78 protein-coding genes and 1 tRNA gene (2 of these 79 running past the window's edge) are annotated in these 115,343 nt (G+C 42.9%); 52 read left to right on the forward strand and 27 right to left on the reverse strand.

Going from position 1 to position 115,343, the window contains the following annotated elements; genetic code table 11:
• The 6 genes from FHS10_RS10315 to FHS10_RS10340 form a co-directional block, all read left to right on the forward strand.
• Positions 1-1,028, forward strand: the 3' portion of a protein-coding gene (locus FHS10_RS10315) for an endo-1,4-beta-xylanase (protein ID WP_259090061.1). It extends 643 nt beyond the left edge of the window; 1,028 of the gene's 1,671 nt are visible here — the last part of the coding sequence; its start codon lies off the left edge, out of view; the stop codon is at positions 1,026-1,028.
• Positions 1,029-1,077: 49 nt separating this feature from the next.
• The gene (locus FHS10_RS10320; RefSeq protein ID WP_259090064.1) at positions 1,078-1,602 is read left to right on the forward strand and encodes a GNAT family N-acetyltransferase; all 525 of its coding nucleotides are present in this window, start codon (positions 1,078-1,080) and stop codon (positions 1,600-1,602) included.
• 93 nt (positions 1,603-1,695) lie between these two features.
• On the forward strand, positions 1,696-3,213 hold the full coding sequence (locus FHS10_RS10325) for a glucuronyl esterase domain-containing protein (protein ID WP_259090066.1): 1,518 nt from the start codon (positions 1,696-1,698) through the stop codon (positions 3,211-3,213).
• A 16-nt stretch (positions 3,214-3,229) separates the two neighbouring features.
• Positions 3,230-4,039, forward strand: a complete 810-nt coding sequence (locus FHS10_RS10330; protein ID WP_259090068.1) for a polysaccharide deacetylase family protein — start codon at positions 3,230-3,232, stop codon at positions 4,037-4,039.
• A gap of 119 nt (positions 4,040-4,158) precedes the next feature.
• Positions 4,159-5,268 (forward strand): glycoside hydrolase family 43 protein, encoded by a 1,110-nt coding sequence (locus FHS10_RS10335; RefSeq protein WP_259090070.1) that lies wholly within the window; start codon positions 4,159-4,161, stop codon positions 5,266-5,268.
• Positions 5,269-5,466: 198 nt separating this feature from the next.
• Complete coding sequence (locus tag FHS10_RS10340; RefSeq protein ID WP_259090073.1) at positions 5,467-8,322, forward strand: glycosyl hydrolase 115 family protein; 2,856 nt, start codon at positions 5,467-5,469, stop codon at positions 8,320-8,322.
• A gap of 162 nt (positions 8,323-8,484) precedes the next feature.
• Here the strand turns inward: FHS10_RS10340 and FHS10_RS10345 are convergent, their stop codons facing one another.
• Entirely contained in the window at positions 8,485-9,231 is a 747-nt protein-coding gene (locus FHS10_RS10345) for an SDR family NAD(P)-dependent oxidoreductase (protein ID WP_259090074.1), read from the reverse strand.
• An 11-nt stretch (positions 9,232-9,242) separates the two neighbouring features.
• On the reverse strand, positions 9,243-10,280 hold the full coding sequence (locus FHS10_RS10350) for a LacI family DNA-binding transcriptional regulator (protein WP_259090085.1): 1,038 nt from the start codon (positions 10,278-10,280) through the stop codon (positions 9,243-9,245).
• Positions 10,281-10,431: 151 nt separating this feature from the next.
• On the opposite strand from FHS10_RS10350, the gene FHS10_RS10355 reads away from it, so the two are divergent.
• Both FHS10_RS10355 and FHS10_RS10360 read left to right on the forward strand, forming a co-directional pair.
• Positions 10,432-12,375, forward strand: coding sequence for a sialate O-acetylesterase (locus FHS10_RS10355; protein ID WP_259090086.1), 1,944 nt, complete (start codon positions 10,432-10,434; stop codon positions 12,373-12,375).
• Between the two features lie 144 nt (positions 12,376-12,519).
• Complete coding sequence (locus FHS10_RS10360) at positions 12,520-13,410, forward strand: AraC family transcriptional regulator (protein ID WP_259090089.1); 891 nt, start codon at positions 12,520-12,522, stop codon at positions 13,408-13,410.
• Here the strand turns inward: FHS10_RS10360 and FHS10_RS10365 are convergent.
• From FHS10_RS10365 to FHS10_RS10385, 5 genes are all read right to left on the reverse strand, one after another.
• Entirely contained in the window at positions 13,395-14,219 is an 825-nt protein-coding gene (locus FHS10_RS10365) for an IolE/MocC family protein (RefSeq protein WP_259090091.1), read from the reverse strand. The genes FHS10_RS10360 and FHS10_RS10365 overlap by 16 nt on opposite strands.
• A 27-nt stretch (positions 14,220-14,246) precedes the next feature.
• Positions 14,247-16,745 carry an alpha-L-rhamnosidase-related protein gene (locus tag FHS10_RS10370; protein WP_259090093.1) on the reverse strand — a complete coding sequence of 833 codons (2,499 nt, stop codon included), beginning with the start codon at positions 16,743-16,745 and terminating at the stop codon, positions 14,247-14,249.
• An 81-nt stretch (positions 16,746-16,826) separates the two neighbouring features.
• Positions 16,827-17,636: a phytanoyl-CoA dioxygenase family protein gene (locus tag FHS10_RS10375; RefSeq protein ID WP_259090095.1), complete on the reverse strand. Its 810-nt coding sequence runs from the start codon at positions 17,634-17,636 to the stop codon at positions 16,827-16,829.
• A gap of 142 nt (positions 17,637-17,778) precedes the next feature.
• Entirely contained in the window at positions 17,779-20,430 is a 2,652-nt protein-coding gene (locus FHS10_RS10380) for a family 78 glycoside hydrolase catalytic domain (RefSeq protein ID WP_259090097.1), read from the reverse strand.
• A 743-nt stretch (positions 20,431-21,173) separates the two neighbouring features.
• Positions 21,174-21,770, reverse strand: a complete 597-nt coding sequence (locus tag FHS10_RS10385; RefSeq protein ID WP_259090107.1) for an RNA polymerase sigma factor — start codon at positions 21,768-21,770, stop codon at positions 21,174-21,176.
• Between the two features lie 187 nt (positions 21,771-21,957).
• Between FHS10_RS10385 and FHS10_RS10390 the strand changes: the two genes are divergently transcribed.
• The 8 genes from FHS10_RS10390 to FHS10_RS10425 all read left to right on the forward strand — a co-directional run bounded on the left by FHS10_RS10390 (position 21,958) and on the right by FHS10_RS10425 (position 39,612).
• Positions 21,958-23,118: a FecR family protein gene (locus FHS10_RS10390; RefSeq protein ID WP_259090108.1), complete on the forward strand. Its 1,161-nt coding sequence runs from the start codon at positions 21,958-21,960 to the stop codon at positions 23,116-23,118.
• A gap of 221 nt (positions 23,119-23,339) precedes the next feature.
• Positions 23,340-26,768, forward strand: a complete 3,429-nt coding sequence (locus FHS10_RS10395; RefSeq protein ID WP_374759824.1) for a TonB-dependent receptor — start codon at positions 23,340-23,342, stop codon at positions 26,766-26,768.
• Positions 26,769-26,785: 17 nt separating this feature from the next.
• The gene (locus tag FHS10_RS10400; protein ID WP_259090112.1) at positions 26,786-28,219 is read left to right on the forward strand and encodes a RagB/SusD family nutrient uptake outer membrane protein; all 1,434 of its coding nucleotides are present in this window, start codon (positions 26,786-26,788) and stop codon (positions 28,217-28,219) included.
• 80 nt (positions 28,220-28,299) lie between these two features.
• Positions 28,300-30,591, forward strand: a complete 2,292-nt coding sequence (locus tag FHS10_RS10405; RefSeq protein ID WP_259090124.1) for a GH92 family glycosyl hydrolase — start codon at positions 28,300-28,302, stop codon at positions 30,589-30,591.
• Between the two features lie 238 nt (positions 30,592-30,829).
• Complete coding sequence (locus tag FHS10_RS10410; RefSeq protein WP_259090127.1) at positions 30,830-32,983, forward strand: DUF5703 domain-containing protein; 2,154 nt, start codon at positions 30,830-30,832, stop codon at positions 32,981-32,983.
• Positions 32,984-33,400: 417 nt separating this feature from the next.
• Positions 33,401-35,962: a galactose oxidase gene (locus FHS10_RS10415; RefSeq protein ID WP_259090129.1), complete on the forward strand. Its 2,562-nt coding sequence runs from the start codon at positions 33,401-33,403 to the stop codon at positions 35,960-35,962.
• A gap of 103 nt (positions 35,963-36,065) precedes the next feature.
• Positions 36,066-38,315, forward strand: a complete 2,250-nt coding sequence (locus FHS10_RS10420; protein ID WP_259090139.1) for a GH92 family glycosyl hydrolase — start codon at positions 36,066-36,068, stop codon at positions 38,313-38,315.
• Between the two features lie 37 nt (positions 38,316-38,352).
• Entirely contained in the window at positions 38,353-39,612 is a 1,260-nt protein-coding gene (locus FHS10_RS10425; RefSeq protein WP_259090141.1) for a glycoside hydrolase family 99 protein, read from the forward strand.
• A 613-nt stretch (positions 39,613-40,225) separates the two neighbouring features.
• On the opposite strand, the gene FHS10_RS10430 is transcribed toward FHS10_RS10425, so the two are convergent.
• The 8 genes from FHS10_RS10430 to FHS10_RS10465 form a co-directional block, all read right to left on the reverse strand.
• Complete coding sequence (locus tag FHS10_RS10430; RefSeq protein ID WP_259090142.1) at positions 40,226-41,494, reverse strand: glycoside hydrolase family 99 protein; 1,269 nt, start codon at positions 41,492-41,494, stop codon at positions 40,226-40,228.
• 21 nt (positions 41,495-41,515) lie between these two features.
• Positions 41,516-42,517 carry a family 43 glycosylhydrolase gene (locus tag FHS10_RS10435; RefSeq protein WP_259090146.1) on the reverse strand — a complete coding sequence of 334 codons (1,002 nt, stop codon included), beginning with the start codon at positions 42,515-42,517 and terminating at the stop codon, positions 41,516-41,518.
• A 2-nt stretch (positions 42,518-42,519) separates the two neighbouring features.
• Positions 42,520-43,521 (reverse strand): family 43 glycosylhydrolase, encoded by a 1,002-nt coding sequence (locus FHS10_RS10440; RefSeq protein WP_259090149.1) that lies wholly within the window; start codon positions 43,519-43,521, stop codon positions 42,520-42,522.
• An 83-nt stretch (positions 43,522-43,604) separates the two neighbouring features.
• The gene (locus FHS10_RS10445) at positions 43,605-44,759 is read right to left on the reverse strand and encodes a hypothetical protein (RefSeq protein WP_259090150.1); all 1,155 of its coding nucleotides are present in this window, start codon (positions 44,757-44,759) and stop codon (positions 43,605-43,607) included.
• A gap of 23 nt (positions 44,760-44,782) precedes the next feature.
• Positions 44,783-45,487, reverse strand: a complete 705-nt coding sequence (locus tag FHS10_RS10450) for a DUF3823 domain-containing protein (protein WP_259090153.1) — start codon at positions 45,485-45,487, stop codon at positions 44,783-44,785.
• An 18-nt stretch (positions 45,488-45,505) separates the two neighbouring features.
• A complete protein-coding gene (locus FHS10_RS10455) occupies positions 45,506-47,329 on the reverse strand; it encodes a RagB/SusD family nutrient uptake outer membrane protein (protein ID WP_259090155.1) in 1,824 nt (607 codons plus the stop codon).
• A 12-nt stretch (positions 47,330-47,341) separates the two neighbouring features.
• On the reverse strand, positions 47,342-50,485 hold the full coding sequence (locus tag FHS10_RS10460) for a SusC/RagA family TonB-linked outer membrane protein (protein ID WP_259090157.1): 3,144 nt from the start codon (positions 50,483-50,485) through the stop codon (positions 47,342-47,344).
• A gap of 588 nt (positions 50,486-51,073) precedes the next feature.
• Positions 51,074-54,325, reverse strand: a complete 3,252-nt coding sequence (locus FHS10_RS10465; protein ID WP_259090160.1) for a glycosyl hydrolase — start codon at positions 54,323-54,325, stop codon at positions 51,074-51,076.
• 459 nt (positions 54,326-54,784) lie between these two features.
• On the opposite strand from FHS10_RS10465, the gene FHS10_RS10470 reads away from it, so the two are divergent.
• The 3 genes from FHS10_RS10470 to FHS10_RS10480 all read left to right on the forward strand — a co-directional run bounded on the left by FHS10_RS10470 (position 54,785) and on the right by FHS10_RS10480 (position 59,761).
• Positions 54,785-57,121: an alpha-L-rhamnosidase C-terminal domain-containing protein gene (locus FHS10_RS10470; protein WP_259090162.1), complete on the forward strand. Its 2,337-nt coding sequence runs from the start codon at positions 54,785-54,787 to the stop codon at positions 57,119-57,121.
• A 710-nt stretch (positions 57,122-57,831) separates the two neighbouring features.
• Positions 57,832-58,437, forward strand: a complete 606-nt coding sequence (locus FHS10_RS10475; RefSeq protein ID WP_259090163.1) for an RNA polymerase sigma factor — start codon at positions 57,832-57,834, stop codon at positions 58,435-58,437.
• An 82-nt stretch (positions 58,438-58,519) separates the two neighbouring features.
• Positions 58,520-59,761 (forward strand): FecR family protein, encoded by a 1,242-nt coding sequence (locus FHS10_RS10480; protein WP_259090164.1) that lies wholly within the window; start codon positions 58,520-58,522, stop codon positions 59,759-59,761.
• 303 nt (positions 59,762-60,064) lie between these two features.
• Here the strand turns inward: FHS10_RS10480 and FHS10_RS10485 are convergent, their stop codons facing one another.
• Positions 60,065-60,406: a winged helix-turn-helix transcriptional regulator gene (locus tag FHS10_RS10485; protein WP_259090166.1), complete on the reverse strand. Its 342-nt coding sequence runs from the start codon at positions 60,404-60,406 to the stop codon at positions 60,065-60,067.
• 83 nt (positions 60,407-60,489) lie between these two features.
• Here FHS10_RS10485 and FHS10_RS10490 point away from each other — a divergent pair, with 83 nt between their 5' ends.
• The 20 genes from FHS10_RS10490 to FHS10_RS10585 all read left to right on the forward strand — a co-directional run bounded on the left by FHS10_RS10490 (position 60,490) and on the right by FHS10_RS10585 (position 92,863).
• Positions 60,490-61,287, forward strand: coding sequence for an SDR family oxidoreductase (locus FHS10_RS10490; protein WP_259090168.1), 798 nt, complete (start codon positions 60,490-60,492; stop codon positions 61,285-61,287).
• A 560-nt stretch (positions 61,288-61,847) separates the two neighbouring features.
• Positions 61,848-65,276, forward strand: a complete 3,429-nt coding sequence (locus FHS10_RS10495) for a TonB-dependent receptor (protein WP_259090170.1) — start codon at positions 61,848-61,850, stop codon at positions 65,274-65,276.
• Positions 65,277-65,334: 58 nt separating this feature from the next.
• A complete protein-coding gene (locus FHS10_RS10500; RefSeq protein WP_259090171.1) occupies positions 65,335-67,221 on the forward strand; it encodes a RagB/SusD family nutrient uptake outer membrane protein in 1,887 nt (628 codons plus the stop codon).
• 42 nt (positions 67,222-67,263) lie between these two features.
• Complete coding sequence (locus FHS10_RS10505) at positions 67,264-68,448, forward strand: DUF5000 domain-containing lipoprotein (RefSeq protein ID WP_259090173.1); 1,185 nt, start codon at positions 67,264-67,266, stop codon at positions 68,446-68,448.
• A 30-nt stretch (positions 68,449-68,478) separates the two neighbouring features.
• Positions 68,479-69,591 carry a DUF4998 domain-containing protein gene (locus FHS10_RS10510; protein ID WP_259090180.1) on the forward strand — a complete coding sequence of 371 codons (1,113 nt, stop codon included), beginning with the start codon at positions 68,479-68,481 and terminating at the stop codon, positions 69,589-69,591.
• Positions 69,592-69,809: 218 nt separating this feature from the next.
• On the forward strand, positions 69,810-72,722 hold the full coding sequence (locus FHS10_RS10515; RefSeq protein WP_259090182.1) for an ATP-binding protein: 2,913 nt from the start codon (positions 69,810-69,812) through the stop codon (positions 72,720-72,722).
• Positions 72,723-72,927: 205 nt separating this feature from the next.
• Positions 72,928-73,431 (forward strand): hypothetical protein, encoded by a 504-nt coding sequence (locus tag FHS10_RS10520; protein ID WP_259090183.1) that lies wholly within the window; start codon positions 72,928-72,930, stop codon positions 73,429-73,431.
• A gap of 44 nt (positions 73,432-73,475) precedes the next feature.
• Positions 73,476-73,694, forward strand: coding sequence for a hypothetical protein (locus tag FHS10_RS10525; protein WP_259090184.1), 219 nt, complete (start codon positions 73,476-73,478; stop codon positions 73,692-73,694).
• A 17-nt stretch (positions 73,695-73,711) separates the two neighbouring features.
• Positions 73,712-74,287, forward strand: a complete 576-nt coding sequence (locus tag FHS10_RS10530; protein WP_259090186.1) for a hypothetical protein — start codon at positions 73,712-73,714, stop codon at positions 74,285-74,287.
• 116 nt (positions 74,288-74,403) lie between these two features.
• Positions 74,404-75,459: a hypothetical protein gene (locus FHS10_RS10535; RefSeq protein WP_259090188.1), complete on the forward strand. Its 1,056-nt coding sequence runs from the start codon at positions 74,404-74,406 to the stop codon at positions 75,457-75,459.
• Between the two features lie 109 nt (positions 75,460-75,568).
• Positions 75,569-76,789: a serine hydrolase domain-containing protein gene (locus tag FHS10_RS10540; protein WP_259090189.1), complete on the forward strand. Its 1,221-nt coding sequence runs from the start codon at positions 75,569-75,571 to the stop codon at positions 76,787-76,789.
• A gap of 10 nt (positions 76,790-76,799) precedes the next feature.
• Positions 76,800-77,378: a cupin domain-containing protein gene (locus FHS10_RS10545; RefSeq protein WP_259090191.1), complete on the forward strand. Its 579-nt coding sequence runs from the start codon at positions 76,800-76,802 to the stop codon at positions 77,376-77,378.
• Between the two features lie 30 nt (positions 77,379-77,408).
• Positions 77,409-77,891 (forward strand): YybH family protein, encoded by a 483-nt coding sequence (locus FHS10_RS10550; RefSeq protein WP_259090199.1) that lies wholly within the window; start codon positions 77,409-77,411, stop codon positions 77,889-77,891.
• 2 nt (positions 77,892-77,893) lie between these two features.
• On the forward strand, positions 77,894-78,736 hold the full coding sequence (locus FHS10_RS10555) for a hypothetical protein (RefSeq protein ID WP_259090201.1): 843 nt from the start codon (positions 77,894-77,896) through the stop codon (positions 78,734-78,736).
• 583 nt (positions 78,737-79,319) lie between these two features.
• Entirely contained in the window at positions 79,320-81,014 is a 1,695-nt protein-coding gene (locus tag FHS10_RS10560; protein WP_259090202.1) for a hypothetical protein, read from the forward strand.
• Between the two features lie 4 nt (positions 81,015-81,018).
• The gene (locus FHS10_RS10565) at positions 81,019-87,456 is read left to right on the forward strand and encodes a carboxypeptidase-like regulatory domain-containing protein (protein ID WP_259090204.1); all 6,438 of its coding nucleotides are present in this window, start codon (positions 81,019-81,021) and stop codon (positions 87,454-87,456) included.
• Positions 87,457-87,467: 11 nt separating this feature from the next.
• Positions 87,468-89,474, forward strand: coding sequence for a fibronectin type III domain-containing protein (locus tag FHS10_RS10570; protein ID WP_259090206.1), 2,007 nt, complete (start codon positions 87,468-87,470; stop codon positions 89,472-89,474).
• Between the two features lie 670 nt (positions 89,475-90,144).
• Positions 90,145-90,912: an SDR family oxidoreductase gene (locus FHS10_RS10575; protein ID WP_259090207.1), complete on the forward strand. Its 768-nt coding sequence runs from the start codon at positions 90,145-90,147 to the stop codon at positions 90,910-90,912.
• 47 nt (positions 90,913-90,959) lie between these two features.
• Positions 90,960-92,156, forward strand: a complete 1,197-nt coding sequence (locus tag FHS10_RS10580; protein ID WP_259090209.1) for an MFS transporter — start codon at positions 90,960-90,962, stop codon at positions 92,154-92,156.
• 89 nt (positions 92,157-92,245) lie between these two features.
• Positions 92,246-92,863, forward strand: coding sequence for a Crp/Fnr family transcriptional regulator (locus FHS10_RS10585; RefSeq protein ID WP_259090218.1), 618 nt, complete (start codon positions 92,246-92,248; stop codon positions 92,861-92,863).
• Between the two features lie 259 nt (positions 92,864-93,122).
• Here the strand turns inward: FHS10_RS10585 and FHS10_RS10590 are convergent.
• The 6 genes from FHS10_RS10590 to FHS10_RS10615 form a co-directional block, all read right to left on the reverse strand.
• A tRNA-Ser gene (locus FHS10_RS10590) sits at positions 93,123-93,209 on the reverse strand.
• A gap of 98 nt (positions 93,210-93,307) precedes the next feature.
• Positions 93,308-94,288 carry a YihY/virulence factor BrkB family protein gene (locus tag FHS10_RS10595; protein ID WP_259090220.1) on the reverse strand — a complete coding sequence of 327 codons (981 nt, stop codon included), beginning with the start codon at positions 94,286-94,288 and terminating at the stop codon, positions 93,308-93,310.
• A gap of 10 nt (positions 94,289-94,298) precedes the next feature.
• Positions 94,299-94,706, reverse strand: coding sequence for an acyl-CoA thioesterase (locus FHS10_RS10600; protein ID WP_259090222.1), 408 nt, complete (start codon positions 94,704-94,706; stop codon positions 94,299-94,301).
• A complete protein-coding gene (mltG, locus tag FHS10_RS10605; protein WP_259090231.1) occupies positions 94,706-95,758 on the reverse strand; it encodes an endolytic transglycosylase MltG in 1,053 nt (350 codons plus the stop codon). Before mltG ends, FHS10_RS10600 begins: the two co-directional genes overlap by 1 nt.
• 22 nt (positions 95,759-95,780) lie before the next feature.
• Positions 95,781-96,086 (reverse strand): rhodanese-like domain-containing protein, encoded by a 306-nt coding sequence (locus FHS10_RS10610; RefSeq protein ID WP_259090233.1) that lies wholly within the window; start codon positions 96,084-96,086, stop codon positions 95,781-95,783.
• Positions 96,067-96,858 carry a PASTA domain-containing protein gene (locus tag FHS10_RS10615; protein WP_259090242.1) on the reverse strand — a complete coding sequence of 264 codons (792 nt, stop codon included), beginning with the start codon at positions 96,856-96,858 and terminating at the stop codon, positions 96,067-96,069. Before FHS10_RS10615 ends, FHS10_RS10610 begins: the two co-directional genes overlap by 20 nt.
• Before the next feature lie 350 nt (positions 96,859-97,208).
• Between FHS10_RS10615 and FHS10_RS10620 the strand changes: the two genes are divergently transcribed.
• The 3 genes from FHS10_RS10620 (at position 97,209) to FHS10_RS10630 (ending at position 100,061) form a co-directional block, all read left to right on the forward strand.
• Positions 97,209-98,186, forward strand: coding sequence for a D-alanine--D-alanine ligase (locus FHS10_RS10620; protein ID WP_259090244.1), 978 nt, complete (start codon positions 97,209-97,211; stop codon positions 98,184-98,186).
• A 145-nt stretch (positions 98,187-98,331) separates the two neighbouring features.
• Positions 98,332-98,967 carry an ABC transporter ATP-binding protein gene (locus FHS10_RS10625; protein ID WP_259090261.1) on the forward strand — a complete coding sequence of 212 codons (636 nt, stop codon included), beginning with the start codon at positions 98,332-98,334 and terminating at the stop codon, positions 98,965-98,967.
• Positions 98,967-100,061, forward strand: coding sequence for a hypothetical protein (locus FHS10_RS10630; RefSeq protein WP_259090262.1), 1,095 nt, complete (start codon positions 98,967-98,969; stop codon positions 100,059-100,061). The genes FHS10_RS10625 and FHS10_RS10630 overlap by 1 nt, the downstream gene beginning before the upstream one ends.
• A gap of 204 nt (positions 100,062-100,265) precedes the next feature.
• On the opposite strand, the gene FHS10_RS10635 is transcribed toward FHS10_RS10630, so the two are convergent.
• Positions 100,266-100,685 (reverse strand): acyl-CoA thioesterase, encoded by a 420-nt coding sequence (locus FHS10_RS10635; protein ID WP_259090264.1) that lies wholly within the window; start codon positions 100,683-100,685, stop codon positions 100,266-100,268.
• A gap of 576 nt (positions 100,686-101,261) precedes the next feature.
• Between FHS10_RS10635 and rpsO the strand changes: the two genes are divergently transcribed.
• The 6 genes from rpsO (at position 101,262) to FHS10_RS10665 (ending at position 107,403) form a co-directional block, all read left to right on the forward strand.
• Entirely contained in the window at positions 101,262-101,540 is a 279-nt protein-coding gene (gene rpsO / locus FHS10_RS10640; RefSeq protein ID WP_090647072.1) for a 30S ribosomal protein S15, read from the forward strand.
• A 210-nt stretch (positions 101,541-101,750) separates the two neighbouring features.
• Positions 101,751-103,874, forward strand: coding sequence for a polyribonucleotide nucleotidyltransferase (gene pnp / locus FHS10_RS10645; RefSeq protein ID WP_259090268.1), 2,124 nt, complete (start codon positions 101,751-101,753; stop codon positions 103,872-103,874).
• 169 nt (positions 103,875-104,043) lie between these two features.
• Positions 104,044-104,316, forward strand: a complete 273-nt coding sequence (locus FHS10_RS10650) for a hypothetical protein (protein WP_259090269.1) — start codon at positions 104,044-104,046, stop codon at positions 104,314-104,316.
• 130 nt (positions 104,317-104,446) lie between these two features.
• The gene (rpe, locus tag FHS10_RS10655; protein WP_259090276.1) at positions 104,447-105,097 is read left to right on the forward strand and encodes a ribulose-phosphate 3-epimerase; all 651 of its coding nucleotides are present in this window, start codon (positions 104,447-104,449) and stop codon (positions 105,095-105,097) included.
• Between the two features lie 202 nt (positions 105,098-105,299).
• Positions 105,300-106,367 carry a 3-phosphoserine/phosphohydroxythreonine transaminase gene (serC, locus tag FHS10_RS10660; protein WP_259090278.1) on the forward strand — a complete coding sequence of 356 codons (1,068 nt, stop codon included), beginning with the start codon at positions 105,300-105,302 and terminating at the stop codon, positions 106,365-106,367.
• A gap of 82 nt (positions 106,368-106,449) precedes the next feature.
• Positions 106,450-107,403 carry a D-2-hydroxyacid dehydrogenase gene (locus FHS10_RS10665; protein ID WP_259090280.1) on the forward strand — a complete coding sequence of 318 codons (954 nt, stop codon included), beginning with the start codon at positions 106,450-106,452 and terminating at the stop codon, positions 107,401-107,403.
• Positions 107,404-107,617: 214 nt separating this feature from the next.
• Here the strand turns inward: FHS10_RS10665 and FHS10_RS10670 are convergent, their stop codons facing one another.
• The 4 genes from FHS10_RS10670 to FHS10_RS10685 form a co-directional block, all read right to left on the reverse strand.
• Positions 107,618-109,018, reverse strand: a complete 1,401-nt coding sequence (locus FHS10_RS10670) for an MBL fold metallo-hydrolase (RefSeq protein ID WP_259090282.1) — start codon at positions 109,016-109,018, stop codon at positions 107,618-107,620.
• Between the two features lie 151 nt (positions 109,019-109,169).
• Complete coding sequence (locus tag FHS10_RS10675; protein WP_259090284.1) at positions 109,170-111,002, reverse strand: ABC transporter ATP-binding protein; 1,833 nt, start codon at positions 111,000-111,002, stop codon at positions 109,170-109,172.
• A gap of 29 nt (positions 111,003-111,031) precedes the next feature.
• Positions 111,032-111,547 carry a hypothetical protein gene (locus FHS10_RS10680; protein WP_259090287.1) on the reverse strand — a complete coding sequence of 172 codons (516 nt, stop codon included), beginning with the start codon at positions 111,545-111,547 and terminating at the stop codon, positions 111,032-111,034.
• A 9-nt stretch (positions 111,548-111,556) separates the two neighbouring features.
• The gene (locus FHS10_RS10685) at positions 111,557-112,333 is read right to left on the reverse strand and encodes an SAM hydrolase/SAM-dependent halogenase family protein (protein WP_259090288.1); all 777 of its coding nucleotides are present in this window, start codon (positions 112,331-112,333) and stop codon (positions 111,557-111,559) included.
• A 101-nt stretch (positions 112,334-112,434) separates the two neighbouring features.
• On the opposite strand from FHS10_RS10685, the gene FHS10_RS10690 reads away from it, so the two are divergent.
• The 4 genes from FHS10_RS10690 to FHS10_RS10705 all read left to right on the forward strand — a co-directional run.
• Positions 112,435-113,394, forward strand: a complete 960-nt coding sequence (locus FHS10_RS10690) for a PhoH family protein (protein ID WP_259090290.1) — start codon at positions 112,435-112,437, stop codon at positions 113,392-113,394.
• Between the two features lie 124 nt (positions 113,395-113,518).
• A complete protein-coding gene (locus FHS10_RS10695) occupies positions 113,519-114,463 on the forward strand; it encodes a phosphoribosylaminoimidazolesuccinocarboxamide synthase (RefSeq protein ID WP_259090292.1) in 945 nt (314 codons plus the stop codon).
• Positions 114,464-114,515: 52 nt separating this feature from the next.
• Positions 114,516-114,893, forward strand: a complete 378-nt coding sequence (locus tag FHS10_RS10700) for an STAS domain-containing protein (protein ID WP_259090294.1) — start codon at positions 114,516-114,518, stop codon at positions 114,891-114,893.
• Positions 114,894-114,913: 20 nt separating this feature from the next.
• On the forward strand, positions 114,914-115,343 hold the beginning of the coding sequence (locus FHS10_RS10705; RefSeq protein ID WP_259090295.1) for a ribonuclease Z. Its footprint extends 485 nt past the window's final position; only the first 430 of its 915 coding nucleotides appear in the window; its start codon is at positions 114,914-114,916; its stop codon lies beyond the right edge, outside the window.

A 115,343-nucleotide genomic window follows, 5' to 3' on the forward strand; every position in this document is an offset into this window, starting at 1 on the left:
CTTACGACATACAGTCAATTGGTACAGTATTTACCACTACAGTTGGCAAAACCTACCAGGTTTCTGCATCCATTAAATCGTCAGGAATGGGTACTGTGCGTATGGTGATGCAAAATACGGCCTACCAGCAAACCGATCTTAAAACAAAACCCGGTTGGGCAACCTACACCTGGAATGTGACGATTACCGAAGCATCGCCGATATTAAGATTTAATTTCCCTGACGCGGGTGTTTATGTGATTGACAATGTTACCGTTGTTGATCCTTCAACCGGCTCCTATGTGCCGCCAACAAAGGCACAGGCTGCAGCAGTTATTGATACCGCGCTTAAAACCTTTATTACTGCAACTGTTAAACGTTATAAAGGTAAGATCAAAGCCTGGGATGTGGTGAACGAGCCCATGTCTGACGGTAACGGCTCTCTTCGCGATAGTGCCAATTACACCATATCGGCAGCTAATACAGGTAACCAATTCTTATGGGCCAATTACCTGGGCCGCGCATTTGCGTTAAAAGCCTTTCAATATGCCAAAGCAGCCGATGCAAACGCCCTGTTGTTTATCAACGAATATAACCTGGAATATAATTTCAAGCTCGATTCATTGATTGGTTATGTGAAAGAGCTAAAAACTAAAGGTGCCCAGATTGATGGTATAGGTACCCAGATGCATATTAACCTGCAAACTACCCAGGCCAGCATTGATAATGAATTTGTAAAGCTGGCTGCAACCGGTTTATTAGTGCGTGTTTCTGAATTGGATGTTACCATGAACAGTAGTAAAAGCGCGTCATTTAGTCCCACGGCAAGTCAGTTGGCATCGCAGGCGGCCATGTATAAATATGTTGTACAGTCGTATCTGAAAAATGTCCCTAAAGCACAGCGTTTTGGGATCACCGTTTGGGGGCTTACCGATAATGAAAGCTGGCTCAATAGCCCATCAGCGCCAGATTACCCGCTCTTGTTTAACCAAAACCTATCGAAAAAAGCAGGGTATTATGGCTTTTTGGAAGCCTTGAAGGGTATTTAGTAAAGGGAAGAATAACGAACGAGTAAACGATAATCAAATTGATGGCCTAATGATCAAAGCTGTAGCCGGGGATAAGGATTTAGTGATTGGCCTGCTTCAACAGGCCGGTGAAGGGCTAAGCAGTCATCTGTTTAAAAATAAGCAACAGCAGGAGTTGTTATTATCACACCTGTTTGATCTGTATTTTTATGTGGGCGAAATATGGTTATCAGATAACAGGAGAGCTTGCGCGCTGATCATGCAGCCGGGATTGTCGCTATTAAACGGTAAATCTATAGGGCAGTTGATTAAACTCTTTTTGTCTGAAGTTGGCAGAACTGTGCTCGATGAAGTATGGCACCAGTTAAGCAGGGGAGGGCAGTTAAAAATCATAAATAAAATAACCTATATCCGATGGATCTGTGTCGATCCGTTATTTCGGCGACGCGGAACAGGAAGCGGTTTGTTGGGCAGGATATTGGAAAAAGCAGCGGTACAAAACAGGACTGTTTATGCTGAAACCGCTGCCGTAAAAAGCTTGGATTGGTTGGAACGGTTTGGTTTTGAAGGTTACGATGTGCTTGATGATCAGTAATTAAGAAACGTAACTTTCCTGCTCAAACGAAGCTTTAGCCAAAAGGCCTTAACTAAATATAAATCGGATCATAAACCTTAAAATAGAGAAGAAATGAAACACACGGTTTTTCTTTTTTTGATGGCCTTATCAGTTACCGCAGGTGCCCAAAATGCCGCGCCTGTTAATTTTACTGCCGATGAGGATCATCACAATATGATGGTTCAATTAGGTATTAAAATACTGCGTAATGGTCCCAGCGGCGATGATGCCGCACCCAACCATGCCAATTACGACCAGGCCCTTGCCAATCCTTATCCTAACCTGCCCGATGCGTTAATTTTGAAAAACGGTAAAAAAGTGACCACAGCCCAGGCATGGTGGCAACAGCGCCGACCGGAGATTGTAGAAGATATGGAACGCGAGGTTTATGGGCGAATCCCTGTTAATATGCCTAAAGTGAGCTGGACAACCAAGATTACCGATAAAGAACGTGTGGGCTTTTACCCGGTAATTGCCAGGCAGCTTATTGGTCATGTAGATAATACCGCCTATCCGTTAATCAACGTAAATATTGAAATGACACTGGTATTGCCTGCAAACGCTAAAGGCCCTGTGCCGGTGTTAATGATGTTTGCCCGTAGCGTTCTGCCTGCGCCTGCCCAGCCACCGGCTGCCGATCTGGAAAAGATTAACAGCGCCATCAAAGATTTATTAGTGAAAGAACATCCCGAATTGAAAAGTATATTTGAACAATATCCGGCCTATAACCCGGTTTCGGAGCAATCGCCTTTTGGTCCCGGCGGCTTTCCGGTTGCAAAAGGTGACCCGCCCACTGCCGTACAGCTTATAGCCAACGGATGGGGGTATATACTTATTGATCCGGCATCTATACAGGCCGATAATGCAGAAGGATTAACCAAAGGAATCATTGGCCTGGTAAATAAAGGGCAGCCACGTAAACCGGATGATTGGGGAGCTTTACGTGCCTGGTCATGGGGCGCGGCAAGGGCTTTGGATTACCTCGAAACTGTACCCGCTGTCGATGCCAGGCATGTGGGGATTGAAGGTGTATCCCGTTATGGCAAAGCCGCCCTGGTTACACTTGCTTTTGAACAACGCTTTGCAATGGGGCTTATCGGTTCATCGGGCGAGGGCGGTGCTAAATTACACCGGCGCAATTTTGGCGAAGCTGTTGAGAGCCTTACCGGTGGTGAGTATTATTGGATGGCGGGTAATTTTATGAAGTATGGCGCTGCTGAAGCAAGCTTTGGCCCTAAAACGGCTAATGATCTCCCTGTAGATGCACATGAATTAATCGCCTTATGCGCGCCGAGATTAACCTTTATAAGTTATGGCATTCCCGAACAGGGTGATGCGCGTTGGCTGGATCAGCAGGGGAGTTACATGGCTACTGTAGCGGCAGGCCCGATTTTTAAGCTGCTTGGTGTTAAGGACCTGGGCATAACAGATGATTATAAAATCGCAAAGATGCCGCCCGTAAATACAGGGTTGCTTGATGGTCAGTTGGCCTGGCGTCAGCACGACGGTGGCCATACCGACGCACCCAATGTGAAATATTTTATAGCCTGGGCCAATAAGTTCATACATGATAAATCAGTCAATAAATAATCAAACTAATCAGTATATGAAATGCAAGAACTTACACTTACTGCTGTTGTTAGTTACGGTTATCAGCGTAGTTACACTAAAAGCACAAACTCCAGCTCGTCCCTGGAATAATAAAGAATGCGCTGTGGTTTTAACGTACGATGACGCGATAGATGCCGATCTGGACAATGTGGCCCTCGTGTTAGATTCTTTAAAGTTGAAGGGAACGTTTTATCTCATAGGCTCATCGCCTGTTGTTACCAACCGGATGAATGAATGGCGCAAATTAGCCGCCCGTGGTAATGAGTTAGGGAACCATTCTTTATATCATCCTTGTGATGGCAGTTTGCCAGGAAGAGGTTTTGTTACCGCCGAAACGGATTTGAGTAAGTATACTGTTAGCAGGGCGGTAAAAGAGATCAGAACAACCAACACGCTGCTTACCGCGCTGGATGGTAAAACAGAAAGGACATTTGCCTACCCATGCGGCGATCTGCAAATTGGCAATCAACGCTTTTATGATGAACTAAAAAAAGATTTTGTGGCTGCCCGTGGCGTAAATGCAGGGCTGCAAATGGCAAAACAGGTTAATCTTGATAATGTAGATTGTTTTATGATCAATGGCCAATCGGCCGATTATATGATTGATTTGGTTGAAAAGGCAAAGCAATCGCACACCTTGTTGGTTTTCCTTTTTCATGGCGTAGGGGGCGGGCATAATATCAATGTAAGTCTTGATGCGCATAGCAAGCTTTTACACTATTTAAAGGCTAACGAAAAAACAATATGGGTTGCGCCAATGGTTAACGTAGCCCGTTATATAAAAAAGATACAAGCAGGTAATTAAGCCAAATTTTATTATATTGCAATCGATTGCGTAAGTGCGATCATTGCCAAATAAACTGTAAATAGGTATAGCTGCTCAAAGCGAAGCCTTCATTGAAAAAAAACATTAATAACCATAAAATGATGAAAACTCCTACGAATTTTTCAAAATCGTTCTACCTTATTGTACTGTCTTTATATGTTTTAAACGGCTGTAAGTCAAACGTTAAGCAGGCCAATACCGATACCGTTAAAAGCAGCAAAGCAAAAGAGGTGAAGTTTCTAAGCAAACCGCTGATCAGTTCAATTTATACTGCCGATCCTTCTGCACATGTTTTCAACGGAAAAATTTATATCTATCCTTCCCATGATATTAACACCGGCATCCCTGAAAATGACAACGGTGATCATTTTGCCATGAGGGATTATCACATCCTTTCTATGGATAGCATTGGCGGTAAGGTTACCGATAACGGTGTTGGCTTTGATATTAAAGATATCCCCTGGGCTGGCCGGCAGCTTTGGGCGCCAGATGCAGCTTATAAAAATGGAATTTATTACCTGTATTTTCCGGTAAAAGATAAAAAAGATGTATTCAGGATTGGCGTGGCGACTTCCAAAAGCCCGGTTGGTCCTTTCAAAGCAGAACCGGCACCAATTGAGGGTAGTTTTAGCATCGACCCCGCTGTGTTTACCGATACCGATGGCAAAACCTATATGTATTTTGGCGGCATCTGGGGCGGGCAGTTACAGCGCTGGGTAAGCGGGCATTATGATGCTGATGGCTCAAAAACAGATTTAAAACAGGATGACCTCCCTGCAATTTCCTGTAAGGTTGCCTTACTGAAACCTGATATGAAAAATTTTGATGGCAAAGTAAAGGATGTGGTCGTTGTTGACAGCGCGGGTAAGCCACTGTTAACCGGCGACCGGAACCGCCGTTTCTTTGAGGGCTCATGGATGCATAAATACAATGGCAAATATTATTTTACCTATTCAACAGGCGATACTCATTTGCTTTGCTACGCTATAGGCGATAATCCGCTTGGTCCGTTCACCTACAAAGGCGTAATCATGAAGCCGGTACAAGGGTGGACCACTCATCATTCGATAGTAGAGATCAAAGGTAAATGGTACATATTTTATCACGATACCGAACTATCTGGCAAAACCTACCTCCGCAACGTTAAAGTGGTGCCATTGCAGCATAACACGGATGGCTCTATCGTTGAAATAGATCCTTTTTTGTAGGGCTGTTCTTTTAAAATCAAAACTGAATTAATGTTTAAAAAGATGAAAAAGCCGGCTTGATGATGGTTGCTGCCGATCATTCTGTTTACATTATTGTAAGCGGGGGCGAAAAAACTACCCACCGTTATTTGACCAGCAGAATCGCCCTAAGAAGGCTTATTTGGAAGTTACCCGTTTTTGACTAATCCTATATTCAACATGACGCTATACAAAGCTTTTTTATTGCTCCTGCTTCCCGCAACGCTGCTACAATGCGATGTTTTTGCGCAAAGTCCCGGGCAAAAAAAATATGTATCGGCAGTTGCGGGCAAAGCTTTTTTCCCGCTTGCTATTCCCGGAAAACAAGTAACCTTATACCTGGATACCAACGAATATCCGGGCGTAAAAAGAGCCGCTGCAAACCTTGTAAGAGATATCGGCTCGGTAACCCAATTGGCACCGGGTACAATCAGTACTGAGTTTAAATGCAATAAACAAATGGTACTGATTGGTACCATCGGCAAAAATTCAAAAATAGACCAGCTTATCGCCAAAGGAAAACTGGATGCATCAGGGATAAAAGGCAAATGGGAAGCGCATATAACCCAGGTTGTTCAAAATCCTTTCCCCGGTGTGGCGCAGGCGCTGGTTATAGCCGGTAGCGACAAACGGGGAACTATTTATGGCATTTACGACTTATCGGCACAAATTGGCGTATCGCCCTGGTATTGGTGGGCCGATGTACCGGTAAAGCACCAGCAGAGAATTTATATTACTCCCGGCAGCTTTACAGATGGCGAGCCGGCGGTAAAATACAGGGGGATTTTTATTAATGATGAGGCACCCGCATTTCAGGGTTGGGCAAAAGAAAAGTTTGGTGGGGTAAATCATCAGGTTTATGAAAAGGTTTTTGAGCTTATCCTTCGCTTAAAAGGTAATTATTTATGGCCAGCCATGTGGGGCAATGCTTTTAATGATGATGATAAGCTTAGTCCGGTTTTGGCCGATGAGTATGGCATTGTAATGGGCACATCGCACCACGAGCCGATGGACAGGGCACAACAAGAATGGAAACGTTATGGTAGTGGCCCATGGAACTACCAGACCAATAAACACGTGTTACAGGAGTTTTGGAAACAGGGCATCATCAATATGGGTAAAAAGGAAACCATAGTTACCGTTGGGATGCGGGGCGATGGGGATATGCCGATGGCCGCAGAAAGCAATATAGCCCTGTTGGAAAACATTGTGCACGATCAGCGGGAGATCATTAGCCAGGTTACCGGGAAAGATGCGTCGCAAACCCCGCAGATGTGGGCTTTGTATAAAGAAGTTCAGGATTATTACGATAAAGGTATGCGGGTGCCAGATGATGTTACTTTATTATTGTGCGACGACAACTGGGGAAACATCCGAAAATTACCGGCCATAGGTTCAAAGCCAAGGAAAGGAGGTTACGGCATTTATTTTCATTTTGATTATGTGGGCGATCCAAGGAACTATAAATGGCTTAACACCAATCAAATTGCCGCAACCTGGGAGCAACTGCACTTGGCTTATGAATATAACGCCAGGCAGGTATGGGTTGTAAATGTTGGCGATTTGAAGCCAATGGAATATCCTATCAGTTTTTTTATGGATTATGCCTGGGCACCAGATAAATGGCCAGCCAAACGTTTACCCGATTACGCCAAAGCTTGGGCCGCGCAACAATTCGGCCCGGAGAACGCGGGCATGGTAGCAGAGATTTTAACGCAGTACACCCGTTTTAACAGTCGCCGTAAACCCGAATTGTTAGATGAGAACACTTACAGCCTGGTTAATTACAATGAATTTGAACGGGCAACGGCAGATTACCTCCATTTGAAAGATAAGGCCGAAGGTTTGTATGCAAAAATTCCGACACAGAACAAAAACGCTTATTATCAACTTGTTTTACACCCGGTAATAGCCTGTGCAAATTTATATGAGCTGTATCTGGCAGCTGCGCGGAATAAATTATATGTTGCGCAAGGCAGATCGGCAGCCAATTCAACAGCTAAAAGTGTCGAAGCGCTTTTTGAAAAGGACAAACAAATCTCTCGCTATTACAACGATACTTTATCAAATGGTAAATGGAATCATATGATGGATCAAACGCATATAGGGTATACTTATTGGCAGCAGCCGGAGGTTGACAAAATGCCCGACGTTAAAACCATCCCATTGGCAGAAGGTGCAAGCCCTGGTGTTGTTATAGAAGGATCTACGGAAGTTTACCTGCCGGGGCAGCGCATCGCATCCTTGCCTCAGTTTTATCCATGGAATAGTAAAGGTCACTATATTGAACTATTTAACCGGGGGAAAATGGCGTTTAATTATCAGCTGCAGTCGCCAGCCACTTATATTCATTTCAGTTCTGCTGCGGGAAGTGTTGTTGAGCAGGAGCGTATTATGATAAATGTAGATTGGGCAAAAGTACCTACCGGCGTTTCACATGTGCCGGTTACGGTTAATACAGGGCTTGGTAAACTGGTTGTTGATGTTACCATCAATAACAAAAATATAAAAGATCATGTATTTCGTGATATAGACGGCTATATTGCCATTGAAGCGGCACATTATACACGGGCGGTAACAGACAGGAATATCAAATGGCTGGAAATTCTGGGGTATGGGCGAACTTTATCGGGAATTTGCCCCATGCCTGTTACCGCGGCGGCATATCAGCCAGGGAAGGACAGTCCCCACTTGGAGTATCAGATCAGCCTAAAGGATACCGGGCGCATAAATGTGATTATGTACATTTCGCCAACGCTTGATTTCAAAGCAAAAAAAGGCCTGTACTATGCAGTGTCCAAAGATGATGAGGCACCGCAATTGGTAAACATCAACCAAAATGAAACGCCCGGCACCGGCGAGTGGAGTAACAGTGTTGCCAACAACATTAAAAAACTGCAAACTACTCATATAATCAGCAAGCCCGGTAGCCATATTTTAAAATACTGGATGGTTGATGCCGGCGTGGTATTGCAAAAGGTGGTGATTGATAGCGGTGGCTTAAAGGATAGTTATTTGGGGCCGGAGGAGAATTGAGGATTTAAAAAGGCCGTTTTTTGTAGAGACGCAATATTTTGCGTCTCCCGCGTGCAAATCCAATTTGCATTTCCTCTTAGTAAAGCCGCTCTGTATAGCTGGAGACGCAAAATATTGCGTCTCTACATTCAAAAAATAGCGTCAACCATCTTTTTTAAGTGCCTAAAACCCAATTGAGTTTCCCCCATCTACAGGTAGGATCACGCCGGTGGTATATTTTGAAGCATCGGAGGCAAGATAAAAGATGGCCTCGGCTATATCCAATGGCTCACCAAGTTTACCCATTGGCGTTCTTGATAGCACTTTGGTCTTCCGGTTGGGATCATTATCAAGCGCTTTTGCCGACATATCGGTGGCGATAAAGCCAGGTGCAACACAATTAACCCTAATACCTAAGGGCGAAAGTTCTGTAGCCATAGCCCTGGTCATACCTTCAATTGCCGATTTGGTAGCCGTATAAGCAATTACAAAAGGGAGCCCGTATTGTGAAGCCATTGAGCTGATATTGACAATGCTGCCGCTTCCCGCTTCAATCATATACTTCACAGTTTCCCTGCTGATGGCAAATACTGCCAAAAGATTGGTTTGTATAATTTGTTGAAAATCTGCGTCGGTAACTTCTGTAAAAGGCTTTTTTTGATTGATCCCGGCGTTATTAATTAATATATCCGGAGTGCCGTGTTCTGCCACTATTTCATCTACTAATGCAGGTATTCCTTCAAGTGTACCTAAATCGCAAACCTTATAGCTACAAAGCAGTCCAAGTGATTCGGCCGCGGCCTGTAATTTATGTTGGTCGCGCCCTATAATAATGGTGCATATATTATTTTCGGTGAATTTTTTTGCCGTGGCCAGGCCCAATCCTGAGCCTCCGCCGGTGATAATGGCAAGTTTGTTTGCTGATTTCATTTAATAAGCCATTAAGATTTTTTGCTCCGTAAAGAAGACTCCCTTATAATCAATTCCGACCGCAGAATCAGGCTGTGGGTTTGCTGTAGGTCGCTTTTATCAATTAGGTGGTTAATGAGTAATTGGGCTGCAACTTCGCCCATTTCATACCCTTTATAGTTTACAGTGGTAAGATTGGGTTGAACTACGCATGCGGTAGGATCATTGTTAAACCCGGCAAAGGCAATATCCTCCGGGATACGTATACCATGTTTTTGAAGTTCTATCATACAGCTAACGGCACAAATATCATTGGCTGCAAATACAGCATCGGGCAATTTTTCCATTTTTAATATTTGCGCAGCAGCATCAATACCTGCCTGGCTGCTTAGGTCGCCAATGATTACATTGCTTTCACGGAATTGTAGTCCACTTTCTTCCAATGCCTTTTTGTAGCCACTAAGCCGGTCGGCATATACATTTCTTAATAAGCTTGCTGTAAGGTGGATAATATTTTTACAACCTTCGGCAATAAGATGATTGGTGATCTCATAGGCGGCTTTTGTATTATCGATAAAAATTTGCGGGCATGATGCATGTTCAAATACCCTATCTACAAAAATCACAGGTATATTTCTTTTCAAAAAAGGCTCAAAGTGTTCAATATTGGTGGTATCATACGCCAGCGAAACCAATAAACCGTCAACCCGGTTATTTAACATAGCCCTGGCGTTGGTAACCTCTTTTTGCATAGTTTCTAACGATTGGCTAATGAATAGGCTGTAGTTATTGTTGTTAACTACTTTTTCTACACCGGCAATCAGATCCGACATAAAACTACTGTTAAGCCGGGGAACAATAACACCAATCACATTGCTTTTCTTACTACGTAAATTACTGGCGATAGAGTTGGACCGGTAGCCCATTTCTTCGGCAGCTTTTAATATCGATTTCCGGGTGCTTTTACTAACGCGCGGGTGGTTGGTAAGCCCCCGGCTCACCGTTGCTGCAGAAATATGGAGTTTTTCTGCAATATCATATATGGTTACTTCTTTTTGCCCTTTGTCCATTAGTTAACTGCAATAGGATTACATCTTTTAATCGCTTTAAAGATTAAAGCCAATCAATCGATAAATATAAAATTTATTTGATGAAAAAAAGTACTTTTAGGCAATCGATTACATTTTGAATTTTAGCTATGTAATTGCTTGTATTATAAGTATGAAGTTGGTTAAAATATTGGTATGTATTTGCGGTGTATTTGGCATGATACCCGCTTATGGAAAAATACGGCTTCCGCAACTGGTGGCCGATGGAATGGTATTGCAGCGTAACACCAGTGTGAATATCTGGGGATGGGCGGATGCAGATGAAAAAGTCACTATTAGGTTTCAAAACCGGGTATACACTATAGTTACGGGTAAAGACAGCGTATGGAAAGTGGCGTTGCCGCCCATGAAGGTGGGTGGTCCCTATGTTATGGACCTGACCGCCCGTAACCATATCATACTTCATGATATTTTGGTTGGCGATGTTTGGTTTTGTTCGGGCCAATCAAATATGGTGTTGCCAATGGAGCGTGTAAAAGAAAAATACCCGAATGAAATTGTCACCGCAAATTACCCAATGATCAGGAACTTTTTTGTGCCAACGGCTGCCGATGTAAACCGGCTGCAACAGGATTTGCCAGGGGGCAAATGGATAAAGGCCGATGTTAAAGGTATATTGAGTTTTGGTGCTTCGTCATGGTTTTTTGCCAAGGTGCTTTATCAAAAATACCATGTTCCCATAGGTATTATTAATGCAAGCGTGGGAGGCACACCCATTGAAGCCTGGATCAGCAGGGAGGGGCTTAAAGGTATCGAACCGTTTGATAAGCGGATTGCGCAGTTCGGCGAACCCGCTTTTATGGATAGTGTAAACAGGAAACATTCGCCACCGGTTGATCCGTTTAACACAACGGTTTATGGTATGGACAAGGGCTTAAGCGAAATTAGGCCCTGGTTTGATACGGCTTATGTGCCGCATCATTGGCATCATTTCTGGCTCCCTGGCTATTGGGATGACCAGGGAATTAAAGACCTGCACGGCGTGGTGTGGTTTAGAAAGGAGATAGATTTTCCTGCGTCGGTAAGCTGGAAACCGGCTAAACTTTTTTTAGGCAGGATCGTGGATGCTGATCAAACCTATGTTAATGGCCGGCTTGTGGGGAGTATCAGTTACCAATATCCGCCACGCAGGTATACCGTATCAGCCGGAACATTAAAGCCGGGAAAAAATATAATAGTGGTGCGGGTGATCAATTTTGCCGGTAAAGGAGGCTTTGTTCCGGATAAAAGTTATCGTTTAGAAATAGGGAATGATACCATTGACCTTCGCGGCGATTGGCAATATAAGGTAGGTGAGGCGTTTGAGCCTGCTGAAACAGTCAATACGTTTTCGGCACAAAATGAACCTGGTGGCCTTTTTAACACCATGGTAGCGCCTGTAACCCCATACACCATTAAAGGTATAGTTTGGTACCAGGGCGAAAGTAATACAAGTAGGGCAGCAGCATACGGGAAATTGCTAAAGGCGCTTATTGTCGATTGGCGTAAAAGCTGGAATGCGGGTAATATCCCTTTCATCTTTGCTCAACTGCCAAATTTTAATGAGGTACGTTATCTTCCGACTGAAAGTGAATGGGCGCAATTGCGTGAAGGACAGCTTCATGCGCTTTCATTGCCAAAAACAGGTATGGCTGTTACTCTTGATGCCGGTGAGTGGAATGATATCCATCCGCTTGATAAAAAAACGGTGGGTAACCGTCTTGCTTTAGCAGCGGAACATGTAGCTTACGGCGAAACAGATGTAGTACCAAGCGGGCCAATTTATAAATTGGCAAAGATTGAAGGCAATAAGATCGAACTTACCTTTGAAAACGTTGGGGGCGGACTTATAACTAACGATGGCGATGAGCTGGCACAATTTGCCATCGCCGGGGCCGATAAAAAATTTGTTTGGGCACAAGCTACCATTGAAGGTGATAAGGTTTTGGTTTGGAACGATAAAGTACCCATGCCACTTTATGTAAGGTATGCATGGGCCGATAATCCTGAGGGAGCAAATTTGTATAACAAGGAGGGGTTGCCTGCATCACCTTTCAGAACAGATAAGCCGCAATGACTGGTGTTGAAATATAATTGCATAGATTTTTTTGAGAGACAGGCGATGTAAATGTCAAAAAGTGCAAATAAAAATACTCTTTGGTTATTTGTTTAGCAGGCAATCGTTGTAACTTGTGAAGGATATTGCTTAATAGTGTAGCCGATGTTGAAAAACTATTTTAAATATCTCAATGTTAGCCCGGTTGAAGAGCGCTGGGGTGTTTATGTAACCACGGTAGGGTATTCTAAAACAGAGCCTAACGATGATTATCCCAACCAGGTGCATCCGGAAAGTCACCACTTAACCTGGAACAGGGGGCGTATCCTGAACGATTATTATATTGTATTTATCTCAAAGGGCAAAGGTATTTATGGCTCGGCATTAACCCAGCCTACAGAAGTTACTGAAGGAACCTGTTTTTTTCTTTATCCAGGCGTGTGGCACCGTTATAAACCAGATCCGGGATCGGGTTGGGAAGAATTTTGGGTTGGTTTTGACGGTTTTTATGTAGCGCAATTAATGGGTAATGGCTTTTTTGACCGCCAATCGCCCATAGTTCCGTTAGGGATGAACAAGGATATACTGGTGCTTTTCAGAAACTTGATAGAAACTGTAAGGGCATCACTTCCCGGTTATCCCCAACAAATTGCCGCGATTACCATGCAGCTTTTAGGGCTCATCAATAATGTGATAGCGCATCGCGAATATAGCGATGATCCGGTTGGTAAATTGATCTCCAAAGCTAAATTCATTATCCAGGAGTCGTTTGAGGATACTTTGGATATGGAAAAGCTGGCGCAAGCCCTGCCTATGGGATATTCTTCTTTCCGTAAAGCGTTCAGGCGCATCACCGGCGAATCGCCAAATCAATATCACCTGAACCTGCGGCTGGAACGGGCCAAAAATCTGTTGACCACCACCGTTTTAAATACCAGTGAAATTGCCGATCAGACGGGCTTTGAATCGGTATTTTATTTTTCACGGTTGTTTAAAAAGAAGAATGGTATATCGCCTACAGCGTTTCGTAAAAAGAGTGTTCAAACAGATCTGTAACGTTCGGCTAACAGATCCTTCATAAAACAATTAATGCCGAACTGGTCTGCCACCGGCTGATTGGTGAAAGGGATAGTTGGCATATAAGGTGCCGGGCCAAACTCGGTTGTTATGGGTAGTAAACGTGTACCTTCTTGTCTATTGGTTGATATAATTCTATCCCACCAATTCAAAAACTGATTAAGGGCGTATTGCCACTCCGGCGCGGCGGGGTTGGGCACTTGTGACCCCTGTTCAAATCCAACCCGACTATGAATATGACGGCTGCGTTTTATTGCCTCATCTACAATGCTGCTAAAGTTTTGCAGCATGCTTTCGGTAACACATACCCAGTGTGAAAAATCTGCCGTGATCAAAAAATCAGTTTGTAAGTTGAATAACTCAGCAATCATTTGCGGCGAATAGCCCGATCTCCCCCGGTGTGTTTCGTGGGCAACTGTAACCCCTGTTTTAGCCGAAAACTCCTGTGCCATGTTTATCAGATCAAGATTTTGCTGTATTGAAAAATAATCCCGGCCCGTATGAGAATTGATGAGGATTGGGCCGGGTTCGGCACAGTGGTATAGGTTTTTTACAAATGATTCGCTAAAAGCTTTAAACGTACCGCCTTCGGCCTCGTACTGATGGGTTACAATGAACATTTCATGCCGTTGCAGGTAATTATAAAGCAGGTGCCGGTTATCCTCATCAGCCGGCACCCAGGTATCTACCCCGTGGTAACCTGCAACCCTGATCTTATCCAGGAAGGTTTGTAGTGGCAGGTGCTCATGTCCCCAAAGCGGGCTAAGGATTTTAATTTCCATCTCCATTCAATTGCTGTTTAACACAAATACGCATTATAGGCCCTTTGTCACTATGAATTTTGTAGAACTTGCACAGCGTTGTTTTACAGTAAAACTCCCCAAATCATCTGTTTTTATATCCCTACTGAAGTTATTGATGTTAACCCTATAGTTTGCCTGTGCTTGTAGGCCTTTAACTGTAAAAGAGTAGTTATCTGCCGACGTCATAATCCATGAAAAAGCGTCTGTCCCCCACGAATTTATCTGCATATTTATCGGTTGCTTTGATAGGGCGTTTACCTGCATAATCACTTCGTCTTTATTGCCCGGATAAAAGGTTAGCATATTTCCGGTCTTACCGGCACCAAAGCCATCTTTGCTTTTTATTGAAAAGCCGGTAGTACTCATTTCATAATCATTTACATTCAGTTTCAACCGGTATACAGTGTCTCTTAGCGTGTATGAGAATGTGGTGCCGTTTAGTTGTGCAGGCATGTTGGGTTCAATTCCCATCCGGTTCCATTTTGGACGGATTCCATAAATATCGCGGTATAGTGCTGTTATTGTCGTAGAGATGCCTGCTAAAATATCGTCTCCCTGCCCGGTTTGTGTTGCCCTGTCATAACGTTGTGATGAAAGCCCGTCCTTTTTATATTGCTGAAGGATATTGTTGATGTATTTTAACGCGATTCCCTTATTGTAGGTGGCATATGCCCTTATTCCAAGATATCCCCAGGTTGGAAAAATGTCGCCATTTTCGTATTTTGGAAATGGCCAGTTGCCGCCAGATACCTCTTCTCTTTTAAATGAATCGAAGCATAATGGCCAATGAAAAAGGTTTTCTTTGATACTCCTTGCTTCAACCTGGTCAAGGATTTGCGCTATGCGTTGCTGGTCGTCGCAAAGCCCGAATGCGATGGCCGCGAAGTTTACGGGAGTAACCAGGTTATCGCCATGAATTGAGCCATCATTGTCGCGCCAGTAAACATATTGCTTCTTGTCTGGCGACCAGAATCCGCCTTCGGTTATGGGTTTGTTAAATGCTGTTTTAAGGCGTTGCGCTACCGCTGTATAATAAGCAGATTTTTCCTGGTCGCCCAATGTTTTTTCGCAGTTGGCCCAAAGCGTTAAGGCCTCATACATCTGCGCGTTAACAAACGAGTTTTCATAACTTGCCCAAACAATATCCAACCAGTCGCTGCATTTTTTTTCTGAAATATTGTTATTCATCATCTCAAAAATTCCGTTATCATTCGAGTCTCGTTTTATTAACCAGTCTAACGCCTTTTCGCAAGTTGTTTGGTGCAATTGCAGCCATTTGATATTGCCACTCAGGTCAAATTGTTCGGCTGTATTAATTACAAAGTCGGGCTGCGAATCTATCGTGTATCCCCACATCGCCTCGTAATACCCGGTTTTAGGGTTATAGGTTCCCGGGATCTCATCGCCCGGCACATTATGCCAGCGCGATAGTACACGCCCACTGGCCAAAACAGCTTCATCACGTTCCTGGTCAAGCGTTGCCGACATGTTTTTGATATAGTTACTATCGTCCACAGCCATGCCTATCTGTGCAAAAAATGGTTCATGCAAACATTTCCAGTTAGATACCCAGCCATTTGCGCCTATGATGTTGTTGTCTACCACGCCGTATCGCCCGGTTGTATTTAACAGTTCACGTACTGCCGCAGCATCTATCCCTGGTAAGGTACCCCTGGAATATTCTTTAAAATAATCTACATATTGTAAATCAACCTCCAGTTTAACCATACTCTTTTTGATTTGAAAAGGTGCGAATACATCTGCTTTGCCAGATACAAAACGGCTTAGGTTATATCTTTGCTCCAGGCGACTGTTAGTTACATATTGGGTACAGGTAAATTCGTTATTTGCGCTGTGCGAATACTTTGTAGCAATTACATTTCCATTGCCAGTTTTGGTGCTGATGCGCAGGCCGTTGCCCGATTCGGCATTCCAGAAAGTAACCCCACCGGTGTGCACGCCATAGGTATCATTAACCTGTTTGAGGTATTTACACCAAACCATCCCACCATTATCCAAAATGCCTCCTTTCCAAACATCCATACCGGCAAAATTATATTGCGGGAATGCCATATCTTCCAATTTGGTAGTGTTATTGTATTCTCTTGTAATACTCCAATGTATTTTATCGTGATATACTTTAAATTCCCAGGTTTCATTTACAGCGATAGTTTGATCGCCGTATATTAACCCAGATAATCTTATTAAGCCGTTGTTTTGAGATAACTTGATACCGTTAAACTGGCTGTTTGAAAAAAAAGACTTGCTTTTTGTACTGATACCGGTGTAAATACCTGCCGGGGATAAAACATTTTTCCCTTTTATTTTTAGTTCCCGGATAAGGTATCCTTTTGAAAAGTCAATTGTTATGGATAGTTTTTTATCAGGAATAGCCAGGGTAATTGTTCTATTACCTGTTATTATGGTTTTGAGCTTTTTATCATGGGCAAATACCTGTACCAGCGCAAGTAATTGTAGTATTAAAAAAGCGGTTAAAAATCTTTTGATCATTAAATGTTGTGGTTTGGTAATTTTTATAAACGCAGGCCTAACCGATGAGTGAAAATTAAAACATCAGTTAATTAAACATTACTACACACTATAAATTAGTGGTGTAATTTCATTGTTATTTAAAACATCGCCAATTTTTAAGGTAGATAATACCTCATCACTTAAAATGTTTTGTGTGCCGTTGTATGTATTGCCATCGGGCATATAAGCACAGGTCATAGCCCGCCTGTAGCCAGACGTCATGTTGGCATGTGCGCCGTGTATGGTAAGGCCGTTGTGAAAAGAGCAGCTACCTGCTTTCATTGGTGCAGCAACAGATTTGCTTTCTTTAAATTCGGGGTAGGTAGTAAAAATAGCGCCCATATTTTTGCCTATACCCGGGTTTTCAAAAGTAGTTTGCAGGTAGGAGCCAGGTATAAAAAACAGGCAGCCATTTTCATAAGTAGCATCATCAAGAGCGACCCAGATTGACAAAGCTCTACGATCACTAAACGACCAGTAAGGTGTATCCAAATGCCAGGATGTGGGATTGGCCCATGGCTTTTTTACCAAGGCCTGGTCATGCCATATTCTAATGCCATTTACCCCGGCCAGCTGTGCGGCCATTTTACCCAGGCGTTCATCCAGCATAATTTGTTTCATTTTTTCGTTATCCTGCCACAGGTTAATCAGCTGGTCAAAAACATTGTCATAATAGGATTTGTCGGCGTCGTCACCTTTACCATAAACTTCTTTACGGTCGGGCATTTTATTACCGTTTCTTTTGGCAATGGCTTCATCAAGTGCTGTTTGCCAAAACTTAAGTTCATCTGGCGATAGGAAGTTATCAATTACAAGAAAGCCGTCGCGGCGGTATTGCGCAACTTGCTGCTCCGAAAGGTCGTTTTTCATTTTTGGATTTACTTGGTTTATGGCTCCAAAAGTATCGCAAATGCTGTTCGAACGTTAGCACAAGATCGCCTAATTTTTGTACTTTTTGATATATAGGTGATCCAAAATATAAGTTAATACGGCATAGGCTAAACAGTTTGGATTATCGGCTGTAATGGTAATTTCCGGCACCAACGGTGAATTGTTGATAGCTTTTTCCCTCATAGTCGGGCACGAAGATCTCTGCCGTTGTATTTTGAGGAATGGTAACCGTCATATCAAGTTTTTTACCGGTAATTTCCCATTTGCAGGCAATAGTTCCATAGGCACAGTCGTATTTCCCCTCGGCCCAGGTGAGGCCGCCACCTATTACCGGCTTAATCATGATTTTCTTGTAACCCGGGGCGGCAGGCATAATCCCTGCGATGTGCTGGTACATCCAGTTACCTATCGCGCCATAAGCGTAATGATTATAGGAATTCATCGATGATTCCTCGAAGCTACCATCGGTCCTAATGCCATCCCATCTTTCCCAGATGGTGGTTGCACCCAGCTTTATTGGGTAAAGCCATGAAGGGTAGGTGTCTTGTAACAATAACTGGTAGGCAATACCATTGTAGCCAAATTTACTTAATGCATCGCATAGGTAAGGTGTACCTAAAAAACCCGTTGTTAAATGGTTATTGTACAATTTGATGTTATTAACTAACCGTGCCGCTGCCTGTTGCCTTAGGTTTTGTGGCAACATATCAAATTCCAGCGCGAGGGTGTACGCCGTTTGCGTATCAGACGAAATTAATCCATTAGTGGTAACATACTCGTTCACAAATGCCTTTTTTATTTCCGTTAACAGGTTTGAATAATATTCCTCCTCTTCCTTTTTATTCAATACTCTTGCGCTATTGATCAGCAGTTGGGTGGAGTGGGCGTAAAAGCACTGCGCTATAAGGTATTTGTTGGTTATTGCCGATGTGCCGTCCCTATCGTTATTAACGCTGTAAAACAGCCAATCGCCAAAATGATTGCCGGTAACCCATAAGTTATTTTTGGTTTGCTTGCGGATGTACTCAACCCATGCTTTCATACTTGCAAACTGGTTTTCTAATATGGTTTGATCTCCGTAAGCCATGTACATGTTCCAGGGTACAATTGTTGAAACATCGCCCCAGCCAGAGCTTCCTCCAACCTCGTCGTTGCCATTGGTAAATACGTCTGGTATTACATGTGGGATGCTGCCGCTGGCGTACTGATCTGCCGCCACATCCTTTAACCATTTGGTGAAAAAGTTGTGTACATCCATATTGAAAGCCGCCGTTTGTGAAAACACCTGGGCATCGCCGGTCCAGCCTAATCGTTCATCGCGCTGGGGGCAGTCTGTAGGTACATCTAAAAAGTTTCCTTTTTGTCCCCATTGAATATTATGCTGTAATTGGTTGAGCATCGGGTTTGAACATGAAAAACTTCCGGTTACCTTCATATCCGAATAAATAGCCACCGCAGTAAAATCATCCGGGTTTAATGCCCCCTTAATGCCAGATACCTTAATGTACCTGAAACCCTGCCAGGTAAACTGTGGCTCAAAGATTTGTTTAAGGGAGTCTTTTAGTATATAAATATTTTCGGCCCTTGCGGCACGTAAGTTTTCGGTATAAAACTCGCCCGATTTATCCAGCACTTCCGCATGGGCTATTTTAACAGAATCACCCCGGTGTCCCTTTATTGTAACCTTTACCCAGCCAACCAGGTTCTGGCCAAAATCAATAATCTTTTCACCACGCGGTGTGGTAATCACTTTTAAAGGCCTAAAAGTTTCATGTTGTTTCACAGGCTCATTATAGGTAGCTACCAGTGTGTTTTTAGGATAAGAAAACACATTCACGGCCTGCCAATTCTGGTCGTTATAGCCAGGCTTTGTCCATCCGGTATTTTCCAGCCGCGAGTCTATAATGCAGCCGTTATAGATTTCGGCAAACCGCAGAGCACCAGTAGCCGTTTTCCAGCTTCCGTCGGATGAAATGATCTTTTCTGAGCCATCTGTGTAGGTGATTTTAAGCTGTAATAACAGCGCAGTTTTTTTACCATAAAAATCAGGCCGTGGGGTGTACGGCCCCAGCGGACTACGGTACCAACCGCTGCCAAGCGTAACACCAATAACGTTTTCGCCGGCTTGCAGTAGGCCGGTAACATCATAAGCCTGGTATTGCAACCTTTTATTATAGCTCGTCCAGCCTGGGGTAAGGTAACCATCGCCTACTTTATGGCCGTTTATTTGGGCCTCATAAAAGCCGTGAGCGGTAATATAAGCGGTGGCTTCACGTATTTTTTTGTTGATGCCAAAGTTAGTTCTGAGCAAAGGCGCCGGGCCGTTAACAGCGTCATTAATAGCCCCTATCCAGCTTGCCTGCCAGTCGTTGGGAGTTAAAAGCCCCATTTTCCATGAAGATGGTACGCTCCATGCGGATGCTTTTCCCTGGCTATCCCAAACCCTCACGCGCCAAAAATAAACATGCCCGGATGTTAGCGCTTTTCCTTTGTAGGGGATGTATACAGATTGATCTGATATCACTTTACCGCTTGACCATAAGTGTGTTTTATCGGCCTTGGTAAACAAATTTGAATCTACCTCAATTTCATAAGCCTGCTGAAGCACTGCTTTGTTATGATTTTCTGATAACTGCCAGCTAAATTTAGGCGTGGGGGTATCAATACAAATGGGGGGGTCCTGGTTTTCGATAAGCAGTCTTTTTAAAACTACCTGTGCCCGGCCTGTTTGTGATAACAATAAAAAGCAGCCAATAAGAAGTGATTTGTTCATGATGTTTTAAAAATGCAGGTGACAGAAAATATATTGCATGTTGTTTCATTTGCAATGTTAAAATCTACAACGTTGAGCATAAACTTTATCGCCAATAATAAAAGCATGTAATATTGGGGGTTTGCGGTAAACTGGTACCCAAATATAAAACGGGTTAAATACAGAACCATCCTGTGCTATCTTTAAGAAGTAAGCGGGGCAACAGCTTGGTCTTTGGGGGGTAAAGCAAAGTAAAGAGGAAAATAGTTTTAGAATAATTGCTAAGCTTCCTCAGTGAAATCGCGTTAACATTTCCGCATAAGGTAATATCTTTCAATGGGCACAATAGGTAGCCGCTATGCGCAATGTCATTAAGTTAAGAGCCTGTTCAGTTGCTCCATGGGAGCAAAAGTTTTTGTAGTATGTAAAAATAAGATTTTTGCCTGCCGTTAGGTACGCTACACAGGCTCCGTACCTATGGCACGGAGCTTTTTTCTTGTTATTTCTACAAAGCTTTACCCCCTACGGGGGATGCTTAATGACTTGCACTATGCGGCGTTTTGTTTGGTGCTTTTGTTTCTACAAACAGTAGCCGCTATGCGGCATTCTTTCGCCTTATTAAATATTCTATGCCGCATAGCGGCTACCTATTTGTAGAACAAGTAATTTATGCTTTTTTGCTCCATAGGAGCTACCTTTTGCTACGTAAATCTTTAAAAGCAATTTCCCTGAAGCTTCATTCAAACGAAGCATTTTCCCGGTAATTATTTTATAAAATAACCGAGGAGTAACACAAATTTCAAAGAGGTTCTCAGGTGCTTTAGTGCTGTAGTTAGCTGGTTTTCAACAGATCTTTTTGAAATGTTAAGTCGTGCCGCAATTTCGGTGATTGATAAATGATCTCCGCGGCTCATATTATATATCTCGCGGCACCTTTTGGGTAAGGCGTTTAGCAATACGTTAACTGTTTCGTTAATCTCCTGTTCGCCAATGTTAAGCTCGCCCTGGTTGTGGGCGTGTGTGTGGGCAACCAACAACCCTTCATTTTCAATATATTGATAATCCTCAACGTATTGCAGTGGTGCTCCCGCTATGGTTTGCTTTTTTCTGATGCCATGATAGCTGGCCGCGGTGACTACATAGCTTTTAAAGGAATTGATTTGGAGTTGCCTACGCTTGGTCCATATATTCAAAAAAATATCGTGGGCTATCTCCAGTGCAGTTTCCTCGTCCTTAACATACTTGTAAGCAATACTATATACTTTAAACCAGTGGCGTTCAAATAGTTGATTAAACGCTTTTTCGTTGTTAAGTATAATAGCCTCAAATAATTCTGAGTCTGTTAAATTGTCGCTTGGCATATAGTTGGGTGAGATAAAGCTATGGATTATTGGGAATAAAAAAAATTATTCATTCCAACACAGCAATCTAAAATACTACAACGCATAAAAAAATAATAAAAAATAATCTTTTTTATGTGTGTTGCCAGGTGCTTATGTATCTATACTTATGTAAACCAAATTGTAAACTACAACAATTAAGCTATTCATGACAGAAGATCAATATCTTTCTCTGTGCGAGAAGTATTTAAGGGGGGATTATACGCCCGAAGAAGAAATTCTGATCAAAGAATATCAGCATGACGCGGGTTTAACAGATGCACACCTTGTCAACTTTGATAATACCGAGAAAGAGCGGTTGAAGGGATTACTTTATGATAAGTTACAAACAAGCCTTCGTCAGCGGCAAATACCGGTTGTAAACATGCATAGGTGGCTTTATGTTGCCGCAGCATCGGTATTGTTATTTATATCTGTTGGTATTTACTTTGCAAACAATAACAAAGACAAGATTACACAGCCAACTGCGCAAAGCAATAATACCGCGAAAAATGACATACAGCCGGGTTCAAATAAAGCAGTGTTGACGCTGGCTAACGGACAATCCATTGCACTTGATGATGCTCAAAACGGTGTATTGAGTAAACAGGGTAACGGCTCGATATCGAAATCGGGAAACGGAATAGTTGTCAATAACAGCAATGGAGACAAAAATCAAATAGCCGATAATTCTTTAAACACCATCACTATCCCGCGTGGCGGTAAATATAATATCACCCTGCCCGACGGTACTAAAGTTTGGTTAAATTCCTCATCGGCATTAATATTCCCCAATGCATTTACGGGTACCGAAAGAAAAGTGACTGTTACAGGTGAGGCTTATTTTGAAGTAGCTAAAAACAAATCTATGCCTTTTAAAATAGATGTGAACGGTAAACAGGTTGTGGAGGTTTTAGGCACTCATTTTAATATCACCGCTTATGCTGATGATGAAACTATAACAACTACACTACTGGAAGGCTCTGTTAAAGTAAATTACAAAAACAAGGCTACGCTCATTAAACCAGGGCAAATGGCTGTTAATACTTTGGATGACGCGGTAACAGTAAAACAGGCAAATGTTGATGAGGTGATGGCCTGGAAGAATGACAGTTTTATTTTCAACAACGAAAACATCACGTCTATCATGAAAAAAATATCAAGATGGTATGATGTTGATGTTACCTATAAAGGTGATATGAGCAGGATTAACTTTGATGGAAACTACTCCCGCTCAAAAGGACTGGCCAGCTTGCTTAAAAATATAGAATTAGTAGATAAGGTTCGTTTTGTTACAGAAGAAAGGAGGATAACCGTTATAGCCAAATAATTACGCTCCACAAAAAAAAATCCAAAAACCGGGAGTGTTGACAGCACCCCCGGCGTTGATTAGCCTTGTTAGGTTAATTAGGATAAATACCAATTAAATCGCTTAACCAATTATTTAATCCCAAACAAATGTATAAAATTTTTACTGCACAAAAGTGCGGGAAGGTGCTTTGTCATATCCCTAAATTTCTGTTGATCATGAAACTTACCGTCATTATTATGATGCTTACGCTATTACAGGTAAGTGCTGCCAGCCTTGCGCAGCAGGTGAGTATTAATGTTAAAAATATACCTGTAAAACAGGTGCTTAACCAATTAACCAAACAAACCGGCTATAATTTTATTTGCGATGCGGATGTTATAAGTGTTACCGCGCCGGTAACCATAAATGCAACCAATACCGAGTTGAAAAAGGTATTGGATGAGTGCTTCACAAAAGACCTTGTTGAAATAGTGGTGGGCGAAAACAATACCATTATCATCCGCAAAAAGCGCCTGCCTGTTAAATCTGTAACGGCGGTAATAGCCATTACCATAACGGGTAAGGTAACAGATAGTAAAGGGCAAACGTTGCCCGGCGTAAGCGTGTCACTGAAAGGTACCCAACAGGGTGTGGTAACCAATGCCGATGGCGGATATACAATAAAAGTGCCCGATGATAAAAGTATCCTGGTATTCTCTTTTATAGGCATGGTTAGTCAGCAGGTTGTGGTGGGGACAAAAACTGTTATTGATGTTGTACTTGCCGATGCTCCACATGCATTAAGCGATGTGGTAGTTGTGGGTTATGGTACACAATCAAGGGCCACGGTGACATCTGCAATAACTAAAGTTGATGGTAAAAATATAGGTAATCAGCCGGTAAGTACCCCCGGTGAAGCATTAGCGGGTTTGGCAGCAGGTGTTCAGATACAATCAGATCAGGGAGCTAAACCCGGCGCGGCACCAACCATCCGTGTGCGTGGGGTAAGCTCGTTAGGTTCTTCTACCACATCTAACGATCCGTTATTTGTGGTTGATGGTTACCCGCTTGAAAATTCGGCGGCCTTTAACCTTATCAACCCTAATGATATCGAATCGCTGGAGGTGTTGAAAGACGCGGCATCGGCTGCAATTTATGGTTCACGCGCTGCAAATGGGGTTATAATTGTAACTACTAAACGTGGTAAAGCGGGGAAAACGGTATTCTCAGTATCTGCTTATACAGGTATTCAAAGCGTTAATAAATTTATTGATGTATTAAAGAAAGACCAGTTTGTAACTTTTGTTAAAGATGTTAGCCGAATTAAGGGAACGCCTTACCCGGCAATTTTTGATGGCGACGTTTCCGGGCTACCCGATGTTAACTGGCAAAAACAGGTGTTTAGAACGGCACCTATGCATAATTTTGAGATCAACGCTTCTGGCGGTAGCGATAAGATAAGATTCAATGCTTCGGCCGGTATCTTTAAGCAAGAGGGTGTAGTAATAGGTACCGATTATACCCGTGTAACCACACGCGTTAACCTTGATGCGGATTTGGTGAAGAACTTGAAGTTAGGGTTTTCAATTTCACCATCATACACCGAACAATTCAGGCAGCCGGCTTCCGGCCAGGCCAGCGGTGCCGGCGCTAATATTAATGATTTACTGGTTGGCGTACCCGGGTTGGTAGCCAATTATGCCTTACCAAGTCCTTTAAACCAGGCACTAACTTTTCAACCCGTGGTGCCGGTACATCGCGCCAACGGCGATTTTGCCCAGCCTTATGACCGCGACCTGGGATTCAACTTATCGCCAACTGCAGTGTTTTTTGCTACCAACTTTTTTAATCCTGTGGGTATCCTAAGTCAATCTATCAATCGTAGTCGTTCATACCGTACCCTAAGCAACGCGTTTTTGGAGTACACGCCAATTGAGGGCTTAAAATTGAAGAGTTACATTGGTGCCACACTCGAAACCGAACGGGTACATGGTTACATCCCTGGCACCATGGCGGCTGGGCAGGCACCAACTGCTTCATTCTCAAATCCCTTGTTAGCGGGTATTTACGCGTCAGATAATGTCAGGGATAGTTTTGACTGGGTATGGGAAAATACGGCCACCTATGATAAAAATATCGGCAAGCACCATTTTAATGTGCTGGGCCTGTTTTCGGCACAAAAGTATGATTCGCAAATTAACTACACGGCAGGGTTACCTGGCACGTTTATTACAACTGCTGTACAAAGCCCGCTGGCTTCGCCAAATACAGTTGGTACCGAATTGTTTGATGCCAATACCTTTGTATCATACGCAGGTAGGCTTACCTATGATTACAACAAAAAGTACTTATTTACCGCGGCAGTACGCCAGGATGGCTCATCCCGTTTTGGGCCGAATAACAGGTATGCCGTTTTTCCATCATTTTCAATGGGATGGAGATTATCTGAAGAGCCATTCCTGAAAGATAATTTAGCAAAACTTGGCATTAATGAATTAAAATTAAGAGGCGGTTACGGTCGTACAGGAAATGCCAATATCGGCAGTTTTACTTACGTAAATGCTATTGCATTAAACAGAAACTATGCATCGGGTAGTACCCGTTTGTTTGGTTCACAGCAAACGTATTTTGCCAACCCTGATCTTACCTGGGAAAAAAACGACCAAACCAGTGTAGGTATGGATATTGGCGTGTTGGATAGTAAAATAGTATTCACTGCTGATTATTTTATAAGAAACTCCAACGGCATGCTGTTAAACAAGGCTCTGCCGCTTGATGTTGGTTACGCCACCACTTACCAGGCTAACCTTGGCAAGCTGCAAAACAAAGGTTTTGAGTTTACCGCTACTACCGGTTTCAATTTGGGTGCAGTACGCTGGAATAGTAATGTCAATTTTTCAACCTATAGTACCAAAGTGTTGGATTTGGGAGGTCCGGCGTCATTACCATACACCAATGCTATCAACGGCTGGAATAATGTGTACCAGGTTAGGGTAGGACAGCCCCTGGGTATTATGTATGGGTATACCGTTACCGGTGTATTTAAAAACGCGGCCGATCTTGCCGCTAACCCCCAGGCTGCTTCGGGTAACCATATTGGCGACTGGATAGTTAAGGATCAGAATGGAGACGGCAAAATAGATATCAAGGACATTACCAAGATAGGACATGGCCTGCCCGATTTTACTTATGGTTTAACCAACACGTTTCAATACAAAAATTACGACCTGAGCATCCTGGTGCAGGGCGTACAAGGGGTTAACATTATTAATGGTAACAACAGGCAAACCATAACCGGTAATGCTAATCAAAACACGTTAACCAAATACTTTAATAACTACTTTGATCCGGCACAGCCAGATCGTACGGTAGCTTACCCCATCCCAGGTTCCTCTGGTTTCGTTAATCCGGGTAACGCCCTGGTTCAAAAGGATGTAGAGAACGGTTCCTACTTAAGGGTACGTAATATCACATTGGGTTATCGTTTTACAGACGCGTTACTGCGAAAAATAGCTTTAAAATCGGCAAGGATATACCTTACCGCGCAAAACCCGTTCCTGATCACTAAGTACAGTGGTTATAATCCCGAAGCAAATATCAGCGGTAACAACCCTACCACTCCAGGCGTTGACCAGGGCACCTATCCTGTAGCGCGCACATTTATTATCGGGGCAAATATTGGATTTTAATTAAAATTTAAAAGATCATGAAAATTAACAAACTCATCATAAGTACTTCAGGCATATTTTTACTTTCTATTGCGTTATCGGCCTGCAAAAAATCATTTGTTGACCTTACACCACAAGGAATTGTACCTGTAAGTACCTATTATAAAACCGAAATTGATATTAAAACCGCACTTAACGGTACGTATAGCAGCCTGAGGCCAATTTACAATGAGCAATATGGTTTTGGCGAAATACCATCAGACAATGCTCAAACCTATGGAGAAAGTGAAGTGGGGTACGGTGAAGAAGAAAAGCTAACCTGGACAGCAACATCCACCAATTTACAAAATGCATGGGGGCGTTTTTACGCTACAATTGCTTTTGCCAATATTGTGCTGGGGCACGTTAATACGCCACCCATGACCCAGGCTAACCGCGATGGCTATACCGGGCAGGCCAAATTTTTAAGGGCTTTGATGTATTTTAACCTGGTGCGTATGTTTGGCGGGGTGCCGTTGATCCTTACCGAGATTACATCAGAACAGCAGGCGTATACTTATAACCGCGCGACTGCAACAGCCGTTTACGCGCAAATTGAAAAGGACCTTACCGAAGCGGCAGCGGTATTGCCGGCCTCTTACACCGGATCTGATATTGGCCGTGCAACCAGTATTGCAGCTAACGCGCTATTAGGTAAAGTTTATTTATATGAGAATAAAGAAACCCAGGCCGAGGCGATACTGGCTACGGTTGCCGCTACATCGGGCACTTTACTGCCTTATGACCAGGTTTTTGGATTGGGCAAGGATAACAACCGTGAGATTATATTTTCGGTTCAGTATCTTGGCGGTGGTTTTGGCGAGGGTAATACCTTTGCCAGCGGTTTTGTGCCACAAACATCGGGCACTACTATTATTGGTGTTAGTGGGGGCAGTAGTAATATAGGTACACCTTCGTTATACAACGCCTTTGAGGCTGGCGATAACAGGTTAAATACAGCTGTTGGTGTATTTACATCCGGTTCGCTTGTTTATTATTATGCCAAAAAATTTATTTACCCCACTGTTGCAGCAGGTGCCGAAGGAGATAACGACTGGCCTGTATTGCGCTACGCCGATGTGATATTGATGTATGCCGAAGCATTGAACGAAAATGGTAAAACCGACCAGGCACTTACCCAGTTAAATTTGGTTCGCAACCGTTCTGGCCTGGCGTCGAAAACCGGTTTAACACAAACGGATACGCGTACCGCGATACGTAACGAAAGGAGGGTGGAGCTTTGTTATGAAGCAGAACGTTGGTTTGACCTCATCAGGTGGAATATTATGGTGCCGGTAATGCAGGATTACAAAGCACATTACACACCCGCCAATGGCGTAATTGGTAATGTTACCGCTACATTGAGCCTGTACCCAATACCTGCCCGGGAGATATCGCTTAATCCCAATTTAACACAAAACCCCGGTTATTAATTAAGGGGCTATTAATTAAACTCACCCTGCATTGGTTTTAACCAGTGCAGGGTGTAGTTTTGAATATTAAACATCGTAAAATGATTGTGGTACTAAAAGTTAGGAATTATATAGCCGGCATAGTTATGTTAATGAGCATCCCGTCTGCTTTTGCACAGGATTTGGTAAAGTATGTACAACCCATGGCCGGTACGGCCGCTGCAACTACGCCATCGGCCTTAAAGCATGGCCTGGCAGCCGATACCAGGTTTGCCAATACTATCCCTGCAGTTACTGCTCCGTTTGCGATGACACAATGGACACCGCAAACCCAGGATGGTGAAACCAAATGTGTACCACCTTATTATTATAAAGATAATACATTTACCGGCCTGCGCGGCTCGCACTGGCTAAGCGGTTCGTGCACACAGGATTATGGGAGCTTTACCGTTATGCCCATAACGGGGAGTTTAAAAACACTCAATTACGGTACCGAATTTAATCATAGTGATGAGCTTTCAACTCCTTATCTGTACAGGCTCAAGCTGCAAAAATACCAGGTTCAGGCAGCTGTGAGCGCTACTACAAGGTGCGCCATGATGCAGTTTACCATGGATAAGGCCGATAGCCTTTACCTGTTAGTAACACCCAACAGCGATTATCATGAAGGCTTTATCAGGGTGGATAATAAAAGCGGTGAAATTTACGGTTATAACCCGGCACATCGCATTTACCAGGGTTGGGGTAAAAGTGCCGGCTTTAGTGGTTTTTTTGTTATCAGATTTGAAAGAAGTTTGGGTAATACTGGAACCTTTTCAGGCGATAAGGTTTTTAACGTAGATAGCATCAAAAATGGCGTTCATGCAGGCGCGTATGCCGGTTTTAAAATGAACAAAGGCGAAAAACTAACCATTCGCATAGGTACATCTTTTACCAGCCTGGAAGGTGCCCGCAAAAACCTGGAGGGCGAAATACCCGGTTTTAACTTTGAGCAAATGGTGGCAGCCAATAAAGCAGTATGGGAAAAGGCATTAGGGCAAATTAAAGTAACAACCGCTAATGAGCAGGATAAGCGTATTTTTTATACCTCTCTTTATCATGCCATGCAACAGCCCCGTCTTTTTAACGATGTTGATGGTAAGTATCCCCGTTTTTCTGGTGACTATCAAACCGAAACATTGGATAAGGGTAATTATTATGACGATTTTTCGATGTGGGATATTTACAGGGCCGAGATACCGCTATTTGAAATTTTGAATCCGCCGCTGGTTAATAACCTGGCAAGGTCTCTTATCTTGAAAGGGAAGCAGGGTGGCTGGATGCCGATTTTTCCTTGTTGGAATAGCTATACATCCGAGATGATAGGCGATCACACTACTTCGGTTATTAGTTCGGCCTATCTGAAAGGCTTTACTGATTTTGACGCTGACGAAGCATACCAATTGCTTAGGCATAATGCTTTTGAGATACCCGCTAACCGGGCAGATTATGTAGAAGGCAAGGGTCGGCGCGCTTTGGATAGTTATCTCAAATACAAATACATACCATTAGAAGATAGCGTATTGGATGCTTTTCATAAAATGGAGCAGGTAAGCCGCACCTTAGAGTACGCTTATGATGATTACGCGCTTGCACAATTTGCAAAAAGCCTGAAAAAATCTGCCGACTACGCTGCCCTTGCCAGGCGGGCAAAATATTATGCCAATGTGTTTGACACTTCAACAGGTTTTATGAGAGGGAAACATGCTGATGGCAGTTGGATATCGGATTTTGATCCTGATAAAAAGGCAACTTATATTACAGAAGGCACAGCCCGGCAATACACGTTTTACGTGCCGCATGATGTAAGTGGTTTGGCTAAATTAATGGGAGGTGCCGGTAAGCTGGAGCAGGCTTTAGACAGCCTTTTTACAAAAGGAGAGTACTGGCATGGTAACGAGCCGGGGCATCAGATCCCTTTCATGTATAACTACTCCCCATCGCCATGGAAAACCCAGGCTGCTGTGCGCAATATACTGGCGACCGAATACAGTGATGGCCCCGGCGGCTTAGGTGGTAATGACGACGCGGGCCAAATGTCGGCCTGGTACGTGTTTGCCTCATTGGGTTTTTACCCGGTAAACCCGGTATCCGGGGAATATCTGTTATGTTCGCCTTTATTTGACAAGGCTGTCATCAACCTGCAAAACAACAGCAAATTTGAAATTATCTGCCATAAAACCAGTCCTAAATCAATATATATCCATCAGGTAAAATTAAATGGCAAAACTATGCCTAATGATTTCATAAATTACCATAACATCATGTCCGGCGGCAAACTCGAAATTTATTTGCAGGACAAGCCCGATCATCATTGGGCAAATGCACCAATGTATCAGCCCAAAGGTATGTAATGTGCTATCGATCAATTCCAAAATTCGTGAAATTCGATTAAATTGTAAACCAGGCGGCGGGCATTCGTGTGATAAATAACAGGAATATTGTATGTAAATTCCGTGATTTTGTGTTGGAAGTAACACAAGGATTAATCCTTTTTTAATGCTTTATTAAGTCCCCTGTAATTTATTTGTGGTGTCGATAAACCAATACAATGATATTGTATCTTGGCTGTCTCTATCGATATAAACCCAAATGAATAAAAAATTACTCTTATTATCCGGCGTTCTGCTGTTTTTTAGCGCGGCAACTTTATCCGTTTTTGCTAATCAAAAATCGTTGCCAACCGATACATCTCTTAATAAATACAATGTAAGCTGGAATACGCCTGGCCCGGGTTCGGCACAATCCATGCCTTTGGGTAATGGCGATATCGGTCTCAACGTATGGGTCGAAAAAAATGGGGATCTGCTATTTTATATCAGCAAAACCGACGCCTGGGGCGGTGAATTGGATGCTGAAAAAGATGACTGGATGAAACAGGGCGGCGTACTCATGAAGCTGGGCAGGGTACGGGTGTCGGTAACACCCAATCCGATAGCAGGCAACGCTGTTTTTAGGCAGGTACTTAAGCTAAGTACCGGTGAAATAACCGTTCATGAAGGAACCGGGCTTAATCGTGTTGATATGCGGGTTTGGGTTGATGCTAATCACCCGGTAATTAAGGTTGAAACTAAAAGCGCCGGCCCATCCATCGTTAATGTTAAACTCGAAAACTGGCGTGCGGGTATTACCGATACCGTTTTAAATAACCAAAAAGGTGATATAACCTGGTATCATCATAACAAGCCCACTGCTGATCCGCATTTGGCTAACCTTACATTTGGCGCGGTCATTAAAGGCATGGGGCTGCTTAATAAGAATGATAGCACTTTAAGCTCAGCAAAAGCAAGCAAGTCGCAGTTTATCTCTATATATCCTTTAACCAGTGTTGCTGCAAATGGCAAGGTGTGGTTTAAACAACTTCAGTCACAAATCATTCAAATTGAAAAACTGAATCCCCTGCAAACCCGACTGGCTCACAACCAATGGTGGCAGCAATTTTGGCAGCGCAGTCATGTATTTGTTACCGGCGATAGTTTGGCTTATAAAACCACACAAGGCTATTTATTGCAACGCTTTGTTACTGCTTGCGCCGGTAGAGGGGCTTTTCCCATTAAGTTCAACGGATCTATTTTTGTGGTTGATAACCCCGCCCGAAACGCTAATGCCGATTTCAGGGCATGGGGTGGCCAATACTGGTTTCAAAATACCCGGGCCATGTATTGGCCAAGGCTAATGGCCGGCGATTTTGACATGATGCTGCCGCTGTTTAATATGTACGCCAAAATTTTGCCTTCAGATGCCGCGCAGGTACAGCAATACTATCACCATGGCGGCGCTTACTTTGCCGAAACCTCGCCTTTTTGGGGTGGTTTAAGCTATGTAGGTCCCGAGGTAAAAGCCAATTATACTGCCCACTATTTTACGCCGATATTGGAGTTAAGCATGATGATGCTTGATTATTATGAATATACCGGCAATGAGGACTTTGCCCAAAAAACATTGCTGCCCATAGCTACCGCCGGCTTGCAATTTTTTGATGAGCACTTTAAGCGCGATAGTACCGGCAAACTCCTGCTCGATCCGGATAATTCCATTGAAATGTTTTGGAAAGTACATAACCCGGCTCCGGATATTGCGGGACTGCATGCCGTGCTCAGTCGGATGATTAATTTACCGGCAAACCTTGTTGATGAAGAAAAAAGGTCTGATTGGCAAAGATTTTATAACGAATTACCACCGCTGCCTGCTGCGACCGATAATGGACAAACTATATTGTTGCCTTATACCGGCCCGCAAACAATTAAGTCAAACAATAGCGAGAACCCCGAATTGTATGCCATTTATCCCTTTAGGCTTTATGGCTTAGGTAAACCTGGTTTGGATGTGGCCATAAACACATTTAACACCCGCAAACAGCGGGCAAAAGGTTGCTGGGTACAAGATCCCATCCAGGCAGCTATGATAGGTGATGCCGGTGTAGCTAAAGATTATGTGAGTTTTGCCCTTACCCGTAAAGATAAAAATGTTAGATTCCCTGCTTTTTGGGAAGGGGGGAACGACTATTTGCCCGACGAGGATAACGGTGGCAATGGCGAAAATGGACTGCAACAAATGCTGATGCAGGTTGATGGCAAAAAAATCATGCTGTTACCCGCCTGGCCCGCCGGTTGGGATGCCGATTTTAAACTCAATGCACCTTATAATACAACCGTGGAGGGCAAAATAGTGAACGGTAAACTTATCAATGTTAAGGTTACACCAGCAACCCGTATGGCCGATGTGGTGGATTTGAGCAAGAAATAAGATACGTAAACCCCAATGTCATGCCGAACTTGTTTCGGCACTCCAATGCTAAGTATACTTCATGCGGGGCACTTGCTGTATGGGTTCCTCATCCGTTAGTTAACGGACGGGATGACTTCTGTTTTATAACTTGTCGTTGATGGCCTTTTGATATTTTACATTAAAATCTACCCCATGCCAATCGTCTTGAATAGCTGGTAAAAATTTAATGGCAAATTAATATTATCAATGGTTAAATTAGTATCTATACACTACGTGCGGCTTAATTGAATTGTAACTTGCATTATACTACCAAATGTTTCAAATGTGTATTGTATTTATTGTAATTTAGCCTGTCGGCGGGTTAAACACGCTGGTGCCAATTATAAATTACAGCGCAGGTACTTAAGTTGCAATACTTAGTGTGTACGTATAAACATGAGATTCTTTTTATCAGGTATAATAACGGTTATTTTATCAAATTTCCTTTTCCTGTTGCCTGCCGGTGCGCAGTCATATGGGTTAGGGTTTTATAGTCATGAGGTAGTGCAGGATAAACGCACTACGTTAGATCTTAGTGTAAACAACGTTAGGCCAAAAGATAACCTCGATGTTTACTTCGATCTATCTTTTATGCCTAATCATGTGATCTATTTTGGTTACATATTAAGGCTTATTGGCGATGATAAACAAAACATCGACCTTGTTTATGATAACCAGGCCAATACCAAACACTTTAAAATCATCATTGGCGAGCGCCTTTCTAAAATATGCTTTAATATTGATGATAAGCTTTTGTTTGAGCACTGGAACAAACTACGGATCGTTATCGACTATAAAAACGATAAGATCACTGTTTTTTCGGGTAAGGAAGCTTATAGCGAAAGCGGTCTGCAACTTAAGCCATGCGCTAACTATAAATTACTTTTTGGCGCAAACGCTTACCGGCAATTTCAAACTACCGATTTACCGCCGCTAAAACTGCGGGACGTAAACGTATCACAAAACGGGACGCTGCTCAGTAACTGGCCACTTAACGAGTGGGAGGGCAACGTAGCCAACGAAACCGTTAACCAAAACAACGGTACTATTACAAACCCACTATGGATTAAATCGCGGCACCGCAACTGGCAAATGGAAAAGGAGTTTACCGTACCCGGCGATGCCAGTGTAACCTTTGATGCCGCCACCGAAAGGGTTTTAGTAATAAGCCAGGATTCGTTATTTGCCTATACGGTTAATAAAACACCACAAATTATCAGCACGGCTTATAATTCTGGGCGGCAGTTGTTGGTGCCCGGCGATCAGGCGCTTTACAGTAACGATAAGCTATACTACCTGTATATTGACCAATTGGCCGTTGGTACCTATGATTTTGGTGCTAAGCGCTGGAACAAGGGTTTTACTAACCTGGCTACCAATAACGGGCACTTTAATAAGTTTTTCAGCAAGGCTGATAGCTCGATATACACCATTGGCGGCTATGGCCAGTTAATTTATAAAGACAGCGTAAAACGCTATAATGTAATAACCAACACCTGGCAAAAAGTAACAGTTAAGGGCGATACTTTTACCCCCCGTTACCTGGCCGGTTTGGGGACAAATACGGTGGGCGATACAGCCTATGTTATTGGTGGGTACGGGAGTGCATCGGGTCAGCAAATTGTAAATCCGCGTAATTTGTATGATATGATGCGGTTTTCGGTTAAAGATAAATCGTTTAAAAAACTGTTTACCATCGATGTAAAGAACGAGGATTTTGTGTTTTCAAATTCGCTGGTTATCAATGAAAAGGAACGATCATACTACGGACTGATATTCCCTCAGCATAAATTCAACTCAAACCTTCAGCTTATCCGCGGCTCCCTGGATAAGGCAAAATACCAGCTGGTGGGCGATACTATCCCCTTTTTGTTTCACGATATTCATTCCTTTTCAGATTTGTACTACCTGCCACATAGCAGCAAATTTTTGGCTGTGACTTTGTTTCGGGAAAATGATCGTACGCGCATTAAAATTTATTCGCTGCTAAGCCCACCCGAACCATTAGATGATCGTGTTGTTGAAATTAGCCATGCGGGTTACCTGTTGTGGATAGCAATAAGCGGTATTGTTTTATTGGCGATAGCAGGTTATTTTGTTTTTGTTAAAAGAAAAAAACAATTGGTTATTCCCGGGCCACAATATCAGCCCAAAACCGTATTGGTACCACCCGTTACGGATCAACAGCTCGAACCGGAAGTTTTGTTATTTGACGATGACCATACCAAAAGCCATTGCAAAAACTCCATATTTTTATTTGGCGATCTGCAACTTTTTACGCCCGAAGGCAATGAAATCACCAAATATTTTACGCCGCTGTTAAAAGAATTGTTCCTGGTTATTTTATTGTACTCGGTAAAATTGGATAGGGGGGTAAGCTCCGAAAAATTGAACGAGATTCTTTGGTTTGATAAATCAGAAAAAAGCGCCCGCAACAACCGCTCAGTAAATATTGCCAAGCTTAAATCGCTGTTAGATAAAATGGGCCATTGCCAGTTATCAAAAGATACCGGTTACTGGAAAATTGAGATAGGTTACAGTCATATCCTGGTCGATTATCATAATTACCTTAATATCGTATCCAACAAAACCAAGCTTAATAAACAGAAGATCATTCACCTTACGCACATAACTCAGCGGGGTAATTTTTTATCAAACATTGAATACGAGTGGCTGGATACTTTTAAATCCGAAGTATCAAACGAGATCATTGACTGCTACCTGAGCTTTGCAGGTTCGGTGCCAATTGCCGACGACCCTGAATTTTTGATCAAACTGGCCAATGATATCTTCTATTTCGACCCGGTAAATGAGGAGGCCATGATCTTAAAGTGCAAAGCCCTTGCGCATATCGGCAAACATTCGCTGGCCAAAAATACTTTTGAAAGCTTTAATAAAGAGTATAAAGCTATTTACGGCGAGGCTTTTGAGCGCGATTTCCATTCAATTCTTGAATAAATACGTCATAAACGATATTTTCTGTCGTAATTAATGAAATATTAATAGTTCATTAAGGTTTGCCGGCAAATTTGAGCCTGCAAACCAATTATAAATTTTACAAATGGATATCTCATTTCCCTGGTTATTAAAGCCGGTAGTTTTAGGTACTTTATTGATTGTTACTACGCTAACCATCTGCAATGCGCAAACCACTACCGATGGCAATTTAAAATACATCGATCCGCGTATTGGTAACGTGGGGCAACTGCTGGAGCCAACCAGGCCAACCATGCACCTGCCCAACCAAATGATACGGATGTACCCCAAACGGGCCGATTATATTGATGACCAGATCTCCAGTTTTCCGCTCAATATGGTATCGCACCGTTTGGGCGAGGTTTTTGCCATTAAGCCCGATACAAAAACGCTTAGCCCTGCTTCATGGGACGAAAAGATGCCTTATGACCATGATCTGGAAATTACCCGCCCATGGTATTACTCTACTTATTTAATTGATAAGGACATCACCGTTGAATTTGCGCCAGGCAAAAAGGTAGGGATGTTCAAATTTACCTTCCCCGCCAAAAGCGCGGCAAAGAGCGTTTTGTTTAATGTTTATAATGACGGCGATGCCAAATTTAGCTTTACCAATGGCAGCGAGCTAAGCGGGATGGAAACCTATAACGGCGATATTAAAATTTACGTTTACGGTCGTTTTAACGCTAATGGAACAGCGGGTGTTAACAAAGATGGTGCGCTAACAAAAGATGCAGCTATAGCGGGGAAAGACGTTAAATCTTACATCACTTTTGGCGCGGGTAGCCCCGATGTGGTGGAATTTAAATATGCCATATCATACGTTAGCGAACAACAGGCTAAACAAAACTTTAAGGACGAATTTACCGGGATTGATTTCAATACATTAACCCTGGCTGGTAAAGCAACCTGGGCAAAAGTGGTTAACCAGATAGAAATAGCCGGTGGTACCGAAGCGCAGCGCCGGTCGTTTTACACTGCCTTATACCGCTGCAACGAGCGGATGGTGAATATTAATGAGGATGGACACTATTATAGCGGATACGATAAAAAGATTCATGACAGTAACCGCCCGTTTTATGTAGATGATTGGGTTTGGGATACTTACCTGGCCTTGCACCCTTTACGCTCAATCCTGAACCCAACGATGGAGTCAGATATGCTGAACTCTTACGTTACCATGTACCAGCAAAGCGGATGGATGCCTACTTTTCCCGTGTTGTTTGGCGATAACCCCTGCATGAACGGTTTTCACTCTACGGTAATGTTTTTGGATGATTACCGTAAAGGCATCCGTGGTTTTGATATAGAAAAAGCCTATGAGGGCGTTCATAAAAACGCTACCCAGGCAACTATGCTGCCATGGGAAAACGGTGCCAAATGTGAGCTTGATGATTTCTATTACGATAAAGGCTATTTACCGGCCCTCCAAAAAGGCGAAAAGGAAACCGTAAGCCTGGTGCACTCTTTTGAAAAGAGACAGGCAGTTGCGGTTACCCTTGGCGGCAGTTATGACGATTGGGCGGTTGGGCAGCTGGCTACCGAGTTACACAAAACCAACGATCAATCCATATTTGCCAAACGTGCCCTTAACTATAAAAACCTGTGGAACGACGATAAAAAGATGTTTATCCCCAAAGATAAAGATGGCAACTGGATCAACATAGATCCTAAATTTGACGGTGGCCTTGGTGGCAGGGATTACTACGATGAAAACAACGGTTGGACCTACCTTTGGCAGGTACAACACGATATCCCCGGTCTGGTTGGTTTAATGGGCGGTAATGATGCTTTCCAGGCCAAACTCGATCAGTTATTCCGTGAGGGGCTGGACAGGAGCAAATACCAGTTTTGGGCCAAGTTTCCCGATGCTACGGGGCTGGTTGGACAATACTCCATGGGTAACGAGCCAAGCTTTCATATCCCGTACCTGTACAACTACGCCGGCGCACCCTGGAAAACCCAGAAACGGGTAAGGTTTTTACTGGATGTTTGGTACAAGGATAGCATTTTTGGCATCCCCGGGGATGAAGATGGCGGTGGCATGTCGGCCTTTGTGGTGTTCTCTTCTATGGGTTTTTATCCAATAACACCCGGCAAACCGGTTTACACTATAGGTAGCCCGGTGTTTAGTAAGGTTACCATCAATTTGCAAAATGGCAGACAGTTTAGGTTGATCGCCAATAACTGTTCGGTAGTTAATAAATATATTCAAAGCGCCAAATTTAATGGTAAGGTATTAAACAAGCCCTGGTTTACGCATGAACAGCTTACTGCCGGTGGTCTGCTTGAACTGCAAATGGGGCCAAAACCAAATAAAAGCTGGGGTATTTGACCTAACCAAATAATCAAAATATAAAAGATCTATCCTGATGAAAAAACAAGTTTTTAGCATCTTGCTGTTATTGGTATGCGCTGTTGGGTATGCCCAAAAGCACAGTAAAACATCGGCGTTTAAAAGTTACAAAGGGCTGGTGATGGCCGGGTACCAGGGCTGGTTTAACGCGCCCGGCGATGGCGCGGGCCGCTGGTGGAACCACTATGTATCGCACGGAAAATTTGAACCGGGCTACACCAATATTGATATATGGCCTGATGTAAGTGAATATAAAAAAACGTACCTGTCGCCGTTTAAACATGCCGATGGTACTGATGCCTACCTGTATAGTTCTTATGATTCGTCATCGGTTGAAACGCACTTTAAATGGATGCAGCAATACGGCGTTGATGGCGTATTTGTACAGCGTTTTATTGGCGATGTACAGCGGGGCAGAGGACGTAACCATAACGACGTAGTTTTAGGCAACGCGCTCAAATATTCTGAAAAATATCACCGGGCTATTTCGGTAATGTATGATCTTTCGGGTATGCAGGCCGGCGGCGATTCGTTGGTGATCAAAGATTGGAAACATTTGATAGATAGCCTAAAACTTACCAACCGTGGTAATAAACAAACCTGGCTTTACCATAACGGCAAACCGTTAGTGGCTGTTTGGGGTGTTGGTTTTAACGACGGCCGTAGGTACGGCCTTGCGGAAGCTGAAAGGATCATCAATTTTTTAAAGAACGACCCGGTTTACGGTGGTTGCGCCATTTTATTAGGTGTACCAACCTACTGGCGCGATTTTGGGAGCGATACCGAAAAAGACCCGCACCTGCATGATCTGCTGCGCAAGGTTGATATTGTGCATCCCTGGTTTGTGGGCCGGTTTAACGAAGATGCATATCCCAAATTTCAGGCCCGTATAGTTGACGATATAGCCTGGTGCAAGGCTAATAAGGTTGATTATGTACCAACCGTGTTCCCAGGCTTTAGCTGGCATAACATGAACCCGCGTGCCCCGCAAAACCAGATTCCCCGCAACCGCGGTCATTTTTATTGGAAACAGATTTGCGGAGCTATAAACAGTGGTGCAGGTATGTTGTACATAGCCATGTTTGATGAAGTTGATGAAGGCACAGCCATCTTAAAAGCCTCCAAAAATCCGCCGGTAGGCTTAAGTACTTTTGTAAATTATGAAGTTGGCATCCCCAATGATTATTACCTGTATTTAACCGGCTACGCCGCCAAAATGCTCAGGAAACAGGTACCTTTTACCAGTGACGTTCCGTTACCTGTAAATCATAAATGATGATAAAGCTTTGTAACTGAATTTCGGGTTATGTTTAAAAGCTTTTTATAAAATACCCTTTAGGGGTTTAGTTGATGTTATCAAAGCTATTGATAACCGTGTGCCCGGGGTGAGATACGGGCACACTTATTTTAGGTATGCTGTCCGAATTCTCCGATATCGGGCGATTATGCCTCAGGGCAAACGCATCTAATTGGGTTAACATAACTTAACACTTTTTAGATATTATACAACTTAATTACCTGTTAGTCAATTTGTTGTATTTTTACATGGTTAACACAAAACTGCTGTATCGCGCAATTTAGGCGCGCCCCAATATTTGCGCCTGTGGTTACCCAATACAGGTGGCTAATGGACCTGGATCTTTTAACCAGGATCGGGCGATAAAAACAGGGTATCGTTTGATGTTTATATATTCCGTTAGCTATTGGTTATTAAATATGCTGCTTAGGCTCATTATTATTTAAAGGCAAAAACGATTTTGTAGTCAGAGACAGATCGAAGTCGGAGACTTCGATCAACAGTAGTTTTTGTAAACTCTTCCTAAATTTATACTTACAAAAAAAGCCGCCAAATCAATTTGATCTGGCGGCCGTCTGCAGCAGCTGATAAATTAAAGTGTCGGCTTGGTAGGGCGTGTAGCGGTAAGGGGTATTATCTTTTTGAACATTTTAGCGCCGTCGCCGGTTAGGCGCAGGTAGTAGTCAGAAGAGCAGGCAGTACCGTCTTCGTTAAGTGGTACAAAGCCAGATCCCGCCGGGATAAAGTCCATACTCTCGGCGGTTTTGGCTATCTGGTTACCTTCATTATATTCATCAAACATCGATATATAAAGGCCCTGCGCACCAACCCTGGTCATGTTATAAAACTGGCGCCACATAAAATCGCCATGGGCGCGCTGGTGGCCCGATATATCGCCAGGCAATACGCAGGGCTGGTAATCAATACCGTTGGCGTTACAATAAGCCTGATCGGCCTTGTTGGTGTTCACATAAAAACCATCTGATTGATTGACATTACCAATACGGCCAACCATCCAGGGCGAAATCATATTGAGGGTTTTATACGCCTTCAAAAAATCCGGCCGGGAGTCGCTGGTTTGGTTAAGCCAGTTAGTTGGTACGCCGCCAATTACATAACAGCCCTTGCTTTTAAACCAGTTGATCACATCAATACAGGCATCGGCTGTAAAGTTGTGGTTATCATCGGCAAAACCAAAGCCCCAGATGCACACTACAGGTTTGCCGTTCTGTTTGGCATAAGCGGTTGAGGATGTATATACCGACATTTTGTTTGTCCAGTCGGTTTTTAGTTCGGTTTGCATGTTGGTCCAGCCGCTTACATCGTACATAATGTAGAATTTAACGCCATTTTTTTCGGCTGCGGTTTTTACTTTGGCAGCCATGGCATCACGTACCGGGCCCTCCAGGCCGCTTGGATTAAAGCGCTGCAGGGCCGCGCCGTCAATACCATAATCTTTCATCCATTTAAACTGCACATCTATAGTTTGATCGCTAAAAGATGAAAATACATTGGCAGGCTGTCCGTTACCAAGATTGGCAAACTGGGTAGGATAGGTGTTGGTATAATCGCGAACATCCGGCCAGGCCGAAATGGCTTTATTAGTTGGTGATGGCTCCTGCTCCCAGGTTTGCGACCAGTGCCAATACCTGTTAATTGGCGATCCATCGCCTATAGCAGCAAACCAACCCTGGTAGCCAACAACTACTTTGCCAACCACGTCACCAACCGGCGATGGGGTATGCTTTGTTGTTGTATCCACCGGCGTTACGGGAGTTTGATCGCCACTGCTCTTTTTTGAGCATCCGTAGCTTGCAGCTATCGCCACTGTAATTAGTAATACATTAAATCTTGTCCTCATTGCTTTTGTTTTTAGATGCATTTATTTTTTAATACCATTTAAATCTGTCTGGATGATTTTACGGATGGTGCCGTCGGCGTTGTAATACAGTTTATTTACGCAGATGGAGCGAAGCCAATCGTTATGTGAAAGAGAACTGTTATGGTAAAAGGCGTACCACTGATTTTTGAACTCCACAATGGAGCCATGATCAGTAAAGCTATCTGTCGGGTCGATATAAACACCCTTGTAATTCCACGGGCCAAGCGGACTGTTACTGGTGGCATACCTCATCCGGTTATATTTCCCGGCCTGGTTAAAGTTATCGGCATAGGAGAGGTAGTAAACGCCATTACGCTTATGTACCCAGCTGGCCTCATGAAAATCGGTAAGGCCATCCATGGTTTTCATATCGCCGTCAAGCTCCATCATATTGTCTTTAAGCTTGCCGCCTTTGCAAACATTGCCGCCGCCGTAATAAAGGTAGGCTTGCCCATCATCGTCAACAAATATGCAGGGATCAATCAGCGATTCCAGTCCTTTGATATAGCCTTGTGATTTAAAGCCGCTTGCCGGGCTTTTACTGGTTGCCACGCCAATTTTCCAGGTGGTGTTCCATTCGGTACCGCTTGGATGCGGGAAATAAAAATAGTAGGTGCCATTTTTATAAGCGCAATCCGGTGCCCACATAAATCCGCCCTCGGGCCGGCCCCAATCTACATCGCTGGCTTGCAATATCTGGCCATGATCTGTCCAATGTACCATGTCGTCGGTGGAGAACACGTGGTATTTATCCATCAGGTCGCAACCCCTCGGCGGATCGATATCATGGGAGGCATATACATACAATCTGCCGTCAGCCCAAACATGCGCCGATGGGTCGGCAGTGTAAATGCCGGTTATAAAAGGATTTTTAAAACCATCGCCGTTTGCGTCTTCAATAACAACGGGAGGAGTATCCTTTACAGTGCTGCTTTTTTTGGAGCAACTGACGGCTGTTATCAGCAAGCCTGATAGGAAAATATGAAACGCTTTATATTTCATACTTATTTGCCTTTGATAGGGCCGCCTGGTATAACCTTTTTGATGGTGCCATCGGCATTATAATAAAGCTTATCTACACAAATAGAGCGTAACCAATCCTGGTGCGAAATGGAACTATTGTGGTAAAATGCATACCATTGTCCTTTAAACTTCACTATAGAACCATGGTTGGTATAGCTGTCTGTTGGGTCCATGTAAATGCCTTTATAAGTCCATGGGCCAAGCGGATTGTTACTGGTGGCATAGCGCATTTGATTGTGCTTGCCGTTAACGTCATGATTATCTGAATACGACAAGTAGTAAATACCGTTGCGCTTATGCACCCAGCTGGCTTCATGAAAGTCTTCTAAGCCTTCCATTTTGCTCATTTCGCCGTCAATCTCTGTCATGTTGGCCTTTAGCTTACCACCCTTACACGTACCGCCGCCGCCGTAATAAAAGTAAGCCTGGCCATCATCGTCAATAAATACACAAGGATCTATCATCGATTCGAGGCCTTTGATATAACCTTGCGATTTAAAACCGCTTGCCGGGCTTTTGCTGGTGGCTACACCAATTTTCCAGGTGCTATTCCAGGCTGTACCGCTTGGGTGTGGGAAATAGAAGTAATAGGTGCCGTTTTTGTAGGCACAATCTGGTGCCCACATAAAGCCGCCTTCAGCGCGGCCCCATTCAACCTGGCTGGCGTTCAGGATTTCACCGTGATCTTTCCAGTGTACCATGTCATCGGTTGAATAAACGTGGTAACGGTCCATCAGGTCGCAACCACGGGGAGGTGCAACATCATGTGAAGGATACACATAAAGACGACCGTCTTTCCAAACGTGAGCAGATGGGTCGGCAGTGTAAATATCCGTTACAAAAGGGGTTCCTACTGATGATGCCGGTTGCTCTTGAGCAAAACAGTGCGACGAAGAAATGATAGCCAGGCTTGTAATTATCGCGGTAAATAAATTTGCTCTCTTTTTTTTTCCTTCCGGATTTAGCAGATTGTTGATTTTCATCAGGAATTGTTTAAAATGCCGGGGAGAAACTTCTCCCCGGCATTATTGTAAATTAATTGTATTGATTGGGGCTTATTTCAACATTATGGTTTTGCGCCAACTCTTAGGTCGTCAACACCATAGTTTTGATCGCTTGTTGCATTTGCCGCTGTCCAGAAAAACATTTTAAAGAAATTCATGGACGTTAAATCCGGGCCGCCGTCACCGGTTGGGACTCCGTCAGAAAATTTCAGCTCTAAATGATTCCAACCATTTTTTAACGTAGGTATAATTTTATCCATCGCCCAGCCAATGCGGTTTTTATCCGGGTCGCCAGAGCTGCTAAACTGTATCTGACCATCTATTTTCAGTAAGGAAACATCCTGAACATAAAACCAGAACTTTAATTCGCCGGTGGCTAAAGTTTCATTGGTATTAATAGGGGCAGGCAGCGTTTTAATAAACTGCATAAAGTTTTGCCCTGTTTTAATGGTACCCTTAATATAGCCTGTGCCTTCTTTTTGGCCGGCTGTTGTCAAAATAGGATCGCTGCCTGCTACCTGCCAGCCATCGGTTTTGTCGGCATTATCAATCACAACATCTGGTGGAGGGGGCACGGCTGCTACCCTGATATCGTCAATACCATAAACTTGATCTGTTGCCGCGTTTGCTGCTGTCCAAAAGAACATTTTAAAGAAATTCATGGCCTTTAAATCCGGGCCGCCGTCGCTGGTTGGCACTCCGTCGGTAAATTTCAGCTCTAAATGGTTCCAACCATTTTTTAACGTTGGTATAATTTTATCCATCGCCCAGCCAATACGGTTTTTATCCGGATCGCCAGAGCTGCTAAACTGTATCTGCCCGTCTATTTTAAGTAACGAAACATCCTGAACATAAAACCAGAATTTTAATTCGCCTGTGCTTAAGGTTACTTTGGTATTAACCGGGGCAGGCAGGGTTTTAATAAACTGCATAAAGTTTTGCCCTGTTTTAATAGTACCCTTGATATAGCCGGCACCTTCTTTTTGGCCGGTTGTTATCAAAGCCGGATCGCCGCCTGCTACCTGCCAGCCATCAGTTTTGTCGGCATTGTCAATAACAACAGATGTATCTATCACTGGTGGTGTTGTAGTATCAACGGGCGGTGGTGGTTTTAAGCCGGATGTATCCCGTGATAAATACTTCTCTTTTTTACAGCCGCTAATTGCAATGGCTGCTATGAAGATGGAAAAAACCATCATTGTTTTAATAAATTTCATTTTCCTTTTGGTTTTAGGTTAAATTATTTAGGAACATCTACCTGCACTATTTCCGAAAAATTAGAGCTGTTGTAACTATCGCTTAAACGCACCCCTGCACGCACAAAAAAGGTGCGGCCTTTAATAAGATTGGGAATAGTTAAAGTGATGGCTTTATCGGCATCGCTCATATCGGTATACTCCTTGTTGATAGTGATAGCGTTCACATCCGAAAAATCGCGGATAGAAGCTCCGGCACCTACAAGTTTGGTGGTATTAACATAGGGTTGAATATCCTTAATGGTTGGCAAGCCGGCTGCAATAGGGGCCACAATATTGAATTTTAATGTAAGCGTTGTGCCGGTTAAAGTGGAGGTGAAGTTTTTGATAACGATATATGGCGTAACGGTAAAATCGTGCCTGGTATCTTTACCAATTTTTACTACAACGGTATCATATATCGGCCAAAAGGCACCACCTGTAGGTATAACTTTGTAGCTACTTTGAAATAGCTTGCTATCTTCAAAAGTGCCATCAAATTTACTTGGGATGGTTTGAGGGGTTGTCCAGCCAATTTGCTGCAGTTTGATGGTAACACTACCTCCCGAAGTAAGTAAATTACCACCTTCGGATGAAATGATGTTGCCCTGAAATGAAGCATCCGGCCCAGCGTAATTATCTATTTTTGTGCAGGCAGAAATTGCCATTATAGCTACACCTGCCAAAATTATGTTAATTAGTTTTTTCATATCTTAAATTTTAATGGCTTAATAATTAGGATTGTTAGGGAGCAAATTAGGGTTCTTACCAATCTGATCGCCAGGTATTCCTTCGTAATAAAATTGCTTTTGGAAAGTATACTCACGGTTAAATAATTCGGGCTCGACCATAAAAATGTATTTGTTTTCGTTAAATACATAGTACGGCATAAGGCCTTTAAAGTGAGCGCGGTCAAGCACCACATCGGCAGTGCGCCATCTTTTTAAATCCCAGTAATATTGGTTTTCAAAAGCAAGCTCCATACGTCTTTCTTTGCGTACTTTATCCAAATCGATAAAAGAGTAAGCCGTTGCACCGGCACGGGCCCTAATAAGGTTAACGCTGGTTAATGCATCTGCAGAGTTGCCTAATTCCATGGCAGCTTCTGCGCGGTTCAGCAATATTTCGCCGTAACGCAGGTCAATCCAGGGCTGCTCGCTCCTGTTCAGATCAACAGCAGCCTGTGGTTTGTTGTAGTCAACATATTTGCGCACGTAAAAACCTGTACGGGTTAACTCGTCGCCGCCTGTCCATGGGCCGGTAAAGCCAATTATTTGTTTACCGTTATACAGTGTTTTGGTATCGCCGGCAAGTATGTATGAGCGTGAGTTTGGCTGCTTGGCCACCTCGGCAGCAGCAGTACCGCTAAATGATGGATAAATGCCACGCTGCATATCAAAGGTTAATCCCCTTAAAGTTGCGCCCGGAAAATAAACGGTGGCCAGCAACCTTGGTTCAAGCCCCTGTTGTAGTTGTGCACGGTTGTCAAAGCGTTTTGGCGTGCCATCGCTGTTGGTTACCTGTAAATCGCCCCAAAGGCTTACAAAATCATACGTAGGGTATGAGCGTGAAAGCGCGTTTGCTGTAAAGTAGCGCGGCGACATGGTAGCATCCCAGCTATGGGCTGTATGGTTAGCTATAGAGTATTGTTTGATAAAGATGTTTTCAGGGCTGCCACTTTTCAAAAACAGGTCAACATAGTTTTGTACTTTGTCTGAATTGGCATTGTAAAGCGAGTATTTCCCATCAAGCAGTTTCGCGGCATCATAAGCGGCCTGGAAATATTTGGTTGCCTGGTCTGCAGGGATACCAACCAACCCTAATGAGCGTGCCTGGCCGTCAACAAAGTTTACTGAACCGTATTTGGCAACACAGGCTGCATATAACATAGCCCTTGATTTCAATGCGGCGGCGGCGTATTTGTTAGCCCGGCCGGCATCGCTGGTTTCGGGCATCATTTTGTACCCTAAATCAAGTTCAGCGGCTATAAAATCCCAGGTAGCCTGTTCTTTATCGCGATGTACCTGGAGCTGTGACAGGGGAGCAGCCGGATCTTGCGGGGTAGTTATGATTGGAATACCACCATAACGTTTTGCCATTGCAAAATAATAATATGCCCTTAAAAAATGAGCTTCGCCCAAAAGCGCGTCTACCGTAGGCTGGGTTAGGGTGGCAACGTGCTTAGGCAATTCGGTAATCAGTATGTTTACGTTTCTGATATCGCCATACGGCCAGTAACCAAAGCCATTTGCAATATCCATGCCGCCAAACGGACCAACTTCTTCACCTATGCACGAGGCTTCGTTGTAAAAGTTTTCCCAGTCGTTTGATCCGGTTCTGATACCGCCACCAGCATCGGGTCTGAATTTAAAATCCTCGATGGGCAAGTTTTGATATATAGTTGCTAAAAACGATTTAACACCCGCTTCGCTGCTATATATAATATCCGGGGTAACTATATTGGTTGGCGGAATATCCAGCCTTTGGCAGGATGTTACCGAAGCTCCAACTGTGATAGATAGTGCTATAACTAATTTGTGTATAATTTTCATATGTCAAATGGTTTAAAAGGAAACGTTAGCTCCCAAATTAAAAGTCCTGTTCATTGGGTAGGTGTATCCGCCAAGGGCTACGCCGAAGTTGCCATTATCTGTTGGGTTTGGCCCCTGATGCTCCGGATCATAGTTTTTTAAACCGGTAAAGGTTAACAGGTTGTAACTGTTTACATAAACCCTGAGTTTTCTGATACCTATGCTTTTTAATACCGAAGGGGATAGTGAGTAACCAAATTCAAGTGTTTTTATGCGCAGGTAACTGGCGTTTTGAATGGCTTTTGTACCTTGCGCGTCTGGCGAACCCATTGCCGGGTAAAATCCAGGTACCCATTGTGTGTTAGGATCAAATACGTTTGCATTAGGATCTGCTGTATGCCAGCTATCAAGGAAACGGGTTAGCGCGCTTCTGCCATACATTAACGGTGAAGCAAACTGCTCGCCGTATTGTACATAAACACCTGCAGCTCCTGCTAAAAGCAAGGTCATATCAAACCCTTTGTAGCTTAAACCAATGTTAAGGCCGTAATTGTACAATGGGATATCATTAGTTGCTATGGGGTGGCTGTCCTTATCATCAATAACACCATCATTGTTCCAGTCTTTATAGTAATAATCGCCTGGTACTACGTTGTTGTTGCCACCGCCGGTATTTATGCCGTAATTGTAAATTTGTTTATAAGTGGTAAACTGGCCCGCGTATTCTGGACCCCACCAAATATTCTGATATCTGTTTGATTGGCTGTTTTTCCAGGCCAGGTATTCGTTGCCTGCAGTGCCTTCTAAAACTTTAAGTCGCTCTAAGCGGGTGGTACCAATATTACCGGTAATATTTACGCCAAAGGCACCAAAGGTATTGCGGTACGACAGGCTAAAATCTAAACCTTGTGTTCTGTCGCTGCCATAGTTTATTTGTGGTACATCTGCACCTACTGTGCCCGGCAGGGCCACGGCCGGCTGTGCAGGTAATCCGGTCCTGTCATTTCTGAAAACCTCAATAGTACCGTCTACTTTACCGCCAAACAAGCCAAAGTCAATCGCCACGTTTTTTATAGTGCTTACAGACCATGTTAAACCAGGGTTACCAAGTTTGGGGGCCGATCCGTTTACCGCGCTGGCACCAAAAATGTAAGTGTTTACCGGGTAGGTATAACCATCAATATAGTTAAAAGCAGGGGCGTTAGCCTCATCACCAACCTGGCCGTAAGAAGCCCTGATTTTTAGGTTTGAAAGAATATTTTCTGAAACAAGGCTGCGGAAAAAGTTTTCTTTTGTTAAAACCCATCCAACTGAGCCGCCGGGGAAGAAGCCCCATTGATCGGCACCCGGCTTATACAGGTTATTACCGTCACGACGGAAGCTAAACTCTGCAAGGTATTTTCCTTTATAATCATAATTGGCCCTGCCAATAATACTTCTGTGGGCACGATCTGATAAAGCGCCGGCATCCATACCGCCAGACATGTTTGAGTTTTGCAAACCGCCAAATAAATAATTTATCGGAATTTCAATATCCCGGTAGGCATTAAAGTTATCGGCCGTTTCATGACTTTGCTCATAGGCGATGGTAGCATTTACGTTATGATCCCGGGCAAACGTATGCATGTAATTTAATGTTAACTGGCTTAGGGTATTAAAGTGCGTGTAATAAGCACGGGTTATGCCCGATGGCGAGTTTACCAGGCTTGGTATATAAGTATTGTCGGCCGCGCTGTAAGTATACAATGAGTATGCCCTTTTGATCTGGTTAAAATCATTAACTCCATAATCAATGTTAAACAAAGCTTTGGCATTCAGCCCGGGTATGCCGGGGATATCATAAGTAAAGTTTAACTGGCTTGTGATGCTTTTATTTTTGCTTGTTTTAAAACCCACTTTACTATCATCTGTTATGATGGATGGGTTCATGTTATCATCCATTACAGCCGGATACAGGGGGTTGTCATTAGCATATATCTGGTGAATAGGGATCTGGTTCCAGGTATATTTGTAAACAGTCCATTCATCAGTATAAGGCTGATTTTTTTGATCCATGTAGGCATTTGTTAATACCTGTGCCTTTAAACCTTTAGTAATGGTGGCAGTAACGTTTGAACGGAAATTATACTTATTGTAATTTAAATCTCCGGTTTTAAAAACACCATCCTGCTTTTGGTAGCCAAAGTTGAAGAAATAGCTTATCTTATCATTTCCGCCGTCAATATTTAAATTGTGGCTTATTTGGCTGGCTGTTTTATTGAAAACCAGGCTCGACCAATCGGCCGATTTACGTGTTCCATTCAGGTACGGTTGAATATCGGCATATGAGTATTGCGGCGTTACATTGGCTACAAAGTTATTGGCAAAATCGCGTTTAACTTTTTCATTAGTAAGCATCATGTAATCTACAGCGCCTACGCCTTCGGGCATGCCCAAAAACGTTTGGACAGAGTTGTTAACCGAATAATTAACATTGATTTTACCATTCTTACCACCTTTTTTTGTGGTTACTAAAATGGCGCCCCCGGCAGCCCGCATACCGTATATAGATGCTGCGGCATCCTTCAATACAGAGATGTTTTCAATCTCATTGGGGTCCATTTTACCAATAATGGCCTGGTCGTTGCCGGCAATTACACCGTCAACTACAATTAATGGCGATCCCTGGTAACCCCTGATATTTAATTTATTGGCATAAGATCCTGGTTCGGCAGTGGTTTGAACAATGCGTATGCCCGGTATTTTACCGGTTAGCATATTTGTAACACTTTCGTTTTTTGTTGTGATGATCTCTTTGCTTTGGAGTGTGGCGATAGAGCCTGTTACCGTTGCTCTTTTTTGTACACCATAACCCACAACTACCACCTCATCAAGGCTTTTGTTGGTTGTTCTTAAAGCTATAACGCCATCTTTTATGTCTTTAACCGCAATTTCCTGGGTTTGAAAGCCGATGTATGATAATTGTAAAATGGCGTCGGTGTTAGGCACTACAATCAGGAATTTACCGCTTATATCGGTAATAGCGCCGGTAGTTGTGCCCTTAATTTTTACACTTACCCCCGGAAGTGTTGACCCATCGGTTAAGTCTATTACTTTTCCGCTAATGGAAATTTGCTGGGCTAACAAACCAAGCGGCGATAGGAGGAGAAGTATAAGTAAGTATTGAATTTTTTTCATATTGTCTCTCTGTTAATAGTTAAGGTTAATTGGAATTGTTTGCCCTGGTTAGGGGCAGTAAATGATGCGTGAAAACAGCACGCTCAAGGCGGGTTAGGTGGATATTTGTACATAGCTTATTGGTTGGTTATACATCGCCTGTAAAGCAAAAGACTGCCCGGCAAGCGCTATAATTGGTTTATAATACTGAGTACAAAAGAAGAGGCAGAGATTAATAAAAAATAAATAATAGATTAATTTTGGCTATAAAAACCCCTAAAAAGGGTCTTTTGGAAGATTTTTCGCAATCGATTGCGGATTTTTTCATTATTAAGGTGTAAATGATAGTAAAATCACTTTATTTAAACATGACATGCTGGTGGACATTGCGTTGTCATGATATTTTACCAATTCACTTTTTTGCGACCATTTTTGAGCATGTGATTGTTAAAGGGCTAATGGCGATAGTTGGACGTAACACACAACCAATAGCAGCACTATTGGAGATATACCAATTGAGTTAAAGTGAAATTCTAAAAAAGAAGTATATAAGGTATCATCTCATTGAGTTGAACGCCCCGGATTGAGATACGGGGCGTTAAGCATCAGCTAATATTTAAGTAAGTTAACTTTAACAGGGCCTAATAATCCCGATGATTCTAAACCAGCGCCCTGGTCGGGGCCAAGCACCACCGTTGTTTTCCTTTGCCCGGCAGGTAATAGCGCATCGCCCAGCAAACGGTTAACCCAGGTATTCACTACTTTTATTTCCAGCTTGTTTTCACCCGGTTTAAGTGCTTTGGTGATGTCAACCTGGTAGGGTGGTGTCCAGCAGCCGCCCAAATCAATTCCATTCAGGTTTACTTTGGCAATGTCTTTTACCACACCCAGGTCAAGCATGTAGGTTACACCTTTTTCTATTTTGCTTATAGGAACGGTGTTGTAGTAGAATGCTTTGCCCGAATAATATTTTATACTGTCATTTGTGCTTAGCGACCAGTCTGTTAATGTGTTGAATATTACAGGTTTTTCGGGTCCGCGCATATTGGCGTCGAAGGTCACTGTCCACGGTTTTGTAATGTTTATGCTTTTTTCAACAAGTGGATAGTTGGATTTTGTGTTGCTGCTCTTAGTTTCATCCTTCCTGAAAACTATAAATGCGCTTCCATTAGCCGCAAGCCGGATGGGTAGGGAAGTGGTTGTATCAGTTTGAAGATAGTTGGGCAAATCACGAACGCTTCCCGTTACAGCATCCCATAATTCCGGTCTTTTCCCCTTTATCCGGAATGTGGCATTGATATTAATGGTCTCGTTTTTTTGATTGGAAATAAAATAGATCGCCCCATCTTTTAATTGCCTGTGAATAAAAAGAGGAGCGTAGTCGCTGTTTACGGTAAAGTCGGGTATTACTTTGATTAGGTTTAATGCGTCCTGCATAGCCATACCATTGATAACTAATCCTTTGCCGTAATGATTTACTTTGATTTTTATACCATCGGCGTTGCCCCACAATTCGTCGGCTATGGATTTTACCTGTTGATCTGCTTGGGGATACCCTTGCAAACTTGGAGATCGCTCTGGCTTTGGCCCCAGTACCACAGCGCCATTTTGTACCAGCTTCTTTATCTTTGCCAGCAATTCCGGCCGGATGTTTTTTTGATCAGGCAATACCAGTATACTGTAGGTAATGCCGTTAGGTAAGGTAAGCTTGCCGTTCTTTACTGTTAAGCTGCCTTTTATCACATCTCCGTTAATATAATCAAAAGAATATCCTTTGGGCAGCTCGGGATTGGTAATGCCCATTATTTTGGGGGCGTCTTCGCCAATAAAGTAGGCTGCATCGGCTACATACCGGCCTTGTTGCAGCATCAGGTTGCAGCGTTTAAGATACTTTACAAAAACATCCATATCAAAGAACCAGGTATTTCCCCTGTTAAATTCTGTGCCAAACCACGCGCTTATGCCCGGTTTAGGTTCATTTTCTGGCTGGTGAATAAAAACATGCAGCAAGGTGTTATTAATGCCATCTGTAAAAAAACGGTCGCCGCGTGCCTTTAAACTTGCTGGATATGAGCGCCACGCAGCGCCCGCAGAAGTGAAGGACTCTGCAGATACTTTAATTTTGCCATAGATATGGGCGGCAGAAGCCGTGGCCCTGTTTTCTAATGTGCCTAACCGCCCGTCGAGCCAAAATTCGCCGGCTACTTCGTCAGATTGCCCTCCATATTGCAAAAACTCCGCCGGAAACCCAAAATAGCCATATGGCTCTAACCAGGTAGTAAGCCCGTGTTTATGGCTTACCTCCCGCAGTCCGCCTACATAATTAAATGCAGCATCATCGGCAATTAAGCGGCGAAGATCCCACAGGAAACGATCAGAGAGGTCGGCACTTCCAACTACTTTTCCCTGTAATGCCGGGATAAACGGCGCAGGATCATAACCGAATTTATTTTTAAATTCAGGGATGAGCAAATCTGTCCAGTTCTGGCTACCGGTTTCGTAACTGTCTGCCACTACAACGGTGAATGTTTTACGGTCTTGGGGCGGAATCCGTTTTAATACCTGCCCCACATAGGCATCAAAGTGTTCTTTGATATGCTCTTTGCTCATTTTATCTGTTTCAAAGCCTGTGGCTTCGGGCGTTGCCGGTCCATTATGCACATTGGTTGGCGTCATACCAGTGCGTTCAATAATCCAATTCCCGGAGGGAACTGCCCAGCTTAGCGTACCATCAGCGCTCATATATTTAGAAACATCAACTACCTTTGCAGGGTCAATTACATAGCTTGATGGTTCATTGGGTTGTGTGGGCCACAGGTAAGCGTCCCAGATTAAATCTTCTGTTTGCCACGCTTTAGCCAGCGTTTTTTCCATATAACTATCCATCATGGCGGTTGACGAGAGTTTTACTTCACTTATACCCGAGTTGGCAGATATGTTGGTTAGCAATAATCTAAAACCGGCCGACGTGGTAGCCGGTATCGAAATAACCGATCTCGCCCATGGTAAAAAACCAAAATTTAGGGCAGGGCTTCGCCTGTCAATTATAAAATGCTTAACAGTTACATATTCATTATTTATTTTAGCCTGTATATCACCTTCCAGGTAAACCGCCTGATGCAGGGTTAATACGGTTACGCTACGTACTGTATATTGTTTTTGTGTATTTATATCGAGGGAAAGTTTTTGACCTTGTTTAAAGTGAATACCGGTTGCCTCATTATTGTCCATCAGGTTGTTTAGCGAATCTGTAAACGGTTGCGACGAGAAGGTGGGGTTTAACTGGCTGATGTCGGTATCATAATCAGGAGGAACCGGATAAGCGAGCGCTTTTACATCCTGAAAATTTAATTGCGGTTTAGCTAATGTTTTATTAAAAGATACCGGGCCTTTAACCATTATTTGCGACGATGTGAGGTAGCGCATGGTCTGTTCTGGTTTAACCCATGGCCCTCCGGACTGACTCCAGCCCGGGCCGTTAAATAACCCTATTTTAATATTTAAACGGGTAGCTGTTTTAAGAGCGGTGTGCAAAATATCCCACCATTCGTCCGAAAGGAATTTTACTTTTCCATGCGGTACATCATTCAAGCCTATATCACCTATAAATGCCCTGTTAATACCAACTTTTTTCATGGCTTCCAGATCTTTGATCACCCCTTCTTTTGAAACATTGCCGGATAGCCAATACCAGTAAACACTGGTTTGAATAGAATCGCTCCCCGCTGTAAAGACGCTTTCAAGTGCTTTGAGATTTGCTGTTTGTTTTGCTTTAGCTGCATCGCGGGGCTGACCTTCTGCACCATGTGCAATCAAACAAAGCAAAATGAGGCTTACACAAATGTTTTTTAATAATGGCATAGGGGTTTAGTTTTAACAGGCATCATTAATAACCCCGGTTTGGTTGGTTTGATGCATAGGTTTAAATAATCGGTTTGTTCCTACAATGATAATGTTGCATATTTTTACCGGCAACCTTTACTATCCTGTAATTCCTTTGAGTTAGCCGGTATCGCATACTGCGTATCAAAAAGTGCAAAAAATAGCCGGTTTTAAACAATAAGATTTTGATGCAAGGACTGTAGCTTCGTTGTCGATACCAGTTATAAAGAAACTTTTCCAATTATTATTTTCATGATTTACCCCACACGTGGATTTGCCCAGCCTGTAAATACAAATTTCAGATGTATTTTTCGTTACATTTTTATTGGTATACTTTGTTTTGGATGCGGGTACGCAGCACAAGCGCAAATCAATGGCTATCCACCGGTTACCGCAAGCAGAAGTGGGAGGGTGAATTCCATGTCACCTGATCCGGTTATGAACTACAGGTGGGGTAACCCTAAAGCTACCGACGATTTAGAAAGTTATCCTTTGCAGCCAACCAGTTGGGTTACGTCCAATCCGGCAAGTTTTGATATGGTTAATTACAAAACAAACAATGTGATAACTGTAAAGGGTGAAGGCGATATTCGTCTTGATTTTGGGCGCACTAATGCGGGTTGGTTGGAGTTTGAATCTGATGATTTAAAAGGCAGCATAACCATGAGCATAAGTGAGTATAATGAACCGGCTATTGTAAACCAGGGCGCGGTACATCGTTTTAAAACGCTGGTGCCAGTTAAACACGGACAAACTTATCGGTTAGAATTAAATCCCGAACTTTATGAAGGGGTACGATTTGGCTGGCTACATGTGCTCGCGCATCGTGGAGTTTGGCATATGAAAAATTTACGTTTGGTTTGCCAGGTTAAACCTACCAATTACCTGGGGAGTTTTTCCTGCAGCGATCCCGAACTTACACGGATATGGTATACAGGGGCTTATACAGTTAAATTAAATCTCCTTAAAAATTATTTTGGTGCCATATTAATTGAACGGCAAGACCGCTTTTCATGGACTGGCGATGCCTATGTGGCGCAGGCGGCTTCAATGGTCGCTTTTGGCAATTACGACTTTGTGAAGACCAATATAAACTACACGTCGAAACTCGACAACGGAATAGCCAGTTATGCGCTTTACTGGGTTTTAAGCCTTATTGACTATGTGAATTATACAGGCGATGTTGAATTTGCTCAAAAATATATTGATAACGCCTGTAATAAGCTGGATAGGGCTTACGAACATTTTGGAAAATCGCCCAGGCTGGAATTTTTTGGTTGGGATGAACGGTTGGGCGCAGGGTTTGAAAACGCGAACACAGCAGAATCGCAATATGCCTACTCCATGGTTAGTATTCGCGCGTGGTTGGAATTTGGCCGGCTAATGAAGCAAATTGGCAGAACAGATCTGGCAAAAAAATATACGGATTATGCCACGCAAAAAATTGCCGAAGCAAGAAGCAAAAATAACTGGCAGCAAAACTATGGGCTTCATTCTTCGGCAGATGCCGTTAATACCGGGCTCACTACAGCCGCCGAAAATGATATTTTTTATAAAAGTAATTTTACCGATAGGGTAAACCGGGTCTCTTACTCGCCATTTAATGAGTACTTTATTATTGGGGCGATGGCGAAAATGCAAAAATACAGCGATGCAATAAGTGCCATTAAGGATTGTTGGGGCGGCCAGCTAAAATATGGCGGAACAACTTTTTTTGAAGTGTATCGCCCCAGCTGGAACAATATACTCGGTAAAAACGACGCAGTGCCCAATAATCAATGTACCTATACCAGCCTCACACATCCCTGGAGCGCTGGAGTTGTTAAATGGCTATCTGAAGAAGTACTGGGTATTAAACCGCTTGAGCCGGGTTTTAAAACCTTTGAAATTGTACCCCATTTAGCCGATACAATAAGTGCTGTTAGCGGAACCACCCCAACGTTACAAGGACCTGTTTCTGCCAGTTTTAACCTGAAAACCGGGTTTGCAACTATAGCCATTCCTGGCGGTACCTGGGCAAAGCGGATAGCTATTCCGTTAGGCGCAAATACTGTGAAATCTTTTTATTTAAATGGAAAATTGATATGGAAAGGAAAGCCCGTAGATGCAATAACTCATAATATAAAGATTCATGGAGGATATTTAAATATAGAAGGATTGGGGCCGGGAGAATATACATGCCATGTAATTTATGATAAGGTTTTTAAAATTAAACCGGCGGTAAGCATGCCATGGAATTATATAATCAATAATTTCAAACAGGATAGTTCAACATCGGGCAAATGGAAAGGTCATTATGGAAAGGATGGATTTGTGCTGTTTAACAGTGTTGATAGTGCAAAAGATCTGCAAAAATTACCTGCTTATATAGCTTCGGTAGTGTTGAGGAATGAGGCCAAAGTTCATAGCAACCTTATCGGAGATAATAGGGTATTAACAGACACCGCAGGGATTGTCAGGGATTTCGGCGCTGCAATAACCCGGGATCCCATACCACTACTTGAAACCATGACTATTGACGTTAACGTAAACAACAGAGATACTCACCAGCTGGCATTATATTTTTTAGATTGGGATAAAGCTTCAAGGCGGTCGGTATTGGAAATATTTGACGGTAAAACATATAAGCTCCTGGCTCCCGTTCAGATGATACGGAACTATCAAAATGGAAAATACCTTGTATTTAATTATTCGGGAAGCATAAGGCTTCGTATAAACCAGGTGCGTGGCCCAAATGCAGCTTTGAGCGGTGTTTTTTTTGATAAACTCAAATGATTCAAATAATTAGGCTGCCACTATTGGAACCATGGACATTAGTGAGCAAAAGTATTTATTTCATCTACTCAGGAATCAGGGCAAACGCATCTGATTGGGTTAACATAACTTAACATATTTCAGATTTAATTTCATTTAGTTATCTGATAATCAATGTTTTGTATTTTTACAAGGTTAACATAAAATATTGGGATGCGCAATTTAGGCGCATCCCAATATTTGTGCCTGTTATTGACCGATACAATTCCCTTCGATACCTGGATCATTTAACCTGGACCATGCAATAAAAACAAGGTATTGTTTGATGCTTTACTTTCCCAATGCCATAAGCTTATTCCATTAATTATTATTAAATAACAGCTTATCGCCATTAACTATTTAGATGCGTTTACCCTGACTCAGGAATGGGATAATCCTAAAAGACAGTAAAGGATAGTTACCTTAAGCCGAAAACATACTTTAGGGCAACCAATTATTATCGCCATCAAGCCAGTTTGGGAATGGTAAGGTTTTGAATACGAATATGATGAGCATTAGCTTTCGTATTTATTATAAGATAAAACGTTTTATCGATTTATGACACCTGCATGCGATTTTTTGGCATTAATTCCAGGGCAAAAGCAAATATGAAAAAGTGTATCAACACCATTCGTGTATTAGGATTTTAAACTCAAATTATTGGCAATGACTAAATTAATGTAACTAAATAAATGAGGAGTTCCTGCACTAACAAATCTGATTTTGAGCTAACTAATTTACTAAAACAGGGCAATGTTTTGGCATTTACCGAGCTTTACAAAAAGTATAGCGGCAAAATGTACATCAACATGTACAAAATGGTAAAGGATGAAACAGTAGTAGAAGAAATGATTCAGATTTTATTTTCACGAATATGGCAGCAGCGGGAAGTTATACGCTATGAGTCTGATTTTGCAGCATATTTATATAGGGCCGGCTCAAACCTGGTGTGTGATTTTTACAGAAAGCTGGAAAGCGACAGGAAAATGACAGCCCATTTCAAATCAAACATTATAGAACATTATTCTCATATAGAAGAAAAAATATTTTTCAAAGAAAGTGAAAATTTGCTTAATCAGGCACTGGCAGAACTATCGCCGCAACAACGACAGGTTTATCAGCTCATTAAAATTGATGGATTTAGTTATAAAGAAACCGCTACAAAACTCGACATATCTCCCTACACTGTAAAGGAATACCTATCTAAGGCAAAAAACCTTGTAAAATCATACATGACAAAGAACATGGAAATTGTTACATTTTTGATGCTTTGTTTTTATATAGTTTTGCATTGTTAATAGGTGCACAGTTTTTTAATTTGATTGAGCCCCCCATATTTGTTTGAATTACGTCTTTAGTACAACGTATAACTGTTGATAGATGAACTACAGGGAATTGTCAATTCTTTTTGAAAAACTGGTAAAAAATGAATGTACTGAAAAGGAAGCAGATGAGGTATTAAAATTACTATCGGATAGGTCCTATGATAGTATGTTCCGGCAACTTGTAGAGAAGCAATTTCAAGAGACAGATGAAGGCCTAATACTCAACGAGGAATCAGAAGAAGCTTTGAACCTTCAGTTAGAAGCCATTTTAAAATCTAACCTGCCTTCAAAAAAAAACATTAAAAAAGATTTCCGGGGGCTGCAAAAATGGTACATGGCAGCTACCGCGCTGTTATTTATTGCTGTTGGTGCCTATCTATTTAAAAAAAATGCGCCACAGAATTTAGTGGCTAATAACCATCAGCATAAAATCTCCTTCGGCGGCAATAAAGCCACTTTGACTTTGAGTAATGGTAAAAAGATTGATTTAGAGGATGCAGCCAATGGAGCTATAGCCGCTCAATCTAACTTCACGATAAAAAAAACAAGTGCGGGAGTAGTGGTTTACCAGGCAAATGTTGCTTCCGGCACAGTCAGCTCCGCAACAGCACAACCCTTATTCAATACCATCACAACACCATATGGTGGCCAATACGAGGTTATACTTCCCGATGGATCAAAGGTTTGGTTAAATGCGGCATCATCTATAAAATTCCCGGCACAGTTTGCAGCAAATGAACGTATGGTTGAGTTAACCGGCGAGGCTTATTTTGAGGTGGAGAAGGTTTTTAGCCCTCAAAAGGGTTCAAGTAAACATGAAAGGCTGCCCTTTGTTGTTTTAAGCGGGCGACAAAAAATACAAGTATTGGGCACCAGGTTTAATGTAAATGATTATCGAGAGGAGAATACCGTAAAAACAACCTTACTGGAAGGTTCGGTAAAAGTGAATACATTAATGGAAGACGATCAGCATACTGCCAATTCTGCGGCAATGCTTAAGCCCGGGCAACAGTCAGATTTGGATGGCGGCAATTTTAAAGTAAATGCAGCCGATACTGCTTCGGCAGTAGCCTGGAAAAAGGGTTTCTTTCAGTTTGATAATGAAGATATCCATGTTGTAATGCGCAAGATTTCCAGGTGGTACAATGTTCAGGTAGAATATCGTGGCGATATGCGTGGAAAAGGTTTTTCTGGTGTGATATCAAAATACAGTGACGTAACCGAAGTGCTGAAAATGCTGCAATTGACAGGTACCGTTTCCTTTACTATTAATAACAGAACAATTATAGTGTCCTAATATTCCAGGTAATTATTTTGTATGGCACCACAGTGCTCAAATAACTTTGTTATAGCCGTTGGTCATAAATTGTGCTATTTTAACCTGTTACATCTCAATAGAATTGGCCATTTCATTTGCTTTAGATCCCATTTATGGTTGTGCGTTAAATATTAGCCCATTTTAATTTTGAGCGCTATAATTATTTTGTAAATAAGTGAAGTAAATGTTATACTATTAAGCCAAGTTGATATGACATTATTTGACAGATAACTAATGTTTATTTAGCAGCCGGTATTCATTAGAATTGCACTAGTTCTTTTATTATTTCCCGCTGATTTTCTTCATGTGATTTTTGCCCCATTTTTCCATCGGGCCCGCTAATTCATCAATACTTAAACAATATTCTGTCAGCGTATATTCAATTCTGACAGGGTATTCATCAATTACTTTTCTGCTGATCAGTAAATTTTCTTCCAGGTGCTTCAACTCTTTTGATAATACGCGATTAGTGATTTTAGGAATAGAAGCTACGATGTCATTAAACCGCTTGTTACCATTGTAAATAGAAAGGATAATGACAATTTTCCATTTACCACCGATTACATACATCGTATCTTGGATGGCTTTGATCTTTTCTTTGAATTTTATTTCCTGCTCTGTCATTAAGTATACTTTAGGATACAGGTATCAAATGTATACTTTCTAATATCTACTTTTGATGTATAATCAATTTTAAAAAATAATTTATGAAAACGATCTTCATTACAGGTGCTTCATCCGGCATCGGAAAAGCAACAGCAAAATTTTTTCATTCCAAAGGATGGAACGTAATCGCAACAATGAGAAGCCCTGAAAAAGAAACGGAACTGGCACAACTTGAAAATATGACGATCCTACCGTTAGATGTGACCAATGCGGAACAAATAAAGGCCACGGTAGAAAAAGCGATTGCGTTAACCAATATCGACGTTGTGTTGAATAATGCAGGGCATGGATTATTTGGCCCGGTGGAAGCTGTAAACGATGAGCAGATCATGCGACAGATCAACACCAATGTTTTAGGCCCGTTACATGTTATACAGGCTTTTATTCCTTATTTCAGGGAAAAGAAGGAAGGTTTATTTATTAACACAACTTCTATGGCCGGACTTACCGGCTATCCGTTGAGCAATATATACAACTCCACAAAATGGGCATTGGAAGGCTTGAGCGAATGTTTAGCGATCGAGTTGTCTATATTTAATATAGGTGTTAAATCAGTTTCACCAGATGCTACAAAAACATCTCTGTTTAGTTCGGCTGATGTGGTCTCACATCCCTTATATGATGGGGTCATACAGAAAATGATGAGCGGTATTCAGCCGGCAACCGCACCTGAAGAAATCGCCGAAGTTATTTATGAAGCGGCAACTGATGGTAAAGACCAATTGCGCTATCCGGCAGGCGGGGCTGCAAGGCAGATATATGCCAGGCGCCTGGAAATAGGCCCGGAAGCCTCCAGGCAGGAGACTACAAAATGGTTCCAAAGCTTACAGACTTTTTGATTTGCTACCTTTCGTAAAAAGTCAATTACTGCTGAATCTGGGATTATTGACGTCAACTATGTGAGAAGCTTTTGAACGCTTGGAAAAAGGTGACATGAAATATCGCTTTGTAATTAATCTGGCTACAATGAGGAGTTAATTTTCGACCATACATATAATATTTTCGACGCCCTTGCTTTTTAGCAGGGGCTTTTTTGTAACATGATCTTAGCATAAAACTGTCACGCTAACTTTACTTATTAACATATTTAATAAAAAATCTGTTTTACTCCCCCCTTTTTTTTTCGATATCCGTCTTTATCATACCAATACCTAAATAAGTGGTCTCGTATCCTGTTTTGTTAAAATAAAACAAAGGGAGCAAGAAAGCTATAAACAGGTTTTCAATTAAAGAAAACAATGACCTGCAAAAAAGAAAGGAGAACAACTATGAACTAACCTTACTAAGCTTTAAGGCAAAAACAAAACCAGGATTGCTTGCGACAACCCTGGTCAACGTTGGCCTATTGAAATCATTCCCGTTATAAGAAACAACTTTCATTTCATAAACCTAATTCCAAATGTATAAAACTTACACGGCATTTTGCTGCGGTATAAACTCCCGCATTATGCTCAAATGTATCAAGATAATGAAGCTTACCATTATTTTATTAATTGCCACATTTTTGCAGGTTAGCGCAGCCAGTTACGGGCAAAAAGTTAACCTGAAAACCAAAGAGGCAACGCTTGAAAATGTTTTAAAAGATATTAAAGCTCAAACCGGCTTTAACATTCTCTATAATCCAAACTCGCTAAAAAACACCAAGTTGATTAGCCTTGATCTTAAAAATGCAACCATTGATGATGCCTTAAAAAAAAGTTTTGAAGGGCAGCCTGTTACCTACCTTATTGAACAAAAAACCATTATTGTTAAAAAAAAGCCGGTAATAGCTGAGTCTGAGAGTGTAAATGCAGGGAGTCAAAAGATAACTATAACGGGCACGGTGAGGGATTCAGTGGGTGTACTACCCGGGGTAACCATCAAAATAAAGGGTACCGGGATGGGTACAAAAACAGATGAGAATGGTAAGTTTATTTTGGATGTGCCAAATGATAATGCTGTACTGGTGTTTTCCTTTGTCAGCTATCTTACCCAGGAAGTGCCGGTATCTGGTAAAAGCGTGATAAATGTACTGTTAAAATCCGACAAGAAATCCTTAAGTGAAGTAGTGGTTGTAGCTTTTGGAACCCAAAAGAAAACAGATCTGGTTGGTTCTGTTACTTCCATTAAAATGTCTGAGCTAAAAATCCCGTCGAGTAACTTAACTACTGCCTTGGCGGGCCGTGCCGCGGGGCTTATTGCCTTCCAGCGTGGGGGAGAACCGGGCAAAGACAATGCCGATTTCTTTATTCGTGGTGTTACAACCTTTGGTTACAAAAATAACCCGTTGATATTGATTGATGGAATGGAATTAAGTACAACAGATCTGGCACGCTTACAGCCGGATGATATTGCCAGTTTTTCTATTTTGAAAGATGCCACATCAACCGCCGTATATGGTGCACGTGGTGCAAACGGTGTTATCCTGGTAACCACCAAACAAGGTAAAGTAGGGAAAGCGCAAATATCACTTCGTTTAGAAAATTCAATATCAACTTCAGTGCGGGATATTGAACTGGCAGATCCTGTTACTTACATGAGGCAATCTAATGAGGCTATATTAACCCGTAACCCTTTGGGTGTAACCCTATATAGCGATGAAAAGATTGCAAATACCGAGGCAGGGCTAAACCCTATTATTTATCCGGCCAACAATTGGAAGAAACAAGTTTTTAAAGATTATACCATGAACCAGCGCGCAAACCTAAATGTAAGCGGTGGTGGTGATGTTGCCAAGTACTTTATATCTGGATCTTTAAATAAGGATAATGGGATGTTAAATGTAGATCACCGGAACAATTTTAATAACAATATTGATTTAACAAGCTATTCGCTTCGGTCAAACATCACCATAAACATCACTAAAACAACCGAAATGATTGTCCGGTTAAGCGGAAACTTCGACGATTATACCGGGCCTTTAGATGGTGGAGCAGAGATGTATAATAAAGTTGTGCACTCCAACCCGGTGCTTTTTCCGCAATATTATCCTATTGATGCCGATCACGCGTTTGTAAAACACATCATGTACGGTAATTATGACCAGGGTGGGTACACAAATCCTTACGCGGATTTAACCCGTGGATATATGAACTATTCAAGATCATTGATGCTGGCGCAGCTGGAGGCCAAGCAGGATTTGTCAAGCGTTATTGATGGTCTTTCTTTCAGGATTATGATGAATACCAACCGCACCTCATATTTTGATGTAAGAAGGGCCTATAACCCATATTTCTATACGCTTACCGGGTATGATCCCGTTGCCAATACCTATTCCATAAAGAATATTAACGAACCCACCGCAACAGAATACCTGGATTACAGCCAGGGAGATAGAATCCTCAGTTCTACTTTTTACACCGAATCCATGTTAAACTATAACCATAACTTTAAAAAACATGGCTTTAGTGGTTTGCTGGTTTACATGTTGCAGAATAATGTTAGTGCAAACGCTCCCGATCTTCAGCAATCCCTTCCATTCAGAAATATAGGGTTATCCGGAAGGGCTACTTACAATTATGATAGCCGTTATTATTTAGAATATAATTTTGGTTACAACGGATCTGAGAGGTTTTCTGCAAAACACCGGTTTGGTTATTTCCCATCTGCCGGTGTTGCCTGGAGTATATCCAACGAAAAATTCTTTGAACAAATTAAACCTGTTGTTAATAACCTAAGGTTGAGGGCCACTTATGGGTTTATCGGAAATGATGCCATCGGATCGCCGTCAGATCGTTTCTTTTACCTCTCTAACGTTGATATGAACGCAAATTACCGGGGCGCTACTTTCGGAAACGGCCAGGGTGCAAGCACCTATTTAAATGGCGTAAACATCTCCCGGTATGCCAATGATGATATCACCTGGGAGCGATCGACAAAAACAAATCTCGCGCTTGAAGTTGGACTTTTTAATAAGCTCAAGCTAACAGCCGAGGTATATTCTGAAAAGCGTAAAAATATTTTGATGTCTCGCGCGTCAATTCCTGTAACCATGGGCTTAACAGCCGATGTGAGGTCAAACGTGGGTGAAGCTGCCGGAAAAGGAACGGATATCTCTTTAGAGTATCAACAAAATATTGGAAAAGACTATTGGTTTTCTGCAACAGGCAACTTTACGTTTGCCAGGAGTAAATTTACCGTTTATGAAGAGCCCGTTTACGACGAAAAATACCGCAGCCGCATAGGTCACTCCATTTTTCAGCAATACGGATATATTGCCGAGCGGCTGTTTGTTGATGACGCAGAGGCGGCAAACTCTCCCAAACAAAATTTTGGCCCGTACGGGGGCGGAGACATTAAATATACCGATGTAAACCGCGATGGTCAAATTACAGCAGCAGATATGGTTCCTATTGGTAACCCAACATTACCAGAAATTGTTTATGGATTTGGGTTTTCGATGGGCTACAAGAACTTTGATTTTTCTGCTTTTTTCCAGGGACTGGGCAATGAATCTTTTTGGATTGACGCCAATGCAACATCACCCTTCAATAACCAGACTCAATTGCTAAAAGCGTATGCAGATAGTCACTGGTCCGAAGATTCACGTAACGTTTATGCCCTTTGGCCAAGGCTGAGCCCGGATATCAACAACAATAATAACCAAACAAGTACCTGGTTTATGCGCGATGGTTCGTTTTTACGCCTTAAGCAGGTTGAATTGGGTTACAAGCTTCCGCAAAGTTTACAACAGAGCTTACACCTTTCTAATTTCAGAATTTATGTAAACGCAAGCAACCTGCTCAACTTCAGCAAATTCAAATTATGGGATGTTGAAATGGGCGGTAACGGCCTTGGTTATCCTATTCAGCGCGTGTTTAATATAGGTTTAAACATGTCAATAAGATAAGCCCCTGAATTTTAGGCACAATTAATTTACACCTGTTAAATTCATACATACACATCATATGAAAAAATATATAGTAATCGGAACTTACACATTGTTCTTTTTGGCAGCATTAACATCCTGCAAAAAGTTTTTAGATGTAGTGCCGGATAACGTGGCAACCATAGATAATGCTTTTACTATGCGTACCCAGGCCATGAAATTTTTATTTACCTGTTACTCATTTATGCCTAAAAACGGGCAATTGGGCGACGATCCGGCGATGGTTGGAGGGGATGAACTATGGGAAATTCCCGAAAGAGGTGCTTATTTGGATATGGCCAAAGGCTTTCAGAGCAAAGTAGGGCCGTTGGGCGATAGATGGCAATCCATGTACCAGGCAATCCGCGATTGCAATATTTTCCTTGAAAATATCGGGAAAGTACCCGATATGCAGGAAACTGAAAGGCAACGCTGGATTTCAGAAGTGAAATTTCTGAAAGCTTATTATCACTTCAATTTAGTAAGGATGTATGGGCCAATCCCTATGATCAAAACTAACTTGCCCATTTCGGCAGATGTAAATGAAGTAAAAGTAACCCGCGATCCTGTGGATTCCTGTTTTAGCTACATAGCCCGGCTTCTTGATGAAGCAGCGCCAGGGCTGCCGGTAACCATCATCAGTCCAACTACTGAAGCCGGACGGATCACCCGCCCAATTGCACTATCCTTAAAAGCCAAGGTACTGGTTACCGCGGCCAGCCCTTTATTTAACGGCAATACAGACCAGGCCAGTTTAAAAAACCTGAACGGCACGCCTCTTTTTAATACTACCTATTCTAAAGTTAAATGGGATTCTGCAGCTGTTGCGTGTAAAAAAGCCATTGACTTATGTGAGTCTGCCGGTATAAAACTATATGTTTATAATCCGGCTTTCCAGCAATTTTCACTTACCGATACCATTAAAACCCAGCTGAGCATCACAAACGCTGTTACAGAAAAATGGAACAGTGAAATTATCTGGGCCAATACTCAATCTAACACGGCGGATTTACAACGATTGATATCCAGTTGGTGGGATCCTTTATATCTTGATGGAGTTATTACCAGGGGAGAGCTATCGCCTCCGTTAAAAATTGCCGAAATGTTTTATACCGGCAATGGTGTACCTATCAATGAAGACAAAACATGGGATTATAACGGAAGATATAATTTACGCACGGCAGAAGATGCTGATAAGTTATATATCCGGAAAGGTTACACTACGGCCGCGTTACATTTTGACAGAGAACCCCGTTTTTACGCCGACCTGGGCTTCGACGGTGGGGTTTATTATGGGCATGGACACTACGACGATAAAAGCTATATGGACCTGTTTTATTTAGAGGGTAAATTTAAACAGCGGGATGGTAAAGGTAAATATGGCTATAATACCGTAACAGGATATAACCTCAAAAAACTGATCTACTTTCAAAATACCATCAATTCATCAAATGATTATTCGGTTGTTGATTATCCGTATCCAATCATGCGTTTGTCTGATTTGTATTTATTGTATTCAGAAGCGCTAAATGAGTCTGCAGGCCCATCCCCAGAAGTTAATAAATACGTCGATCTTGTAAGGAAGCGTGCCGGTTTAGGTACTGTGGCAGCATCATGGACTAATTATTCTACCAATCCGGCAAAATTCCAGAATCAAGACGGTATGCGCGCCATTATTCACCAGGAACGTTTGATTGAGCTGGCTTTCGAATCGCAGCGATTATGGGATCTGCGCCGATGGAAAGAATCGGCTAAAGAATTAAATAATCCCATTAAAGGCTGGGATCTTTCGCAAACAACCCCCATTTCCTATTACCGTATTACGGTGCTTTATAACCAAACATTTGGTGCAAAGGATTATTTCTGGCCTGTTGCCGAAGACAATATGACAGCTAACAGAAATTTAGTTCAAAACCTGGGTTGGTAAAAGGCATCATTTGAAGATTGATCATTTAATTAAAACATAAAAATGAAAAAGATATATTTTATCGGAGTATTGTTGATTGCCTTTTTGGGGTACAGTTGTTCAAAACAGGGAAGGTTGGATTTTGTAGATTCCAGTTTGCCTGCCCCTGCGCAAATCACCAATGTAAAGGTTGACCCAACCCCCGGAGGAGGGGTGTTAACCTACAAGCTCCCGGCAGATGCCAACTTAGCCTATGTAAAGGCTGTTTATGAAATACAGCCAGGTGTTTTTAGGGAAGCAAAATCATCAAGGTATACAGATACGCTACGGCTTGTGGGTTTTGGCGATACATTGAAGCACGCCGTGAAAATATATAGCGTGGGTAATAATGAAAAAGCATCTGACCCTATCTCGGTTGATGTGATACCAAAAACGCCGCCCGTTAAATCGGTATTTAAAACATCTAATTTTTCTGAAACATTTGGTGGCGTAAATATATCGTTTACCAATCCCGATAAGGCAGACCTGGCGATAGTAGTGCTGAGAGATACCACGGGGAACAACAACTGGGTAACCGTACGGACTTTTTATACAGCAGCCGTAGCAGGTAACTTTGCCGCCCGTGGATTTGAATCCAAACCACAAAAATTTGCTGTGTTTATCCGCGACAGATGGAACAATAAATCCGATACGTTAGTTAAAACACTGACGCCTAAATTTGAAATAGAAATCCCCAAAAACACCTTTAGCAAACTGGTGCTTCCTACCGATCAGACAGAACTTGCAGACCCGGGTTTTAATATCGAAAATATATGGAATGGGCTGGCCGACAGGCGGATTTATGCTTCATCAAATGCCTCATCGCTTCCGCAGTGGATTACCATTGATTTGGGCAAAAAAGTATTGATGAGCAGGTTTAAAATGTGGATGGAGCCGAATGATCATTGCTATACAGGTTCTGGCCTGAAAAATTTTGAATTATGGGGATCAAACTCACCGGATCCTGACGGCGGGTGGACGCAGTGGACATTACTTGGAAATTTTACAACGTTTAAACCCTCTGGCTTGCCTTTGGGCCAAAAAACCAATGAAGATATTAACTATGCCACTAACCTGGGTGCCGATTTTAATTTTGACGTACAACCGGGTGCAGTACGCTATCTGCGTTTAAAATCTTTAGAAACATACAGCAGCCCGGGTCAGGTAGTAATTATGGAGATGACCTTCTTCGGTCAAATAGTTCAATAAGTTTTACTTAACCATCATAAAAAATATATTATGAAGAAAATATTTTATACCAGGTTGATGTTTTTCATTGCAATCTGTGTTATTACGGCCTGTACCAAAATGGATGCTACCTACAAACAATTTGTGGTTCCGGGTGGATTAACTTATACAGGAAAGGCTACTTCGCCTAAGGCTTACTCTGGCCTAAACAGGGTGAAAATTGCATGGTTAAGAGGGGCGGACCCATCGGTGATAAAAGCCAAGGTTTATTGGAACAATTACGCCGATTCTGTAGGTGTCGATATTCCGCCTACTGGTGATACCATAAGCGTAATGATTACCAATTTGCTTGAAAAGAACTATACATTTGTTATCCGCACCTACGACGGGAAGGGAAATTCATCTATACCGGTAGAAGTGGTAGGTGGGTCTTATGGCGAAAAGTACCAGGCTCAATTACTAACCAGGCCTGTAAACTCCACTTTCATAAATGCCAAAGGAAAACTTACCATTAACTGGGGTGGGGCCGATGTATCAAATGGGGCTTTCGCATCCGAAGTTAAATACACCGATGTTTTGGGAAATGTTAAATATCAAATATTTCCTGTGGAAATGAAAACGTCTGAGATACTTGATCTTAAACCTAATACAAATTATCAATTCAGAACAATATTCAAGCCCGATTCCCTCAGTATTGATAATTTTTATACCGGTTATACTGATGGCGGCTTGTTTTCATTTGATAAAAAGGATTGGAGCATTATTGATTTTTCAACCCAACACCCAGGTGGAGATAATGCTGTAACTAATTTTATCGATGGAACCGACGCGACACGCTGGCACACATGTGCCGGGTGTTCAAGCTATCCACACTTTGCAACTATAGATATGGGGGCGGAGCGAACTATTACACAATTTGGTGTGTGGCGCACCACCTTTGAAACCGGTGGAGATGATCGTGGCCCGGATAAGTTTCAGTTTTTTACCAGTACAGATAAAGTAACCTGGGTAAACCAGGGTACATTTAATTTTAACCGTTTAATTAATGGCGAACAGCGGTATTTAACCCCTAATAACCCAAGGGCAAGGTATTTTAAGTTTGTTGGTATTCAAGGTCCTCAATCATACATGGTGATGGGCGAAATAAGTACATATGGTTTATAATACCTGGCTGTAGTAGCATAATGGCTTCGTTAAGGTTCTCCCTGGCGAAGCCATTTTACTTGTTACCCCATTTTGCTATCTGCTGCTTAACAGCGTTAGTACCTATGTTATATTATCATTTAACATTGCCTACCCCATTTGAAAATATTATTTTTGAGAATCAAGGAGTTGCGGTGGTATTTTGTATGTATAGGAGAAATATTGTTTCATATAGGTGCATGAGGTGTTGCATGCTGTTGGGCTGCCTGGCATTGTTGTGCCTGGTAAACCGGGCATACGGGCAGCAACCCTATGTGGTTCGCGAAAGTAATTTTGGCACCATGCACGAAGTGCCCTTCCTTGATTCGCTCTGGTATTTTCATCCCGGTGAAATGCCCGGCGGCAAACTCGCTGTAACCAATACTACTGGCTGGGGCACCATTCATAACACTGTTTTTGGCAAAGCCGATGCGCCGCGTGGCTGGCAAGGCATGGGCTGGTTTGGTGTATGGGTAAGAGTTGATACCGCTTTGGTGAACAGAAAACTCTCTGTTCGCATTAATCATGATGGGGCATCTGAAATATTTGTAGATGGCAAACCTATTGGCGGTTACGGCAAGGTTGGGCATTCGGCACAGCAAATGGTCGCCATCCGTGCGCCCAGGGCGCTGATCCCAATTTGGTTTACCGATACCCGGCCTCACCTAATTACCATCCGTTACAGCAATTTCATTGGCGTTTACTACAATTTTTCGGGTTTCCAGTTTTGGATAGGCGATTATGAAAAACGAGCCGAAAGGGTAAGTGAAACCCAAAAGCTGTATGATTATTTGCCCATGTTTGGCGCCGCGCAGCTGATACTGGGCCTGCTGCATTTCCTGTTCTTTTTGTTTTATCCCCGGCAAAAACTCAATATATATTACGCGCTGTTTGTACTGCTGATAGGTATTAACGGCATAGCTGTTTACCAGTATTACCTTACCAGCTACCCCTCGGTGCAATACTTTGCAGATTTTACTACCAACGTTTGCAAGGTGCTCATCCTGTGGTCGGCAGTGTTGTTGCTTTATGTGCTCAATTATCGCCGGGTGCCGCGGTGGCGCGTGCTTTTACTAACTGGTATTACGGTGTTTTACCTTGCAGGTTATGCCATCAAATTTTGGATTTTACGGGTGCCCTACTGGGTCGATTATTTTACCGTGGTCTATTTTGCTTGCATGGCTGATGGCTTGTGGTCGGTAGCCCAGGTTATTAAACGCGGGCAAAAAGACGCATGGCTTGTGGGCATTGGCGTGGGTGCGGTAATACTGGTTTACGTTTTTGCCTGGGGAGATGTATTCGGTGTATGGACTTATGAGCTTAATACCATGCGCTTGTTTGTGATGGGGGCAGGTTCATTGGTATTGCCGCTTTGCCTGTCACTTTACCTGGCGCTTGATTTTGCCCGCACTAACCAAAAGCTTACTGCAAAGCTAAGGGAGATAGAAAAACTATCGGCGCGTGCCCTTGCCCAGGAAACCGAGAAAACCGAATTGATAGCTGGCGAAGCCCGCCGGCTGGAGCAAATAGTGCAGCTGCGTACTGCCGAGCTGAAAGAGCAAGCCGATAAATTACTGGAATTGGATGCCGTAAAATCGCGTTTTTTTACCAACATAACCCATGAGTTTAAAACGCCACTTACGCTGATCATGAATCCAGCTAAGGAGTTGTTATATGCACCTACCGGCGATAGCAATAAAAACCTAAGACTGATTATCAGTAATGCCGAACGCTTACTGCAATTGATTAACCAGCTACTGGATTTAAGCAAGGTAGAAAACGGCCTGATGGATGTAAACCTTACACCGGTAGATTTGGTGGCATTAGTAAAACTCCACACCATCTCCTACGAATCGCTGGCTTTACAAAAAGGCATCACCCTGCTTTTTACTGCCGACCGGGACACTCTTTGGATACGCACCGACAGGGATAAAATGGATAAGGTGATCCTTAACATACTATCAAACGCCTTGAAATTTACCAACGAAGGAAAAGTAGAAATTGCACTGCTTGAAAATGCCGAAGCACCTGAAAACGCTTTTACCCTTACGGTGAGGGATACAGGAAAAGGGATCCCGGCTAATAAGCTACCTTTTATTTTTACCCGTTTTTACCAGGCCGACCCATCGGATACGCGCTTTGCGGAGGGTACGGGGATTGGGTTGGCGCTTACCAAGGAGTTGGTTGAACTGATGGGTGGGCAAATAACGGCCGAGAGTGCCGAGGGTGTGTTTACGCAGATCCGTGTAGATATGCCATACCAGGTAGCCGAAGCGGTTGCCGACCCTTTAGCAGTAAGTGTAGCCGCTGAAGTATTTATGCCGGTGATTGATATCGCTGAAGTATTAGTTGCAGATGAAAGCAGCCCGCTTATTTTGCTGATTGAGGACCATCACGAACTGCGGGAATTTATACGGCAATCGCTGGCCGGTAAGTACCGGCTAATTACCGCGGCTGATGGCGAAGAAGGCATTGCCCTTGGTCTGCAGCACATCCCCAACCTGGTTATTACCGATCTGATGATGCCCAAGGTAAGCGGTTACGAGGTGAGCGAAACGCTTAAAAAGGATGAAAAAACCAGCCATATCCCCGTCATCATTTTAACGGCAAAGGCCGACCTGGACAGTCGTATACAGGGCATTGAAACCGGGGCCGATGCCTATCTGGCTAAGCCCTTTGACCAGCGGGAATTGCTTGCCTTGATTGAAAACCTCATTAGCGTGCGTGAGCAGTTGCGCCTGCACTACAGCACCCGCGACATGTGGCTTAAAGATACCATCGCCCTGCCATCCATTGAGCAGGATTTTATAGCGCGCATCCGCCACGCTGTTGAAAGCCACCTGAACGAAGAAGGTTACAGCGCCGATCAACTTGCTGACGATATGGGGCTAAGTCGCACCCAATTACACCGCAAACTAAAAGGCCTTATTGGCCAGGCCCCCGGCGAACTCATCCGCATTGTTCGCCTGCAATACGCACACGATTTGTTGGAACGCCGTGTTGCAACCGTATCCGAGGTGGCTTATATGGTTGGTTTCGGCAGTCCTGCCAGCTTTTCGGCCAGTTTCTCGCGCCATTTCGGCTTTGCTCCAAGTAAGGTGGTAGAGGCCTGATCTTTAAAATTACTTATAGCTTTTAAGAAAAATTGTTGCTTACCGATAAAAAAATGCAACAAAATCGAAAGGATTTGCAACATGCGCGAAAGTAATTTTCTGATGGGCTATGTTTATTTGTGAATGATTTATAGCGACGCTGCAACCCTTAGGGGTAATGTTTGGCGCGGACTTAAATCACAAATAATCTTTAACCTATCTACTTATGAAAATTTCTAAACCTGCTTTGGTGGTATTGCTTGCCCCAGTCATATTAAGCAGTGTAATGCTTACCTCATGCAACTTTAGTAAGGGCACCAAAAGGGACCTACTTACGGGCTTATCCTTTAGTTACAATGGATTCATTGTGCAGGATGTTTTATTGATAGATCCGGCTAATAAACGCATGACCGATAATAAAGTACAAATAAATACTCGCATAGCAATAGTGGCACTCGGGCTAAACAACTATGGACTTAAGGATGGCAAGGTTTTCCCGGGGATGATGCTGTTGGTGACCGACAAAAAGGGAACTGTCATACTTAAAGCCGATGACCTTTTTGCCGGCGACCAGGGCCATCCGCCTGCCGAGGCCACCGAACTGCGCGGGGATATCACCGTTGCCAAACCAATGGTAGCCGGCCAAACCTATCACGTTAAAGCGCGCATTTGGGACAAAGTTAAAGCCGATAACGAGGTCAATATTGAAACAGACCTGGTTGTACAATAAGTTATAATACCGCTCAAATTTGATAACCCTTTAAATTATTTATCATGGCCATCCTATTGCCGAGAAAACCGACCCTTATTTGCCTGGCAGTGCTGGGGCCTATTTGCATTGTGGACGGCATTGTCAAAAAAGACACCCAAGAGATCCTGGCAATGTTGGTCGTATTCATATTTGCCATAGTAACCCTGATTAACGACAGGAAGAAAAAACTGGCCGGAAAAAATGCCCGGGAACGTAGCAATCCCATGAACCCCAACCGGTAACCTTAATAAATACCACCATGCCCGACGAAAAAAGTTTTTGGACAACCATACCCGGAATTATTACCGGCCTGGCTGCTATTGTAACCGCTGTTACCGGTTTAATTGTGGCGTTAAACGGGGCAGGGCTATTCAGCAAACCGGCAGCGGCAGGCAAAATATCTACCGAAACAAAACCGCTGATCAAAAAAGATGTGGATAGTTTACCAGCTAAACAGGCCGAACCGCAACAGCCGGCTGAAAGCCTGAAGGCAGTATTTTCAATGACGCGGGTAAAAATTGAAGACCATGAATACACCATCCTTGGCGCATCGCTTGAACCTATAACGCCCGAAAGCAATTCGCTTGCAATTAAAATAAAATACAAAAACAACAGTAATTATTCGCCGGCTACTTTCTGGAACGATGGCTTCAGGCTTGCCATTGATGGGGCACTTACACCACCTACCGGCGATTTAAGTGAACTGGTTGAGCGGCACGCTGAGCTGGTTGGCACTGTAACCTTTGAGGTGCCTAACAATGCTAAGAGCCTTGCTTTACACATCCTTGACGTGGGGAAAGATATTGCCCTACCTATTAAACTGACGCCCGATTGATTGCGGCATGATACCAATATCTATACAAAGAAAATGCCACCCTACAACATGGATGCTTTTACCCTTTGTTTTAAGACTTATAAAAGTACAATAACGAATCTATAAATCTACCAGGAATGAAAACACTTCAAAACTACATTGCAATAACCGGGGAACAACACCTACCAAAAAGACCAGAGAAAAATGAGAACGCAAAAATCATAACCAGATCCCCGCTTGCCGCTTTACTCATGTGTAGCTTATTAATTACTTTGTATGGTTGCGGCAAACCGTCTGATAACCCTACTCCCCCCGTAGTAAATATCTCGGCCTGTACTATTGCAAGTGATGTTGACCAGGCGCTCGGGCTCCGTAATTTTGAATATGATGATAAAGGCCTTCTTACAAAGATGACGGGGCTCAATTATTATTACGGGCCTTTCGTCAGGACTATTACATCTGCTAAAGCTGTTGACGCTTATCCTACTTCATCGGTTGATGGGCTGGGCAACCATTACAACGGCACAATTAACATTACCTATAATTATACTGGCGGCAGCGGGAATATTTATGATGGGAATCCTGAATTTATGCACCAAATATTTAAGGGATCAAATCAGCCTTCGGCAATAATAAGCGACTCGTTGTATCAATTTAAATACGACGATGCAAAGAAACACCTCACTTCGGTTTTAATAGCGGTACCATTCGGTGGTTACAAGGACGCCAACGGCTTCGCGCTTTTCAGATATGAACTCAATTTTACCTATGACGCCAATGATAACGTAACACAAATAAAAATTGTATCTGATTTAGTAAGAAAGGTCAACGTACCTCAATCTGGGGAGAGCAGGATCGATTACCTACAAACCTCTGATGAGTTGCTGAATATAACTTATGATAATAAGCCCTCACCATATACGGCTATCTTCAAATACTGGAAATTTATAGGCAACGATTTTAGCGGTTTTGGCGCATATAACCTGGACAAGGTTCGTTTTTGGGCAGGCCGATGCGCAATCCTGAGCAAAAATAACCCGGTTAAAATAACCGGGAAACTGATAACCACCAACGGCGCGGCAGCGGCGGACATTAACTCAACCCTTACCTATCAATACAATGACAAAGATTTCCCGATTACCGTGGCACTTGATGGCTCGGGCATCAATTCTTTTACTTACAACTGCAAATAGGTTGCTGGTAGCGCAGTTCCAGTATGTTAAATATGATGAAGTGCTTGTGTGAGGCTTTCCTATGGTTAACGTGTTCAATCAATAATTAAAACTACAATACTCAACACCCATGAAAAAAACTTATAAATCCGAAATTTTCTGCTTTGTGGCGCACATGTTAAAATTTACTAAATTAATGACCCTTGCCGGCTTACTGATTTTTGCCGGATGCGGCAAAGATTCGCCCCCGGCAACTAAAACAGGAACAGGTACCGTCGTTGATACTCTGGCTCCCAGCAAAGTTGCCGTAGTCGCTTTAGATGATGAAGTGAATACCTTTATGACTACTTATAACGTTCCGGCGGTATCTGTTGCCATTACCAAAGGCGAGAAACTGGTTTATTTAAAAGCTTATGGCACAAGCGATAAATCTAAAGGAACCAAAGCTGTGATCAGCGACCGCTACCGTTTGGCCAGCCTTTCAAAACAGTTTACATCTGTTGCCATTATGAGGCTGCTTGATCAGGGTAAGATAAAGCTGGATGATAAAGTATTTGGCGATGGCGCGCTGTTAGGTAAAACCTATGGTACTAAAGCTTATGGCCCTCATATTGCCGATATTACAGTTGATGAGCTGCTGCATCATACATCCGGAGGTTGGGGTAATGAAGTAAATGACCCGATGTTTAGTAACCCCGGGATGACGGCTGCACAGCTCATCACCTGGACTTTAGATAACCGCCCGCTTGATCATGCACCAGGCACCAACTATGATTACTCTAACTTTGGTTACTGCATATTGGGCCGTGTGATAGAAAAAATAACCGGGCAAACCTATGAGGAAGCCGTAAAAACACTGGTACTTACACCTATTGGCATTACGGATATGACCATTGGTGGTAATACACTTGCCCAAAAACTATCTAAAGAAGTCACTTACTATGGCCAAAGCGGTGAAGATCCTTATGCATACCAAATCAGCCGGATGGACTCGCACGGAGGATGGATTGCCACCGCTGCCGACCTGGCCCGGCTCCTGGTTTATATTGATAAATTTCCGGTACGTACGGATATTCTTACACCGTCGACGTTAAATATTATGTATACCGGTTCAACAGCCAATGCAGCTTATGGATGCGGCTGGGGTATTAATGGCAATAACTATGTCCACACGGGAAGTCTGCCCGGCACAGCCACTGAACAGGCCCGTTTGGATAACGGATTTAATTTTGTGATTTTGACCAATACGCGCAGTTGGAAAAGCAATTTTGATTATTATTTAGATCAGATATTCTGGCGGGCTTACGCCAAAAACCCAACCTGGGCTACAGATGATTTGTTCATTAAATAAACCTACCATCATGAAACGCAATACTTTCCTGCGGATGCTATCCGTAACCGGCGCTGTTTTAGCCGTGCCGGTTAGCGTAATTGCTAAAAGCTATACCATGCTTGGGGAAAAAGCCGGCTATAAAATTGATGCCGGTGCAGATCGTTTTCAAAAACCCATCAACCTGTTTGACGGGGACACTTTTTATACCAAGGTATCTGCTAAAGATACCGATGGCGATTTGTATGTATATGAATCATCGCGCGTAAAAAAAGGCGGGCCAAACCTGCATCTCCATTACAACCAGGACGAATGGTGGTACATTTTGGAGGGAGAGTTTGTGATAAAAGTGGGCGATAAAATGCACCATGTTAAACCCGGCGATAGTGTATTCGGTCCGCGGGGTGTGCCGCACGCGTTTTCAAAGGTAGGAGAAGGTGTTGGCCGGATGCTCACCACTTTTCAGCCGGCGGGTAAAATGGAAGAATGTTTTATAGCCATAAGCGAAGGGCAAATGAAAGGCAAACCCGAAGCCGAACAGGACGAGTTTAGGAAACAACACGGCTTTGAACGCGTTGGGCCGCCAATTGATATATTAAAGGCATTTTAAGCTCAAAATCCTCCTATATAATTAACAGCCATGAAAATTTGTAGTGTTAAGTTCATAGTAGTTTGTCTGTGCTGGTTGTATGGTTTTAAAGCCTACAGCCAGCAAACAGATACCACCAAAGAAAACCCGGCGATACGGCAGCTTGTTAAAAATTATGAAGACGCCTGGAACCGGCACGACCCTAAAGGCCTGGCCGATAATTACACCGTTGATGCCACCTGGGTAAACTGGTTTGGTGCTTACTACAAGGGAAGGGATGATATTCAGTTTCATTATCAGCAGGTGCACGCCACTTATTTTAAAGCCACGCATTATTATACCCGCGCGGTTGAAGATATTACTTACCCGTATCCTAATCTTGCTATATCACATGTGCGAACCGGTTTAGATGGCGATGAACGTTTTCCCGGTCAAACGTTTGAGTTTAGGCGGATGATTGTACTGGTAAAACGCGATGGCGCGTGGAAGATCCTGGCCGGGCAAAATGCCAAATTAGAAAAAGGAATAAAATAGGAATGATGAATAAAGAAACCACCCCAATTAAACAAAAACTGAGCCTGGTATACCTATGGCTTGTTCCGCCGGCAACCATGGCTATTGCCTTTGGGATAGCCCCGGTAAGTTATAAAATATATTTACCCCTTTGGGGTTTGCATGCCTGTTTGATGATCCTTTCCGCATACCATCTTGGCCTGCGTAAACTGTGGGTGCAAGGCTCATCCGGCAAACAACAAGCCATAACCGCGCTGTTACTATTTACGCCCTGGCTGTTGTTTTCCGTCTTCGCGGGCATGGGGCCGCCACCCCGAACATTGCAGGGCTGGGTTAACACCGCTGCCGAACAGCAAACACGCTACGCCATCCTGATAGCAGGCGGCATGTTGCTTTTGTTAGGCACCGCCTTGTTGAAAACGCGATTACAGGCAACCGGTGAAAACCTGTATTCGGTATTAGCATTTGCAGCGCTGAGCATGGCAATGCCCTTGTTTATGATCAATATGGCCTTCTGGGGTTATTACCTTACCGATGCTTTCCGGCTGTTTGCTGCAAACCCAGCCGCTAAACGCCCGGATTTGTACGTTGCCGTAAAGAGTTTGTTTTATGTGATCAGTGTGGCCGAAGTTATATTGATGTACCTGGGGAGCTTTCTTTTCGCGGCGGCACTCAAAATAACAGGCTTACTCGGTAAACGTGCATCCCGTTGGTATATGGGCTGCAGTTTAATTGCTATTTTGCTGGAACTAATACCGCCCAACTGGCCAGACCCTTTTGGTACAGCAGGCTTCCTGGTGGCTATTCCCGCCATTCCGTTTATTATGTATTATCTTATGGGGGTGCGATTGTTGAAAGCAGCTTAAACCCGAGCTGGTGGTAAGGCATCATATTAACTCCGTCAAGTTGATGCAAGTTATTGCGCGTTTCATCCGGGATATCGGCAGCAATTCGCCATACAAAGATGCTTTCCCGGGAGGAAAGACGATTTGCTTAGCTGAACTTGTACAAGGCCACACGCATTAGCGAATTGCACCCTCCTTCTTAGCTACACATAGCAAATTATCGCCAATATTTCCCTCAAAACAAAAAATGTAACAAACTCGAAAGTATCTGCAACAAACTCGAAAGTTTTTTTTTACCGGCCAACGTTTATTTGTAACGGAAATTTTGCTTCGCCGGCAACGTATCAGCAAACATCCTTAAATAAAATAACATCTAAACCCATACCTATGAAACCTGCAAGAAAACAAAAAATTCATCCGCCCGCCCATGCCTTTAACACGCCCTCATTTAAATTCCCTTGTCCCCGGCAGGCAATGTGGCCAATAGACTAAATATTTTACACTCATTAAGATAACTTATTTACACGGTCAGAACACCGATTCGCTCATTGGCTGACCATGGATTAAACCGATCACTTAAACTGTGTTCATCAATTTACCTGCAATGAAAAAATACCTTTTGCTGTTAGCCCTGGTTTACTGCGGGCACTACAGGCTTCATGCCCAGGACCTTGAAAATATTGCTCAACAAAAACCGGTAACTCTTTCAGGGAGTGTGCAGGCACAGGGCATATTTTACAATGCAACGGGTATAGCCGATAGGCGGCAGCCATTCACCTATTACCTTTCCGGCAGCCCCATCATTAGTTTTTATGGTTTGGATGTACCGCTATCTTTCAGCTTCAGCCAATCCGATAAATCATTCCGGCAACCTTTTAACCAATATGGTATCAGTCCTACCTACAAATGGGTTACTGTGCACCTGGGTTACAGGGATATTTCTTTTTCACCCTATACCCTGGGCGGGCACACTATGCTTGGGGCAGGTTTCGAACTTAATCCCGGGAAGCTTAGGGTTGGCTTTATGTATGGCAAACTTAACAGTGCAACCACTATTGACACCACAACCCAGGCATTGGTACCTTTTTCTTTTTCAAGAAAAGCATACGCCGCCAAACTCGGTTACGGAACCGACCGTAATTTTTTTGAGTTGAGCTACCTGAGTGCCAAAGACGACACCATCAAACCTGCCGGACTTACCCCACAGCTTAACTACGTAAGCCCGGCAAAAAATGACGTTATGGGCTACACCTCCAGGTTCAGCTTGTGGAAGTATTTGTTTTTTGAAAGCGACGGCGCTTTAAGCCTGTATACTAATGATATCAATTCGCCTATTGAACTTAGCAACGGCACCAGTACCCTGCTCAACAAACTCCGCAGCACTTTCGGGCTTAACGGCACATCAGAGTATTATACCGCGTTTTCGGCCGGCCTTGGTTATAAAAGCAAGGATTATGGGCTTAAAATTAAATACAAACGCGTGGATCCCGATTTTCAAACCATGGGTGCCTACTACTTTAGTTCGGACTATGAAAATTGGACGGTAAGCCCCTCTGCAAGCCTTGATAAAGGCAAAATTAGATTTAATGGCAGCCTGGGATTTCAGCATGATAACGTTAAGCATCAGAAACGGGCCACCAACCACCGTATCATCGGCGCGTTTAACGCTGGCGTCGATATTACCAAATCGTTTTCCGTGGAAGCGGTGTACACCAACTTCTCCGACAATCAAAAAGCGCAAACCGTTTTATTTGCTGATTCGCTAAAGATTGTACAAACCACCCAAACCATTACCATCATGCCCCGGTACATGATCATCAACACCGATGTGATCCATGTTATTTCCGGATCGTTAACCCGTAATAGTTTGAATGACTTTAACACTTTTTATAGTACCGATGCCGTATCGCGCAGCGTGAAAACTAACCAGTATACGCTGAGTTACAATATCAATTTCCCTAAAAGAATGCTGAGCGCCTATCTTAATATATCCGATACCAAATTAAGCGGACAAGGAATGCGTAACAGTTTCAAATCGGCAACGGCGGGTGCTAACAAGATCTTTTTCCAGAAACTGCAAACCGGTCTCAGCGGCACCTTCACCAGCACTAAGTCGCTGGCAGGCGAAGATGCGTTTATTGTTAATGCTACCGGTAACCTGGGTTACCGGGTAACCCAAAAACAACTGGTATCCTTCAATCTTTTCCTGACCAATAACAAGGTGAAAACTTCAGGGCCTGCTTTGCAACCAAATTTTACAGAAACCCGCGGGGAACTAAGTTACCTGCTAAGCTTTTGAAACCATGAAAAAACTGTACCTCTTTTTACTCATTTGTATTGCCTGGCTGCCTCTACAAGCCCAGGTAAGCGTATCTATACAGATATTGCCACCTTATCCGCGTAAGATAACCGATTATTCCTCGCAGCCGCAGTTGATGGTGGTTAGCGTCACCAATTTGTCCACAACAACACGGCGTATACAGCTAAGGGGCAGCATTACCGGTGATAACGGTGTAGAGCTGAGCGTAAAACCTACTTATAAAAGCTCTACGGTAATTGAACTTGGGCCGGGGCAAAGCCGCAGCTTGAACGGTAACGACATCGGTAAGTTTTTTGATTATACGAAAGTAGTTTACAAGGGCATCACCCAAAGCGATTTCATCAACAAAAATGGGTTACCCGAGGGGAGTTACCGTTTTTGTGTACAAGCTTTTGACTACGATACCAATGCACCCATCAGTCCGGATGAGCCGGTAGGCTGCAGCAATACCTTTACCATCAGCAGCCTGGAGCCGCCAACCATTATTACACCGATGGAAGACGCGCAGCTATCTGCCGCTGCCGGGCAGATTGTATTGATGCAATGGAGCACGCCGCCGGGAACATCGCCCCAGATCATGTCGTCGGTGAGATATAAACTAAGGATGGTAGAGGTTATAGGCGACAGGAACCCGAGCAATGCCTTGATGTCGGCCACGCAGCCCTATTTTTTCGAAAAGGAGGTTACCGGCAACTCTTATGTTTATAATGCTGCCGACCCGCAGCTTACGCCCGGCCGCCGTTACGCGATGCTGGTAGAGGCTTTTGATCCTTTTAATAATACCCCTTTTCGTAATAAAGGCCGTAGCGAGGTTAGGTCGTTCATTTACGGCGGGCCACCGATAGTAAAGATAGATACCTTAAAAGCAAAAGAAGAAGCTAAACAGAAAGCTCAATCGGTACAATACGCTACCAACACCATCAAAGGCAAGCTGTTATGGGCGTTTAAAAAAACAGAGCCTCAATACAGCGGCTCATCAGGCTTTGGCGGGGTATCACCTGCAATCCCTGTTCCAGTCAACACGATAGTGAAGGCTACACCGCCACCAATTGTATTAACGGGTGGACCTATACATGGTCTCGCCTCAAGGCCGGTATCGGGTTTAAGGATGCCTGTATTTAATGCTCCTAATGTTTTAAATGATTCAAGACTCGCCGCCGCTGCCCAGATTGATCCTACCTTGATCAGTTCTTTGCCGCCACCGGTCGTAACCCCGTCTGGCCCGGCAGCTACTGATGTAATTACCACATCGGGAGGCACCAATTTATCTTATACCCAGGATCCGATAACGGTTGATACTGCCACTGAGCGATACGCATTACCCAATACGCAGATCACCATTAAGGGGGTTATAGACCCAAGTTGGAAAACAACAAACGGCTTTTCGGCCACAACAGCAGCAACGCAATTTACCTATACCACAACGGATTATTCGTATCTGGGGATGTATTCTTTTCCGTCGATGAGTTTCCAGAATTCCATGTTCGATTTTAGCTTTGGTTTTCACTATAACTTAGATCCACCGCCTGTAGAAGAATTAATAACCAGCGGTAAAACAGATGGCGGCGGCAATTTCGCTATCGATTTTACCCATCCATCTTACATGGGCTTATCTAAATATAACAAACTGATCATCAGCGTAGAGTCGACCGATTTTGAGCAGAAAAGTGTTGAAATCCCGATAAGCAAGCTGGATTCGACAGGGACGCGCGATATAGGGCAGATCCTGTTACTGGCCCGTACGATGCGTTTTACACCCAGGCTTAGCATAGATAATGTGGCCGATGCCAATGCGGAAGATAAGGTAGCGATAGTACACATTTACAGGGATAAGGTTGACTTTGAAAACACCAATTACCTGTACCAGGAGGGAAACATCCCTTTTGACGCCAAACACGCTGAAACCATAAACGGACGTAGCGTGGTTGAAGTTGCAGTTGATAGTGTAAAAATGGGTACCGGAGGCGGGGCAATAAAGTTTGGCCGGTTATTTTATGGTGGCCGGTTCACTGTAATTATTGATAGCCACAACCAGCGCTTTAACGGTAAAACTACCGATCTGCAGGCCCATAACCTTAACCTTGCCGCTAATTTGGTGCTAAACGTTAGCGCCGATTTTAGATTAACAGCCACGCCGGCCTATGTATTTGGCGAAGTAAGGATGTCGCTGCCTACGGGGTTTGTGCCGGTTTCTGGAGCAATAGTCAAGGTTGAATACAACACGAGCGATTTATTGAATCCAGGTCCACCACCAATCACGGGTTCTATAATTGGTTATTTAAATGGTGCGCGCTCAAAAATAGATCTCCTTCTTGGCGGTAATAATAACCAGGTGCCTGTGGCAAGCGGCCTCATTGCCCGGCCACTAATGATTAACATTCCCGGACTTAGGAGTACACCACTCAACACCCCTATCACAAGCGGCATGGTTAATCTTGCTACTGCTAAACCTATAAACCCTGCTGGCCTTTCCGGTACGGTTGCAAGTGAAGCGAGCAAAACTAAAATACTGGCGCAAAGTGTTTTGAGCCAGGCAGATGAGCTGAGCCTGATAAAATTGTTAAGCACCGACTATGGCCCATATAGCGCTAAAACAGATTCTCTTGGCAGGTTTACTATCCCTAACCTGCCACAGTTAAAAGACGGCAAGAACTTTACGGTAAAACTCATTAAAGTAAGCAGCGAATTTCAGGATCTGGAAGTAACGCCCGATACCGTACAATCCTTCACGGGCCTGGCCAAAGGATCAAACAGGGAGGTGATATTTAGCATCAAGCCGGATATAGTTAGTGTAGTGGGCAGGGCTGTTTCATCTACCAAACAAGCCATTCCTAATGCCCGCCTGCATTTTGTTAATTCAACGGTTTATTTTAATTCGGGCGAAGACGGGCTTTTTCAAACAAGTTATTACCAGGGTAGCCATAAGCTAATGATCGAGAAGGAGGGTTATCTTTCACAAACCATTGACGTGGTTATCCCCGCCCCGCCGAAAGCCAATACCGGTCAAAACACCAATCCTGGCATCGCCTTGCAGAATAATGCATTCAATATAACGCCCGATACCAAAGTTAGCCAGGTGATAAACCCCGGTGGTAATGTATTGAAGGTTAACCAGCTTAACGCCAATGTTTTTACTACAAATACTATACAGGCGTCAATAAACAGGGGTTTTATCTATAATACATCCATGTTTGGTTTCGCCGGGCCAACAATACCAAGCGCAACGTCGCCTGTGATAAGCGATGTAAAGCTGGTTACAAATGCGTTGGTGCTCAATAATACGCCAGGTGCTGTTGGAAGTGTCTTTGCCAATAACCCGATAATGAACAGGCCTGTTACGGATAGGAATATTATCAACAACGTTCAAATGACGGCCTCGGCTATCCAATTTGCCGACCTATATTCAAAAAACCTTCATAACAACCCGCTGGTTCAATCGGCGGTACGTACCATTGATCTGGGCGATTGCGGTAACCTGGTACGCCGTACAGGCAGGGTAAGGTTTAAAATTTTAGGCCCCGGTGACCTGCCAGTAAATAACGCCACCATCGCGTTGTTTGATACATCGTACGTAGCTCAAAACGGCGAGTGGTTTTATGAGGGTTTTGGTGGCAACGCCAAGGTAAGTATAACGCCCCCCAGCGGCTCGGACCTTGTAGCTGCTGAACAATCGGTAAACGTAATTGAAGATGGTACCGAAGTTATCCAGGTTATTAAACTTGTAAAAGGCACGCTGATTACAGGTATTGTTACAGGTGCGGGGCATACTATAAGCGGCGCCAGTATTGTGGTTGAAAACCAGCCATACCTCAATACCGTTACCGGGGCCGACGGGCGTTACCAGATCAGCCTTCCCTCGGGCAATACAAGCCTTAAGGCATCAAAATCGGGTTTTATATCATTAGCAAAAGATGTAACAGTCGGTGCTTCAAACCCTTCTGTTGATTTTACACTTAGCGACGGCGGAGGGAGAAATATAAGCAGTTTACTGGGCTTCCCGGTATCGCTCGATAAAATGACTTCTGCCGGTCCAAATACTTACCTGGTGAGCGGCACATTCAGTGATCTTACGCCGCTCTTTTCGGTATTCAGCAGCCATGATAAAATAGCGGTGAATTTTAGCAATGTAAAGGTTACGTTTGATGCATCAAACAATCCTATTCCGGATGGTAATAGGGTACAAACCGACGAGCAGCAGATACCGCTTAAATTATTTAACTTTTTACCGGTAGTACTTAAAACCGATGGAGAAGCCCTGGTTGTTACAGGTACAACGGGTGGCAAGGGAGAGATAAAAGGCAAGCTGCAATTGGATTTGACGGGTGTAACAAACAGCCGCGGTTACTTGTTGGCCAAAGGCTTTGTGCCACAGTTAATGCCCGACAATGCCTCATCGCCCGAGGTTGCCCTTTTCAGTTCGGGCGGGGTACCATCATCCTTAACCAAACTCAAATTTACAGGCGGAGATGCGGGTGCCACCGATTGGGAGGCCGAAGTATATGGCTTTAAGGCTAAAATAGCCTTCGCTAATAGTTTTGTAGATCAGCAGGGTATCCACCTGCAGGGTTCGGTAAGCACGCCCGACCTGGGTATAATAAAAACCATAAACTTAAAAATTGAAGATTTTGTGCTGAGCCCGCAATTGCAGATCAGTAAGTTAAAAATAGTAGCTACAGATCTTCCCAAACTATCTATCGGCAGTTGGGAAGCCTCATTAGCCTCATTGGTATTTACCGAAGACGGCTTTAATTTTGGCGGAAGTATCACCGTGCAAATCCCTAAATCAACACCATCTACAGTAACTTTTTCTGATTTGAGGGTAGGTAAGGATATCTTTTATGGAGGCAGCTTCAAAATTCCGGATGACGGCCTAAACCTGTTGAACGTGGTAAAACTGATGCCGGGCAGCACACCGCTTAGCTTTGGTAAAGCCCCGGGTTCATCGGCCTATAAACTGGCTGGCTCGGGCAGGATCAAATTTGATACATTTATTACCAAAGAGATCAACCTACCTGTTTTTGAAATACAAACCGATGGCCGATTCATGATAGATGCGCCTACAGATTTCTCGGCCGATTTCGCTTTTGCCAAATTCAAGGTTCAAAGCATCCAGTTCAATACCACCGATCAGATCCCTTTTATAGGCGTGCAAGGCGAATTTACGGTAGATGTACCGATGATCAAATTCACCGCCGGAGATATCCGCTTCAAAGCTAAAGTAGGCGGCGGCATAGAGGCCTCGGTAAGCAAGCTTGGGGCGACAATCGATATCCCGGTGATGAAATCGGAGATCCAGGTAGGTATTAAAGACAACGGTTTTGATGGCAACGGATCGTTGTCCATTCCAGGTACTCCTATAAACGCCTCTGTCGATTTTCATTATTATAAAGTAACCGGTGGCATAGATGTAGGCGCTGCCTTCAGCATGGGTACTGTAATCCCTGTGGGGGTTATCACTATTAATCGTGTTGGCGGTGGTTTCAACTACAACAGCGCCGAAAAGAAATTTAAGATAGACATTAACGGAGATGTATCGTTTGCGGGAACCAGTACGCTGGTTAAACTCGCCCCTATAGGCTTATCGGTAGAGAGCGGCCCTGTTATAAAAGGTTATGCTACCGTACAAGTGGCTGATTACCTGAACCTGGCCCATGCCGATCTGGTGCTGGATATCCCTAACCAATATTTTACGGTGGCGATCACCTCAGATATTGAGCCAATAAAAGGTCTGGCAAAAGCACACATTCAGGGCGATCTGGTAGTGAGTGGTAAAAGCTCCGACAGGTATGTATTCCTGGGTTGCGGTATGGATCTTTCCCTGCTGGGCCTCATCAATGCCAGGGCCGATTACGCTATGGCCATAGGCCTTAAAAACCCGCGTACCCGCACCGACAGGCTCTCGTATTATTTTGCCAATGCCGCGCCCGAGTATATCAATACCGAATTTACGGGGGTGTATTTGAACAGTACGGCTCAGTTGGGGATTCCCGAGGATAAAGCCATAGGTTTTGACGTTTACGTAGCCAGTGCTCATGTTTGGTTCTATACCGAATCGAAATCGACGCTGCTGCTTAATTTTGCCGAAAATAGCTATTTGCTTAGTTTATCTGGCAAGTATGGCGGGGGGGCTAAAGCCTGTGCCATTGGTTTATGCGTAAGTGCTGGTTTCCAGGCCTGTTATGACATTCGTGGTGGCCGTAATGATACGGACGGCTGGTTCATATCGGGATCGGCAGGAGGCCGGGCCGACTTTAGCATCGGCGGTTGCAACCCCGGCTGTAACTCCATAGATACCTGCTGGGATTGGCCGCCCGCCGGAGCCAAAGTTTGTGCTACGGCCAATGTCGACCTTGGGTATTCGCAGCGCAAAGGACTTAATTTTGGTATTCATGTAGGTGGCTACCGTTCCGTATGCCCTTAATTTAAAACAGTATGAAAAGATTTAATTTAACAATATTATTACTGATAGCAGCGCTGGGTGTAAACGCACAGCAGGCGCAAACCGGGGTTGCGGGCGGCCATTTATTACCGTCAGACAAGCAGATAATTGTAATGGTGAATTCGCCCGGGCCTGGCACCAAATCACTTAATATTTTCAGAAAATATAAAAGCTATGAGATCACTAAAGATCAAAGTGGCACAGGGAATTTTAAAAAACAGGCTATAATTACCTTCCCGGGTTCCTATGCCGAATTTAAAAAACGTGCGGGAGCATCGTTGGCCGATGAATTTAAGATCCAGGTAAAAGCGAAAGATGATGCGGAAGCCTGGGCTATTTTGCAGAGCACCGATATACAAAAGATAGGTTATTTTTTCCTTTCCAAAGAGTTCCTGGAAGGCATTGGAATGTTGTGGACCGATACCGACATCAAAGGCAATTCGGCAGCAACTGCCTATCGTGTTTCGGGCATCGACGCTGCGGGAAAATCGGAGGTTATTTATACAGAAGCTATCTCTGAAGTAAAACGGGTGCCTTTTCCTAAATTTAAACTGAACAGGGCTTTAGTTGCCGATAGTGTAGTGCAGTTTACGTGGTCGGTTCCGGCGCCGGCTGTAAATCCTGCTGTTTTCGCGGCGGTATACAAGAAATCCTCAACCTCAAAAAACTTTACCGTAGCTGCCGAACGTTTGCTTGTTTACAACCGGGATGATAGTTTGCATGTTTATTTTACCGAAAGGGTAAAGCCAGGCGAATTGCTTACCTATTATGTACAGCCTTTTGATATGGCGGGCAACAAAGGTGCAGGTTCAGATCCTACAAGTCACCTCACTAAATCATTTAAAAGCATTGCTACAATTACAGGTTTTAAAGTAAAAGATACCACCAATGCGCTGTATCTTAGCTGGAACTCGCTGCCCCGGCAGGCTGTTTATTCAGGTATCCAGGTACTTAAATCCCGTTTGGCACAAAAGGATTTTGTTGTTGCAGATACGCTCTCGCCCAACGCCGTTAATTACCTCGATCGTAAGGTGCTGCCCAATATGGTATATTATTACCAGGTAAGACCCTTGCTGGTGCCTTATCCGGGCTTTAAAATGCTGCCAACCGCTACAGCACATGGCTCGCTGCAAGTAAAAAAAGAAAGGCCATCCAAACCGGGGGGATTACATGCTACGCAGGACAGCACGCGGTCGATTGTGCTTAGCTGGGATAAAAATCCCGAGCTGGATCTCTTTGCTTATTATGTGCTTCGCGGAACATCAGATAAAGATATGCGTATCATTTCACCGCCTGTCCGCGATACCGTTTACCGCGATTCATTAAAATATCTCAATGGCGAAACACAATATCTATATGCTGTGCAAGTGATGAACCTGGCGCAAAACATGAGCGATGTATCAATACCAGTAGGTATCCGCCCGCTTAAAGCCCAGTATGTAGCCTCGCCCGGTGGTGTACAAAGCCGCTGGGCAGACCGGGGCGTTAGTCTTAAATGGGAAAATACTGTTGCAGTATATGATAACGTGATCGGGTATATTGTATTTAGGCGTGAAAAAGGCGAGCCTTTGTTTAAGGTGATATCGAAAGTACAGCGCCTGCCGTTTTTTAGGGATACCGTTGTAATTTCGGGTAAAACGTATGAATACGGTATTACCTCTGTTGATGCTTTTGCCAATCAAAGCCTGCTGTCACCACTTACCGAATTGTTGATACCGACAGATGATTTTATTGCCCCACCATCGGATCTGTACCTGAGCAATAAACCAGAAGGCGTCCAGCTCAACTGGCCTGCAAACGACAAGGGTAACCATTATGTAATTTACCGCAGGCAGGCCTCGTCAAAAACATTCAGCAAAGTAGCCGCCGTTGAAAATGCCAGTAGCTACCTGGATAAAACGGTAGTGCCCGGCGTATTATACATTTATAAGATAGCTGCGTTGCTTGATCAAACTGAAAGTAGAACCGGAGGGGAGAAAGCGGTTAGGCGGTTAAAGTGACATATATTGGCGACTCTGATGAATCTCAGGTAAATATAGGCAGATATAACGTTACAGTGATAATGCAGATTTGCTTTAGTGAAGGTCTCCTTCGGGCACCGGAGAAAAGCGATTTTTAGGTCGGGTTAAAAACAAGAAACGCCGTAAATGATTATTTACGGCGTTTTTGATCCTAATTATAAAATGCTTGGCGGGGTGAACGGGAACCTATTAGAACACCTTGATAGGATTTTGGAAGTTGTTAAAGAGATCCTTAATAGTCAAAAATAGAATCTGGTTGAATTTAGTGATTGATAGGCAAAGGATATTTTTCACATGCCAACAACCACCCATTTCCCCGGTTTTTTCCATGCGCAACAAGTTCTGTAATAATCTACTCTAATGCTTGCAAAATCGTCGAAAGGGATGGTCTGTCGGATTTTTTTCAAACTCTTTGTGTTTTCTTAACAACCTGATGACCTCTCTTTGTCAGGCTTGTATAGTATTTGCCTGTCAGTTATCGTTCACCGATATTGATAAATATCAATGACAATGGCTGAGGTTTTTCAGGTTGGAACCGACCCCAATTTGAGTTTAAATAATTGACATTTGTCACAGTGATTTAGTTACAAATGTCTTTTTTCTCCTATGAAGAACTCTTCAACTTTGGGCAATAACAGATAACAAAAAAATGAAGTTAAAAAACAAAGTTGCCGTTATTACCGGAGGTAATAGCGGAATAGGATTCGGCGTAGCCGAAGCATTAAAGAACGAAGGTGCGACTGGGGTAATCACAGGAAGGAACCAGGCGACACTTGACAGCGCGGCAAAGCAATTGGGTGAAGGATTCATCGGATTAAAAGGAGATGTGACCAATTTGGATGACCTGGAGAATGTGTTCAGGATAGCGGCCGAAAGATTCGGTAAAATAGATACTCTTGTCGTTAATGCCGGTGGTATTGTTGACGGGCAGCCTATGTTAGGAATAAACGAGGTGACCGAGGAGAACTATGACCTCTACATGGACCTTAATCTTAAAAGTACCTATTTTTCCGTGAAAAAGGCGTTACCTTACCTGAATGACGGAGCATCCATTATCCTTATCGGGTCAAGTGCCGCTCACCGTGCAGCTCCTGGCATGACCATCTACGGCGCTGCCAAAGCCGCCGTGATTTCCCTTGCTAAGGGTTTATCACTTGATCTTCTTTCAAGAAGGGTCAGAGTGAATACTTTGTCTCCGGGATCAATCGATACCCCGGTATTTGGAAAGATCGTGCCAGATGAGCAGGTGGATTTTGTCAAGAAAATGTGGGTTGATATAACCCCGGTTGGTAGGATGGGGACACCTGGTGACATCGGAAAAGCTGCCGCTTTCCTGGCATCAGATGATTCCGCCTTTATCGTCGGAACAGAAATTTTATCAGATGGCGGACTTACCAATATCAATTTAATGAAATAATCATTCTACGGGCGGCATAAAATTGCCGCCCGTAATTTTTAGATATTATGGGAAATGACAAAATGCCCGGTGCAACGACCGCTCCGGAATGGAATGCGGTATACGCCATGTCTCTGGCGGTTTCAGGGCTAATCATTTCGGAATTTTTACCTGTCAGCCTTTTGACGCCCATTGCGCGTGAACTACATATTGCTGAGGGCGTAGCAGGGCAAACCATTTCGGTCACTGCCATTGTGGCTATGGTAGCCAGTTTATTGACCCCTTCCGCTACACATCGTTATAACAGGCGAAATGTACTTGTCGTGCTTGGACTCCTGCAAGTAGCTTCTAATCTGATGGTAGGATATGCCGGCAGTTATATGGTGCTTTTGGTCGGGCGTATCCTTTTGGGCATAGGTTTAGGCGGGTTCTGGAGTTTGTGCGTGGCGACTATTATGCGACTGGTACCCGAAGAAGTGGTGCCAAAGGCACTGGCCATAGTCTTTGGCACAGTCTCTGTTGCTACGGTAATTGCTGCGCCGCTCGGCAGTTTTCTGGGTAATATGATTGGCTGGCGTAATGTATTCTTGTCAACGGCCGGCCTGGGCATGGCAGCGCTGTTCTGGCAAGCGGCAGCGGTGCCTTCTATGTCACGACAGCAACCAGCTGCTCTCGGTACTATTTTATTGATCATGAAGCGCCCGGGTATGAAAATGGGTATGCTGGCAGTCATGCTGGTATTTGCAGGTTATGGAATATTTTTTACCTATTTGCGGCCGTTTCTGGAAACGATCACAGGCGTAAGTAACCGAATACTATCAGTTGTGCTGTTGGGTTTCAGTCTGGCAAACCTGGGGGGCACAACTCTGGGGCGGTTTCCCCTGGAAAAAAACATGTACAGAACGCTGTTTTTTGCTGCGCTGATCTTAGGCTGCATCGTCGGTCTGATCGTCCTTTTTGAGCACAAAGCTATGGTGGTTTTTTGTTTGATCGCCTTATGGGGGCTATTTTTTGGAATGTTGCAGATCGGATGGAATATGTGGATCACAAGGGTCGTCCCTGACGAGGCAGAAAGCGGAGGTGGGGCATTGGTGGCGATCATTCAATTCGGAATTATGGCCGGCGCCAGTGCAGGCGGTTACTTTTATGACACCTTCGGAGGGCAGGTAAATTATTTGGTAGGCAGTTTTGTAGCTATTGGAGCAGCCATCACCAGTATGGTAGCCTTCAGGCAACAAAAATGGTCCTCCACAGCTAATAAGTGATTCGCTTAAGCGTCATTTTAGCAACATATTAGTACTGATATAAAAGAAATGCTGTGCCTTTTGAATAGTTTTGTTAAAAAGGCGCTCAAATGTTTGCATCATTTGTAGAATATCTCCGTGAAAAAGGAACATTGACAACCAAGGAATTGGAGTTGCTTGCAAATGCTTCGGTACAAAAAAGAGTCCGAAAAAATCAATATCTGCTCGAAGAAGGCGAGGTCAGTGATTTTATCGGATTTGTTGTTAAGGGGAGTTTCCGTTTGTTCCGGTTAAGTTCTGACGGGGAAGAGCATGTGATGAGGTTTGCTATTGAGAACTGGTGGATTTCCGATTTTATAAGCTTTATGTCCGGACAGCCTTCATTTTGTTATATAGAAGCGCTTGAGGATAGCGAACTTATTCGGTTTACAAAGGAAAAATGGGATCTCTTGCTTGAAGCTGCACCCAACTTTAAGCAGATCATTGACAATCTTACCGCCAGGAACTTCGAAGCTCATCAGAACCGGATTTACATTAATATCAGCGAAACCGCCGAGGTTCGATATGAAAATTTTGTTAAGCAATACCCGGCTTTATACAATAGAATTCCCCTTTATATGATAGCGTCCTTCCTGGGACTTACCCGTGAAACGCTCAGCCGGGTCCGAAAACATGCCGGAAAAAAAAGCCCTTCAATGATACAGGTCTCACCACGTGGGGCCGGTTAATCTATACAGGTATCTTTTTGAATAGAATCACTTAATATTATAGTCAATGACTAAGGTAAAAGAAATTGTGGAGCCTGGATTTTTGACGCTAATTGATCAACCAATTGTTTCACTTCGGATAAGCTTGGTACCATACGTATAGATTATATTCTGTTGTACTTTTGATTATCAAAAATAACAAAGGCCGTCTTGAATTAAGACAGCCTTTTAAAGAATTAATAAAAGTTGAGTAATTTAATGTACTACTCAAATTTTTCAGCGGAGAGCTAGGGATTCGAACCCCAGGAACCTTTCACAGTTCAACAGTTTTCAAGACTGCCGCAATCGACCACTCTGCCAGCTCTCCGGGGACAAAAGTACAAATCCCGGCTGAATTGACAAGTATGGAAACGATTTTTTTTCAATTTCTTAATATTGGAATTTAAGAAATTGAAAATCAGGTAATTAATTTTTTATTTGCTCCGTTTTTTTCTGCCTGAAGCTGTTGTGACGGGGTTTTACCACCCGTAAACTGCGTTTTGAAAGCTCGACGGACGCGTTTAATTCAAACCCGATGAGTAAAATTAACGAGTTTAGGTACATCCAAAGCATGGCAACAATCACAGTACCTAACGAGCCGTAAACTTTATTGTATGATGAAAAGTTGTTGATGTAGTAGGAGAAACCCAGCGATAATAATAAGGCCAGCCCGGTGGCTAAAACCGAACCCGGGTTTACAAACTTCCATTTTTTTTTATGGGCAGGCGCGTAACGGTATAAGCAGGAAATGGTAACAAAAAATATCAAAATGATCATAACCCACCTGAACAGCATAATAGGGTAGATCCAGAAATGACTTGTGCTGATCACATGCTTTTGTATAAAGCTGATCACGGCCTGGCCTGCTATAAAGATGGAGATGGACATTAAAAAAACAAAACAAAGCGCCACAGTGATACTAATGGCCACCATACGCCTTTTTATCCAGCTGCGCCTGTCAACAATTAGCGATGATTTGTTAAATGCCTTCATGAGATTAATAACGCCGTTGGTTGCAAAGTATATGGTAAGCAGGAAACCAAAGGAAAGTAATTTGCCGTTTTGGTTCTTGATGATATCGATAATAGTGTCCCTGAGTGCTAAATACGCATTTGTAGGCATTATAGAGGCCAGTATGTTGAGTAGCGAGCCCTGGAAGCGTTTAATTGGCACATAGGGTATGAGCGTACATAAAAAGATGGTTGCCGGGAATATGGCCATCATAAAGCTATACGCCAATGAGTAGGCCCTGTTGATGAGCGAACTTTTAGAGATCTCGGAAATGAAAAAGACAATTACCGTATACAGTGGCAGCGGACGAAAACCCGGGATAATGATGTACTTGGTCCATTCAACGATGTACTGGTAAAATTTAAAACGCAGCAAAAAACGGTGGAGCCATCTCATCTACCCAAACTTACTCAAAAAAAGGCAATAATTTATCTATAAAATCCTGTGGGGGCAGGCAGGGGCGATTGGTTTTCATGTTGATAAACACCAGCAGCGTTTCGCCGGTATTAATCAGCTCGCCCCTGGGGTTGCTCAGCTCGTACCTGAAATGGATGCGGATGCCGGGCATCTTATCCATGATCACTTTAACGCTGATCTCCTCATCGTACAAAGCCGGTTTCAGGTATTTGCACTTCAACTCTAAAACAGGCATCATAATGCCCGATTGTTCCATACCGCTGTAAGTTAAGCCCAGGCTGCGCAGCATTTCTACGCGGCCAACTTCATAAAACTCGGCATAGTTGCCGTAATACATATAGCCCATCTGGTCGGTTTCGCCATACCGCACCCTGAGTTTGGTGGTATTTTCAAACATTACCTCTTGATGTTACGCTCATTAAGTGCCTGCTGATATTTATGGGCGTTTACCAGGTGGTCGGCCATGTTGCTGGCAAAGGCGTGGTTGCCGCTAAAATCGGCTTTGGCGCACATGTACAGATAATCGTTATGCTGGTAATCAAGTACCGAATTTACCGCATTTACAGACGGCATCATGATTGGGCCCGGAGGCAAACCGGTATGCAGGTAAGTGTTGTAAGGCGAATTGTATGACAGGTACCTGTTTAATACCCTTTTAATGGTGAAATCATTCAATGCGAAGATCACGGTAGGGTCGGCTTCCAGTTTCATGCCTTTTTTAAGGCGGTTAAGGTACAAACCTGCTACGGCGGGCATTTCGGCATCATGCAGTGCTTCGGCATCCACAATTGATGCTAAAACCGATACTTCCTGTGGTGTAAGGTTAAGCGCTGCCGCTTTTTGTTTCCGCTCTGGCGTCCAGAATTTTTCGTAGTTGGCATACATCTTTTTAAAGAATTTATCTGGCGATGTATTCCAGTACAGCTGGTAGGAATTAGGCATAAACATGGTGTACACGTTATCGGTAGTAAAGCCGTATTTAGCCACGTAACTTGCAGAATCTAACAGGTTGATGATGGATGCAGAATCCGGCTCTATCTTTTTAGCCACAAAGCCCGCAAACTGCTCTTTTTGCCTCAAGTCATGAAACTGTAACGCTACCGGTTGCTGTGTACCCGATGCCAGCATGTTAATTAACGCACGGTTGCTCATGCCTTCTTTAAGGTGGTAACGGCCCGGTTTAACCCTGTGAGCATAATTCATGTTGTTGGCTGCCCAGTTAAAGGTTACGGTATCTTTCACCATATCCTGCTCCTGTATGGTTTTAATCACATCGGCATAAGTGGCGCCGGTGTGTATGTACAGATACTGCTGTTTGCCGGTTACGTTGGGGCCAAAGTATTTATAGTAATAGTTTACGCCGGTAAAGGCAAGCAATATTATGCCGATAATTACAAGGGCGATAATGAATTTTTTGAATAATCCTGATGGTGACTTCTTTTCAGTCATGATAAAATGATATGAGAGGTAATTATTTTAGTTTTTGAATAGCCATTAATCCACCGGCTAAGTTTTTTACGTCTTGATAACCGTTTTGCAGCAATAGTGTTTGCGCGGTTTCGCTGCGCAGGCCAACTTTGCAAATAACGATCAGTTCATCGGTTTTGTTGTAATCCCAGGTATTCAGGCTGTCTGAAAGCTTACTTAGTGGGATGTTTACGCCGCCAATGTTATAGGTATGATACTCGATAGCTTCACGCACGTCAATCAAATTCAACGTTTCCCCACTATCAAGCCTGGCTATTAATTCGCCTGCATTAATTTGTTGGCGCTGCATTTGTTTTTGCTCCTTGCGAAACCGTTAAGTTAATACGTGTGCCGATACTGGTTTTACTGGCCGAATCGGTTCTCATTGGATATTGTGCCGTAACCACCACATTGGTAGAGTCGGTTATACTACCCTGGTAAGTAATAGTTCCGATTGATAAGCCTGCACCTTTAATGGCAAAGCGGGCAGCATCAAGGTCAAGATTAAGCAGCTCTGGAATTGCCACCTCACTGGCGCCTTCACCATCACCCAAAACAAGGTCAACCTTTGATCCTTTAGGCAATTTAAACCCTGCTTTGATCACAGCGCCACCGTACCTTACTTCAAGGATGCGGTCGCGTGCTATGTCGCTTCGGTAGGTAGTATCGCCAACTTTGAGTCCATAGTTCGATAACGTTGCAAAAGCTTCGCGGTAAGTACTTTGGTCCAAATCTGGTAATGCCACGGGTGGTGCCAGCAGCGTAACCATGGTAAGGTAAATCACCCGGCCTTCCTTCACGTTGGTGCCGGCGTCAGGATCCTGCTCCACAATAGTGCCCGGCTCCACATCCTCCACGTAAACCGAATCTATTTTATAACCAAAACCCTGCTCTTTTAACATGGCCATGGCGTGGTCAATCTTTTCGCCTTTTAATTTAGGTACCGGGATGCCATCGCCGTGGTGGGTGTATGATCCCAGGCTGTAAAAGGCTATTAAAACAACAACTATTACGGTAACAATAGCGCCTAAAAGGTTATATCGGAATGATTTTGTTTTTAAGTAAGCCCCAAATTTGCTCATTGGTATATGTAAAGATATTTACAGTAAAATAAGTATCAAACATAGCAATTATTTCGGATTTGGGATTTGAGAATTCGGAATTATGATTACTCATAATGAAAATTCAAAATAAAACAAATCCGAAATCGAACATCCGAAATCCCAAATACAATGGTGATAATTTCGGATTTGGGATAGGACCATTTCGGATTTCGGATGTTCGATTTGGGATTTGAAAAATTTGAAATGGTTAATTTGTAATTCGGTTTAGTAAATTCAATACTATTATCCTTACTTTGGAAATTGAAAATTAAACCCTTAAGCGTTTAAAATAGTAAATCCGAAATCGAACATCCGACATCTGAAATCAAATGAAGAATATAGCCCTTTTAGCCGGTGGCTTTACCGGTGAGTACGACGTATCGATCAACAGCGCTAAAAATATAGCCGCCAGTTTAAATGCCGGTAATTACAAAGTATATACAATACTAATTACACGCGACAGGTGGTTTTATGAAGCCGATGGTGAAACTGTTGACGTGGATAAAAACGATTTCAGAATTACCCTCAACGGCAAAAAGATCAAGTTTGATTTTGCCTTTATCACCGTACATGGTACTCCCGGCGAGGATGGCAAACTGCAAGGCTACCTGGATATGCTGAGCATTCCGTATAACACCTGCGATGCTACTACATCGGCACTTACCATGAATAAGGCTTATACTAAAACTATTGTAAATGGCATTCATGGTTTGCATACCGCGCATTCCCTGCGTTTATTTGAAAAGGATATGCACGATGTGGCTATTATTGCCGCTACACTTAAATTTCCGTTGTTTATTAAACCCAATAATGGCGGTAGCAGTGTGGGCATGAGTAAGGTTTACAATGTGGCCGGTTTGCCGGATGCTTTGAAAAAAGCTTTTCATGAAGATGAGCAGATATTGGTAGAGGAGTTTATTAAAGGGCGTGAGTTTAGCATCGGGATTGCCCGTTTAGATGGTAAAATAACTGTGCTGCCGGCTACCGAGATCATTAGCAGTAAAGATTTTTTTGATTACGAGGCCAAATACACCCCCGGCGTAACCAAGGAAGTGACTCCGGCCGATCTGCCTGCCGAAAAAGTAGCTTTAATATCAGAAATTGTAACCGAGGTATACATCCGCCTTAATTGCAAAGGTATGGTGAGGGTTGATTTTATCCTGTTAGAAGGCATTGGCGAGTTTTATTTTATTGAGATCAACACCACGCCGGGCCAATCGGCCAATAGCCTGATCCCGCAGCAAGTAAGGGCAGCAGGGATGGATGTTGGTGAGTTTTATGGTAAGCTGATAGAAGGGGCGATGTAGGGAAATTTCGGAATTTGGAATTTCGATTTGGGATTTTTTATCTTCAATCCAGTAGATAAATTTTAGATTTTTTGTAGAGACGCATTACATGCGTCTTTTTTATTTGTACATGTAACAAGCCATCTTCAATGTCATCCAATTACCAATGCTGCAATTCATAAAATTTAAAAAGCTATACGGCGGTTTCCCGGCGATGAAGGTTGATGATCTGGCTATCGGTAAGGGTATCTATTGGATCAAAGGCGTTAATGGTTCGGGAAAAAGCACGCTGTTAAAATCCATTGCCGGTATTTTATCTTTTGAGGGCGATATTTTGCTGGACAACAACATCAGCATAAAAAAACAACCGGTAGCCTACCGCAAGCTGGTAAACTTTGCCGAAGCGGAACCTGTGTTCCCCGAGTTTTTAACCGGCAAGGAATTGATAGCCTTATTTGCCCAGGCTAAAGATGCGCCGGCAGGGCAGGAGCAGCACTATATTGAAACCATGCAAATGCAAAGCTATGTAGGGCAGCCGGTGGGTACGTACTCAAGCGGGATGTTGAAAAAACTATCGTTAGTACTGGCTTTTATGGGCAACCCAAAGTTGATCCTGTTAGATGAGCCGCTTATTACCATTGATACAGCCTCATTAAAGATCCTCAACACCTGGATAGCCGAAAGGTATAACACCGAAGGCACAAGTTTCCTGCTGTCATCGCACCAAACCTTGGAACACGCCGAGCTGCCGGTTGCGCATGAGCTGCTGGTAGAGGATCAAACCCTTAAATTCATATCCTGATGCGGCTGCCATTAACCAATGTGCTCATCAAAGTATTTGCAGCCGGTTTTTACCAGGTGCATATGCCCATCTTGTTTTTTGTATTTTTTGTGATGGTAGGCTGTGTGCCTGGCAATATGCTCATTAGTTACCACGAATCATTAATGATGACCATGTGCAGCAGCCCGGTTATGCTGATATTGGTATGCGGCGGCTGGCTTATTTACATTTTTAAAAGCTGGCATTATGTTGCTGTACAATTGCTCAAGCCCGAAAAGCAATTCCTGTTTTACAGTGCTAACGCCTTTGAGCGTAAAAAGCAGCTTGCAGGCTGGGGTTACACACAGGCCGCTATTATCAGTCCAGTTATTATATATGCCTTGTTAATTATTGGTGTAGGTATCAAACATCACTTTTACCTGCTGCCTGGGATCATTGTAGTTTTCTTATGTGTTAGTATATACGCCAGCGCCCTATTATATACCCGCATTTTAAACCGGTTGGTTGATGGCAGCAAGCAATCCTTGCTACTCAAGCTAAGCAGTAACTGGCGTAAACCTTATTTTAGCCTGTATATATATAACGTGTTCGATAGCCTCAAGGTGCAGTATTTTATTACCAAGGGTTTATCATGGCTCATTATAAGCGGCGTGTTTTACCTGTTTGCCGATGTTAAAACAGATATCCGGGTTGCCGGCATTGCCATATTGGCTGTGATTACCGCCCATGTGGTATTGATATTTGAGCAGCGGAGGTTTGAGGAAACCCGCTTAAGCTTTTCGCGTAACCTGCCCTACAGCCGGGCCAGATTGTTTATCAACTTTATTGGTGTTTACTTCTTTTTACTACTACCAGAAACGGTTTGGCTGTTCAGCAGGTTTAGCCCGGTAATGGCTTTGGGGCTTTTATGGGCTGGTTTAAGCACAGCGATGTTATTTCATAGCCTGCTTTATTGGTTTGGCCTTAATATGGATAAATACATTCAATACATCCTCGCGCTTTTTATAGTACTGTTTTGGGTGATCATGTTTCACCTGCTGTGGGTGTTGATTCCGCTGAACCTGGGCATCGCGTTTTTAGTTTTCTACTTTAACTATTATAGTTCTGAGTTCTGAGTTCTGAGTTCTGAGTGAAGAGTGAAGAGTGAAGAGTGAAGAGTGAAGAGTGAAAATGCCGTTAAGTTAATCAAAATCCAAAGAATCCGATAAATCTGTTCAATCGCGGTTCAGAAAAAAAGTCAAATAGTTAAAACAAAGAGACGAGAAAGCGATTCACCCCAGACCCCAGACCCCAGACCCCAGACCCCAGACCCCAGAAAACTAAACAGAGTAATGCGCTATTACATCCTCCGGAACTTTAGCGCCCCTGCCGGTGGCCATATCAATCATTACGTAGTCGAAATAGCCATCGCAGCATACTTTGTTGGTTGCTTTGTTGCTTAGGGTGAATTTTACGCGGCAGCCTTTATCGTCGATACTTTCGATGCCGGTTTTTACAATGAAGTAGTCGCCCATGGTGAGTGCGCGTTTATAATCTACATGGGCTACACGCACTACCCAGCCAAAACCGCGTTCCATGAATTTTTCCATGGCCATGCCGTAGCAGCGCTCCATTTGATCATACCGGGCAGCCAGCACATAATCAAAATACTTGCTGTTATGCACATGCTGAAACATATCAATATCATCGGGACGAACGCGGAACTCACTTTCAAAAGTGGCGTATTTAATTTCACTCATGCCGCAAATATAGCAATTGGTTATTTGCCGGCTAAACGGTTTAGCAATCTTTAAACGCTTTTTGCTGCTCTTTTAAAACGAGGGTAACCGCAGGGTATTGAACGGTGCTTCAAAAGATATGCGTAAGGTGTTAAAAAGGCACCCGCAAGTGCATGAAAAGAGCTCGTAGGTGTAGTTTGTTTTTATTTAAACATCTGATAATTAGCTATTTGGTATTTTTTAATTTGCGCTTTTAGCTAATGTTTTATTTAAAGCAAATTGGCATTTGATGATAAAATTGATAAGTTGATTTTCTTTTCGTATCTTTAAGAAAATGGTTCAGGTACCTGGCAGGTGCTCTCTGTAAAGATCTTAAAATGCAGGTAGAAGCCCCCTCTAAATCTCACCCGCAAGGGGAGACTAAAAAACTACCTAACAACCACTGTTGAGAGGCGCTTAACCGCGATAATTTGAATTGCACACGCTGCCCACCGCAGGCAAATCCTTTTGAATTTTTACTTTTGAATTTTCACTTAAAACACTATCTTTGCACCCACAATTAACAAAAGTATTTAACGCTTTAATATTATTCACGTAATGTATTTAGGTAAAGAGACAAAGGCAGAGATCTTTGCAAAACACGGTAAAGGTGCTACAGACACCGGTTCAACTGAAGGTCAGGTAGCATTATTCACTCACCGCATCGCACACTTAACTGGTCACCTTAAGAAAAACAAACACGATTTTTCTACCCAGTTATCACTGCAAAAATTAGTAGGTAAACGCCGCGGATTGTTGGCTTACCTGTACAAAAAAGACATTGAAAGATATCGTGCTATCATCAAAGCTTTACAGCTAAGGGATATCATTAAATAATTCTCATACTTTTTATTAAGAAGCCATCCCGGATTTGGGGATGGCTTTTTTACTTTAACCACTATAAGTTTGACTATAAAAAATATCAAAACTTATGGTAGCTTCGATGCCGATAAAAAGCATCTTATTGCAAACTGAAAAACAAATATTACACACACATAAAATCCGGCGCGCTCCGAAAGATGAAAAGCGTGCCACAAACAAAAAAAGATGAGTTTAAACGTAATTAAAAAGGTTATTGATTTAGGTGACGGCCGCACCATTGAGATCGAAACCGGTAAATTGGCCAAACAGGCAGATGGCTCTGTAGTTATTAAAATGGGTGATACCATGTTATTGGCTACTGTAGTATCATCACCAGAAGCGAAAGAGGGAGTTGATTTTTTACCCCTTTCTGTTGATTACCAGGAAAAATACGCTGCCACCGGTCGTATTCCGGGTGGTTTTTTACGCCGTGAGGCACGTTTGTCAGACTATGAGGTTTTAATCTCCCGTTTGGTTGACCGCGCTTTACGCCCAATGTTCCCGGAGGATTATCATGCTGATACCCAGGTGATGATCTCTTTAATTTCTGCCGATAAAGATATTATGCCCGATTGTCTTGCCGGTTTGGCAGCATCAGCAGCATTATCGGTATCAAACATCCCTTTTAACGGTCCGATCTCTGAAGTTCGTGTTGCTAAAATTGATGGTCAGTTAGTGATCAACCCAACTTTAACGCAGCTGCAAAACGCTACTTTAGAGTTTATTGTTGCCGGTAGCGAGCACGATATCAACATGGTTGAAGGTGAATCAAAAGAGATCCAGGAAGCTGAGTTGGTTGAAGCTATTAAATTTGCACACACTGCTATCAAAATTCAGTGTTTAGCTCAAAAAGAATTAACTATTGAAGTTGGTAAAACCGAAAAACGCGTTTACAACCATGAGCACAGCAACGAAGACTTGAAAAAAGCCATCTACGCTGCTACTTATGACCAGGTTTACGCTATCGCTTCTTCTGCATCAGCAAAAGACGAGCGTGGTGCTAAATTCAAAGAAGTACGTGATACTTACATCGCTACTTTAGGCGAAATTGATGATATCACCAAAGGTCTTGCTAAAAAATATTACCACGATGTGGAGTATGATGCTATCCGTAACCTTGTATTAGATGAAGGCAAACGTTTAGACGGCCGTACAACTACCCAGATCCGCCCAATATGGAGCGAAGTTGGTTATTTACCATCTGCACACGGTTCTGCAGTATTTACCCGTGGCGAAACCCAATCATTAACTACTGTTACCTTAGGTGCTAAGGATGATGAGCAAATGATTGATGGCGCGTTCATTAACGGTTACCAAAAATTCTTGTTACACTACAACTTCCCTGGTTTCTCAACTGGCGAGGTTCGTCCAAACAGGGGAGCTGGTCGTCGTGAAATTGGTCACGGTAACCTGGCTATGCGTTCATTAAAACGTGTATTACCTGCCGAGGATGAAAATCCTTACACTATCCGTATCGTTTCTGATATTTTGGAATCTAACGGTTCATCATCAATGGCTACGGTTTGTGCCGGTACATTGGCTTTGATGGATGCTGGTATTAAAATCACCAACCCGGTATCAGGTATCGCGATGGGATTGATCACCAACGAAATGGGTACTAAATACGCTATCTTATCTGATATTCTTGGCGACGAGGATCACTTAGGTGATATGGACTTTAAAGTAACCGGTACCGTTAATGGTATTGTTGCTGTACAAATGGACTTGAAAATCAATGGTCTTTCATACGAAGTGTTAACCAACGCTTTAAACCAGGCTAAAGATGGTCGTTTACATATCCTTGGCGAAATGGCAAAAACCATCACCGCGCCACGTGAGGATTACAAACCACATGCTCCGCGTATTGTCACCCTTAGAATCGACAAAGAGTTTATTGGTGCGGTTATCGGTCCCGGTGGCAAAATCATCCAGGAAATGCAACGCGAAACAGGTGCAACTATCTCTATCGAAGAAAAAGATAACCAGGGTATTGTACAGGTATTTGCCGATAACAAAGCCTCTATCGATGCAGCAGTAACCCGCATCCGTAACATCGCTTCTAAACCAGAGGTTGGCGAAATTTACGAAGGTAAAGTGAAATCAATTATGCCGTTTGGCGCGTTTGTTGAGATCATGCCTGGTAAAGATGGTTTGTTGCACATATCTGAAATCGATCATCGTCGTATCGAAACGATGGATGGCATTTTTCAGATAGGAGACGAAGTAAGGGTTAAATTACTTGATGTTGATAAACAAGGTAAACTGAAGTTATCGCGCAAGGCGTTGCTACCCCGCCCTGAATCAAAATAATTGATCGTTATTATATATGCAAAACCCTCTTTAAGAGGGTTTTGCTATTTGAGCCTAAAATATTTTTAATTTTTGAAAAAAAATTAAAACAAAAATCACATGTTTAAACTTTGTATAGGTTAACAGATAGTTGATTGAACCCATTTATCCGATCCTGCTTGAAAAAAACATGACCCCTGCTACCAATGATCCTTTAGGTTTTATTAATAATAGTCCGCAGGGAATACAATCTGGCGCGCAAACGGATTTGGTGCAATTGCTGCTGTACGAAATTATCCGCGTTAAAGAGTTGATATTATATTATGACTCCATCCCCAATGGAGGTGGCCAGCTTGGCTCATCAATTTTGAATGAGCTGGTATCTGAGGCCTACAGTTCATTAGTAAATTACGATACCATACTAATGAAAAAATACTACGATCTGTTGCTTAATTGCGATTAGAGGCCCCCTAACCCCCTGAAGGGGGAATGATTTGCCAAATTTAAGGGGTGGTACTCTTGTATCCTTTAACATGGCATAAAGTTTACAAATAATTACAGCACCAACATCCGCGGGATTTCTATATTTGCATATGAACCACCTGATAGCACCATCAATATTAGCTGCCGATTTTGCCAACCTGCAACGCGATCTGGAAATGATTAACCAAAGCGATGCGGATTGGGTGCATGTTGATATTATGGACGGCATGTTTGTGCCTAATATCTCTTTTGGTTTTCCTGTGGTTGCTGCCACCAAAAAGCACGCCACCAAGCCGCTGGATGTTCACCTGATGATTGTTGACCCGGATCGCTATTTAAAAGCCTTTAAAGACGCTGGAGCGGATGGTATGACTGTTCATTACGAAGCTTGTCCGCATTTGCACAGAACCATTCAGGCTATTAAAGAGCTTGGCTGCAGGGCAGGAGTGGCCCTTAACCCGCATACACCGGTTGCTTTGTTAGAGGATATCATTGCCGATTTGGATATGGTACTCATCATGTCTGTTAATCCGGGCTTTGGCGGTCAAAAGTTCATCGCCAACACTTATAAAAAACTTAATGACCTGAAAGAATTAAGTCGCGAGAGAAACCCAAACCTATTAATTGAGGTTGACGGTGGCGTTGACCAAAGCAATATTGAAAAATTATTACAAGCTGGTGCAAATGTGCTTGTTGCCGGCAGTTCTGTGTTCTCGTCGGCCAGCCCGGCCGCCGCGATACATAACCTAAAACACCCCTAAAAGTTATTACAATTGTAATAATTACTACCAACCTTATAGGATAAATTTAATATTTGCAATCAAAAAGGCTTTTGTTGATTAATTGTATATTTTTTCAAAAAACGTAAATTAATCCTATGAATTTTGTCAAATTGATTAACTTCGGCCCAACTAAATACAAAGTTCCTAATCAAGTATTCAGAACCTACAATTCGTTAATTATATGAAACATAATTTTGGTGCCGGACCAGGCATTTTACCTCAGGAGGTTTTAAAACAAGCTTCCGAGGCAGTTATTGATTTTAATGGTACAGGATTATCATTACTGGAGATCTCACACCGGTCGAAAGAATTTGAAGCAGTTTTGGACGAAGCTGTTGCATTAGTGAAAGAGTTATTTGCTGTACCAGAAGGTTATTCGGTATTGTTTTTACAGGGCGGTGCCAGCACACAGTTTGCTTTGGCGCCTTACAATCTGTTACCATCAACAGGCAAGGCTGCTTACCTTGAAACAGGTGTTTGGGCAAATAAAGCCTTAAAAGAAGCTAAATATTTTGGCGAAGTAGAAATTATTGCTTCCTCAAAGGACGCCAATTTTACCTATATCCCTAAAGATTATACTATTCCTGCCGATGCGGCTTATTTCCACATCACTTCAAATAATACCATTTATGGTACACAGTTGCAGGAGTTCCCTAAATCACCGGTACCGGTTGTTTGCGATATGTCGTCTGATATTTTCAGCCGCAAAGTAAATGTTGCCGATTTTGGTTTGATTTACGCTGGTGCTCAAAAAAATATGGGTCCTGCGGGCGTTACCCTGGTAATTGTTAAAGATGATTTGTTAGGTAAAGTTGACAGGAAAATCCCTGCCATGTTTAACTACCAAACACAAATTGAAGGTGGTTCAATGTATAACACTCCTCCATGTTTTGCTATCTACGTATCAATGCTTACCCTGCAATGGTTAAAAGCAAAAGGCGGTGTTGAAGTAATTGAGCAGGAAAACATAACCAAAGCAAGGGTATTATACGAAGAAATTGAGCGTAACCCTATATTTAAGCCTGTTTGCGCCGTTGAAGACCGTTCAAATATGAATGTAACCTTTGTAATGGAAAATGCCGAACTGGAAAAACCTTTCCTTAAGTTATGCGACGAAAGAGGCATAATAGGTATTAAAGGCCACAGAAGCGTAGGCGGTTTCCGCGCTTCAATCTACAACGCGTTGCCTATCACCAGCGTTTACGCCCTGATAGACGTAATGCAGGAATTTGCTGAATCAAACAAATAATTTACGTCATTAAGTCATTGGGTCATTAAGTCATTTTTTATGGCAATGACCCAATGACCAAATGACTCAATGACTTAATAAGATGATCAAAATATTAGCTAATGACGGTATCGACCCGATTGGGAAACAACTTTTAGAAGAAGCTGGTTTCTTTGTTGATACTAATAACATCCCACAGGATGAACTATCTGTTAAATTACAAGAGTACGATGCTATTACTGTGCGTAGTGCTACCAAAGTGCGTAAAGCCTTAATTGACGCTTGCCCTAATCTTAAGGTGATCGGCCGTGGTGGTGTTGGTATGGATAACATTGATGTTGAATATGCAAGGGAAAAAGGCCTAAGCGTTTATAACACACCTGCATCTTCATCATTATCTGTTGCCGAGCTTGTATTCGCCAGCTTATTTGGCGCGGTTAGGTTTTTACCAGATAGCAACCGCAAAATGCCGGTTGAAGGTGGTACCAAATTCAACGACCTGAAAAAAGCCTACGCAAAAGGTATTGAACTGCGTGGTAAAACTTTAGGTATTGTAGGCTTTGGCCGTATCGGTCGTGAAGTAGCTAAAATAGCTATCGGCGTTGGTATGGAAGTATTAGCTTATGACTTGTTCCCGTTCAATCCTGAGCTGGATATTGTTTTAGGTGGCGGTACAACAGTTAAAGTAAGTGTGAAAACTTCAACTTTAGAAGAGGTAACCAAAACAGCCGATTTTATTACCCTGCACACACCGTTCATCGACAAAGCTCTTTTTGGTGCCGAGGAATTGGCATTGACTAAAAAAGGTGTTGGCCTGGTAAACATTTCACGTGGCGGCTTAATTGATGAGTTAGCCTTGGTTGACGCTTTAAACAGCGGACAGGTTTCATTTGCTGCTTTAGACGTATTTGATAATGAGCCAACCCCTCGCGAAGAGATATTAAAACACCCTAAAATTTCGCTTACACCACACATTGGTGCTGCTACTAACGAAGCACAAGAGCGTATTGGTGTTGAGCTTGCTAATTTGATCATTGATCACTTTAAGAAAGCGTAACACTAATTTTGCGGATTGAATCGAATTTCACGAATTTGATTTTGTGCGAAACTTGCTGATAAAACGAATGGCACGAATTCATAAAGAGTTCGTGCCATTCATTTTAAAAAACCATGTCATTGCGAGGAACGAAGCAATCGCGAACTGTGCAAATCCGCTCTGTATAGTATGCGATTGCTTCGTGCCTCGCAATGACATAACTCGTTAAGCTGTACTATAATATATAAGTCACATCCTTCTCTGGTACCGTAACCTTATAACCTTCTTTTTCAAGATCATCTGCCAACAATTGCATAGATGAGCCTTCGCCGTGTACTAAAAAAACGTTTTTCAATTTGGTTTTATCCTGGTGTTTAACGTTATCCATCAGGTCCTGGTGATCGCCATGGGCGCTCAGTACGTCGGTCTGTTTGATTGTTGCGTAAACGGATAGCTCACGGTCTTTAATGTGAACAATAGGATCGCCTCGTAACAAACGGTGGCCTAAGGTTCCTTTAGCGCAATAGCCGATGAAAAGGATGGTGCAATAGTAATTCTGGATATTATAAAACAGATGATCCTGTATGCGGCCACCCTCCAGCATACCCGCTGATGAAATGATGATGCAAGGCTCCCAGTAATTAGAGATCTGCCGACTATCTTTAAGTGTTTCTATATAAGTAAGGTTATCAAACTCAAATTCGTCGCCTTTATCTTTATAAAATTCCTGGGCTTCCTGGTTTACATGGCTGTGATACTTACGGAAAATACCGGTGGCCATAGTAGCCATGGGGCTATCAACAAAAACTTTTACCTGTGGTAATTTCCCTTCGGTAAAGATCTTATTTAAGGAATATACTAATGATTGGGTACGGCCGATACTAAACGCCGGGATAATTAAACGGCCTTGTTCTTTTACACAAGCCTTATCAATAACTTCAATTAAGGCATCCTCTACTGATTTACCTTTGGTATGGTAACGACCTCCATAGGTTGATTCTGAAACTAAGAAATCAACAGGGGGCAATTCCTGTGGATCATTTAAAACTGGGTAGTTTTTTCTGCCGATATCGCCGGTAAAGGCGATTGATTTTTCTTCACCATGTTCTGTCACCCTCAAAACTGCCGCTGCCGCGCCTAAAAGGTGACCAACCGGGATAAACGTTAGTTCGATATTGCCATTAACGCGAAACGGACGGTTAAAGCCGATGGTTACAAACCTATCTACCGTATCCATCACGTGTTTTTGCAGGTATAAAGGCTGAGCGCCGCTACCAGAGTTGAATTTTCCTTTGCCTCGTTTACGGTTGCCTTTGCCAGCTTTATTCATGAAAATGCTTACTGAATCGAGTAAAAGTAATTCTGTAAGATCGGCAGTGGGAGGGGTGCACAGGATCTGCCCGTTAAAACCGAGCCTGACTAATGTAGGCAGGTTACCGGAATGATCGATGTGCGCGTGTGTAAGAATCACCAGGTCAATATCCTCGGGCCTGAAAGGGAAGTTTTCGTTTGATTGTATGCTGCGGTCCTTCTCATAATCTAACCCGCAATCCACTAATATCTTATATTGGTCAACCTCAAGCAAATGCATGCTGCCGGTTACCTGTCGGGCCGCCCCGTGAATGGTTAATTTCATATTAAGTTAGACGTGGTACGTATTACGTTATACGTTTCCTTATTGCATAAATGAAATGGCTTTTTCAATTTACGTCTTAATTCGTGAATATAATAGTTTATTTAGGGCTTTTCAAAACGTATCACGTAAAACGTTCAACGTATAACTTAAACTACCCTGCCTGCGTTTCAAACTGTAGCTGGCTTAAATAGCGGTATAGGCCCTGTTCGTTGCCAATTAATTCGGCGTGATTACCACTTTCTATGATCTCGCCTTTTTCAAGTACAATGATCTTATCCGCTTCGCGGATGGTTGAAAGGCGGTGGGCGATAATGATGGAAGTGCGATCTTTCATCAACTCTTCTAAGGCCTCCTGTACCAAACGCTCAGATTCTGAATCTAAAGATGATGTAGCTTCGTCCAAAATCAGGATAGAAGGGTTTTTAAGCAGGGCACGCGCAATAGCGATGCGCTGGCGCTGGCCGCCCGAAAGTTTTACACCACGCTCACCAACAATGGTTTCATAACCTTCGGGGAATGATGTAATAAACTGGTGCGCGTTAGCGCGTTTAGCAGCCTGTATAATATCTTCTTTAGATGCGTTAAGTCTGCCGTAGGCAATGTTTTCCAAGATCGACCCACCAAACAGCAATACATCCTGCGGTACTATAGCTACCTGGTTACGGATATCGGTGATTGAATACTCATCAGCCGTACGGCCATCAAATAAGATAGAGCCGTTTTGGGGATGGTAAAACTGCAATATTAGTGATGCCATGGTTGATTTACCCGAGCCGCTTGGCCCTACAATAGCCACTTTTTGGCCGGCTGCCGCATCAAAAGAAATTCCCTTTAAAATAGTTAATTCCGGGCGAGAAGGGTAGGCAAATACTACATTATCAAAAGTCAGGTCGCCTTTAATCGGTTGATCTACCTGGTTATTGTTTTCAATCATGGAGATGTCCTCGCCTTTCTCGGCCAGGATCTCTAACACCCGTTCACTTGCGCCCACTGCTTTTTGCAGGTTGGCATACAAATCGGGAAAGCTACCCATGGCCGCGCCAGCGAAAATTGAGTAAAAAATAAATTTAGTGAGTTCGCCAAAATCTAACTCGTGGTTATGAACCAAAACCGATCCGTACCAAATCACACCAACAAAAGTTCCAAAAAGGAAAAAGACTATAAACGACGCAAAGATGCCTCTGAATTTAGCCCCTTTTACAGCTATGTCGACAACATTTCTTAAAATTTTATTGTAACGATTAGCTTCATAAGCTTCATTAACAAAGGCTTTTACATTGGCAATACCTTGTAAAGTTTCTTCTACTATCGTATTCGATTCACCAAGTTTATCTTGAGCCTGGCGTGATAGTTTGCGAATGAATCGTCCAAATATCACAGCGAATGCAACTAAAAAAGGAAGAACGGCTAAAACAGCAAGTGTAAGTTTTGGCGAAACTATTGTAAGGAAAATTACGCTGCCAATCATGATAACTAACTGTCTTACAATCTCTGCAATTGTTGTTGTTAATGTATCCTGAATTTGTGATAAATCAGCAGAAATCCGACTGTTCAATTCACCAACTCTATGATTTGCGAAAAAATTCATAGGGAGAGTAACCAATTTAAAATAAGTATCCCGCCTTATATCTGCCAAGGACATTTCAGACACTTGTACAAACCATAAGATTCTAAAGAAGGATATTATTGCCTGGAAAAATAGCAGGACCATACCACCAAGCCCTATAGCCTGTATACTGTGAGGCAAAAAAGGGTAATCGTACTTGTTTTGTGAAGCATTTATTAAAGCCCCGAGTATAGCCGGAAATGCCAAGCCTACAAGGCTGGATATAAACAAAAAAAACATCCCTAAGATGAATTTGCCGCGGTATGGCTTTAAATAGCTTAATAGTTTTGCAACTTTACGAATGCTGCTTTTGTTTATTTTTGCCTTTGGTAGTTCGGTTTCAGTCTTCGCTCCACTGTTCAGTCGTCCTCTTGCCATTTATAATTTTAGTAGTTAAGCCGGCGAATTTAAGCCTTAAGTTTGTTTCTCTGGTATAACAAATACAAAATTGACGCAAACATGAATACAATGATGGTAATATAAACAGTGCTCAGGGTACTTTTATGTTCTAAATCGACTTTTAATTGTGCATCGCGTTGCTTTAGTTTGTTTAAAGCAGCGGCGTAATTTTGACTAATAGTTTCAGCTTCTTTCCCGTGATCCTGAATTTGCCTTTGCTGAAAAGCGCTGTATTCAAACAGGATCTTCAGTTCCTTAAAAATGTTGTCGTCGGTTTTAGCTATGTCCATCAAGATGTTGCCCGACCGGCGAATATCATCTTTGGTTTGAAAACCAAAAATACCGGTATGCTGACTTAAACTTTGGCTGTACTGCCCAAATTTAAGTTTACGGTCGGCCAACATCTGGTTTATTTTTTTACGTTGATTTTGGTAGGCGATGGAATCGGCGTCAGCCTGCGTTTGCGCAAACAGGTTGCCCGCCGCAAAAAAGCACAGCAAGCCAAGCAGTATCAATTTTTTCATATCCTAAATTTACTGAAATTCAATGATCACCTTATCATTAAGGTTTAAACCCAATAAGCCGCTGGCGTTGCCTTTATTAATGGCAATTTCTAAATGATCGCTAATGCCAAACAGGCAAAGTTTTTCGCCAACGGGTACCTCGTTGTAATGCCAGCTCAGATGATTTATCGTTTCGTTGCGCTTAAAATTCAACACAAATTTACGGCCCTGCTGCACACTGTTAAAAAACTCCTTGGTAATATTAGTTATCACGTTTTGAAACGAATCGATATAGATCACCACACCTTTGATCAGGTTTTTTTCGATAACAGGCTGCAGGTTCATTTTGTTTTCAATATCATGTACAGGTAAACCTATCTCGCTTAATTTACCGCCTTTGGCCAAATGGCATGCTGCCTTTACAAAGATATCGGCAAGGGGGAAGTGTAAAAACTTCAGATCCTGCATAATATTGATCTCTACTATCTCTTCCGGATCGGTATCAAACATCAATGAAAAAATTCCATTATCGGCACCGACAAAATAATGTTTTTTGTACCTTACCGCCAGGTACTTTGTATGATCGCTATAAACGGTATCAATGCCGATAAGGTGCACGGTATCCTCTGGGAAGTAGTAAAAACTGTTCTTTAATATAAACGCGGCCTGTTGCACGTTAAAGGCCGCCACACTGTTGGTAATATCAACAATATTCACTGTGGGCAGTAATTTATAGATGCTTCCTTTTAAAGCAGCCTGATAAATATCTTTATCGCCCAGATCAGTAGTTAATGTTATTATTGCCATTAATTTTATAAATATTTATTGCTAATCTTGTAATAGCATTTGAAGCTACAAATATTCAATTTTTAATTCATAAAAATCCGCAACTAAAAATCAAATTAGTATTGAACGAACTAAAGCTATCAATTGAAAACGTAAATCCAGCCGTATTGTGGGGGCCTAATAATGATCATTTTGAGATCATTAAGAAACAGTATCCCAAGCTTAAAATAGTTGCACGTGGCAGCGAAGTAAAAGTTTTGGGTGATGATCACGAACTGAATGTTTTCCAGGAGAAATTTTCGCACTTGCTTAGTCACGTTGAGAAATTTGAGAACCTGAACATTACCGACCTTGAACGTATTTTAGGGTCAAAAGCAACTACCGCGCCATCTACAGACCAGGTAACCGATAAATTTGCCAGCGGCGAAGTGATCGTTTTCGGTCCGAATGGTGTAATGGTAAAGGCACGTACCGCCAACCAGCGTAAAATGGTTGATAGTATTAATCAAAGCGATATTCTTTTTGCAATTGGGCCTGCAGGTACCGGTAAAACATACACCGCTGTAGCATTGGCCGTACGCGCGCTCAAAAACAAAGAGATCAAGCGCATCATCCTTACACGACCGGCCGTTGAAGCAGGGGAGAACCTTGGTTTTTTACCCGGCGACTTGAAAGAAAAGATTGACCCATACCTGAGGCCATTGTATGATGCTTTGGATGATATGATCCCGGCCGAAAAATTGAAGTTTTACCTGGAGAACCGTACTATTGAAATTGCACCCTTGGCCTTTATGCGTGGTCGTACTCTGGATAATTGCTTTGTGATATTGGATGAGGCTCAAAATGCCACCGATATGCAGTTAAAGATGTTTTTGACACGTATGGGGCCGTCGGCAAAGTTTATAGTTACTGGAGATGTTACCCAGATAGATTTACCAAAAAAACAACAATCGGGCCTGCACACAGCCCTGCGCATATTAACAGATATTAAAGGAATTGAAATAGTATACCTAAGCGGAGAAGACGTTGTACGCCACAAACTGGTGCGCAAAATATTAGCAGCTTACGGAGATATACAATAAAGGAGTATCAAGTAGTAAGTATCAAGTATCAAGATTTTTGGCTTTAAGAGTTAAAGTTTGATACGTGATAGAAAGTGCCAACCTTTGTCTTACTACTTGATACTTACTACTTGATACTAAAAGAATGAATTCAATAAAAGAAACACATTTTAACTTCCCGGGCCAAACCGGTTACTACAAGGGGAAGGTACGCGATGTTTATACGATAGATAATAAATACCTGGCTATGGTGGTATCCGACAGGATCTCGGCCTTTGACGTGGTATTGCCCGAAGCTATTCCTTACAAAGGACAAGTGCTCAATCAGATAGCCGCCCGTTTTTTAGAGGCTACTGCCGACATTGTACCCAACTGGGTTATCTCAGTGCCAGATCCAAGCGTTACCATTGGCCGCATCTGTGAGCCGTTTAAGGTAGAGATGGTGATTCGTGGGTATTTGGCAGGCCATGCCGCGCGTGAATACGCTGCCGGCCGCAGGCAGGTTTGTGGTGTTAGTTTACCCGAAGGTTTAAAAGAGAACGATATCTTACCGCAGCCTATCATTACCCCAACTACCAAAGCATCGGTAGGGCACGATGAGGATATCTCCAAAGAAGATATCTTGGCACGTGGCATTGTATCTGCCGAAGACTACGCTCAATTGGAAGCTTATACCCAGGCCTTATTTAAACGTGGAACCGAAATTGCCGCTAAACAGGGACTAATTTTAGTTGATACCAAGTATGAGTTTGGCAAAATAGATGGCAAAATTTACCTGATAGATGAAATTCACACACCCGATTCTTCGCGTTATTTTTATAAAGAAGGTTATGCGGAACGCCAGCAAAAAGATGAACCTCAAAAACAGCTTTCAAAAGAATTTGTAAGAAGGTGGTTAATTGAAAATGGTTTTCAGGGTAAAGATGGGCAAGTTGTGCCGGTGATGACACCAGAAATTGTTGAATCGATTTCTGACCGTTATATTGAACTTTACGAGAAAATAATTGGCGAAGCATTTGTAAAATCAGATACTAATAGTGTATTAAACAGGGTAGAAAGTGCGATCAATCATGCACTTAGTGTGATGTAGTTTTTAATTCCACATAAATAAATCATATCTTAGCTTATAAATTTTAATAAGAATGAAATTTGCTGTCGATAAACACGAGAAATATATTTTAGTGAAGCTGAATGAGTCAAAGCTGAATTCATTGGTTACGCCCCAACTAAAATCCGAACTGATCCTGATCAACACGGAAGGGCAAAGGAATATCATTCTTGATCTTTCTAACGTAAAGTTTGCCGATTCATCTGGTTTAAGCAGCTTGTTGGTTGGTCATCGTTTATGCAAAAACGCTTCTGGTGTATTTATCCTTGCAGGTTTGAATGATGCGGTTGCCCGTTTAATTACCATTTCGCAACTGGATAACGTGCTTACTATAGTGCCTACTGCCGAAGAAGGTGTTGATTTGATCTTTATGGAAGAGATCGAAAAAGAATTGAAAAAAGAATCAAGATAATTAATGATTGTTATCCCATTATGAAATTTGAGGTAACAATACTCGGAAGCAGCTCTGCAACTCCCATATTTAACAGAAATCCTACAGCACAGGTGCTCAACATAAATGAGCACCTGTACTTAATTGATTGCGGCGAAGGCACACAGCAGCAAATGCTTCGTTTTGATATTAAAGCCAGCCGGATAGATTACATTTTCATCAGTCACCTGCATGGTGATCATTATCTTGGCCTGGTAGGTTTGTTATCATCTATGCACCTTAACGGGCGCAAAAAGCCGCTATATCTTTTCGGCCCGCCGCATTTAATGGAGATCATTGATCTGCAATTAAAATATTCTGAAACTGCGCTTCATTTTCCGCTGGAATTTAAAGAAACCAATACAGAGCAGCCTGAGGTGATAGTGAGCAACAACGATATCATCATTGAAACCATCCCACTTTATCACCGGA

The sequence above is a fragment of the Mucilaginibacter dorajii genome, from assembly GCF_024808255.1.
Lineage (GTDB): Bacteria > Bacteroidota > Bacteroidia > Sphingobacteriales > Sphingobacteriaceae > Mucilaginibacter > Mucilaginibacter dorajii.

Bases quoted from the DNA above. Each gene is read 5' to 3' on its own strand.
- FHS10_RS10320 (WP_259090064.1), top strand. From the start codon at position 1,078: ATGATCAAAGCTGTAGCCGGGGATAAGGATTTAGTGATTGGCCTGCTT.
- FHS10_RS10325 (WP_259090066.1), top strand. From the start codon at position 1,696: ATGAAACACACGGTTTTTCTTTTTTTGATGGCCTTATCAGTTACCGCA.
- FHS10_RS10330 (WP_259090068.1), top strand. From the start codon at position 3,230: ATGAAATGCAAGAACTTACACTTACTGCTGTTGTTAGTTACGGTTATC.
- FHS10_RS10335 (WP_259090070.1), top strand. From the start codon at position 4,159: ATGATGAAAACTCCTACGAATTTTTCAAAATCGTTCTACCTTATTGTA.
- FHS10_RS10340 (WP_259090073.1), top strand. From the start codon at position 5,467: ATGACGCTATACAAAGCTTTTTTATTGCTCCTGCTTCCCGCAACGCTG.
- FHS10_RS10345 (WP_259090074.1), bottom strand. From the start codon at position 9,231: ATGAAATCAGCAAACAAACTTGCCATTATCACCGGCGGAGGCTCAGGA.
- FHS10_RS10350 (WP_259090085.1), bottom strand. From the start codon at position 10,280: ATGGACAAAGGGCAAAAAGAAGTAACCATATATGATATTGCAGAAAAA.
- FHS10_RS10355 (WP_259090086.1), top strand. From the start codon at position 10,432: ATGAAGTTGGTTAAAATATTGGTATGTATTTGCGGTGTATTTGGCATG.
- FHS10_RS10360 (WP_259090089.1), top strand. From the start codon at position 12,520: ATGTTGAAAAACTATTTTAAATATCTCAATGTTAGCCCGGTTGAAGAG.
- FHS10_RS10365 (WP_259090091.1), bottom strand. From the start codon at position 14,219: ATGGAGATGGAAATTAAAATCCTTAGCCCGCTTTGGGGACATGAGCAC.
- FHS10_RS10370 (WP_259090093.1), bottom strand. From the start codon at position 16,745: ATGATCAAAAGATTTTTAACCGCTTTTTTAATACTACAATTACTTGCG.
- FHS10_RS10375 (WP_259090095.1), bottom strand. From the start codon at position 17,636: ATGAAAAACGACCTTTCGGAGCAGCAAGTTGCGCAATACCGCCGCGAC.
- FHS10_RS10380 (WP_259090097.1), bottom strand. From the start codon at position 20,430: ATGAACAAATCACTTCTTATTGGCTGCTTTTTATTGTTATCACAAACA.
- FHS10_RS10385 (WP_259090107.1), bottom strand. From the start codon at position 21,770: ATGCCAAGCGACAATTTAACAGACTCAGAATTATTTGAGGCTATTATA.
- FHS10_RS10390 (WP_259090108.1), top strand. From the start codon at position 21,958: ATGACAGAAGATCAATATCTTTCTCTGTGCGAGAAGTATTTAAGGGGG.
- FHS10_RS10395 (WP_374759824.1), top strand. From the start codon at position 23,340: ATGCTTACGCTATTACAGGTAAGTGCTGCCAGCCTTGCGCAGCAGGTG.
- FHS10_RS10400 (WP_259090112.1), top strand. From the start codon at position 26,786: ATGAAAATTAACAAACTCATCATAAGTACTTCAGGCATATTTTTACTT.
- FHS10_RS10405 (WP_259090124.1), top strand. From the start codon at position 28,300: ATGATTGTGGTACTAAAAGTTAGGAATTATATAGCCGGCATAGTTATG.
- FHS10_RS10410 (WP_259090127.1), top strand. From the start codon at position 30,830: ATGAATAAAAAATTACTCTTATTATCCGGCGTTCTGCTGTTTTTTAGC.
- FHS10_RS10415 (WP_259090129.1), top strand. From the start codon at position 33,401: ATGAGATTCTTTTTATCAGGTATAATAACGGTTATTTTATCAAATTTC.
- FHS10_RS10420 (WP_259090139.1), top strand. From the start codon at position 36,066: ATGGATATCTCATTTCCCTGGTTATTAAAGCCGGTAGTTTTAGGTACT.
- FHS10_RS10425 (WP_259090141.1), top strand. From the start codon at position 38,353: ATGAAAAAACAAGTTTTTAGCATCTTGCTGTTATTGGTATGCGCTGTT.
- FHS10_RS10430 (WP_259090142.1), bottom strand. From the start codon at position 41,494: ATGAGGACAAGATTTAATGTATTACTAATTACAGTGGCGATAGCTGCA.
- FHS10_RS10435 (WP_259090146.1), bottom strand. From the start codon at position 42,517: ATGAAATATAAAGCGTTTCATATTTTCCTATCAGGCTTGCTGATAACA.
- FHS10_RS10440 (WP_259090149.1), bottom strand. From the start codon at position 43,521: ATGAAAATCAACAATCTGCTAAATCCGGAAGGAAAAAAAAAGAGAGCA.
- FHS10_RS10445 (WP_259090150.1), bottom strand. From the start codon at position 44,759: ATGAAATTTATTAAAACAATGATGGTTTTTTCCATCTTCATAGCAGCC.
- FHS10_RS10450 (WP_259090153.1), bottom strand. From the start codon at position 45,487: ATGAAAAAACTAATTAACATAATTTTGGCAGGTGTAGCTATAATGGCA.
- FHS10_RS10455 (WP_259090155.1), bottom strand. From the start codon at position 47,329: ATGAAAATTATACACAAATTAGTTATAGCACTATCTATCACAGTTGGA.
- FHS10_RS10460 (WP_259090157.1), bottom strand. From the start codon at position 50,485: ATGAAAAAAATTCAATACTTACTTATACTTCTCCTCCTATCGCCGCTT.
- FHS10_RS10465 (WP_259090160.1), bottom strand. From the start codon at position 54,325: ATGCCATTATTAAAAAACATTTGTGTAAGCCTCATTTTGCTTTGTTTG.
- FHS10_RS10470 (WP_259090162.1), top strand. From the start codon at position 54,785: ATGAACTACAGGTGGGGTAACCCTAAAGCTACCGACGATTTAGAAAGT.
- FHS10_RS10475 (WP_259090163.1), top strand. From the start codon at position 57,832: ATGAGGAGTTCCTGCACTAACAAATCTGATTTTGAGCTAACTAATTTA.
- FHS10_RS10480 (WP_259090164.1), top strand. From the start codon at position 58,520: ATGAACTACAGGGAATTGTCAATTCTTTTTGAAAAACTGGTAAAAAAT.
- FHS10_RS10485 (WP_259090166.1), bottom strand. From the start codon at position 60,406: ATGACAGAGCAGGAAATAAAATTCAAAGAAAAGATCAAAGCCATCCAA.
- FHS10_RS10490 (WP_259090168.1), top strand. From the start codon at position 60,490: ATGAAAACGATCTTCATTACAGGTGCTTCATCCGGCATCGGAAAAGCA.
- FHS10_RS10495 (WP_259090170.1), top strand. From the start codon at position 61,848: ATGTATAAAACTTACACGGCATTTTGCTGCGGTATAAACTCCCGCATT.
- FHS10_RS10500 (WP_259090171.1), top strand. From the start codon at position 65,335: ATGAAAAAATATATAGTAATCGGAACTTACACATTGTTCTTTTTGGCA.
- FHS10_RS10505 (WP_259090173.1), top strand. From the start codon at position 67,264: ATGAAAAAGATATATTTTATCGGAGTATTGTTGATTGCCTTTTTGGGG.
- FHS10_RS10510 (WP_259090180.1), top strand. From the start codon at position 68,479: ATGAAGAAAATATTTTATACCAGGTTGATGTTTTTCATTGCAATCTGT.
- FHS10_RS10515 (WP_259090182.1), top strand. From the start codon at position 69,810: ATGAGGTGTTGCATGCTGTTGGGCTGCCTGGCATTGTTGTGCCTGGTA.
- FHS10_RS10520 (WP_259090183.1), top strand. From the start codon at position 72,928: ATGAAAATTTCTAAACCTGCTTTGGTGGTATTGCTTGCCCCAGTCATA.
- FHS10_RS10525 (WP_259090184.1), top strand. From the start codon at position 73,476: ATGGCCATCCTATTGCCGAGAAAACCGACCCTTATTTGCCTGGCAGTG.
- FHS10_RS10530 (WP_259090186.1), top strand. From the start codon at position 73,712: ATGCCCGACGAAAAAAGTTTTTGGACAACCATACCCGGAATTATTACC.
- FHS10_RS10535 (WP_259090188.1), top strand. From the start codon at position 74,404: ATGAAAACACTTCAAAACTACATTGCAATAACCGGGGAACAACACCTA.
- FHS10_RS10540 (WP_259090189.1), top strand. From the start codon at position 75,569: ATGAAAAAAACTTATAAATCCGAAATTTTCTGCTTTGTGGCGCACATG.
- FHS10_RS10545 (WP_259090191.1), top strand. From the start codon at position 76,800: ATGAAACGCAATACTTTCCTGCGGATGCTATCCGTAACCGGCGCTGTT.
- FHS10_RS10550 (WP_259090199.1), top strand. From the start codon at position 77,409: ATGAAAATTTGTAGTGTTAAGTTCATAGTAGTTTGTCTGTGCTGGTTG.
- FHS10_RS10555 (WP_259090201.1), top strand. From the start codon at position 77,894: ATGATGAATAAAGAAACCACCCCAATTAAACAAAAACTGAGCCTGGTA.
- FHS10_RS10560 (WP_259090202.1), top strand. From the start codon at position 79,320: ATGAAAAAATACCTTTTGCTGTTAGCCCTGGTTTACTGCGGGCACTAC.
- FHS10_RS10565 (WP_259090204.1), top strand. From the start codon at position 81,019: ATGAAAAAACTGTACCTCTTTTTACTCATTTGTATTGCCTGGCTGCCT.
- FHS10_RS10570 (WP_259090206.1), top strand. From the start codon at position 87,468: ATGAAAAGATTTAATTTAACAATATTATTACTGATAGCAGCGCTGGGT.
- FHS10_RS10575 (WP_259090207.1), top strand. From the start codon at position 90,145: ATGAAGTTAAAAAACAAAGTTGCCGTTATTACCGGAGGTAATAGCGGA.
- FHS10_RS10580 (WP_259090209.1), top strand. From the start codon at position 90,960: ATGGGAAATGACAAAATGCCCGGTGCAACGACCGCTCCGGAATGGAAT.
- FHS10_RS10585 (WP_259090218.1), top strand. From the start codon at position 92,246: ATGTTTGCATCATTTGTAGAATATCTCCGTGAAAAAGGAACATTGACA.
- FHS10_RS10595 (WP_259090220.1), bottom strand. From the start codon at position 94,288: ATGAGATGGCTCCACCGTTTTTTGCTGCGTTTTAAATTTTACCAGTAC.
- FHS10_RS10600 (WP_259090222.1), bottom strand. From the start codon at position 94,706: ATGTTTGAAAATACCACCAAACTCAGGGTGCGGTATGGCGAAACCGAC.
- mltG (WP_259090231.1), bottom strand. From the start codon at position 95,758: ATGACTGAAAAGAAGTCACCATCAGGATTATTCAAAAAATTCATTATC.
- FHS10_RS10610 (WP_259090233.1), bottom strand. From the start codon at position 96,086: ATGCAGCGCCAACAAATTAATGCAGGCGAATTAATAGCCAGGCTTGAT.
- FHS10_RS10615 (WP_259090242.1), bottom strand. From the start codon at position 96,858: ATGAGCAAATTTGGGGCTTACTTAAAAACAAAATCATTCCGATATAAC.
- FHS10_RS10620 (WP_259090244.1), top strand. From the start codon at position 97,209: ATGAAGAATATAGCCCTTTTAGCCGGTGGCTTTACCGGTGAGTACGAC.
- FHS10_RS10625 (WP_259090261.1), top strand. From the start codon at position 98,332: ATGCTGCAATTCATAAAATTTAAAAAGCTATACGGCGGTTTCCCGGCG.
- FHS10_RS10630 (WP_259090262.1), top strand. From the start codon at position 98,967: ATGCGGCTGCCATTAACCAATGTGCTCATCAAAGTATTTGCAGCCGGT.
- FHS10_RS10635 (WP_259090264.1), bottom strand. From the start codon at position 100,685: ATGAGTGAAATTAAATACGCCACTTTTGAAAGTGAGTTCCGCGTTCGT.
- rpsO (WP_090647072.1), top strand. From the start codon at position 101,262: ATGTATTTAGGTAAAGAGACAAAGGCAGAGATCTTTGCAAAACACGGT.
- pnp (WP_259090268.1), top strand. From the start codon at position 101,751: ATGAGTTTAAACGTAATTAAAAAGGTTATTGATTTAGGTGACGGCCGC.
- FHS10_RS10650 (WP_259090269.1), top strand. From the start codon at position 104,044: ATGACCCCTGCTACCAATGATCCTTTAGGTTTTATTAATAATAGTCCG.
- rpe (WP_259090276.1), top strand. From the start codon at position 104,447: ATGAACCACCTGATAGCACCATCAATATTAGCTGCCGATTTTGCCAAC.
- serC (WP_259090278.1), top strand. From the start codon at position 105,300: ATGAAACATAATTTTGGTGCCGGACCAGGCATTTTACCTCAGGAGGTT.
- FHS10_RS10665 (WP_259090280.1), top strand. From the start codon at position 106,450: ATGATCAAAATATTAGCTAATGACGGTATCGACCCGATTGGGAAACAA.
- FHS10_RS10670 (WP_259090282.1), bottom strand. From the start codon at position 109,018: ATGAAATTAACCATTCACGGGGCGGCCCGACAGGTAACCGGCAGCATG.
- FHS10_RS10675 (WP_259090284.1), bottom strand. From the start codon at position 111,002: ATGGCAAGAGGACGACTGAACAGTGGAGCGAAGACTGAAACCGAACTA.
- FHS10_RS10680 (WP_259090287.1), bottom strand. From the start codon at position 111,547: ATGAAAAAATTGATACTGCTTGGCTTGCTGTGCTTTTTTGCGGCGGGC.
- FHS10_RS10685 (WP_259090288.1), bottom strand. From the start codon at position 112,333: ATGGCAATAATAACATTAACTACTGATCTGGGCGATAAAGATATTTAT.
- FHS10_RS10695 (WP_259090292.1), top strand. From the start codon at position 113,519: ATGAATTCAATAAAAGAAACACATTTTAACTTCCCGGGCCAAACCGGT.
- FHS10_RS10700 (WP_259090294.1), top strand. From the start codon at position 114,516: ATGAAATTTGCTGTCGATAAACACGAGAAATATATTTTAGTGAAGCTG.